The sequence below is a fragment of the Kitasatospora sp. NBC_01246 genome (genome assembly GCF_036226505.1).
In the GTDB taxonomy this organism is placed as follows: Bacteria; Actinomycetota; Actinomycetes; order Streptomycetales; family Streptomycetaceae; genus Kitasatospora.
On the sequence record NZ_CP108484.1, the window covers coordinates 7140733 to 7255577 of the forward strand.

Below are 114845 nucleotides of genomic sequence, written 5' to 3' on the forward strand. Positions count from 1 at the left end.
TCCCGCCACGGCCGGGGCCGGGGCCGGGCGTTCGGGACCGCCCGGCCGGCGCGGGGCGGTCCGGTTCAGGCGGACTGGTACCGGCCGGTACGCGACTCCCAGCTGAGGTAGCCGGCCAGCCAGGTGACCAGGCCGTCGGCGTACCGCCCGGCGATCGCCCGCTCCACCCGGGCCAGGCCCAGCTCCCGGAAGACGTCGGGGAGTTGGGCGTGCAGCTGGCGGCAGCGCTCGACCATCAGCTGGGCCTCGGCCATCACCACGGCGCAGGCCTCCTCGGCCGAGCAGCGGCGCTCCCGCTGCACGATCATCACCAGGTTGTTGACGTCGCCGCGCGGGGCCTCCAGGGGGAAGGACCGGACGTCGTTGCTGAGCGAGGGGATGTCGGCGGCGAGCTGGCGCAGTTGACGCAGGACCGGGTGGTGGAGCACGGCGGCGGGCACCTCGAAGTTGCCGAGCCGCTCCACCATGTCGAAGATCGTCTCCATCGCGGCGGTGCCTCGCCTGAGCACCAGGTACCCGTCGCGGTCCGGCGGGCGCGCGGAGATCCGTCCGGCGGCCTCGGCCGGGTGACTGGCCAGGTACCACTCCCAGTTGTAGGCCGCGCGGGCCTGCCAGCGGGCGGGCATGCCGCTCACGCTGCGGTCCCAGAGGTCCGCGAACGCCGTCTCGACGGGGGAGGAGGCGTCGGGGCGGGCGCCGTGCAGGACGGCGATCAGCCGCTCGCAGATCGGGGCGACCTCGGTGGGGCGCCGGCCCAGCGGGCCGTCGAACTGGTCGTCGAAGAGGAAGTAGAAGCCCATCAGGTCGGCGGCCAGGGCGAGTTCGTCCGGCCCCGAGTCCGGGTAGCCGAGGGCGGCGAGGTCGACCACGTCCCAGTGGGCGTAGGAGGGGTGCGCCGGATCCGGGAGCAGCGGATGCCGGGTCAGCCAGGCGCGGTGCAGCTCGGCGGCGTGCGGGCCGTGCGGGCTGCGGCGGTGCGGGAACGGAATCTGAAGTGAGGTGTCGTCAGACATCGGACTCCCGGTGCGGCGGAGGGTGGGGGCGCTGGCGGTACTCGTGCTGATTGTGGGGGAGTTGGTGCGGCGGGTTTCCATCAGGGTGTCCCACAAGGAAGATCAACTCGGTGGGAATGCCGTAGAGTATCGGATGCAATGATCGGACGTTAGGGATATAGGGCAATTGCCCTTGGCAAGCCGTCCGAACCCTCAATCTCGGCCCCAGCCTGCGCGAATGCTGCGCAACGCGCCCTCAGCGGCGCTAATCTCGGCTCCACGGGCAGGGAACGGTGAGGCGGAGGCACGACGGTGACCGAGCAGCGACACGAACTTCGGGCGGAGGCGGCCGGCGCGGAGAAGCAGGACGCGGACGCCCTGTCACCCCGGGTCAGGCTGCGCGACCGCGACGCCGAACTCCGGTCGGCCGAAGCCGCGGTGGAGAAGCTCTGCCGGGAGTTCGCGGCCGGCGGCACCGAGATCGGCGAGCTGCTCACGTTCTCCGGCCGGCCCGGCATCGGCAAGACCAGCCTGCTCCACGAGGTCCGCCGGATCGCCAAGCTCCGCGAGGGCGCCACGGTGCTCTTCGCCCGCGGCGGCGAGCGCCAGTTCAACGAGCCGTACCACGTCCTGCGCCAGCTGCTCCAGCCCGTCCTCGGCGACCTCGCCCCCGACGAGTTCCGGCAGGTGATGGGCACCTGGGAAGAGGTCGTCGGACCGGCCATGGGCCTCAAGCAGCCGAAGAGCGGGGCCCGCCGACTCGATCCGCAGGGCGTGCGCGACGGCCTCGACTACGTCCTCACCCAGCTCGCCCCGCGGCGCGCCCCGCTGGTGATGATCGTCGACGACCTGCACTGGGCCGACCTCGAATCGCTCGGCTGGCTCACCCAGTTCGCCGTCCGGGCCCGCGAGTTGCCCGTCCTGCTGGTCTTCGCCTACCGGGAGGACGCCGCCGACTGGCAGCCCGAGGCCCAGGACCAGCGGTGCGCCGTCACCGGGCTCGCCACCCGCCGGCACGAGCTCAGCAGGCTCTCGCTGGTCTCCGTCACCGACATGATCCGCGCCGAGTTCGGGGCGAAGGCCGAGGACTCCTTCTGCTACGAGTTCTGGAACGTCGTCAACGGCAATCCCTACGAGGCCGTCGCCCTGCTCGACCAGGTCCGCGACCAGGCGCTCGAACCGGTCGAGGAGAACTCCCAGCAACTGCGCGAACTCGCCGTCGACGCCACCGGGATGACCCTCAAGCGCTGGCTGGACCGGCTCGGCGCGACCACCCTGCGGTTCGCCTGGGCCGCCGCGATGCTCGGCACCGACATCCGGCCCGAGCTCGCGGCCCGGATCTCCACCCAGAGCGCCGAGGGCTCCCGCGAATCCATCAAGCAGCTGCGCCGCCAGCGCGTCCTCACCCAGACGCCCAACGGGAACCTGGAGTTCGTCCACCCGCTGATCGGCAGCTCGATCTACAACACCATGCCGGAGTCCACCCGCACCGGGATGCACGGCGTGGCCGCCGCCGAGATCGAGAACGCCGGACTCGGCCTGCTCGCGGCCTCCCGCCACCTGGTGGAGACCTTCCCCGGCGAGGGCGACGACCGCACCGTCCGCAAGCTGCGCCGGGCCGCGCAGGAGCACCTGATGATCGGCGCGCCCGAGGCCGCCCAGCGCTGCCTGCACCGCGCGCTCGCCGAGCCGCCGGACGACGAGGACCGCGCCGAGGTGCTCTACGAGCTCGGCTGCTCCGCCCTGCTGACCGACCCCGGCGCGACCGTCAACCAGCTGCGGCTCGCGCTCGACCCCGAGGAGGGCCCGCTGCGCCCCGCGCTGCGGGTGGACGCCACCTTCCGGCTCTCGGAGGTCCTCGCGCACAGCGGCCAGCTCGGCGAGGCCGCGCGGGTCTGCCAGGAGGAGGCCGAGCAGACGGTCGGCGACCCGGCCGGTCGGCTCCGGCTGGAGGCCGCCTCGTTCATGTGGCACGCCTACCGCAAGTCCGAGGAGGACGGGCCGGGCCGCTCGGAGCGGCTGGGCGCGCTCTGCCGCAGCCTCACCGGCCGCGAGGCCGCCGACCGGGCGGTCCTCGCGTTGCGCGCCTGGGACCTCACCCTGCGCGGCGAGCCCTCCGCCGAGGTGCTGCGCCACGCGGACCAGGTGCTCGACCAGGGCCGGCTGCCCAAGGGCCTCGGCTGGACCGACAACACCTGGGGCTTCGAGCTGCCCGCCACGCTCGGTCTCTCGTACACCTACAGCGACCGCATCGCGCAGGCCGAGCGGCTCTTCGGGGACGCCATCGTCCAGTTCGAGGTGGCCGGCTGGAGCGGCGCGCACCGCGGCTTCGCGTACTTCCTGATGGGCCTGGCCCGGTTCCGCCGGGGCCTGCTCGCCGAGGCCGAGGACTTCCTGCGCCGCGCGCTGCGGCTCTCCGAGCGGATCGGCCCCAAGCTGCCGCTCGCCTGGGACGCGGTCGGCGTCCTGGTGGACACCCTGATCGCCCGCGGCCGGATCAACGAGGCCTGGGAGCTCGCCAGCGGCTTCGGGTTCAGCCCGCCGTACCACGAGACCGCGATGGTGCTTCCGGACGCGGCCTCGCTCTACGGCAAGCTGCTGCTCGCCAAGGGCCGCAACGCCGGGGCCGCCGCCGCGCTCACCCAGGCCGGTGCCCAACTGGACGCCCGGGGCTGGCACAACACCGTCTGGGCGCCCTGGGCCGGCCACCTCGCCATCGCGCTCGCGCAGGACGAACCCGACAGCGCCCGCGCCTACGCGGAGCGGTCCGTCCGCGACGCCCGCCGCTTCGGCACCGCCTCGGCGATCGGGACCGCGCTGCGGCTGCACGCCCAGATCGAGGACGGTCAGCAGGCGGTGGAGCTGCTGGAGCAGGCCGTTCGCCACCTCGGCCAGTCGCCCGCCGGGTACGAGCACGCCGTCGCCCTGGTGGAGCTCGGTGCCGCGCTGCGCCGGGTCGGCCGGCTGGAGGACGCCCAGGAGTACCTGTACCAGGGCATCGAACTGGCCCAGCACTGCGCCGCCGACGGCCTGGTCGAGCAGGCCCGCCGCGAGCTGGCCAACTACGGCCTGCGGCCCAACCGGCTGGCGGACGTCCGGGAGATCCTCAGCCAGCCCGAGTGGGACGTCGCCCGGCTCGCCGTCCGCGGATTGCCGGCCCAGCGGATCGCCGAGGAGCTCGGCGTCCACCTGAGCCTGGTCAACCGGCGGCTGGCGGCCGTCTACCGCAAGGCGGGCAGCGGGCCGGACGGCCTGGCCTCGGCCCTCGGCATGCCGCCCGAGCAGCCCGGCAGTGCGGACTAGCCCGGCGGCACGGACCCAGCACGGCACCAGGGACCAGTACGGCACCAGGTATCAGCACGACAGGACGAACCAGCCCGGCGGTACGGGCCGACGCGGCGCCTGGGGGAGCGGCGGGTCGGCCCGGTACCCCGGGGCGGTGCGCGCGGCGCGGCGGAGCGGCGCCGCGCGAGGGACCGGCGGACGGCAGTGGGACAACGGCGCGCGGGGGCGACATGAGCGCCCTCGCCACCGGCCCGCTGACTAGGCTGGCCCACGGGGCTGCGGGCCCCGGACGGACCCGGTACCAGGGGCCGCGGCACGCCGCGGCCGTCAGTGAGGAGCAGGACATGTCGACGCCCCCGGCGAACGGCTCGCAGCCGACCAGCGTGCGGCACGAACCCCTCGAACCCGCGGGCGCAGGCGCCGCGATCGAGCGCTGGACCCTACGGGCCGGCCCGTACGAGGCGAGCGTGCTGACCCTCGGCGCCACCCTGCACACCCTGAGCGGCCCCGACCGGGCCGGCCGGACCGGGCAACTGCTGCTCTCCTCCGACCGGTTGGCCGAGATCCTCGGCCCGGCCCGGCACTACGGCACCGTCGTCGGCCGCTACGCCAACCGCATCGACGGCAGCAAGGTCACCATCGACGGGGAGGAGCACCCGCTCGCCCCGACCGGCGGCGGCATGACCCTGCACGGCGGCCCGGACGGCTTCGCCCACCGGATGTGGGAGGCCGAGGAACTGCCCACCGGTGTCCGGCTGCGCCTGCACAGCCCCGACGGCGACCAGGGGTTCCCCGGCGCGCTCGACGTCACCGTCGACTACACACTGACCTCCGCCGGCGAGCTGACGATCGCCTACCGCGCCGTCACCGGCCGGCCGACCGTGATCAACCTGACCAACCACGCGTACTTCAACCTCGCCGGCGAGGGCAACGGGGACATCCTCGGCCACCTGCTCACCCTCGACGCCGACGCCTACACCCCGGCCGACGAGCGCCAGATCCCCTACGGCCGCACCGAGCCGGTGGCCGGGACGCCGTTCGACTTCACCGTCGCCCGGCCGATCGGCAAGTCGGTGCACGACGAGCACCCGCAGCTGACCGGTCCCGGCGGCTACGACCACAACTGGGTGCTGCGCCCGCGTCCGGCCGACGGCACCCCCGCCCGGGCGGCGCTGCTGGAGGAGCCGGTCGGCGGCCGCACGCTGGAGGTACTGACCACCGAGCCGGGGCTGCAGGTCTACACGGCCAACAAGTTCCAGGGCGCGGTGACCGGCGCGAGCGGCGTCCCGTACGGGCCGTTCGCCGGGATCGCGCTGGAGACCCAGCACTTCCCGGACTCCCCGCACCACCCGGACTTCCCCAGCACCGAGCTGCGGCCGGGGGAGGAGTTCCGCTCGACGACCGTGCTGCGCCTCGGCGTGAGCTGAGCCGGCCCGGTGGCGGCGCGGGGCCCGGGGCCGTCCCCCGGACCCCCGGGACGGCCCCTGGCCCCCTAGCCCCGCCTCTCGCCCCCGGTGAGGCTCCTCGCCCCCCGGAGCCCGGCCGGCCGCGCCATGAGCCGGCCGGGCCGGGCCGTCAGCGTGCCGGGAGCTCCCGGCGCATGCAGAGCCGTGGCCAGCGGTCCAGGCCGTGCTCGGCCTCCCGGCGGCGGATCTCCCGCAGGCCGGGGGTGATCTCGCCGTCGGCGAGCGGCCGGAAGCCGCAGCGCGCGTAGTAGGGCGCGTTCCACGGCACGTCGGCGAAGGTGGTGAGGGTCAGCGCGGGCGCGTCGGTGCCCGCCGCGAGGTGCTCGATCAGCGCCCGCCCGATCCCCCGCCGCGCGTGGCCGGGGTGGACCGAGACCTGTTCGATGTGCAGGGCGCCGTCCACCGGCTCGGCCAGCAGGTACGCGACGGGTGTTCCCCCGGCGCCGGGCGCGACCAGCGCGACGCCCTCGTCCAGGTAGCGGGCGAGTTCCTCCGGGGTGGGCGGCTCGTCCTCGGCGATCTCCGGCATCCCGACGGCGGCGAACGGCGCCCCGGCGGCCCGTTCCAGTGCGCACAGCAGCGGCAGGTCTTCTCGCGTGGCGGCTCGGATCAGCATCCGTCCAGTCTGCTGCAAGGGCCTTGCCGCAACCCAGCGTATTTTCCGACGGTCGGGTAACAGGGCGAACCGGACATAAGGATTCAGGATCTTCGCCTGTCAACTACCGTGCGGCAACGTCCAGGACACGTGGGCGTAACGATCGGCGATTCTTGCAGAAACTTGCTGCAAGGGCTTTCGGTGACGATTGCGCCGCTGTTAACTTCCTTCCCGAGCCCGACCGCGGTAACGGTGCGGTCGGGGCGAGGCAGCCATTATGCGCCTGTCTCACACATCTCGGGCACCCCCACCCCTCCCAAGGAGTTCTCATGCGGCGTGGCATCGCGGCCTCTGCCCTCGTTGTGGCCCTCGCGGTCTCGATGGCTGCCTGTGGCAGCAGCGGCTCCAGCTCGGACGGCAAGGCCGACGGGCCGGTCACCCTCACCTACTGGGACACGTCCAACGCGACCAACGAGGCGCCGAACTACCAGGAGCTCGCCAAGAAGTTCGAGGCTACCAACCCGAACGTCAAGGTCGACTTCGTCAACGTGCCGTTCGACCAGGCGCAGAACAAGCTCCAGACCGCCATGGGGGCCAAGGGCGCGCCGGACGTCTTCCGCGCCGAGGTCGGCTGGACCGCCGCCTTCGCGAAGGCCGGCTACCTGGAGCCCCTCGACGGCACCCCGGCCGCCGTCGACTCCGCCGCCTTCCAGCCCAGCCTGGTCCAGCAGGCCAAGTACGGGGGCAAGATCTACGGCATCCCGCTGGTCACCGACACCCTGGGCCTGCTCTACAACAAGGAGCTCTTCACCAAGGCCGGCATCACCGCCGCGCCGAAGACCTGGGACGAGCTGAAGACCGCCGCCGCCACCGTCAAGGAGAAGGCCGGCGTGGACGGCTTCTGGCTGAAGGCCGCCGACGGCTACTACGCGATGCCGTTCCTGTTCGGCGAGGGCACCGACACCGTCGACGCCGTCGGCAAGAAGATCACCGTCACCTCGCCCGAGGCCGTCAAGGGCATCGAGACCTACAAGTCGATGTTCACCTCGCCGGGCACCGCCAAGGCCGACGTCACCACCGACGCCTACGCGCACATGATGGACGCCTTCAACAGCGGCAAGGTCGCGGCGATCATCCAGGGCCCCTGGGAGATCACCAACATCTACAAGGGCTCCGCGTTCGCCGACAAGACCAACCTCGGCATCGCCCCCGTCCCGGCCGGCTCCGGCGGCAAGTCCGGCGCCCCCACCGGCGGCCACAACATCTCGGTCTACGCGGGCGCCGACAAGGCCCACAAGGCCGCGGCGGAGAAGTTCGCCGCCTTCATGACCTCGGCCGAGAGCCAGGCCTTCATCGCGCAGAAGAACTCCACCCTGCCGACCCGCGCCGACGCCTTCACCCCCGAGGTCAAGGCCGACCCCGGCATCGCCGGCTTCCAGGCCGTGCTGGACAGCGCCCGGCCGCGCCCCGAACTGCCGGAGTACAGCTCGCTGTTCGCCTCGCTCGGCACCAACCTCGGCAAGGTGGTCCAGGGCACGTCCACCCAGGACGGCCTGAACACCGTGGCCACCGACTACGCCAAGCTCCTCCCGGGCTTCGCCAAGTAGTCACCCGGCCGTCCGGCCCGCCGCCACCTCCCGGCGGGCCGGACGGCCAGACCCTTAGCAGCAGTCGCCGAAGCGAGGCGGCGGACCTCCTCCGAGAAGGTGTCGAACAATGTCAGTCGCCGTGCAGGGCGCCACCGGCCAGGGCAGCCGGGAGCGCGATCCGCGTCCGGGCCTGATGGAGCGCCTCAAGCGCTCGTACGCCAAGCACTGGTACGCCTACGCGATGATCGCGCCGGTCGTGCTGGTGCTGGGCGTGCTGGTGATCTACCCGCTGGTCCAGGGCGTGTGGCTCACCCTCACCGACGCCAACAGCCTCAACTCGGCCCGCACCATCGGCGCCAACGAGATCCCGGCGACCTACCAGTTCGTCGGCTTCGACAACTACGCCGATATCCTCTGGGGCCCCGGCTCGTACGACCGCTTCTGGTCGCACTTCGTCTGGACCATCGCCTGGACCGCGATCTGCGTCGCCCTGCACTACACCCTCGGCCTCGCCCTCGCGCTGCTGCTCAACCAGAAGCTGCGCGGGCGCACCGCCTACCGGCTGCTGCTGATCCTGCCCTGGGCCGTGCCGACCTTCGTCACCGTCTTCTCCTGGCGGCTGATGCTGGCCGACGGCGGCGCCCTGAACAGCGTCCTCGGCTTCCTGCACCTGCCCGAACCCAGCTGGCTCTCCGACCCGTTCGCGCAGAAGGCCGCCGCGATCCTGGTCAACACCTGGGTCGGCGTGCCGTTCATGATGATCTCGCTGCTCGGCGGCCTGCAGTCGATCCCCGCCGAGCTGTACGAGGCCGCGGAGATGGACGGCGCCTCGGCCTGGCAGCGCTTCCGGTACGTCACCCTGCCCGGGCTGCGCACCGTCTCCTCCACGGTCGTCCTGCTCGGCGTGATCTGGACGTTCAACCAGTTCGCGGTGATCTTCCTGCTGTTCGGCACCGGCGCGCCGGACGCCCAGTTGCTGGTCACCTGGGCGTACTACCTCGGGTTCGGCCAGCAGCCGCGGGACTACGCGCAGTCCGCCGCCTACGGCGTCATCCTGCTCTCCATCCTGATCGTCTTCACCACCTTCTACCGGCGCTGGTTGGCCCGCAACGAGCAGGCCAACGGCTGACGCCCCGTACCCCAGCGACCCACGAAGGCAGGTAGCACGATGAGTACCACCACCGAACGACCCCGCGTCGCCGCCACCGCGGCGAGCGCCCCCGCCACCGCCGGGAAGGTACGGCCCCGCGGCCGGAAGTCCCCGCTCGCCACCGCGCTCTCGCACGGCGCGCTGATCACGGCCAGCCTGATCGCGCTCTTCCCGGTGCTGTGGATCCTGTACGTCTCGCTCGGCCCGGGCAAGACGGACTACCTCCACCCCGGCGACATCCTCGACAAGATGACGCTGTCGAACTACACGACGGTGCTGAACGACACCGACTTCTTCACCTGGTTCGGCAACTCGCTGATCGTCGCCGGCGTCACCACCGTGATCGGCGTGATGTTCGCCGCCACCACCGGCTACGCCGTCTCCCGGATGCGCTTCCCCGGGCACCGGCCGCTGATGTGGTCGCTGCTGGTGACGCAGATGTTCCCGATCGCCGTGCTGATCGTGCCGATGTACACGATCATGTCGACGCTCGGCCTGCTGGACACCCACCTCGGCCTGGTCCTGGTGTACTCCACCACCACCGTCCCGTACTGCGCCTGGCTGCTCAAGGGCTACTTCGACACCATCCCGGTGGAGATCGACGAGGCCGGCCGGGTCGACGGGCTGAGCCCGATCGGCACCTTCTGGCGGCTGATCCTGCCGCTCGCCCGCCCGGGCCTGGCGGTGGCCGCGTTCTACTCGTTCCTCACGTACTGGGCCGAGGTGCCCTTCGCGTCGACCTTCATGCTCAGCTCCGACAACTACACGCTCTCGGTGGGCCTGCAGACCTTCGTGAGCGAGCACGACTCGCAGTGGAACCTGATGGCCGCGACCGCGGTGATGATCGCGATCCCGTCCGCACTCTTCTTCTACCTGGTGCAGCGTCACCTGGTGACCGGCCTGACCGCCGGCGCCTCGAAGTCCTGACCTGCCACCCGCTCACCACTAGTCCCCAAGGGATACCGTCCATGACCCAGAACCTGGCCGACACCTCCCGGCCCGCCGCCGACGCCACCGCCCACGAGGCAAGCACCGGCGCGTCCAGAGGCTGGTGGCGGGATGCGGTCATCTACCAGGTGTACCCGCGCAGTTTCGCCGACTCCAACGGCGACGGCATGGGCGACCTGCCCGGCATCCGCAGCCGTCTGCCCTACCTGCGCGACCTCGGCGTGGACGCCGTCTGGCTCTCGCCGTTCTACGCCTCCCCGCAGGCCGACGCCGGCTACGACGTGGCCGACTACCGCGCGGTGGACCCGATGTTCGGCACCCTGCTGGACGCCGACGCGCTGATCCGCGACGCGCACGGGCTGGGCCTGCGGATCATCGTGGACCTCGTCCCCAACCACTCCTCCGACCGGCACGAGTGGTTCCAGCGCGCCCTGCGCGAGGGCCCGTCCTCCCCGCTGCGCGAGCGCTACCACTTCCGCCCCGGCAAGGGCGAGAACGGCGAGCTGCCGCCCAACGACTGGGAGTCCATCTTCGGCGGCCCGGCCTGGACCCGCACCGAGAACCCCGACGGCACCCCCGGTGACTGGTACCTGCACCTGTTCGCGCCCGAGCAGCCCGACTTCAACTGGGAGAACGGGGCCGTCGCCGACGAGTTCCGCTCGATCCTGCGGTTCTGGCTGGACATGGGCGTCGACGGATTCCGGATCGACGTCGCCCACGGCCTGGTCAAGGCCCCCGGCCTGCCCGACATCGGCGGCGGCGACCAGCTGAGGCTGCTCGGCAACGACGTCATGCCGTTCTTCGACCAGGACGGCGTGCACGAGATCTACCGCAGCTGGCGGAAGATCCTCGACGAGTACCCGGGGCAGCGGATCGGCGTCGCCGAGGCGTGGACCCCGACCGTCGAGCGCACCGCCAACTACGTGCGCCCCGACGAGCTGCACCAGGCCTTCAACTTCCAGTACCTGGGCACCTCCTGGGACGCCGCCGAGCTGCGCTCGGTGATCGACCTGTCGCTCGACTCGATGCGCCCGGTCGACGCCCCCGCCACCTGGGTGCTCTCGAACCACGACGTCACCCGGCACAGCACCCGGTTCGCCAACCCGCCGGGCCTGGGCACCCAGATCCGCACCCCCGGCGACCGCGCGCTCGGCCTGCGCCGGGCCCGCGCCGCCACCCTGCTGATGCTCGCGCTGCCCGGCTCGGCGTACGTCTACCAGGGCGAGGAGCTCGGCCTGCCGGACGTCACCGACCTGCCCGACGAGGTCCGCCAGGACCCGTCCTTCTTCCGCAAGGCCGGCCAGGACGGCTACCGCGACGGCTGCCGGGTGCCGATCCCGTGGTCCGGCACCGAGGCCCCGTACGGCTTCGGCCCGACCCCGGGCGGCCCCAGCTGGCTGCCGCAGCCGGCCGAGTGGGCCGGGCTCAGCGTCGAGGCGCAGACCGGTGACCCGACGTCGACCCTGGAGCTCTACCGCAGCGCGCTGGCCATCCGCCGGGAGCAGTCCGGGCTGGGCGCCGGCACCGGGGTCGAGTGGCTGGCGAGCCCCGAGGGCACCCTGGTCTTCCGCCGCGGCTCCTTCGTCTGCACGGTGAACACCACCGCCGAGCCGGTGCGGATACCCGCGCCGGGCCGGCTGCTGCTGTCCTCCGCGGACGCCGCGCCGGAGGCCGCCGACGCCGGCGGCGAAGCGGTCCTCGGACCGGACAGCACCGACTGGTGGGCGGTCTGACGTGGTTGCAATAGGCTCTGGGACCGTGACTACGGCGCGACTATCAGACATCGCGGCGCAGGCGGGGGTCAGCGAAGCCACCGTCTCCCGCGTACTCAACGGCAAGGCGAACGTTTCCGCCGCCACCCGGCAGACCGTGCTGGCGGCGCTGGACGTGCTCGGCTACGAGCGGCCGACCAGGCTGCGCCAGCGCAGTGCGGGACTGATCGGGCTGATCACCCCGGAACTGAGCAACCCGATCTTCCCCGCGCTGGCCCAGGTGATCGAGCAGGTGCTGAGCCGGCACGGGTACACCCCGGTGCTCTGCACCCAGACGCCCGGCGGCTCCACCGAGGACGAACTGGTGGAGATGCTGGTCGACCGGGGCGTGGCGGGCATCGTGTTCGTCTCCGGCCTGCACGCGGACACCACCGCTGACCACGACCGGTACGCCCGGCTGACCGGCCGGCAGGTGCCGTTCGTCCTGATCAACGGCTTCAGCGAGAAGATCGACGCGCCGTTCATCTCGCCGGACGACCGGGCCGCGATGTGGATGGCCGTCCAGCACCTGGCCGAGCTCGGCCACGAGCGGATCGGCCTCGCGGTCGGGCAGAAGCGGTACGTCCCCGTGCTGCGGAAGATCGAGGGCTTCACGGCGGCCCTGCGGGAAGTCCTCGGCCGGACCGAGGAACAGGCCCGGGAGCTCGTCCACCACACGCTGTTCAGCGTGGAGGGCGGGCACGCGGCAGCCGGCGCACTGCTCGACAAGGGCTGTACGGCGATCGTCTGCGGCAGCGACATGATGGCGCTCGGGGCGATCCGCGCGGTGCGCCAGCGGGGGCTGTCCGTGCCGCAGGACGTCTCGGTGGTCGGGTTCGACGACTCGCCGCTGATAGCTTTCACCGAGCCGCCGCTGACCACCATCCGCCAGCCGGTCGAGGCGATGGCCACCGCCGCCGTCGACGCCCTGCTGGAGGAGGTCGGCGCGAACGCCGCCCAGCGCGGTGAGTTCATGTTCCAGCCGGAGCTGGTGATGCGCGGTTCCACGGGCGCCTGCGCCCGCTGAGACGACGACCGGGGCCCCGGAGGACGATCCAGTCCTCCGGGGCCCCGGCCTGTCCGCCCTCAGCCCTCCTGCGCGGTCGGGCGCTGCTGCCCGGTCCGCTGCCCGTCGGCGGCCTCGCCGGTCCGGCTCTCGGTGCGCCGCCCCCGGGCGAGGTAGTCGCGCAGGATCAGCTCCACGGCGTCCTGCGGGTTCCTGGTGCCGGAGAGCATCATCGCGTCGATCGCGAGATTGGCGTCGAGCGTGACGGTGACCTGGGCCATGTGACTCCTCCTCGGGTGCAGAGCAGCAGCATGCCCGCCGGGCCCGGGTTTGGCCATGCCCGGGCCCGGGCCCGCGCCGTCCCGCGCGCGGGCGCGCCGGAGCCCCCGGGGAGGAGCGACCAGACTCTCCCCGGGGGCTGCGGCGGGTGGCGCGGACCGCGCGCGGGATCAGACCCGGCCGGCGAAGTCCGGGGCCCAGTTGGCGATGGTCTGGGTCCGCACGCCCACGCTCGGGTTGGCGGCCTCGACGTACTTGCCGTCGCCGATGTAGAGCGCGACGTGGTAGACGCCCGAGTCCTGGCCGTTGTTGGACCAGAACAGCAGGTCGCCGGCCTTGAGGGCGTCCAGCGAGACGTGGGTGCTGGCGGCGGCCTGGTCGGCGGCGACCCGCGGGACGGAGACGCCCGCGGCGCGCAGCGCGGCCTGGGTCAGGCCGGAGCAGTCCCAACCGCCGTTGCCGGTACCGCCGTAGACGTAGGCCTGGCCGACCTTCGACTGGGCGAAGGAGACCGCGGCGGCCATGCTGCCGGTGGCGGCCTGGGCCGGCGCCTCGGCCGACGCCTGGGCGGCGGGCTTGGCGGCCGGAGCCTGGGTCTGCGCGGCCGGCTTGGTGGCGGTCGCGGTGGAGCCGTCGGCCTTGCCGGTGGCGCCCGAGGAGCGGTTGAACCAGTCGAAGCCCTGGTCGGACTCGTCCGAGGCCCGGGTCTTCGCGCGGTCGCCCAGGCTCAGGTGCTGGCCCGGGTAGATGACGTGCGGGCCGTCGCCGAGGGTGCCGCGGTTGAGCTCGTAGAGCCGCTCCCAGCCGCCCTGGACGTTGTTCTTGTCGGCGATCGAGGAGAGCCAGTCGCCCGCGACCACGGTGTAGTCGGAGGAGGCCTGCGCGTCCTGACGGTACTGCTGCCAGTTCCGGCCCTGCGACTGCTGGGCGGAGTCGGCGGCGGCCGGGGTCTCGGCGGCCTTCGGGGCGGCCTTGGGCGCGGCCGGCTTGGCGGCGGGGGCGGGGGTCTGCGCCGGGGCCGGGGTGGCCTTCGGGGCGGCCGGCTTGGCGGCGGTCGCGGTGTCGACGGCGGCCGGGGTGCCGCCCTTGGTCAGACCGGCCTGGACGGAGCAGACGGGCCAGGCGCCGGGGCCCTGGACGGCGAGCACCTTCTCGGCGACCGCGATCTGCTGGTCCTTGGTGGCGAGGTCGGCACGCGCGGCGTAGCTGGTGCCGCCGAACGCCGCCCAGGTGGAGTTGGTGAACTGGAGGCCGCCGTAGAAACCGTTGCCGGTGTTGATGCTCCAGTTGCCGGTGCTCTCGCACTGGGCGACCTTGTCCCAGGTGGCGACCGAGGCGGCCGAGGCGGAGCCGGCGGTGAGGCAGGGGATGGTGAGGCCGATGCCGACGACGCCGAGGGTGGCGATCGCTCGACGGGTGCGGCCGGACAGGCGGGTGCCGTTGGTGGGCAGCATGGTGACGCGGTCCTCTCCCACGCCTGCGAGGTGAGCTGTCGGATTCGGGCTGGAGTTGCCCGGCCGCGCTGTGGACGCGGCTTCACCCCTAGCCCCGAACCGGTACGAACCGGTCCCGGGCGACTTACCTGTGGTTCCCCCGCTCCTGCCGTGGTGCGTTCTGCGCTGCCAGCGCACCCGACGGCAGGACTCGGCGTTGCGGGTGGGCTGGGTCCGTGTGGCCACGAACGGGGAGCACGTTAAGCAGACTTAAGTTCAAACCGCAAACATGTGTGACGGTCGTCACAGTTTATGAAGAGCGTGCTAAATGGCTGTCCACCATGATCAGAAATGACCGATTTACCGCAACGCCCGTCGGAGTCACGGCAACTGCCTATGCTTCAGGGCATCAGGACCGACGCGGCCGTCTGGGGGGAGGGCTTCGCAGCGATGGCCATGGACGAGGGTCCGGAGGCCGGTGCGCCGGCCGAGCGGCCGCGTGGAACGCACCGCTGGGCAAAACACCGCAGAGCGGACATCCCGCCCGCCGAGCCCCGAACTCCCCTGCCCCGCCGGACGATGCTGCGCTGGCTCGCCGTCGGCACGGTCTTCGCGGCGGTCGGCGGCGAGGAGGCACTGCGGCGCTCCCTGGACGGCCGCTCCGCGCCCGTCGCCGCCGCGGAGGGCCCCGCCATGGGGCCGGGAGCGGCCGACCCGGCCGCGGAGCACCGGCACGGCGCCGCGTCGCCGTCCGGGACGCCCGGGGGCGCCCCCGACGGCGCCCCCGCCGAGGGGACGGCCGCGCCCGGGCAGCCCACCGCCGGAGCCGCCCCCGCACCCACCCCCGACCAGGGCGGCCGCCCCTGGTCGGACCCGGCCGGCTGGGGCGGCCGGGTACCCGGACCGCAGAGCGCCGTCCGGATCACCGACCGGGTGCTGCTCGACACCGACGCCGCGATCGGCTCGCTGCTGGTCGAGCCGGGCGGTGCGCTCACCTTCGCCGCCGACCGCAGCCTCACCCTCGCCGCCGCGGGCAACGTCGAGATCCGCGGCACCCTCGCGCTCGCCCCCGAGGGCGCCGCCGTGCACACCGTGCGCTTCCCCGCCGTCGACGAGCGGCGCTTCCGGGGGGACGGCATGAAGGTGGTCGACACCGACGTCGGCCTCTGGGTCACCGGCGCCGGGTACCTGCGGCTGGACGGCGCGGCCAAGACCGCCTGGGGGCGCGCCGACCGGGCACTCGCGGTGGGCGACACCACCGTCAGCCTGGCCGCGCCGCCCACCGGTTGGCTGCCCGGCGACGAACTGGCCGTCACCCCGACCGGCCCGCCGGGCGAGGACGGCTTCTCCACCCGCTACGACCTCGCCGTCGTCCGGTCCGTCAGCGGATCCACCGTCACCCTGGAGGCGCCGCTGACGTACGCGCACCCCCGGGTGGCCGCCGGAGGGGGCGTCACGCTCGGGGCCGAGGTGCTCAACCTGACCCGAAGCGTGCGGATCGAGGGCACCGCCGAGGGCCGCGCCCACGTCCACCTCACCACCTCCCGCCGGGCCGACCTGCGGCACGCGGCGCTGCGCTGGGTCGGCCCGCGCACCGACACCGCGGAGTCCTGGAAGGGCCCGGACGGCAGCGCCCCGGTGACCGCCCCGGTGCTCGGCCGGTACGGGCTGCACTTCCACATGCTGGGCGACACCACCCGGGGCACCGTGGTCGAGGGCCTGGTGGTCCGCGACGCGGGGAGCCACGCCTTCGTCCCGCACGCCAGCCACGGCATCACCTTCCGCAGCTGCATCAGCCACGACACCTGGGAGGACGCCTACTGGTGGGACGGCCCGCCGGACACCCGCACCCCGCAGCAGCCCTCCGACGACATCGTCTACGAGTCCTGCGTCGCCTCCCGCACGCGGCTGGAGCCCAACCCGCGGGCCTACCGGCTGACCGGCTTCAACCTCGGCGCCGGCACCGGCGGCAAGGCGCTGGACTGCGTGGCCGTCGGCGTCCAGGGGGCCGACGGCGCCTCCGGCTTCGAGTGGCCGGAGAACAGCGAGGGGGTCTGGACCTTCCAGCGCTGCCTGGCCCACAACAACCTGCGGGACGGCATCTTCGTCTGGCTGAACGCCCAGCAGCACCACGTGGTCACCGAGTTCGCGGCCTACCACAACGGCGGGTGGGGCATCGAGCACGGCGCCTACCTCAACGACTTCGACTACACCGCGAGCGTGCTGTACGGCAACGGCGGCGGGGGAGTGGCGCTGCACTCGCTCGGCCGGGACAAGGGGACCCTCTTCGACGGCCTGCTGATCGACGCCGCCGGGCAGAGCGACTACGGCGTCTCCACCGCGCGCCACGAACTCGCCGGGGAGGCGGTCACCTTCAGCCGCAGCCGGTTCGCCGGCCACCGCCGGGCCGGGATCGCCTTCCGGGCCACCCCGGACGGCAAGCCGGACGACATCCTCGTCCTGGACTGCGAGTTCGACGGCAACGAGCTCTGGATGGACCCGGAGTCCGCGCCGCCGAAGAACGTCCTGCTGCGCCGGGCGGGGCAGACCGAGGTGCTCCAGGTGCGCAAGGCGGACGGTGGCGGCGGGCGGTCGCCGTGGAACGCCACCGGCGTGCCGGTGGCCGCCTTCGCCGCGCAGTCCCGGCCGGTGCAGCTGCCGGCGCTGCGGCTCAAGGACGCGGCGGCGGCCACCGGCCGGGTGGGCGGGCGGACCTGAGGCGGGCCTGAGGCCGGCCGGGGCCCGCCGGGGCCCGCACCGTACGGGCCCGCGCCGCGGACCGGTACGGCGCGGGCCCGTACGGAGAGGGCCGGTGCGGCGGGGACACGTACGGCGGGGGTACGGCGAGGGCCCGGAGCGGGTGCGCGCGCTCCGGGCCCTTCGGCGTTCGTGGTCCGCTACTACTCGGCGGCGGCCTCCCCGGCCTCCTGGGCAGCGGCCTCCTCGGCGGCGGCCTGCGCGGCGAACGCCTCGGGGGCGACGGCCGGCAGCACGGCGAGGTAGGTGGCGGCGATCAGCTGGCCCACCGTGGGGTAGGCGCCGAGCGGCGCGGCGCTCGGGCAGCCGGTTTCCTCGGCGGCCGTGGCGAGCAGCTCGGAGTCGGCCTCCGGGCCGATCACCAGCGGGGCCAGCGCGGGGCGCTGGGAGCCGGTCTCCTTGAGGTGCGCGACGGCGGCGGCCACCGAGCCGGGCACGTCGAGCGCGGCGGGCACGACCGGCACCGCGAGGCGGGCGGCCAGCAGCACACCGGTGATCCCGGCCGCCGCGGCGGCCTCCTCGCCACCGACGGTGGTGAGGACGACGCCGTCCGCGGCCGTCGCGATGGCGAACAGCCGGGCCCGGTCGGCGCGGGCCAGCCCCGCCTCGGAGAGCCGGACGTGGACGGCCTCGGCGAGCAGCGGGTGCGGGCCGAGGACGTCGGTGACGTGGGCGCCGTACTCGGCGGACAGCGCGTGCAGTTCGGTCAGGAAACCGTGCGGGCCGGGGACCAGCGGCACCACGACCGGGGCGGGCAGGCCCGACTCGGCGGCGTGCGCCAGCAGTTCGGCGACGGAGTACTCGTCACGGCCGGGCTCGCTCCCGCCCGCGCCGCTGTCGAGGTAACCGGCCGCGGTCTGCACGCCGTTCTGCTCGCTGCGTACGATCGACAGCAGTTCCTCGACCACGGAACGGGACTCCGGCCCGGCGGTCGCGGGCACCGCGAGCACCAGGGCCGGGGATCCGGCCGGGATCTCGGGGCGCTCGGGGCGTCGGTGGCGCCCCCGCGCACGGGAGCCTGGGGTGCGGACGGGCAGTGGCGCGCCCGGGATGGCTGCGGTGCTCATGGCGGAGATCGTAGGACATCCCCCGGCCAACGCTGCAGTCGGCTGCCGTACCGGGAGGGGCGGGGTGCCCGAAATTCGGACATACCGTGATCAATCCCTATGTGGCTACCACTTCTGCCTGAGACGTGACAGGAGGTGCCGCGCGTTGCGGCGGTGGCGCGTGAGATGTCTCACAGCATACGGACGGTCTGACGGAGGGTCACGGCGGTGCGACTCCGGGCGCCCGAAGATCAACATTCAGCGGGTGGCCGCCTACGGGCGGTTATCGGAGTCTTCCCGATTGCCCCGGATATGTCCGCTTACGTTCCCTCAGGTATCGAGGCGGTGAAGAGTTCCGATTTGTCGACGAAAGGCCCGTGCACCTGCAACGTCCCGTGCTGATGCACGTGCACTGGAGCTATCATCACGTCAAGTGAGGCGTTGTGCCGGGCCGGTACGGGGCCGGCCCAGTCGTTCGGCTGCGAGCCGGGGCGCCGAGCTGGACGACTACTCCGGAGCTCTTCGGGAGATTTCTATGCACGACAGGTACGACACGTACAACGGGATGGCGGCGGCGGACCTCAAGGACGTGGTCTGGCAGAAGAGCCTCCACAGCAACTCCCAGGGCAACTGCGTCGAGTTCGCCGCGCTCCCGGGGGGCGACGTGGCGATGCGCAACTCGCGCTTTCCCGATGGTCCGGCACTGATCTACACCCGGGCCGAGATCGCGGCGCTGCTGCTGGGCGCCAAGGACGGGGAGTTCGACCACCTGGCGGTCTGACCGTTTCGTCTTCTTCGCCATCGGGGGGCCGTCGTGGGTGCTGACACCACGGCGGCCTTTGTCTTCTCCGTCCGGCCGCCCCGTGGTGGGCGTCGTGAGCGGGTGCCGCCGGTGCGCCCGTCGCTCCGGGAGGCTGTCGCCGGGCGATCGCGCGACCGGCTGCCGTCGACCGGTCGCCGTCGGGTCGGGGCTCGCGGGCGGGCCGCTGCGGACGGGGCGCCGCACGTCTGCGGCCAGGAGCGTGCGCGGCCGCGGATCGGGAGCGGTGCCGTCCTCCCGGTGCCGCACCCCGGGAGCGGTGCCGTCCTCCCGCCGGCCGCGGCGCACGGCTAGGCCGAGCGGCGGTGCCGCCCGCCGAGCTCCGCCAGCGCGCCGGCCTCGGGCTCGAACAGTGCCCAGACCACCTTGCCGCCGCCCAGCGGGTGCCAGCCCCAGGACCGGCTGAACGAGTCCACCAGGTGCAGCCCGCGACCCGATTCGGCGACGAAGTCCGCCTCCCGGGCCACCGGCCCGGTGCTGCTGGGGTCGCTGACCGCGCAGACCACCTGCGGTGCGCGGTGCACCAGGCTTATTCGGATCGGTAGCCGCCCCTCGGGAGCGGGCTGGGTGGGAAAGTCGTAGTCGTCGAGCGCGCCGCCCGTCGCACCGGGGCACGCGCCGATGGCGTGCCGCAGGGCGTTGGTCACCAGTTCCGAGGCCACCAGCGCGACGTCGTCGAACAGTTCGCCCAGTCCCCAGCGCTGAAGAGCGGTCCTGGCGAAGTCGCGCGCGGTTCTGACGGCTTCGTAGCGAGGGGCGAGCGTACAGGTGACCACATGGGGATCGACTGCCAAGGCCGTACCGGTGCTCATGAAGAGCTCCTCCCATAAGGGGGCGGACACGGCTGGACCCGCCGGGGTCATGCCGGTCACCTCCGACTCGCTAGGCCGCGCGGCCGACCCCTCGACCAGTCGCGCGCGCACACGAAGGCCCGGTGGCGCGAGGGCGCTGCCGGGCTGGTGCGCGGAGTCGCGCGTGGGGTCGACGCGGAGCCCGCGGGATTGCCAGGGATGTGCAGGTGCACGTGCACCATCGTCCTCTGCGCTCACTGCAGATGCAAGAGTCGATTCACGTGCAGTCGTTCAAATGGCATATGCAAGCGCCGAATGCACGTGCATCCTGGTGTGAGGAGTGCAGAACTGATAGGAACATCCGTCAGTATCGGCACCGTGAGCGCTCAACTGATGGCAGACTGTGCGCTGTTTGCCCTAGGTGGAGGTTTCGACCGCATGACCACAGTTCAGCCGGGCGGCGGCTCGATGGTCCGCCGGATCCTCCTCGGCTCCCAGCTGCGCCGCCTCCGTGAGGCGCGCGGCATCACCCGCGAGGACGCGGGCTATGCGATCCGCGCCTCCGAGTCGAAGATCAGCCGCATGGAGCTCGGCCGCGTCAGCTTCAAGGAGCGCGACGTCGCCGATCTGCTCAGCCTCTACGGCGTGGACGACGGCGGTGAGCGCGAGGCCCTGCTCGGCCTGGTCCGGGAGGCCAACAAGTCCGGCTGGTGGCACAGCTTCAACGACGTGCTGCCGGGCTGGTTCCAGACCTATGTCGGCCTGGAGGAGGCCGCCGCACTGATCCGCACCTACGAGGTCCAGTTCATCCCCGGCCTGCTGCAGTCCGAGGAGTACGCACGGGCGGTTTTCGGTCAGAGTCGTCCGGTGATCAGCGAGGACGAGGTCGAGCGGCGGGTGAGCCTGCGGCTGCGCCGCCAGAAGCTGCTCGCCGAGGGCAGCAGCCCCCGGCTCTGGGCGGTCATCGACGAGGCGGCCCTGCGCCGGCCGGTCGGCGGCCCCAAGGTGATGCGCGGTCAGGTGCAGTACCTGATCGACGTCGCCGAGCAGGCCAACGTGGTGATCCAGGTGATGCCGTTCCGCTTCGGCGCCCACGCCGGGGAGTCCGGGGCGTTCACGATCCTGCGCTTCCCCGAGCAGGACCTCGCCGACGTGGTGTACCTGGAGCAGCTCACCAGCGCGCTCTACCTCGACAAGCGCGACGACGTCGACGCGTACATCCAGGTCATGGAGCGGCTCTGCGTCGACAGCCTGACGCCGGAGCGCACCATCGACCTGCTGGCGTCGATCCTCAAGGAGCGCTGACCCGGCCCGGGCGACCGGGCACCGAACGGCCGCCGGCCGCCGCGTTCACCCGCGGGCCGGCGGCCGTTCGCGTTCCGGCGGCTGCGGCTGCGGGGGGAGGCCGAGCGGCCAGTCCAGGCCGTAGCGGCCGAACAGGTCGGCGCGGATCAGCGCCAGCGGCAGTTCGGCACCCGGCAGCAGCACCCCGATGCAGCCGCCCATCAGCGCGCTGCGCAGCACCGCGTGCTCGGCGAGCGGGTCGGGCGCGCCCCAGTCGCGCAGCAGCCCCTGGAGGATCGCGCCGAGCTGCCGCTGCTCCGGGTCCTGGACGAAGGCGCCGGTGTCCGGGTCCAGGATGAGCGCGAGGTGCGAGCGCATCACCCGGGGGTGGTCCATCGCCAGCCCCAGCACGGTGTCGATCGCGCGGGCCAGCCGGGCCTCCGGCGAGGAGCCGGGTTCCATCGCGTCCAGGGCGGCCGACAGCGCCAGGTGCATCATCCGGTGGGTCGCCGACTGCATCAGCAGCCGTTTGCCGTCGAAGTAGTACGAGAGCAGGCCGCGGGCGAGGCCGGCCCGCTCGGCGATGTCGGTCAGCGTGGTGCCCGCGTAGCCGTGCTCGTCGACGAGTTCGACGGTGGCGCGCATGATGCGCCGGCGGGAGCGTTGACGCATTTCCTCATTGACCGAATCCCCGCGAGGTGCCATCGTGTCTGCTCCGTACGTTCGTTGGCTCCTGGCCAATATACTGGCGGCGCGAGCCGCCGATCCGTGGAACCCCGCACTTGGGCGGGACTGCGGGGATCGGCTCGTACGGACGCGCCGGCTCCACCGACACGGGGGTTTGGTGGAGCCGGCGCGTACCTGAGGTCGAGGACGGGGCCGGGCTGATGGGGTCAGCTCTTGGTCAGGACCTCGTCCCGCCGGTCAGCCAGGTCGACGGACGGATAATCATAGTCCGGGACGGACACGGGAGTTGACCGCTTGCGCCGGTCGAGCACGGCGCCCGCGGTGGCGATCAGGAAGCCCAGCGCGGCGATCCCGGTGATGAGGACCAGGGCGGGCCGGTAGCCGTCCAGCTGGGCCTGGGCACCGTCCCCTCCGCCACTGCCCGCGGTGATCATCGCGGTGGCCCCGGCGAGCACCACGGCCGTACCGACCTGGATCGCGGTGTTGACCAGCCCGGAGGCCAGGCCCTGCTCCTCGTCGCCCACGCCGTCGGTGGCGGCGATGTTCACCGAGGGGAAGGCCAGGGCGAAGCCGACGCCCAGCAGGATCATCGACGGCAGCACCAGGGTGAGGTACGAGCTGTGCTCGTCCAGCCGCAGGAACAGCGCGAAGGCGGCGGTCAGGGCGAGCAGGCCGATCGGCAGCAGCCGGCCGGTGCCGAAGCGGTCCACGATCGGGCCCATGAACGGGGCCGACAGCGCGATGAAGGCACCGGCCGGGAGCAGTCCGAGCGCCATCTGCAGGGCCGACCAGCCGAGCAGGTGCTGGAGGTAGAGGGTGACCACGAACTGGAAGCCGCCGTAGGCGCCGGTCATGGTGAAGGCGATCACGTTGGCCCGGGCGACCGAGCCGTTGCGGAAGATGCCGAGCCGGACCAGCGGGTGGGCGGTGCGGCTCTCGGTGACTAGGAAGGCGGCGGCCAGGGCGGCGACCACGACGAGCGAGCCGAGGGTGCGCAGGCTCAGCCAGCCGGCGCCCTGCGCCTCGGTGACGGTGAAGACCAGGAGCAGCACGGTGAGCGTGCCGGTGATCGCGCCGAGCACGTCGTACCCGCCCTTGGCCCGCTCCTCGACCGGGCGGGGGAGCAGCCGGATTGCGAAGAGCAGGGCCAGCAGGGCGACCGGGACGGGCATCAGGAAGGTCCAGCGCCAGCCGACCGAGGTGAGCAGGCCGCTGAGCACCAGGCCGAGCGAGAAGCCGCTGGCGCCGCAGGTGGTGTAGATGGAGAGTGCCCGGTTGCGGGCCGGGCCCTCTGCGAACGTGGTGGTGATGATCGACAGGCCGGCGGGCGCGGTGAAGGCCGCGCTGACGCCCTTGAGGAAGCGGGCGGCGATCAGCAGGCCGCCGTCGTCGACCAGGCCGCCGAGCAGTGAGGCGCCCGCGAAGACGCCGAGGGCGACCAGGAACACCCGGCGCCGGCCGAGCAGGTCGGCGGCGCGCCCGCCGAGCAGCAGCAGCCCGCCGTAGCCGAGGACGTAGCCGGAGACCACCCATTGCAGCGCGGAGGTGGAGAGGTGGAGTTCGGAGCCGATGGACGGGAGGGCGACGCCGACCATGGAGACGTCGAGGGCGTCCAGGAACATCGCGGCACAGAGCACGATCAGGGTGCCCCAGAGGCGGGGGGTCCAGCGCAGCCCGGAGGCTGACGGGTCGTCGGTTGCGGGGACGGTCGCGGTGGTCATGGGGAGGACACTACATGCACGTGCATTCATTGCAAGTGAATTTAATGCGGTCACATAAGTTTCATGTGCACGTGGTACTGTGGCCGGGTGGCTGAACTCGACTCTCCGGCGGAGGCAGGTCTGGTCGCCGAATGGCGAGACCTGCTGGCCCGCCATGCCGCGACGTCCTGTGCGCTCGATCGCGAGCTGGGTGAGAAGTACGACCTGGGCGTGAGCGAGTTCGAGGTGCTGGAGCGCCTGGTCGAGGAGCGCGACAGCGCGGTCGGCCACCAGCTGCGGGTCCAGGAGCTGGCCGACACCGTCCATCTGAGCCAGAGCGCGCTCTCGCGGCTGATCGGCCGGCTGGAGAAGGCCGGGCTGGTGACGCGTGCGATGTGCCCCAACGACCGGCGCGGCATCCAGGTGGCGCTCACCGAGGCCGGCTGCCGGCGCTACGCCGAGGCCCGGCCGCTGCACCGCGAGGTGCTCGCGCGCACGCTCGGCTCCCCGGTCTCTCCCGGCACCCCTTGCGGGGAGCCGTCGTCGGCCTGACGCTCCGTCACCGGTCCGCCGAGGGCGGGCCGGTAGGCCCGCGCCGGAATCAGAACAGGGTCGAGAGTCCCGGTGCGGCGGCCAGCAGGACGGCGGCGGCCGGCGCGGCGAGCGCGGCCAGGGTGAGCCGCAGCCGGTGGGTGACGGGCAGCCGGGGCCGCCCGGCGAGCAGCCGGTCCACCCGCTTCGGGGACTGCGCCAGCCCCGGCGGGCAGGAGCCGAACACCCCGCGGTCCAGGTTGAGTTCGGCCAGCGCCACGGCGGTGGTGTGCCGCCCGTGCCGGCGGGCCGCCCGGTCGTCCGCGGCCAGCTCCACGAGTTCGCCCACCTGGTCCCGGAAGGCGCTGAACACGCCGACCCCGGGGAAGCCCGAGGCGAGGGCCTGCGAGCACTGCGACAGCCAGTGGTGCCGGGCCCGGACGTGTCCGCGCTCATGGCTCAGCACGGCGGCCAACTCCCGGTCCGTCAGCTGCTGGAGGGCTCCGGTGGTGACCACCAGCCGGGAGTTGTGGCCGGGCAGCGACCAGGCCTCCGGGCGGACGTTCTCCAGCACCACCAGCCGCTCCCGGCGGTGCTTCAGGGTGTCGATGGACCCCGGCAACTCGGGAGCCCGGCTCGCCAGTTGGGCGTGCCGCCGATTGCGCAGGGCCTTCGCCGAGCGGACTTCGCGGGTCAGTGCCAGCACGGTCTGCACGCCGCCCGCCGCCAGGACCGCGGCACAGAGCCGCCCCCAGCCCTCGGCGTCCTGGAGCGCGTACGCGGCCTCCACGCCGTGCGGCGCGCCGGTGAAGAGCAGTACCCGCAGCTCCGGCAGGGCGGCCGAGGCGGCCAGGACCAGGCTCAGGGCGCAGCACAGCAGGACGGCGACCACCAGGCACTGCCAGACCAGCAGGGCCAGCACGGGTTCGCGCTCGGCCCAGCGGGCCCGGGCCAGCAGCCGGGGCGCCACGGTCGAGAGCAGCAGTCCGAGCAGCAGCAGGCCGAGCAGGGCCGTCATGGCATGGGCTCCCCGAGTACGCACGGAACGCGACAGCGCGCTCCTTGCCAACCTAAGCGCTGTCGGCGTCCGGAGGAACGGCTTTCGGCCACCCAGTGACCAACGCCACGCCCCGGGCCGCACGGGCCGCTCTCACATCGTCAGGAGCATGGCGAACATGCCCAGGCCCATCGCCAGTCGGCAGGCCCGGGGCAGCCCGGCGGTGCGCAGGCTCCCGGACACCTGGCCGCCCGGTGCGGCCAGCAGGTGGCTGCCGGCCCAGAGCGAGTAGCCGCCGAAGTAGAGCAGCAGCGCGCCGGTCAGCAGCGGGGCCCCGGCGCTCGCGCCGTGGTGATGGCCGTGGGCCGGCGCGGCCGCCATCGCGAGCGCCATGTACGTCATCGCCAGTCCGCCGACCGCGTGGTGCAGCCGGTGGCCGCGCCCGGTCCGGTCGCGGGCGGCGGCCAGCAGGAAGAGCACCGCGGGGAAGCCGAACAGCCAGACCCAGAGCACGGCGGGGACGGCGGCCCCGGCGAGGGCCATGGCCGCCATCCCGAGCCCCATCAGGGCCTCGGCGGCGTCCGACTCGTGGGCATGGCCGCGGCCCGCCCCGGCGTCCGCCGCGCACGGGGTGCGGCCCAGGCGGCTGAGGCAGTAGGCACCGGACGTGGCGGTGAGGGCGGCCAGCAGCCAACTGACCAGCACTGGACCGTGCAACGGCGGCCTCCCGGAGAACGCGGACAGACGTGCTGTCCACGATCACCGGTCGAAGCCGCGCGCAGCAGGGCGCGAACGGGGGCGCATGGGTGTGACGGGCGGAGTGATTCCTCGGGAGGCACCCCCGAGGCGCCCGGGTGCACTGGTCCGTTCGAGTGGCGCCCGTTCGTTCGGTCGGCGACCTGCCGGCCGAGCGCCGGGGCCTACGGCGCCAGTCGTCCGGAGGCGACCACCCGGCTCAGGAACCGCCTGGTCCGGTCGTGCTGCGGATCGCCGAACACCTGCTCCGGCGGGCCCTGTTCGAGCACCACCCCGGACTCCAGGAAGCAGACCTGGTCCGCCACCTCACGGGCGAAGCCCATCTCGTGGGTGGAGACGACCATCGTCATGCCCCGCTCCTTGAGGTCCCGCACCACCGCGAGCACCTCGCCGACCAGCACCGGGTCGAGCGCGGCGGTGATCTCGTCGAGCAGCAGCAGCCGGGGCCCGGTGGCCAGCGCGCGGACGATGGCGACCCGCTGCTGCTGCCCGCCGGAGAGCCGGTCCGGGTACTCCCGGGCCTTGGCCGCGAGACCCAGCCGGTCCAGCAGCTCCAGCGCCTCGGCCTCGGCCTCGGCCCGGCCACGCCGGTGCACCCGGCGCGGCGCCAGCGTGACGTTCTCCAGCACCGTCATGTGCGGGAACAGGTTGTACGCCTGGAACACCACACCGATCCGGCGCCGGACGGCGTCCTCGTCGGTGCGCGGATCGGTGATCTCCGCGCCGTCCAGGAAGATCGCGCCGTCGTCGATCCGCTCCAGCAGGTTGGCGCACCGCATCAGGGTGGACTTGCCGGAGCCGGACGCGCCGATCAACGCCGTCACGGTGTGCTCGGGCACGGTGAGGTCCACGTCGCGCAGGACCAGCTGGGAGCCGAAGCTCTTGCGCACCGACTCCAGCCGCAGGACCGGGTTGGTCGTCACACGGCACCTCCCTGGTGCTGACGGCGGTTCATCCGGCGGGACAGCCAGTCGGTGAACCGGGTGAGCGGCACGGTCAGCACGATGAAGACCAGCCCGGCCACCACGTACGGGGTGTAGTTGAACGACCGGCTGGCGATGATCTTCGCCGCGTACACCGCGTCGATCGCCCCGCCGATCGACACCAGGCCGGTGTCCTTCTGCAGGCTGACCAGGTTGTTCAGCAGCGGCGGCACCACCCGGCGGACCGCCTGCGGCAGCACCACGTGGCGCATCGCCTGCGCGTTGCTCAGCCCGAGCGAACGGGCGGCCGCCCGCTGGTCGGGGTGCACCGAGTCGATGCCGGCCCGGAAGACCTCGGAGACGTACGCGGAGTACGTCAGCACCAGCGCGGCGCCGCCGAGCAGCATCGGATCCGTGGTCACCCCGGTCAGCCGCAGCGCCGGCACGCCGGTGATCATGACGAGCAGACAGATGATCATCGGCAGGCCGAGGAAGAAGTCCACGTAAGCCGTGGCCAGCAGCCGCACCGGCAGGAAGACCGGTCCACGCAGCGTCCGCAGCACCGCCAGCAGCAGGCCGAGGAGCAGGATCAGCACCCCGCAGCCGAGCATCAGCTCCAGGTTGATCCGCAGGCCCCTGAGCACCTCCGGCAGCGCCCGGCGGGCGTAGTCGGCGTCGAAGAAGGCCTTCCGGGTGGCCGCCCAGCCGGGGGAGTTGACCACCAGCAGGGAGAGCGCCGCGGCGGTCACCAGGGTCGACGCCCCGGCGATCAGCGCGGCCCGGCGGCTGCGGCCGCGCCGGTACGCCTCGTGCGCCAGCCGCCGCGCGGACGGGCGGTAGCCGTCGTCCGGCGCCGGCCCGGGCGGGTCCGTCCGCCGGCGCCGGAGCAGCCCGGTGCCGCTCCCGCCGCCGGCCTTGCGGGGACCGGCCCCGGCCTCGGTGCTCATCGGGGCCCCGCTCACTTCAGGACGGGTGCGGAGACGGCGTCGGAGAGCCACTGCTTCTCCAGCTTCGCCAGCACGCCCTCGGCCCGCAGGGCGTCCACCGCCCGCGTGACGCACCCGGTGAGCCGGGAGCCCTTGTCCAGCACCAGTCCGAACTGCTCGCCCCGCGCCGCCCCTTCGAACTGCCCGACCACCTGGGCGTCCGTCACCTCGGCACCGGTGATGTAGAACGCCGTCGGCAGGTCCACCACCAGGGCCTCGATCTGGCCGTTCCGCAGTGCGGCCTTCGCCAGGTCGTTGGAGTCGAACACGGCCGGCTGCACGGTCGGCCGGATGGTGTCGGTGACGACCTCCAGACTGGTGGTGCCCACCTGCGCGCCCAGCTTGGCGCCCTTCAGGTCGGCGACGCTCTTCGCCCCGGCCGCCTTGGAGTTCTTCAGCGCGATCACCGCCTGCCGCACGTCGTAGTAGCCGGAGGAGAAGTCGACGGCCTGCTTGCGCTCGTCACTGATCGACACCTGGTTGATGTCGAAGTCGAAGTCCTTGGCGCCCGGGGTGGTGGCCTTGCCGAACGGCGCCGCCACCCATGTCACCTTCTCCTTCGGGTAGCCGAGCTTCTCGGCCACGGCGTACGCCACCGCCGACTCGAAGCCCTTGCCGTTCTCCGGCTTGTCGTCCGTGAACCAGGGGTCGTAGGCGGGCTGGTCGGTGCCGATCGTCAGCGTTCCCGCGGCGCGGGTGCCCAGCGCACCCGGCGCGCAGCCGTCGGCCGTCCCCGGGGCACTCGCGGCGGCGCCCGTGCCGGACGCGTCGGACGCGGAGTCCTGCGGCGCGCACGCGGTCAGCGCGGCGGCAGTGACCAGCAGGGCGGCGAACGGCTTGCGGAGGGAGGTCATGGCGGGGCTCCTGGAAAGAGGGACCGGAAAGAGCGGGGAGCGAGCGGCGCGGGGGCGCGGGCCGGGCCGGCACCCCGGCGGGTCACTTCCCCCCGGTGGCGGCGCCGGAACACAGGCGGCATGGTCGGCGTACGGGGCCGCGTCCGCGGCGCCCCCGAGCCGGATCAGCGGCAGCGGCAGAGACCGCGCGCACAACAGCTGGAAGACACCCGGAGCAGGTCGATGTGGCGTCGCGCCACCAGGATCACCGCCGGGAGCATGGCGGGAGGTTCGCATCCCCACGGCGCGGCTGTCCAGAACATCCAGATGACCGTCCACATGCCGGACAAGCGGTTTCGGAGCCCCGAACCGGGAGAATCGACGGCAGGGCCCCCCTTGAACAGGAGAACCTGTCGTACTTATGGTGGTCCTGTTGAAATACCTCCTGTCGAAGTGAGTCCACGATGCAGAATCTTTCGCCAAGGCTCGCTGTGGCGGCCGACGCCCCGGTCTCGACCCACGCCGGCCACCCGGCCTGGCTCCGTCTGAAGGACGCGGTCGAGGCCCTGCGCCCGCTGCAGTCCAAGGACGGCTCGATCGACCTGTCCGCCGTGCAGCGGCACACGGTCGACCCGCTGGTCGCCACGGTCCGCAGTGCGATCGCGGAACTCGCCCCGCTCTTCCCGCACGACGCCGCCTACCTCGCCGCCGTCGACGCGGACCTGGCCAAGTGGGCCGACACCGGCTACCGGGAGCCCGACTTCCTGGACTCGCTGCTCGCCTTCCAGCCCGCCGACCAGCGCGAGGACGGCCTGGAGCACCTGGTCGTCTTCGCGATGTACACCCAGAACGGCAACCCGAACCGCAACCTGGAAGCCGTCCTGCTGCGCGTGGTCTGGCCGGACTGGCTGGCCGAGCTGGAGCGCACCCGCTTCGACAACCCGATGTTCGTGCCGATCACCTTCACCGACTTCACGGCCGGCTACGACACCAACTCCGCCGTCCTGTTCCCCGAGACCGTGGCCGTGCGCAAGGCGCCGGAGCGCTTCACCTGGGGCGGCATCTTCTGCGACCGCGAGGCCGCCCGCTTCCGCGCCGTCACCACCAGCGCCGTCCGGCAGCTCGGCCTGGAGATCCCGGCCGACGCCGAGGGCCTGCTGGAGGACCAGGAGCGCGCCCAGCAGACCTTCGTGCTGTGGGACCTCGTCCACGACCGCACCCACAGCCACGGCGACCTGCCGTTCGACCCCTTCATGATCAAGCAGCGCAGCCCGTTCTGGATGTACGGCCTGGAGGAGCTCCGCTGCGACCTCACCGCCTTCAAGGAGGCCGTGAAGCTGCAGGCCGAGGGCTACGCCCAGGGCCGCGACGTCCAGTACGCCATCCTCTTCGACCGGATGTTCCGCTTCCCGGTCAGCGGTGACCGCGTGCGCAACTACGACGGCATGGGCGGCCAGCTGCTCTTCGCCTACCTGCACAAGCACGACGCGCTGCGCTGGCGCGACAACCGCCTGAGCATCGACTGGGACCGCGTCGCCGACGTGACCAACGCGCTCTGCGGCGAGATCGAGACCCTGTACCGCGACGGCATCGACCGCCCGAAGACGGCCCACTGGATCGCCGCCTACCAGCTGGTCTCCCGCTACCTCACCCCGCACCCCGCCTCCACCTGGGCGAAGGGCCCCGACGCGCTGCCGCTGGACACCGCCGACGGCAAGGCGCTCAACAAGGCCCTGTGCGACGCCGTCCACCCGGACGAGTTCCCGTTGAGCATGTTCTACGAGGCCCTCGCCAAGAAGCTCGGCGGCGTCATCGCCGCCACCACCGGCATCACCGGCGCCGGCATCCAGGAGGTCGCCGCGTGAGCACCCACCTCGAAGGCAAGGTCATCGCCGTCGCCGGAGCCAGCGGCCCGGCCGGCCAGGCCGTGCTGCGCCGGCTCGCCGCCGACGGCGCCACCGTGATCGGCGCCGACATCGACCCGCAGCGGCTGGAGAAGGCCCTCGACACCGTGCGCGGGGCAGTCCCCGGCGCCCGGGTCAGCGGCCAGGTCATCGACCTGCTCGACCCGCAGGAGGTCCACGACTGGGCCGACCACCTGGAGGCCGAGCACGGCCACGTCGACGGCCTGCTGCACCTGGTCGGCGGCTGGCGCGGCAGCAAGAAGTTCTTCGACACCCGGATCGACGACTGGGACTTCCTGCACGACACCGTGGTGCGCACGCTCCAGCACACCTCGCTCGCCTTCCAGCCCGCGCTGCTCCGCAGCGAGTCCGGCCGGTACGCGATGATCTCCGCCGCCGCCGCCCACAAGCCGACCGCCGGCGGCGCCGCCTACGCGGCGGCCAAGGCCGCCACCGAGGCGTGGACGCTCGCCATGGCGGACTCCTTCAAGAAGGAGACCACCGCCGAGGACGGCGAGCCCACCGCCGCGGCTGCGATCCTGGTGATCAAGGCGTTGGTCAGCCCCGAGATGCGGGCGGAGAAGCCGGACGCGAAGTTCGCCGGCTTCACCGACACGGCCGACCTCGCCACCGCCCTGGCGGGCCTCTGGGACCGCCCCGCAGCAGAACTGAACGGACAGCACCTGTGGCTGACAGCCCGATGACCGAACCGACCTCCACCGACGCGGTACGGCGGCACGACCCCGCCGTCCGGGGCTTCGCCAGCGACAACTACGCCGGCGTGCACCCGGAGGTCCTCGCCGCGATAGCGCTCGCCAACGGTGGCCACCAGGTCGCCTACGGCGAGGACGACTACACGGCCCACCTGCAGGACGTCTTCCGCCGCCACTTCGGCGAGCACGCCGAGGCGTACCCCGTCTTCAACGGCACCGGCGCCAACGTCGTCGCCCTGCAGGCGCTGCTCCCGCGCTGGGGCGCGGTCGTCGCGGCCGAGAGCGCCCACATCAACGTGGACGAGGGCGGCGCGCCGGAGAAGATGGGCGGCATCAAGCTGCTCACCGTCCCCACCCCGGACGGCAAGCTCACCCCCGAGCTCATCGACCAGCAGGCCTGGGGCTTCGGCGACGAGCACCGCGCGCAGCCGCTCGCGGTCTCGATCACCCAGAGCACCGAGCTCGGCACCCTCTACACGGTGGAGGAGATCCGGGCCATCGTCGACCACGCCCACCAGCTCGGCATGCTGGTGCACGTGGACGGTTCGCGGCTGGCGAACGCCGCCGCCTCGCTCGGCGTGCCGCTGCGCGCCTTCACCACCGACGTCGGCGTGGACGTGCTGTCGTACGGCGGGACGAAGAACGGGCTGCTCTTCGGCGAGGTCGTGGTGGTCCTGAACCCCGAGCGGGTCCGGAACATCAAGTACCTGCGCAAGACCTCGATGCAGCTGGCGTCGAAGATGCGCTTCGTGTCGGTCCAGTTCGAGGCGCTGCTCGCGGGCGACCTCTATCTCCGCAACGCCGGCCACGCCAACGCCATGGCCAGTCGGCTGGAGGCGGCCGTCCGCGGGATCGAGGGCGTGACCGTCGTCCGCCCGGTCGAGGCCAACGCGGTGTTCGCGATTCTCCCGCGCGAGGTCAGCGAGCGACTGCAGAAGCGTTACCGCTTCTACTTCTGGAACGAGCACACCGGCGAGGTCCGCTGGATGTGTTCGTACGACACCACCGAGGCGGACATCGACGCCTTCGCGGCCGCCATCGCCGAGGAGATGGGCCGCGCCTGACGGTGCCGGTGACCGCGGATCGTCCCGTCCTGCGACAGCAGGGCGGGACGATTTGCATGTGGCGGGCCGGTCCCCGTACAGTTCCGGAGTCGCACCGAGAGGGGCGACGGAATGTGAATCCGATGAATGAAACTCCGGAAAACGGAGCGGAAAACATCTGATAAGCTTCAAACACGAAAGAACGAAGCGCCCGGAGGGCCCGCTGGAAGGCGGTCCGAAGGAAGTGTCCGTTCCTTGAGAACTCAACAGCGTGCCAAAAGTCAACGCCAGATATGTTGACATCCCCGGCCTTGATCCTTGTGATCGGGGTTGGAGATTCCTTTATGAAGTAAACACTAGCGAGGACGCAGTGCGCGGGGCCGCCCTATTCCGGTGGTTGCCGTGCCGCTCGACGCGAGTGCAGCTCGCGCTCTTAATTGAGCACAGCCGAGCAGACATTCACGGAGAGTTTGATCCTGGCTCAGGACGAACGCTGGCGGCGTGCTTAACACATGCAAGTCGAACGGTGAAGCCCTTCGGGGTGGATCAGTGGCGAACGGGTGAGTAACACGTGGGCAATCTGCCCTGCACTCTGGGACAAGCCCTGGAAACGGGGTCTAATACCGGATATGACCTTCCTCCGCATGGGGGTGGGTGTAAAGCTCCGGCGGTGCAGGATGAGCCCGCGGCCTATCAGCTTGTTGGTGGGGTAATGGCCTACCAAGGCGACGACGGGTAGCCGGCCTGAGAGGGCGACCGGCCACACTGGGACTGAGACACGGCCCAGACTCCTACGGGAGGCAGCAGTGGGGAATATTGCACAATGGGCGAAAGCCTGATGCAGCGACGCCGCGTGAGGGATGACGGCCTTCGGGTTGTAAACCTCTTTCAGCAGGGAAGAAGCGCAAGTGACGGTACCTGCAGAAGAAGCACCGGCTAACTACGTGCCAGCAGCCGCGGTAATACGTAGGGTGCGAGCGTTGTCCGGAATTATTGGGCGTAAAGAGCTCGTAGGCGGCCTGTCGCGTCGGATGTGAAAGCCCGGGGCTTAACCCCGGGTCTGCATTCGATACGGGCAGGCTAGAGTGTGGTAGGGGAGATCGGAATTCCTGGTGTAGCGGTGAAATGCGCAGATATCAGGAGGAACACCGGTGGCGAAGGCGGATCTCTGGGCCATTACTGACGCTGAGGAGCGAAAGCGTGGGGAGCGAACAGGATTAGATACCCTGGTAGTCCACGCCGTAAACGTTGGGAACTAGGTGTTGGCGACATTCCACGTCGTCGGTGCCGCAGCTAACGCATTAAGTTCCCCGCCTGGGGAGTACGGCCGCAAGGCTAAAACTCAAAGGAATTGACGGGGGCCCGCACAAGCAGCGGAGCATGTGGCTTAATTCGACGCAACGCGAAGAACCTTACCAAGGCTTGACATATACCGGAAACGGCTAGAGATAGTCGCCCCCTTGTGGTCGGTATACAGGTGGTGCATGGTTGTCGTCAGCTCGTGTCGTGAGATGTTGGGTTAAGTCCCGCAACGAGCGCAACCCTTGTTCTGTGTTGCCAGCATGCCTTTCGGGGTGATGGGGACTCACAGGAGACTGCCGGGGTCAACTCGGAGGAAGGTGGGGACGACGTCAAATCATCATGCCCCTTATGTCTTGGGCTGCACACGTGCTACAATGGTCGGTACAAAGGGCTGCGATGCCGCGAGGCGGAGCGAATCCCAAAAAGCCGGCCTCAGTTCGGATTGGGGTCTGCAACTCGACCCCATGAAGTTGGAGTTGCTAGTAATCGCAGATCAGCATGCTGCGGTGAATACGTTCCCGGGCCTTGTACACACCGCCCGTCACGTCACGAAAGTCGGTAACACCCGAAGCCGGTGGCCTAACCCGTAAGGGGAGGAGCCGTCGAAGGTGGGACCAGCGATTGGGACGAAGTCGTAACAAGGTAGCCGTACCGGAAGGTGCGGCTGGATCACCTCCTTTCTAAGGAGCACATGGCCGCTTGCAGGCGAATGTTCTGCACGGTCGCTCATGGGTGGAACGTTGACTATTCGGCACACTAGGTAGGGTCTGTCAGTACTGCTTCGGCGTGGAAAACAGTTCTCTGGTTGGTGTGTCGGGCACGTTGTTGGGTCCTGAGGGAACGGCCGTATGGTCGTTGCTTCAGAGATGCCGGTCTCACTTGAGGCAGCCTGTATGGGTTGTCGATGGTGGGTGACTGGTCGTTGTTTGAGAACTGCACAGTGGACGCGAGCATCTGTGGCCAAGTTTTTAAGGGCGCACGGTGGATGCCTTGGCACCAGGAACCGATGAAGGACGTGGGAGGCCACGATAGTCCCCGGGGAGCCGTCAACCAGGCTTTGATCCGGGGGTTTCCGAATGGGGAAACCCGGCAGTCGTCATGGGCTGTCACCCATACCTGAACACATAGGGTATGTGGAGGGAACGCGGGGAAGTGAAACATCTCAGTACCCGCAGGAAGAGAAAACAACCGTGATTCCGGGAGTAGTGGCGAGCGAAACCGGATGAGGCTAAACCGCGATGGTGTGAGACCCGGCAGGGGTTGCCATCGCGGGGTCGTGGGATTCTTCTTGATCGGTCTGCCGGCCGGTCGACGAGTCAGAAACCGTATGGGTAGTCGAAGGACATGCGAAAGGTCCGGCGTAGAGGGTAAGACCCCCGTAGACGAAATCTGTACGGCTCGTTTGGAGAACACCCAAGTAGCACGGGGCCCGAGAAATCCCGTGTGAATCTGGCGGGACCACCCGCTAAGCCTAAATATTCCCTGGTGACCGATAGCGGATAGTACCGTGAGGGAATGGTGAAAAGTACCGCGGGAGCGGAGTGAAATAGTACCTGAAACCGTGTGCCTACAAGCCGTGGGAGCGTCGTTCATCAGCTTGCTGATGGGCCGTGACTGCGTGCCTTTTGAAGAATGAGCCTGCGAGTTTGCGGTGTGTAGCGAGGTTAACCCGTGTGGGGTAGCCGTAGCGAAAGCGAGTCCGAATAGGGCGATACAGTTGCATGCCCAAGACCCGAAGCGGAGTGATCTAGCCATGGGCAGGTTGAAGCGGAGGTAAGACTTCGTGGAGGACCGAACCCACCAGGGTTGAAAACCTGGGGGATGACCTGTGGTTAGGGGTGAAAGGCCAATCAAACTCCGTGATAGCTGGTTCTCCCCGAAATGCATTTAGGTGCAGCGTCACGTGTTTCTTGCCGGAGGTAGAGCACTGGATAGGCGATGGGCCTCACCGGGTTACTGACCTTAGCCAAACTCCGAATGCCGGTAAGTGAGAGCGTGGCAGTGAGACTGTGGGGGATAAGCTCCATGGTCGAGAGGGAAACAGCCCAGAACACCGACTAAGGTCCCTAAGCGTGTGCTAAGTGGGAAAGGATGTGGAGTCGCAGAGACAACCAGGAGGTTGGCTTAGAAGCAGCCACCCTTGAAAGAGTGCGTAATAGCTCACTGGTCAAGTGATTCCGCGCCGACAATGTAGCGGGGCTCAAGCACATCACCGAAGTCGTGTCATTGCAGCATATAGGGCCAACGCCTGCTGTGATGGGTAGGGGAGCGTCGTGTGCCGGGTGAAGCGGCGGTGGAAACCAGTCGTGGACGGTACACGAGTGAGAATGCAGGCATGAGTAGCGATACAAGAGTGAGAAACTCTTGCGCCGATTGACCAAGGGTTCCTGGGTCAAGCTGATCTGCCCAGGGTAAGTCGGGACCTAAGGCGAGGCCGACAGGCGTAGTCGATGGACAACGGGTTGATATTCCCGTACCCGCTTTGAAGCGCCAACGTCGAACCAGGTGATGCTAAAGCCGTGAAGCCGGCCCGGAGTCTTCGGACAAAGGGACGTGGTGGAGCCGCTGATCCAAGTCTGTAGTAGGTGAGCGATGGGGTGACGCAGGAAGGTAGTCCAGCCCGGGCGGTGGTTGTCCCGGGGTAAGGGTGTAGGCCGAGTGATAGGCAAATCCGTCACTCATTAAGGCTGAGACCTGATGCCGAGCCGATTGTGGTGAAGTGGATGATCCTATGCTGTCGAGAAAAGCCTCTAGCGAGTTTCATGGCGGCCCGTACCCCAAACCGACTCAGGTGGTCAGGTAGAGAATACCGAGGCGTTCGGGTGAACTATGGTTAAGGAACTCGGCAAAATGCCCCCGTAACTTCGGGAGAAGGGGGGCCATTCCTGGTGATGAGTCTTGCACTCTGAGCTGGGGGTGGCCGCAGAGACCAGCGAGAAGCGACTGTTTACTAAAAACACAGGTCCGTGCGAAGCCGTAAGGCGATGTATACGGACTGACGCCTGCCCGGTGCTGGAACGTTAAGGGGACCGGTTAGCTTGGATTCGTCCGGGCGAAGCTGAGAACTTAAGCGCCAGTAAACGGCGGTGGTAACTATAACCATCCTAAGGTAGCGAAATTCCTTGTCGGGTAAGTTCCGACCTGCACGAATGGCGTAACGACTTCTCGACTGTCTCAACCATAGGCCCGGTGAAATTGCATTACGAGTAAAGATGCTCGTTTCGCGCAGCAGGACGGAAAGACCCCGGGACCTTTACTATAGCTTGATATTGGTGTTCGGTTCGGCTTGTGTAGGATAGGTGGGAGACTTTGAAGCAGCAACGCCAGTTGTTGTGGAGTCGTCGTTGAAATACCACTCTGGTCGTGCTGGATGTCTAACCTGGGTCCGTGATCCGGATCAGGGACAGTGTCTGGTGGGTAGTTTAACTGGGGCGGTTGCCTCCTAAAGAGTAACGGAGGCGCCCAAAGGTTCCCTCAGCCTGGTTGGCAATCAGGTGTTGAGTGTAAGTGCACAAGGGAGCTTGACTGTGAGACTGACGGGTCGAGCAGGGACGAAAGTCGGGACTAGTGATCCGGCGGTGGCTTGTGGAAGCGCCGTCGCTCAACGGATAAAAGGTACCCCGGGGATAACAGGCTGATCTTCCCCAAGAGTCCATATCGACGGGATGGTTTGGCACCTCGATGTCGGCTCGTCGCATCCTGGGGCTGGAGTAGGTCCCAAGGGTTGGGCTGTTCGCCCATTAAAGCGGTACGCGAGCTGGGTTTAGAACGTCGTGAGACAGTTCGGTCCCTATCCGCTGTGCGCGTAGGAGTGTTGAGAAGGGCTGTCCCTAGTACGAGAGGACCGGGACGGACGAACCTCTGGTGTGCCAGTTGTCCTGCCAAGGGCATGGCTGGTTGGCTACGTTCGGGAGGGATAACCGCTGAAAGCATCTAAGCGGGAAGCCTGCTTCGAGATGAGCACTCCCACCTCCTTGAGAGGGTAAGGCTCCCAGTAGACGACTGGGTTGATAGGCCGGATATGGAAGCCTCGTAAGGGGTGGAGTTGACCGGTACTAATAGGCCGAGGGCTTGTCCTCAGTTGCTCGCGTCCACTGTGTTGTTCTGAAACAACGACCCCCATGACATGGCCTGTCGTGGGTGCGGTTGACAGTTTCATAGTGTTTCGGTGGTCATAGCGTGAGGGAAACGCCCGGTTACATTCCGAACCCGGAAGCTAAGCCTCACAGCGCCGATGGTACTGCAGGGGGGACCCTGTGGGAGAGTAGGACGCCGCCGAACAATCATTCCAAAGAACCCCCCGGTCCGTACGGATCGGGGGGTTCTTTGCGTTTCCGGGAAAGGCACGCCCATGCGACGCCGGGGCCGACCGAAAGGCCGGCCCCGGCGTCGCGCGGTTACGAGTGGGGTGCGGCGGTGCCCCAGTTCGGGCGGCTCACCCACTGGTCGGCCGTTTCGGTGATCCGGGTGACGCCGGTGCCGTTGGTCTGCATCCGGTACAGGTCGGCGGTTCCGCCGGCGGGGGCCTGGGAGAAGACGATGGACGTGCCGTCGGGGGAGTAGGCGGCGGCCCCGTAGAACACCTCGGACGGACCGGGCGTCAGGGCGTCGATGGCGCTGCCGTCGGGCTGCACGGTGTAGATGCCGCCACCGGGGGTGTAGTCGGGGCCGGCCGGATAGGTGGTGAACAGGATCCGGGTGCCGTCGGGGGACCAGCTGGCGCGCTCACCGGCGCGCAGCTCCCACGGGGTGAGTCGGCGCAGGCCCGTGCCGTCGGCGTTGACGACGTAGAGGGCCCGGCCGCTGGCGGGCTGCCCGGTCGAGCTGGTCCGGTACTCGAAGACCAGTTGCTTGCCGTCGGGCGACCAGCTCGGATTGCGGACCTCGCCGGAGTACGGCGTGTCGTTGGTGAGGAAGGTCAGCCGCTGGGCGTTGGTGCCGTCGGGGCTCATCAGGTACAGGTCGGAGTACTGGATCTGCTGGGTGGACGAGTCGATCGCGCCCCAGGTGCGGCTGAAGGCGAGCTGCTTCCCGTCGGGGGAGAAGGCGGGGCCGCTCTCCTGCTCGTTGACGCAGTCGGCGGCGCCGGTCTCGCAGAGCTGGCCGATCTGGTGGGCGCCCTCGCCGTCGGCGGACACCGTCCAGAGCCGGGCCGCGCCGGTCTCGGTCTCGGTCCGGTCGAAGGCGAGGGTGCTGCCGTCGGGGGACCAGTCGGGGTGGTCGTCGCGGTCCTGGCCGGAGGGCCGGGTGAGCTGCTGCAGGGTGCCGCCGTCGGCCGTCACGGTGAAGACGGCGCTGGTGAGGCGTCCGGGGTCGAGGAAGACCCGGCCGGCGATCAGGCCGTTGTGGGCCGTGACGGGCAGGGCCGGTGCCGCGGCTCCGATCACGCCCGGGGTCGCGTTGGCGATGGCGGGGTCGGGAGTCGGGGTGGCGGACGGGGACTCCGCCCGGATCTCGCTGAGCGGGATCTCGCCGGGCTGGACACCGCACCCGGCGAGCAGGGCGGTGCCCGCCAGCAGAAGGCCCGCACCTGCGCGGGCGCGGGTGCGGGCCGTGGTGGTGAGTGGCAGCAGCCGTGTGCCGGTCATCGGCGTGTCATCTCCGTCTCTGGTGCAGGACGAGGCCCCCGGGGGAGCTGTCACTGTGTCAGATCAGGAGGGCGGGCAGGCCGCCGACACGCGACGGTCCGTGGCCACTCGGTCGCACGGAGTATGAAGAATGGATTGTTGGGTTGACGGCGCGGAGCGCCCGGCCGGCCGCCGTCGGCCCGGGGGCGTCAGTCGCGGTTGGCCCGGCGCTCGGCCTCTGCCTCGTCCTCGGCCTCGGCGACCTCAAGGGTCGGCGCGGTGCCGCCGAGGTGGGCGGGCTGCCACCAGGTGTCCTCAGGGCCGCTCGGCTTGCCCGGGTACTCGCGCTGGGCCCGGTCGAGCATCTCGCTCATCGCGGCGCGCAGCCGGCGGGTGACCATCACGGGCTTGTCGCCGGGCGCCAGCTCGATCGGCTCGCCGATCATGATGGTCACGGGGACGTGGCGCTTGGTGAGGGTCTTCGGCCGGCCCTTGGTCCAGAGCTGCTGGGTGCCCCACAGGATGACCGGCAGCAGCGGGGCGCCGGAGTCGGCGGCCATCCGGGCGGCGCCGGTCTTGAACTTCTTCAGCATGAACGAGCGGCTGATGGTCGCCTCCGGGAACACCCCGACCATCTCGCCGGCGCGCAGGGCGCGCACGGCGGCCTCGTACGCGGGCTGGCCGTCGGTGCGGTCGACCGGGATGTGCTTCATGCCCCGCATCAGCGGGCCGGAGACGGCGTGCTTGAAGACGTCGTCCTTGGCCATGAAGCGGGTCTTGCGCTTGCCGCCGCGGAAGGCTCCGAGGCCGGCGAAGAGGAAGTCCAGGTAGCTGATGTGATTGCTCACCAGTACCGCTCCGCCCTGGGCGGGGATGTTTTCGGCGCCGACGATCCTGATGCGCACGTCGAGCGCGCGGAAGACGGTCAGTGCGGCGCCGATCACCGGCGGGTACACGAGCTCTGCCACGGTCAGTCCTGACTTCCCACGGGCCCTGGTGGCCCGGTCCGGCGGTACCCGTGTCGTACGTGGGGCCGACCGGAGGCGCGGCACGCCGCGGCGGCCACGGGTGATACACGGAAATGATCCCCCGAACGAGTGCCCGCTGTCACCTGAGGCGGGCGGTCGGGCGGGTGACGGGTGTGTGACGTCCGTGATGGGCCGGCCGGGAACCTTTCCGGTCCGGTCAGGACGCGGCGTCCAGCCGGCCCTGGGAGCGGCGGACGAGCAGGTACATCTCGCAGCCGAGGCAGTAGCCGAACACGGCGTTGAGGAAGGCGGCGGCGAGGGCGAACGCGGTGGCCAGCAGGCCGAGCCAGGTCACCCCGGTGAGGAAGCCGAGCGCGCCGACGGCGGCGAAGACCAGGCCGACGCCCTGGGCGAAGCGCGGCGGCCGCTCGTCCTCGGTCGCGGTGGGCGGTGCGAGCCGGGGCAGGAGCAGGGTCCGGTACAGCCAGTTGTACGGCGACCGGTGCAGGCCGCCGATGGCGCCGAGGCCGAAGACGATGCCCTGGAGGGTGAGCAGCAGGCCGCTGCCGCTGAGGAGGACGGCGCCGAGGACGGCCGCGCTGAGCGCGGCGGCGAACCTCGGGCCGCGGGGGTCTATCTGCAACGGGGGCTCCGGATCTGGATCGCAGAAGGGGGGACGGCAGGGCGCGTCAGTGACAGCGCGAGGCCGTGGCCCGGCACAGGTCGACCACCCGGCGGGTGGTCAGCAGCGGTCGTACCGGGCGGTCGGAGTCCACCCGGCGATCGTACGCGGGCCCCGCCCCGGCGGTCGACCACTCTGTCGGACTCCTGGGGGGCCGGGGCAGACTGGGGGGATGACCGGGTTGGTGGTGTGCGTCGTCGTGCTCGCGGTGGCGAGCGCGTTCGGGCTGCTGCGGGCCCAGCGCGACGGGAGGCTGCGGGTGCGGGCGAAGGACGGGGCGGTACGGCTCTCGGCGGCGGACCTGGGGGAGGCGCTGGGCGAGCGGGCCACGCTGGTGCAGTTCTCGACCGCGTTCTGCCAGCCCTGCCGGGCCACCCGGCGGGTGCTCGGGGAGGTGGCGGGTCTGGTCGAGGGGGTGGCGCACATCGAGTTGGACGCCGAGGAGCGGCTGGCGCTGGTCCGCCGGCTGGAGATCCTGCGGACGCCCACGGTCCTGGTGCTGGACGCGGGTGGCCGGGTGGTGCGTCGGGCGGCCGGGCTGCCGCGCAAGGCGGACGTGATCGCGGCGCTGGGCGAGGCGGTCTGATCCGCTCCGGGGGTTGCGGCGGCCCGGGTGGTGAATCCCACTCCCGATGCGCCGCCCCGTCGGGTGGTGTCGGCGGGACGCTGGGGCAGGATGAGGGCTGACGGCAGTGCGAGCCGTTCCGCGGGCCGTCCGGGCCGGGGGCCCTCAGGCCCTCGCGAGGGGGGCCGAGGGGCGGTCGGACGGGGCTCGGCGGCGTAAGCTACTGGCCAGTAGTGTCATTCGACTACTGGCGAGTATGCTGCCAGGAAGTTCCGGACCGGCACGGGAACACGCTGCCCGGAGCGGGTGCGTGCCGAGTTCGCGCCCGCTTGCACAGCCGCAGCCGCCGGACGAGACCAGTACAGGAGACAGGCCGTGAGCTTGAGGATCGTTGTCTGTGTGAAGTACGTGCCGGACGCGACGGGTGACCGTCGTTTCGCGGACGACCACACCACCGACCGGGAGGGTGTGGACGGCCTTCTGTCGGAGCTGGACGAGTACGGCGTGGAGCAGGCGCTGCGGATCTCCGAGGCGCACGGCGATGCCGAGGTGACGGTGCTGACGGTGGGGCCGGACGACGCCAAGGACGCGCTGCGCAAGGCGCTGTCGATGGGTGCGGACAAGGCCGTGCACGTGAACGACGACGACATCCACGGTACGGATGTGATCGGGACGTCGGCGGTGGTGGCGAAGGCGCTGGAGAAGACCGGGTTCGACCTGGTGATCGGCGGCATGGCGTCGACGGACGGCACGATGGGTGTGCTGCCGGCGCTGCTGGCGGAGCGGCTGGGTGTGCCGCAGCTGACGCTGCTGTCGGAGGTGTCGGTCGAGGGCGGTGTGGTGAAGGGCCGTCGTGACGGTGACGCGGCGACGGAGCTGGTGGAGGCGGCGCTGCCGGCGGTGGTGTCGGTGACGGACCAGTCGGGTGAGGCGCGGTACCCGTCGTTCAAGGGCATCATGGCGGCGAAGAAGAAGCCGGTGCAGTCGTTCGACCTGGACGATCTGGGCATCGAGGCCGGTGAGGTCGGTCTGGCGGGTGCGTGGACGGCGGTGGAGTCGGTGACGGCGCGTCCGGCGCGGACGGCCGGCACGGTCGTCAAGGACGAGGGTGAGGGCGGCAAGCAGCTCGCCGCGTTCCTCGCCGAGCAGAAGTTCATCTAATCCACGCAGTTTGCGTTCCAACGATCGATCAGGAGCAACGAATCATGGCTGAGATCCTGGTTCTCGTGGACCACGCCGACGGTGTGGTCCGCAAGCCGGCCCTCGAACTGCTGACCCTGGCCCGCCGGATCGGCGAGCCGTCGGCGGTCGTGCTGGGCGCCGGTGCGGCCGCGGCCGACCTGGCCGCCAAGGCCGGCGAGTTCGGTGCGGCGAAGGTGTACGTCGCGGACGGCGCGGAGTTCGCCGACCAGCTGGTCGTCCCGAAGGTGGACGCGCTGGCCCAGATCGCCAAGGCGACCGGTGCCGCGGCGGTGCTGGTCACCTCCTCCGGTGAGGGCAAGGAGGTCGCCGCGCGGGTCGCGCTGCGGATCGGCTCCGGCATCATCACCGACGCCGTCGACCTGGAGGCCGGTGCCGACGGCCCGGTCGCCACCCAGGCCGTCTTCGCCGCGTCCTTCCAGGTGAAGTCCAAGGTGTCGCACGGCGCCCCGGTCATCACGGTGAAGCCGAACGCGGTGGCCCCCGAGGCCGCTCCGGCCGCGGGCGCGGTGGAGAACGTCACCGTCGAGTTCACCGGCAACGCCGCCAAGGTCACCTCGCGCACCCCGCGGGTCTCCTCGGGGCGCCCGGAGCTGACCGAGGCCGCGATCGTGGTCTCCGGCGGCCGCGGCGTCGGCGAGGCGGCCGGCTTCGGCGTGGTCGAGGAGCTGGCCGACGCGCTGGGCGCGGCCGTCGGTGCCTCGCGCGCCGCCGTCGACGCCGGCTGGTACCCGCACAGCAACCAGGTCGGCCAGACCGGCAAGCAGGTCTCCCCGCAGCTCTACATCGCGGCGGGCATCTCGGGCGCGATCCAGCACCGGGCCGGCATGCAGACCTCGAAGACCATCGTGGCCGTCAACAAGGACCCGGAGGCCCCGATCTTCGAGCTGGTCGACTACGGCGTGGTCGGCGACCTCTTCGCCGTGCTGCCGCAGCTCACCGGCGAGGTCCAGGCCCGCAAGGGCTGACCGCACGGCGTCGTACCGACACTGCGCGAGGGCGCGCCCGGGAACCGTCCCGGGCGCGCCCTCGCGCTTTCGCGCGGGCGGATCCCCCGCTGCCGCGGTCCGTCCCCGTGGGCTCTGGGGGTGCCCGCCGCCGGGCCCGTAGAGTCGGACGCCGGACCGGCGGCGACAGGGCCGGCGGGGACAGAGCGCCACACCGCGACCAAGGGCGAGGGCAGACGCATGACACTCTTGACGGCACTTCAGGGCGACTTCGGCGACTCCGGCGACGCGCTCCGGATCGACGGGCGGGAGCTCTCCCGCGAGCAGCTGCTGGGAGCGGCGACCGCGGTGGCCGACCGGGTGGCCGGCGCCCCCGCGCTGGCGGTGCTCGCCCGGCCCACCGCCGAGACCGTCGTCGCGGTGGTCGGCGGGCTGCTGGCCGGCGTGCCCGTGGTGCCGCTGCCGCCCGACTCCGGGCCCAAGGAGCGCGCGCACATCCTGCGGGACTCGGGCGCCGTCCTGCTCGCGCACGCCGCCGGGGACACGGTGCCGGAGACCGGGGGAGTGTCGGCGCTGCCCGTCGACCCGGCCGAGCGCTCCGCCACCCGCCACGCCGAGCCCGCGCCGGACGCCACCGCGTTCGTGCTCTACACCTCGGGGACCACCGGCGCCCCGAAGGGGGCGATGATCCGGCGCTCCGCCGTCGCCGCCGACCTGGACGCGCTGGCCGAGGCCTGGCGCTGGACCGCCGACGACACACTGGCCCACGGTCTGCCGCTCTTCCACGTGCACGGCCTGGTCCTCGGCGTGCTCGGCGCCCTGCGCACCGGCAGCCGGCTGGTGCACACCGGGCGGCCCACGCCGGCGGGCTACGCGGCCGCCGGTGCCAGCCTGTACTTCGGCGTGCCCACGGTCTGGTCCCGGCTGGCCGCCGATCCGGAGGCGGCCGGGCAGCTCGCCTCGGCCCGGCTGCTGGTCTCCGGCAGCGCGCCGCTGCCGGTGCCGGTCTTCGAGAAGCTCGCCGCGCTGACCGGGCACGCCCCGATCGAGCGCTACGGCATGACCGAGTCGCTGATCACCCTCTCCACCCGGGCGGACGGCGAGCGCCGCCCCGGCAGCGTCGGGCTGCCCCTGACCGGCGTGCGGACCAGGCTGGTCGGCGAGGAGGGCGAGCCCGTCCCGCACGACGGCGAGAGCGTGGGCGAGCTGCAGGTCGCCGGGCCGACGCTGTTCACCGGGTACCTCAACCGGCCGGACGCCAACGGGGAGGCGTGGACGGCGGACGGCTGGTTCCGCACCGGGGACGTCGCCGTGATCGGCGAGGACGGCTTCCACCGGATCGTCGGCCGTGCCTCGGTGGACCTCATCAAGAGCGGCGGCTACCGGATCGGCGCCGGCGAGGTCGAGGCGGCGCTGCGCGACCACCCGGCGGTCGCGGACGCCGCGGTGGTCGGCGCGCCCGACGAGGACCTCGGCCAGGCGGTGGTCGCCTACGTCATCCCGGACGGCACGGTGACGGGGGACCAGTTGACGGCCTTCGTGGCGGAGCGGCTCTCGGTCCACAAGCGGCCGCGGCGAGTGGTGCTGGTGTCCGAACTGCCCAGGAACGCCATGGGAAAGGTGCTCAAGAAGCAGCTGCTGGCGGAGTCGGCACTCGGGTGACGGGAGGTCACCCGGTGACGGTCGTTCATCTCTTCGACCGTCACCCCGGCGGTCCTCCTCACCTTCCGTGAACCCTTCCTTTGGCGCACTCCACTGCGCGCTGTGAGCGGCCGCGTGCCTAACGTGACACGCAGGCAGAACTGAATCCCAGGGTGACGAGCCGCGGCCTCCGGTCGCAGGACCGGAAGCCGCGGCTCGTCACCGGGAACCCCTCTGCCCTCCCCGTTCAGTGTTCAGCCGGGGTTCAGCAGCGTCAGCGGTGCTGGGCAGTGCTGAGCCGCGTTCAGCAAAGGAAGACAGCAGGATGACGACCGTCAACACCGGCGCACCGGGTGCAGCCGACGACCCGACCGGGCAGACCGCCGCCACCACCGACGGGCCGGCGCGTGCCGCCCGGCCCTCCCGGGCGGCGCGGGTCCGTCGGGGGATAGGCATGGTGGCGGTGATCGCGGCCGGTGCCGGCGTGATCGGCCTCGGTACCGGGGTCAGCAGCGCGGCCGCCGAGCCGGCGCCGGCCCACGCGGGCTGGGACGGGTCGCGGTACTGGTTCAAGAACAGCCAGGGTCAGTGGCGCTGGACCAGCCACTACGACATCTACCAGGCCCGGACCGGGAGCGGTGCCAAGGCCGCGGCCCCGGCGGCCTCCTCCTCGTCCGGGGGGATCACGCAGGGCTGGGACGGTTCGCGGTACTGGTTCAGGAACAGCCAGGGCCAGTGGCGCTGGACCACCCACTACGACGTCTACCTGGACCGGACGGGTGGCGGCTCCGCCGCCGGTTCGTCCTCCTCCTCGGGCTCGGCCGGGTCGTCCGCCGGCTCCGGCTCGGTGGCCGCCGACGGGGACGTCGAGACGGCGGTGCAGTTCGCTCTCGCCCAGCTCGGCAAGCCGTTCCGGACGGCCGGCAACGGGCCGGACGGGTACGACTGCTCGGGCCTGGTGCAGCAGGCGTTCAAGCGCGGCGGCATCGCGCTGCCGCGGGTGGCCAACGACCAGTACGAGGCGACCACGCCGGTCAGCGCCAGCCAGCTGCGCCGCGGTGACCTGCTCTTCTGGTCGGACGACGGCAGCGCCCGGGGCATCCACCACGTGGCGATCTACCTGGGCAACAACCAGTACGTGGAGGCGGCCCGGCCCGGCACCAACATCCGGATCTCGGGGCTCAGCAGCGGCTACTACCCGACGCAGATGGGCCGCCCCTGAGGAGTTTGCCCGCCGGGTGACGCCCGGCCGGTCGAGCGGCTGTCCGTACGCCGCCCGACCGGCCGGGCGTCGGGGTGCCTCGGCGTTTCCGCGCCTCCGCGCTTCAGGGATTCGGCGCTCTGTCGCCGGGTCGGGCCGTCAGGGGTGCCGGGTGGGGCGCCGGGTGGGGCGCGGGGGATGGGGAGCGTGGGGCGGGTGGGGGCGCGAGAGGTGTTCAAGGGGGCGCGCGTAAGGTAGGTGGCCGCCGGTGATCAGGGGCGTGCGGACCGGCGGTCGGGCAGGCGCGCGTACCGTGGTGCGGACCGCCTGGCCTGGGCACATGCCCCTGTCACACGGCGTGGCCGGGTTCGGCCGCCGGGCCCGGTCCGCAGGTATGGGGACCGGCGCGGCGCGGGTACCACCTCGGGTGGCGCTGGTACGGCTGACGGGGGCGCCGCCCGGTGCGAACGGCATCGGGGGAAGTCGAGGGGCAGGGGACGTTGTGATCGTCTGGGTCAATGGCACATTCGGGGCGGGCAAGACGACTGCCTGCCGTGAGTTGGTGGAGCTGCTGCCGGGGAGCACGCTGTTCGATCCCGAGCTCGTCGGGTTCGGGCTGCGCGACCTCCTGCCCGCCGACCGGCTGGCCGCCGTGTCCGACTTCCAGGACCTCCCGGCCTGGCGCCGGCTCGTCCCCGAGACGGCCGCCGCGCTGCTCGGCGAGGTGCCGGGGCCGCTGGTGGTCCCGATGACGCTGCTTCGGGAGGACTACCGCGACGAGATCTTCGGCTCGCTCGCCTCGAACGGCATCACGGTGCACCACCTGGTCCTGGACCCCGAAGAAACGATCCTGCGTGCGCGTATCGCCCAGCGGGACGAGTGCCCCGGCGATCCGGAGCGCAGCGAGCGCGTCCGGCAGTGGTGCCTGGAGCACCTGCCGCGGTACCGGGCCGCCCGCCGCTGGCTCATCGAGGACGCCCGGATGGTCGACAACGGCGAGCTGACCCCGCGCGAGACCGCCGCCCGGCTCGCCCAGCTCGTCCGTGACGGCTCGGCCCGCTGCCCGATCGTCCAGACCCCGGACCCGACCGGGGACACGGTGGCCTCCGCCGTGCTGTTCTTCGACGAGCAGGACCGGGTCCTGCTCGTCGACCCGGTCTACAAGCCGGACTGGGAGTTCCCCGGCGGGGTCGTCGAGCGCGGCGAGGCGCCGACCGACGCCGCCCTCCGGGAGACCGCCGAGGAGCTGGGGCTGCGACTCGACCCGGGCACGCTGCGGCTGCTCGCCGTCGACTGGGAGCCGCGCACCGGCCCGCGCCGCGGCGGCCTGCGACTGGTCTACGACGGCGGGCTGCTGGACGCCGCCGCCCGGCAGAACCTGCTGCTCCAGCAGGAGGAGCTGCGCGGCTGGCGCTTCGTCAGCCTGGACGAGGCCGCCGGTCTGCTGCCCCCGGGCCGGTACCGGCGGCTGGCGGCCGCGCTGGACGCCCGCCGCAGCGGCGAGTTGCGCTACCTGGAGGCCGGCCGCCGGGCCGGTCTCGGCCTGGCCAGGGCGGCGGACGCGGCGTAGCGCCCGTCGTGGTGCCCGCGGCCGCGAGCCGGCGGGGCCGCCCCCGGTGCGGTTCGGGTGTGCCGGGCGGGGCGGGGGCGGGAGGATGGGGCCATGCCGTTCACACTGAGCCATCCGGCCGCCGTCCTGCCCCTGCTGCGCGCGGCGGGGGCGCGCGGCCCGCTGGTGGCCTCGGCGCTGGTCGCCGGGTCGATGGCGCCCGATGTGCCGTTCTTCCTGGAGTCGTTGCTGCCCGGCGTCTACGGGCAGGGCGGGACGACCCACCGCTGGTGGGCGGTGCCCACCGTGGACGTGGCGATCGCGGGCGTCCTGGTGGCCGGGTGGCACGGGCTGCTGCGCGCCCCGCTGCTCGCCCTGCTGCCCGAGCGGTGGGCCGGCGCGGCCGAGGCGCTGACGGTCCGGCGGGGCGGCGGCGCGAGTGCGGCCTGGTTCGCCGGCTCGGCGGCGCTGGGCGCGGCCACCCACGTCGGCTGGGACGCCTTCACCCACGAGGGCCGGCTGGGCGTCCGTCTGCTGCCGGTGCTGGACCGGATGGTCGCCGGGCTGCCGCTGTACACCGTGCTGCAGTACGGCAGTTCGGCGCTGGCACTGGCGGCGCTGGCCGGCCACCTGGCGCGGGCGGCCCGCGCGGTGGAGCCGGTCCGGCCCGCCCCGGCGCTCCCCGCGGGGGCCCGGCGGGCCGCCGTGGCGGTGCTCGGCGCGGCCACGGCGGCCGGGGTGGTGCACCGGCTCGTCCCGCTGCGGCGGAACCCGATCCCGGAGTTCTGCTTCGGGGCCGGCGCCGGCCTCGCGGCCGGAGCGGTCGGGTACGCGCTGGTGCACGCGGTCGCGGGGCGGGTGGCGGGCCGGCGGCGGGCGGCCGGGCGGCTGCCGGTGTGACGGCCGCCCGGCGCACCGGGGCGCCGTCACACCGGCAGGGCGGGGCGGGGACTCAGACGGAGCGCAGCTCGGCGTACCGGTGCAGGAAGAGCGCCTCGGTCAGCGCCATCCGCTCCAGCTCCCGCGGGTCGACGCTCTCGTTGACCGCGTGGATCTGGGTGGTCGGCTCCTCGACGCCGATCAGCACGATCTCGGCCTGCGGGTAGAGCGACTGCAGGGTGTTGCAGAGCGGGATCGAGCCGCCCTCGCCCGAGGCGACCATCGGCGTGCCGAAGGCCTCGGCCATCGCCGCGCCCATCGCCTCGTAGGCCGGGCCGGAGGTGTCGGCGGCGAACGGCTCACCGGCGCCCTGCCGTTCGATCCGCAGCCGGGCACCGGCCGGTGCCTGTGCCTCCAGGTGGGCGATCAGCGCGTCCTGGGCGGCGAGGGCGTCGCCGCCCGGCGGCACCCGCAGGCTGACCAGCGCCTTGGCGGCGGCCTGGACGGAGGAGGTGGCGCCGATCACCGGCGGGGCGTCGATGCCGTGGACGGTGACGGCCGGGCGGGCCCAGAGCCGGTCCGCGACGGTGCCGGTGCCGGTCAGCGCCACGCCGTCCAGCACCTTGGCGTCGGCGCGGAACTGCTCCTCGGGGTACTGCACCCCGGGCCAGGTCTGGTCGCTGGTCAGGCCGGCCACCGCGACGTCGCCGTGCTCGTCGTGCAGCGAGGCCAGCAGCCGGACCAGGCCCTGCAGGGCGTCCGGGGCGGCACCGCCGAAGGCACCCGAGTGCAGGTTTCCGGCCAGGGTGGTGAGCGACACCTCGACCATCGTCATACCGCGCAGGGTGGCCGTGACGGTCGGCAGGCCGGCGGTGAAGTTGCCGGTGTCGCCGATGACGATGGCGTCGGCCGCGAGCAGCTCGGGGTGCGCCTGGGCGTACTGCTCCAGGCCGCCGGTGCCCTGCTCCTCCGAACCCTCGACGATGATCTTCAGCCCGACCGGGTAGCCGCCGTCAACCCGGCGCAGTGCCCGCAGGGCCGTCAGGTGCATCAGGATGTTGCCCTTGCAGTCGGCCGCGCCGCGCCCGTACCAGCGGCCGTCCCGCTCGGTCAGTTCGAAGGCCGGGCTGAGCCAGGCGTCCTCGTCGAGCGGGGGCTGCACGTCGTAGTGGGAGTAGAGCAACACGGTCGGCGCGCCCTCGGGGCCGGGCAGCTCGGCGTAGACGGCCTGGGTGCCGTCGGGGGTGTCCAGCAGCTGCACCTTCGTCAGGCCCTCGGCGGCGAAGGCGTCCGCGACCCAGCGGGCGGCGCCGCGGCACTCCTCGACCGGGAACTGGCGGGGGTCGGCCACCGAGCGGAACGCGACCAGTTCGGCGAGGTCGGTGCGGGCACGGTCCATCAGGGACCGGACGGCGTCGGCCAGGGGCTGCTGCGGCATCGGGGGCTCCGGTGGTGGTGGTCCGGCCCGGAGGGTGTTCCGGGCGGACGGTGCTGACAGGGGGATATGTCGATCATAGGCGGATCGAACGGGCGGTCCGGAGGGCCGTCCGGGCGTTCGGGGCGGCGCGACGGACGGTGGCTCCGGAGGACGCATAGGATTGCTCGACGTGACTGACTCCGGAAGCTCCGATTCCCGTAGCCCGCTCGACGCCGAGGCGCCCGGACAGCCGTCCGAGCCGCAGCCCGCCCCGCCGCGGGACGGGCCCGATCCGCTGGACGGCGTCTGGGACGTCGTCGTGGTCGGCGCCGGACCGGCCGGGGCCTCGGCCGCGCAGGCCGCCGCCGCCCAGGGCCGCCGCGTCCTGCTGCTCGACAAGGCCGAGCACCCCCGGTACAAGACCTGCGGCGGGGGCATCATCGGCCCCTCCCGGGACAGCCTGCCGCCGGGCTTCCGGCTGCCGCTGCAGGACCGGGTGCACGCCGTCACCTTCGCGTACGGCGGCCGGTTCACCCGGACGCGGCGCTCGAAGCGGATGCTGTTCGGGCTGGTCAACCGGGACGAGTTCGACCTGCGCCTGGTCCAGGCGGCCAAGCAGGCGGGGGCGGTGCTGGTCACCGGAGTGACCGTCACCGGAGTCGAGCAGCGCGGCGGCGAGCACCGCACGGCCGTGGTCACCGCCGCCGACGGGCGCACGTTCGAAGCGCGGGCGGTGGTCGGCGCGGACGGCAGCGCCAGCCGGATCGGGCGGCACGTCGGCGTCTCCTTCGACCAGATCGACCTCGGGCTGGAGGCGGAGATCCCCGTCCCGGCGGAGGTCGTGGCGGACTGGGCCGGCCGGATCCACCTCGACTGGGGTCCGCTGCCGGGCAGTTACGGCTGGGTGTTCCCGAAGACCGAGTCGAACAGCCTGACCGTCGGTGTCATCTCGGCGCGCGGCGACGGCGAGCGGACCAAGCAGTACCTGGCCGACTACATCCGCCGGCTCGGGCTGGCCGGGTTCCCGCCGAGCGTGGAGTCCGGGCACCTGACCCGCTGCCGGGCCGAGGACTCGCCGCTCTCGCGCGGCCGGGTGCTGGTCGCCGGGGACGCGGCCGGTCTGCTGGAGCCGTGGACCCGCGAGGGCATCTCGTACGCGCTGCGCTCGGGCCGGCTGGCCGGGGAGTGGGCGGTCAAGGTGGCCGAGGCGGGCACCGCGGCCGAGGTCCGCCGCGAGGCGCTGAACTACGCGTTCGCGATCAAGGCCGGGCTGGGCGTGGAGATGCGGGCCGGCAAGCTGATGCTGGCCGCCTTCGAGCGCCGTCCGTACCTGTTCCACGCGGCGGTCTGCCTGGTCGCCCCGGCCTGGCGGGCGTTCGCCCGGACCACCCAGGGCCACACCACCTTCGCCCAGGTGCTGCGCCAGTACCGGGCGGCCCGCAAGCTGACCTCGCTCGCCTCGCGGTAGCGGGCGGGGCACCCGCGGGCCGGCGTCGGCCGGTCCGCGGGAGCCTCTTCGTGCGGTTCGTTCCGAGGGCGGCGCCGGTCCGGGGACCGGCGCCGCCCGGGCTCACTTCAGCCCGGTGTCGAGCGCCGTCATGAGGGCGCCGTTCGGGGTGTCGCCGGTCATCTCCCAGATCATCGCGCCGAGCAGGTTCTTCGACTTCAGGTAGGTCGTCTTCTGGCCGATCGACCAGGCGTCGTCGAAGGTCCACCACTGCCCGCCCGCACCCGTGTACCCGTACGTGGCGATCGACTGGGTGTCGTGGTGGACGGTGAGGTTGGGGAAGGTGGTGATCAGGTTGTTGTACCCGCGGGTGCCGGCCTCCTCGGCGAACTGGCCGGGCGCCGCGCCGGTCGCGCTCTGCCACTCGCCCGCCGCGCCGCCGTCCGCCACGCCCTGCCAGCCGCGTCCGTAGAACGGGAAGCCGATGGTGAGTTTGCGCGGGTTGACCCCGGCGGAGAGGTAGGCCTGGACGGCCGCGTCCACGCTGAAGTGGAACGGGTACGGGTCCTGGCCGTCGGCGTACAGGTTGGCCTGGTGCCCGGCCCGGTTCGGCTCCCAGGAGTTGTCGCTGCCGGCGCCGTGGAAGTCGTAGCCCTGGACGTTGGCGATGTCCAGGTAGTTGAAGATCTTCGAGAGGTCCCAGCCCTGGCCGATCTTGACCGGGTCGGCCGGGGTGAAGGCGGTCAGCAGCTTGTGGGAGCCGCCGAGCGCGTCGAGCTGCTTGCGGAACTCGGCCAGCAGCAGGGTCAGGTTGGCCTTGTCGGCCGTGCTGTAGTGGTTGCCGGCGTGGCCGTCGGCGGAGCCGGGCCACTCCCAGTCGAGGTCGATGCCGTCGAAGATCCCGGCCGCCACGCCGTCACCGCCGGCGCCGTTGTAGAGCGGCAGGTTGCCCTTGATCCAGGTGTCGACGCAGGACTTCACGAACTTCTGCCGGGAGGCCTCGGTGGCGGCCGCGTCCGAGAAGTACTTGGAGTACGTCCAGCCGCCGAGCGAGACGACCACCTTGAGGTTGGGGTACTTGGCCTTGAGCTTCTTCAACTGGTTGAAGTTGCCGCGCAGTTTGCCCCAGCCGTCGTCGGCCACGCCGTCCACGGACTGCGCCGCGCTCATCGGGCGGGCGTAGTCGGCGTCGGCGTCGCCCGCGCCGGTGCCCTGGTCCGGGTCCTGCGGGTCGGCCGTGGTGCCCTTGGTGACGCCGGCCAGGCAGGTCAGGTTGACCGGATCGATGTTCTCGAAGGCGTAGTTGATGACGTCGAGCTTGGCCGCGCTGCCCGAGGTGTCGAGGTTCTTCACGAAGTACTGGCGGCCGTAGATGCCCCACTGGGTGAAGTAGCCGACCCGGGCGTACTTCCCGGCCCCGACCAGGTCGGAGGTGGTGACGGCGAGCGCCGCGGAGGCGGGGGAGGCGTTGTCGGCGCCGTCGCGGGCCTTCACGGTGAAGGTGTAGGCCGTCGACGGGGAGAGGCCGCTGACGGTGGCGGTCAGGGTGCTGCCGGTCACCGTCCTGACCAGCGCGGGGCCCTGGTAGACGTCGTAGGCGGCCACCCGCTGGTTGTCGGTGGCGGCGCTCCAGGCCAGCGTCACGTCGGTGGAGGTCACCGCGGTGGCACGCAGGCCGGTGGGCGCCGTCGGCGGGACGGGGTCGGTGGCCGGGTCGAAGGTGGCGGCCGTGACGGACGCGCTCGACGGGCCGGTGTTGCCCCGGGTGTCCTTGGCGCGCACCGCCAGGGTGTACGAGGTGGCGGGGGTGAGCCCGGTGACCACGGTGTCGGTGGTCGCGGCGGCGGCCAGTACCGTGCTGCCGCTCAGGACCTCGTAGGAGGCGACCGGGAAGTCACCGCCGGTGGCGGCCGGCCACTTCAGTGCCAGGCTGTGCGCGGTCGACTCGGTGACCACCGGCGTGCCGGGGGCGGACGGCAGGACGTCCGAACTCCCGTCGCACTTGTCGCCGTTGATCCGGCAGCCGGTCGGCGTGCCGATCGGGCCGTTGGCCACGAACCAGAAGCTGTACGGCTCGGTGGTGCCGTGCGCCGGGACGCTCGCGTTGTAGAAGGCGTTGGTGGCGGTGACGTGCCGGCCGGTGGTGGTCGCGGTGCCGTTGTAGCTGTTCTGGACGGTCACGCCGGCCGGGAGGTCGAACTCCAGCGTCCAGCCGGAGACGGCGGCGGCGTTGTCGTTGCGGACGATGTAGGTGCCCTTCCACCAGGAGCCGTTGTCGGCGGTGGTGAAGGTGGCGGTCAGTTTTCCGGCCGCGTGCGCCGGGGCGGCCAGCGCGGTGAGCGCGGCCAGTGGCAGGAGCAGGGCGGAGAGCAGCGCCAGCAGTCTGCTGCGCGCTCGCGGGCGTCGGGCCCGGGGTCGAGCGGACATGGTTCTCCCTGTGACTGTGGGGGGTTGAACAGGGCGACGTAGAACCGTACGGGTGGTGCCGCGGCCGTGGTGCGTGGCCGACCGGTGCCCGCGCCGTGGGGAGACGGGGGCATGGGCACTGTAGGAGGACTGGACCAATGCGTCAACAGGTCTGTACCAATTGGGAGTTGGTGCGGGCGGGCTAGCCCCGGCGCGGGTGCCCGGTCAGCTCGTCGCCGAGCGGGCTGCGGCCGTAGAGCACCGAACGGCCGTGCCGGGCCCGGGTGACCAGGCCGGTCCGGTGCAGGACCGCCAGGTGCTGGCTGACGGCGCCCGGTGTGACGCCCAGGCGGTAGGCCAGCTCGGTGGTGGAGGCCGGCTCGGCGAGCAGTGCCAGCAGCCGGGCCTTGGGCGCGCCGAGCAGCAGCTCCAGCGCGCGCGGGGTGACCGGGGCGGTCGGCGCGGCCATCCCCGCCCGGCCGCGGGCCGGGTAACTGATCTGCGGTGGGCGGTCATTGCTGATCATCGTGATCGCGCCGCGGGCGAAGAAGGTCGGGACCAGCACCAGCCCGCGGCCGTCCACGGTGATCTCGCCGTCCCAGTCCGTCCAGCGGCGGTTGATCGAGAGCAGGCCGTCCGCCCAGTGCAGCCGGTGGTCCAGGTCGGCGAAGAGGGCCGCGGCGCCTTGCTGGGACAGCACCCGCGCCCGGTAGACGAGGTCCGCCTCCAGTACGGCGCGGGCCCGCGGCCACCAGGCGGGGGCCAGGCAGCGCTCCCAGTACTCCTCCAGCGCGTCGGCGATCCGGGCCAGCAGCCGGACCGGATCGGCGAGCCCGGCCGCCAGCGGGGCGGGCAGCGGCCGGCCGTGCGGCAGGAAGGTCTGCTCCAGTTCGGCGCGCAGCTGCTCGGGCGGCAGCGCCCGGACCACGGCCAGCTCGGCCCGGAAGTCCGGCGCGGGGACGGACGGGCGGGGCGTCAGGAAGTCGGGGATCCACCGGTTGGCGGCGACCAGGGAGAGCAGCAGCCCGGAGTCCAGCTGTTCGAAGCTCGGGCGCAGCCGCTCGAAGGCGGCGGACTGCAGCGGGTAGACGCCGGGGTGGGTCCACATCCGCAGGCTGAGCGCGGCCTCCTGGATCGGCGAGCAGGCGAACCAGGTGGTGGCGAGATCGGCCAGATCCAGCCTGAACCGGTGCAACTCCGACCCCGTCCCTCCAGCTGCTTTGAGGCAGAGCCTAAATCATTACTACGGACGCCGGGGACGCGGTGGGATCGGGGCATGAACACCTCACCGGCGTCGTCCGCCGCGCCTACGCCCGTCGCCGGCCCGGCCGGTCCCCCGGATCCGCCCCCGCCCTCGGCCGCATCAGGTCCTTCGGGCGCGGGTGGTACCTCTCAGCCGGGCCCGGTCGGCCGGCCCGCCGGGGGCTCGCGGCTGCTGCACCCCGACCCGATGGTGCGCCGGCTCGCCGGGATCACCCTCGTCAACACCGTCGGCAGCGGGCTCTCGCTCGCCGTAGGCGTGCTCTTCTTCACCCGCGTCCTCGGACTGAGCGCCGCCCAGCTCGGGATCGGGCTCACCGCCGCCGGCCTCTGCGGCGTCGCCGCCAGCGTGCCGGCCGGGCGGGCGGCCGACCGCTGGGGAGCGCGGCCGGTGCTGGTGGTCCTGATCACGGTGAACGCGCTGGGCACCGCCGGCTACGCCCTGGTGCACAGCTACCCGGCGTTCCTGGCACTGGCCTGCGTGGTGAGCGCGGTCGACCGCGGCGCGGCCGCCGTGCGGAACGCGCTCTACGCCGAAGTGCTGCCCGCCGACCGCAGGGTCGCGGGCCGGGCCTATCTGCGGGTGGTCACCAACGTAGGCCTCTGTCTGGGGACGGCGCTCGGCGCCGTCGCACTCCAGGTGGACCGCCGGCCGGCCTATCTGACGGCGATCCTGGCCGACGCCCTCTCGTACCTGGTGGTCGCGGCGCTGTTCCACCGGCTGGCCGTCCCGGCCAGGGTCCGCCCGGCGGCCCGCCCGGTGGCGGGCGACGGACCGGGCGAGCCCGCCGGCCGGCGGTGCAACCCCGCCCTGCGGGACGGGCCGTTCCTGGTGGTGACCGTGCTGAACGCGCTGCTCTGCCTGCAGTTCGCGATGCTGGAGGTGGGTGTGCCGCTCTGGGTGGTCCAGCACACCGAGGCGCCCCGGATCACCGTGGCCGGCACCCTGATCGTCAACACCGTGCTGGTGATAGCCCTGCAGGTGCGGGCCACCCGGGGCACCGAGGACCCGGCGACGGCCGCCCGGGTCTGCGGCCGGGCCGGGCTGATCCTGGCGGCCTCCTGCCTGGTGCTCGCCCTCGCCCACGGGCTGCCCGCGGTGGTCGCCGCCGTGCTGGTGCTCGCCGGGGTGGCGCTCCAGGCGTTCGGCGAGGTGCTGAGCCAGGCCGGCGGATGGGCGCTCAGCTACGACCTGGCCGGGGAGCGCGACCACGGCGCCTACCAGGGCGTCTACAACGCCGGGTCGGCCGCCTCGCTGATGATCGGCCCCGCCGTCGTCAGCACCGCCGTGGTCGGGTGGGGCCTGTTCGGCTGGGTCGCCCTCGGCGTGCTGCTCGCCGGGGCGGGCCTCGCCATGGGGCCCGCCGTCCGGTGGGCCCGGGGCCGCGAAGGGGCCTCCGCGGGGTAGGCCGGGTCGCCGGTCCGTCCGGCCCCCGGGGAGCCGGACGGTCAGCGGGTGGCCGGTCGGTCAGCGCTGCTCCGGGACCAGGGCGAGCGCCTCCACCTCGATCAGCACCTCGGGCAGGAACAGCGCGGCGACCTGCACCGCCGAGCTCGCCGGGAGCGGGGTCGAGCCGAAGTACGCGTCCCGGGCCTCGCGCACGGCGGGCATGAACGCCATGTCGGTGACGAAGTAGGTCAGCTTGACGACGTCGGCGAAGCCGGCCCCGGCGGCGGCCAGGCAGCGGCCCAGGTTCTCGAACACCTGGCGCGCCTGCGCCTTCGGGTCGCCGGCCCCGACCAGGTGCCGCTGTTCGTCGAACGCGACCTGGCCGGAGACGGCCACCAGGCGGCCGGTGCCGGTGACGACCTGGGTGTAGCCGGTGCCGGGGGCGACCCCGGGCGGCTCGGCGATGTGGGTGAGGTGCGGGCGCTGGGAAGTCATGACCCCATCGTGGCCGACGGGTGATCAGATGCACCAGGGCCTTCGCCCGCCGCCGCTCAGCGGACCACCTCGGGCAGGGCCCGGCCGTACCGCCGGTCCGCCTCCGGGAGGTCGGCGGCCGGTCCGCCGGCCCGCAGCACCACCTCCAGCACCGCCGCCGGGTCGCAGGCGTAACCGCCGCTCGCCCACGCCGGGTTGGCCTCCACCACCGCCCAGCGGCCGGAGTCCAGCGGGCCGACGTCGATCACCACGGCGCTCGGCAGCGCCCCGGCCGAGGCGGCCAGCACGTCCGCGGCGAAGGCCGTCACCTCGGCCCGGTACCGGTCCTCGGGCAGCGGGGCGGTGTCCAGGTCGCCGTCCACCGCGTAGCGCGAGGCGGTGAGCACCTCGCCGTCCAGGACGAACAGCCGGTACTCGCGGCGGAACCGGACCACCTCGCTGGCCAGCACGGGGGTGTCGTCGTCCAGCGCGTCCGGGCCGGGCAGGCCGGAGCCGTCCGGGTAGATCCGGGCGGGGAACAGCTTGTCGCCCGGCGGCTTCAGGAACATCGGGCGGCGCAACAGGCGGGCCGCGGCCAGCGTGGTGAGGGTGACCGACCGGCCGGTCAGCTCCGCCGGCAGGCGGGCCGGCCAGTCGTCCGGCGGCTCCAGCAGCGCCAGGTCGAAGGCGGCGCCGACCGCGTCACCGAACAGCGGACCGCCGTAGAGGTGCACCGGCGAGCCGATCAGCTCCTCGGGCGCGCGCCAGGCCGTCGCGGTGTGCGCGCGCAGGCCGCGGCGGCCGGCGGCGGTGCGCAACTGCAGGCCGGTCTCGTTGATCCGGGGTGCGAGCAGGAGGACGGCGTCGGTGGTCATGGCCCGATGCTGCCGTGGCGCACGACCGCCCGACCACCGGATTTCGGTGCGAAGGGGTGACGGGGCTCGCGGCGGGTGGCTCTGGCCGAGCGGCGGTTGGGCGTGTCAGAGTCGACCGGGCGCCGTCCGAGCAGGGCGGCCGCCACGCAATCCGACCCACCCTCAGCCGGAAAGCAGGCCCGCACCGATGACCCGCGAAGTGCCCTTCGTCCGTGTCGCCACCACCGATGCCGTCACCACGCTGACCCTCGACTCGCCGCACAACCGCAACGCGCTCTCCACCCGGCTGATGGCCGAGCTGACCGCCGCCCTGGCCGCCGCCGCGGCCGACCCGGACGTCCGCGCGGTGGTGCTCGGCCACACCGGCAAGGTGTTCTGCGCGGGCGCGGACCTCTCCGAGGCGACCGGTACGGACCCGACGGTGGGCCCGCGCGGCCTGGTGGACCTCCAGCGGGCCATCGTGGACTGCGCGAAGCCGGTGATCGCGGTGATCGACGGACACGTCCGGGCGGGCGGCCTCGGGCTGGTCGGCGCGGCCGACCTCGCCCTGGCCGGCCCGGCCGCCACCTTCGCGTTCACCGAGGTCCGGCTCGGCCTGGCACCCGCCGTCATCTCGCTGCCGCTGCGCCCCAAGCTGGACCCGCGCGCCGCCTCCCGCTACTACCTGACCGGCGAGGTCTTCGACGCCGCCGAGGCCGCCCGGATCGGGCTGATCACCGAGGCGACGGACTCCGCGGAGTCCACCGGAACCGCGCTGAAGGGCCTGCTGGACGCCCTGCGGCTCGGGTCGCCGCAGGGCCTCGCACAGTCCAAGCGGCTGGCCAACGCCGAGGTGGTGCGCTCCTTCGAACGGGACGCGGACGAGCTGGTCCAGCTCTCGGCGCGGCTGTTCGGCTCGGACGAGGCGCAGCAGGGCATGCGGGCGTTCCTGGAGAAGCGGCCCGCGCCCTGGGCGCGCTGAACCCCGGCCGGGGTCAGCTCCAGCGGACGACGGCCGTCTCCCGCCAGAGGTCCAGCAGCGCCCGGTCCCCGGTCAGCTCGACCCGCTCCGCGGGCAGCCGGTTCCAGAGCAGCAGGTAGAGGTCGCGGGCCGGGCCGCTGATCGTGAGGTCGGCCGGGCCCGCGGCCCCGGCCGCCCGGCGGGTGACGGTGAGCGGCTCCCGGCTGATGGTGAGCAGCCAGGAGCCGGGCCCGTCGGTCGGTATGCCGCCGGGTGCGGGGTCGGTGGGCCCGGCGCTCGGCGTGACGTCGCCGGGTGCGGGGTCGGTGGGCCGGATCAGCACGGTGCGCGGCTGTTCGCTGCGCACCCGGGCGCGGCCGCGGGACATGAAGCCCGCCAGCAACTCGTCGATCCCGTCCAGGGCCAGGCCGGTGGCGACCCGGGGGCCGTCCGCCCCGGCGGCCGCGTCCGCGTCGAAGCGGTGCACCGCGGTCTCGTGCGCCTGACGGCGGGCCCAGAACGCCAGCGGGGTCGGCGCGGGCAGGAAGCTCCAGCACTCCAGGTCGGCCGGGGCCGCCGCGAGCGCCGCCACCAGGGCGGCGTGGCCGGTCCGGAACCAGTCGACCAGCGCCGCGTCCGACGGCTCCGGTCCCCAGGCGGCGCGCTCGCCCTCGGCGTCCAGCGGCTCCCGGTGGCCGTCCCGCACGAGGGCGGTGGCCCAGCGGTGGACCTGGCCGGTGTGCAGGACGAGGTCGCGCAACTGCCAGTCGGGGCAGGTGGGGACGGGGGCGGCGAGGTCGGTGCGGGCGGCCGCGTCGGCCAGCAGGACGCCCTCGCGGCGCAGCGCGTCGATGTGCTCGATGATCTCCATGGTCGACGAGTGTCGCACCGCTCGCGGATTTCGGACACGGTACGGGCGCCCCTCCGGGACGGGTGTGATGTTGGCCGCCTCCTCGGTGACGGCGCCGGGGCGACCGGTAGCGTGGCGGCATGTCGATCACCAGTTCCCTGTTCTCCGCCGCCCGGGCGGGCAGCCGACGCGTCGCGGGCCGCCTCGTCCACCGGGGCTGGACGTGGGTTCAGCGGGCCGGTGCGGTGTCCAGCGAGAGCCCCGGTCCGTACCGGTTCGGCGAACTGGGCGCGGGGACGAAGCTGACCTTCCCGCTCGGGGCGATCTTCAACGAGCGGTGGATCACGATCGGCCCGTTCTCGATCATCGGCGAGCGCGTCACCATCAGCGCGGGCTTCCTGCCCGGCCTCGACCTCGGGCCGGACCCGATCGTGCGGATCGGCGGCGGCTGCGTGATAGGCCGTGACAGCCACATCGTCGGCCACCAGTCGATCGTGCTCGGCGACGACGTCTGGACCGGCCCGGGCGTCTACATATCCGACCAGGCCCACGAGTACCGCGCGACCGACCTGCCGATCGGCAAGCAGTGGCCGCGCAACGAACCGGTCGAGATCGGCGGCGGCAGCTGGATCGGCACCGGCGCCGTGATCCTCCCCGGCGCCCGGCTCGGCCGCAACGTGGTGGTCGCGGCCGGCTCGGTGGTGCGCGGTGAGATCCCCGACCACAGCGTGGTGGCCGGAGCCCCCGCGAAGATCGTCCGGCGCTGGACCGCCGAGGAGGGCTGGCAGCCGCCGTTCCGTACCGACCCGCCCAACCCCTTGCCGGACGGCATCACCGCCGACCAGCTGCGCGCGCTCGCCGGGTGGGACCTGCGGCTCCCCGGCGAGACGGGGGTGTGAGGCGGGGCGGTCGGCGGGGCCGAAGTCGGGCGGCGTCGGCGGGAACGGCGGGCTGGGGGTCGAGGGCTGAGGGCTGCGGCGTCGGCGTCCGGCGGGTCCGGCCGCCAGGCGGGCCCGGCCGGTCAGGCCGGCTCCTGGGCGCGCTCGGCGTCCCGGGCGGCGATGGCGGCGGTGATCCGGAGCAGGTCGGCGGGCCGGGTCGGGTCGAGGCCGGTGAGGACGGCCACCCGGCGCAGCCGGTAGTCGACCGTGTTCGGGTGCAGGTGCAGGGTGCGGGCCGTGTGGCGGCGGTTGAGGCCGCCGGCCAGGTGGGTGCGGAGCGTGGCGAGCAGTTCGCCGCCGTCCTCCAGAGGCGCGAGCAGTGAGGCGAGCCGGGATCTCGCCTGGCTCGGCCGGCTGAGCTGGTACTCCAGCAGGACGTCGTCCAGGCGGTGCAGCCCGGGCGGGCGGGCGAAGGCCCGCGCCACCTCCAGCACTTCGGTGGCGAGCACGGCCGCCGCCGCCACCCCGGCGGGTGCGGCGACGGCCGCCCCGGCCCGGACCGGGACCCCGGCGGCCCGGGCGGTGCCGGCCACGGTGTCCGCGAGGCGCTGCCACATGTCGGCCGGGACGGCGTCCGGCCGGCACTCCAGCGGGATCAGCACCGGGCCGCCCGAGGAGGAGAGCGCGGTGAGCGCCGACTGCCGGGTGCGGTGGTCGAGTTCGGTGCGCAGCCGGCGCAGCTTGCGGTGGCCGGCCACGGTCCGGTCGACGCCGGGCGCCCGCTCGTCGGGGTGGTCGGCGACGGCGAGGCAGAGCACGGCGTAGGAGGGCGGCAGCCGGATCCCGGCCCTGGTGGCGGTCTCCTCGGCGGGGGCGCCGTCGAGCAGCGCGGTGAGCAGGGCGAGGCGGGCGGCCCGCTGCTCGTCGGCGAGGGTGCGGCGTTCCTCGACGTACCCGGCGCCGGCGGCGGAGGTGGCCTGGCGGAGCTGGTCGAGCAGCAGCCGGTTGAGCACCAGCAGGTCGGCGGCGTCGTCGTCGTGGGCGTCCCTGGTCACCAGCTCCCAGCAGACCTCCATCCCGAGGTGGTGGGCGAGCAGGACGGCGTCCAGCGGCAGGCCCTCCTCCGCCCGCCGGGCGGCGGCCTCGCGGACGGAGGTGAACTCCTCGTCGTCGGCGGGGTTCCCGGTGCGGACGGCCTGGGCGAGGGCGCGGATCCGGCGTTCGGTGACCTGGCTGAGTTCGCCCGCCACCTGCTCGTGCGGCAGGCGGCGGTAGGTCGGCACCCGGGCGAGCAGGGTGGCGATGACGGCCTCGACCAACTCGGGTACGGCGCCGAGCAGCCGCTGGTCGGCGGGCACTCCGCCGATCAGCGGGATCCGCCAACCGGGGGCGCGAGCGGGTGAATTGTGACCGGTCACAGAAAACACCGTCCAGGTCTGGGGGACACCCAAGGGCCGGGCCGGAGGGGCGACCGCATGATGGAGGCACTCGGGTTACCTGTTGGTAACAAACTTCCGTTGTGGAGGCAACAGTTGAGAACCCCACTTCTCCGCTCCGCCGCCGGACCGGTACGCCGCAGACTCCTCGGAGCACTCGGCTCGGCCCTGCTGGCCGGTGCGCTGCTCGCCGGCGCCCCCGCCACCGCCGCACACGCCGCACCGGACGCGACCCCCACCGTGTCCGGCGTGGCGGCCCAACTGCCCCCCGACGGCGACTCGGTGGCCTCGCCGCCGGGTGCCAACGACTGGGCCTGCAAGCCGACGGCGGCCCACCCCGATCCGGTGGTCCTGGTGCACGGCACCTTCGCCAACCGCTACGAGAACTGGCTGGTGCTCTCGCCCCTGCTGAAGAGCCAGGGTTACTGCGTCTTCGCCCTGGACTACGGCATGGTCCCCGGCGTCACCTCCTCCGGCAGCGGCCTGGTGCTGCCGATCGGCGGGCTCGGTCCGGCCGCCGAGTCGGCCGCGCAACTCGGCCGCTTCGTCGACCTGGTGCGCGGCGCGACCGGCGCGGCGAAGGTCGACCTCGTCGGCCACTCGCAGGGCGGCATGCTCCCGAACTACTACGTGAAGTTCCTCGGGGGTGCGTCGAAGGTCGACAAGGTGATCGGCCTGGCGCCGTCCAACCACGGGACGACGCTCGACGGCATCGCCAACCTCGCCCCGTACCTCCCCCGGGTGGCCGAACTGATCTACACGGCCTGCCCGGCCTGCAAGGACCAGGTGGTGGACTCCGCCTTCAACCGGAAGATGGCGACGGTGGCGGACACCGTGCCCGGCGTCCGCTACACGGTGATCTCGACCGTGTACGACGAGGTCGTCACGCCGTACCGGACGCAGTTCCTCAGCGGCCCGAACGTGAACAACGTCGTCCTGCAGGACCGTTGCCCGCTCTCGCTCGCCGAGCACGTGGCCATCGCCTTCTCGCCGACCGCGTTGCACCTGGTCACCAACGCGCTCGACCCGGCCCACGCGTCCCCGGTGTACTGCGGCTGACGCGCCGTCCGGCCGCCGGGTGCGGCGGGTCGCCCGCACAGGAAGTCGGACCCGCCGGCTTCCTGTGCGGTGGTGTGTCCCGGGCGGGTGTGCCGTGCGGTGTCAGGCGGGCGGCGTGCGGAAGGTGACGGCGGCGGTCACGCCGTCGGGCCGGAGCTCGTACGGGCCGGGCCCGGCCGGCAGGGCGGCGTCGTAGCGGTCGAGCACGGTGTCGCCGACGGTGGCGCGGCCGGCCAGGCAGACCAGCAGGACGGTGCCACCGGCCGGGACGTCCACGGTGCGCGGCCCGGTGGTCAGCGCGAGGTCGGCGCTGGTGCGCCCGCGACGGGTCATCACGTTGAAGTCCACCACCGGGCCGCCGAGCAGTCGGCAGCCGGTGTCGGCCTCGCCGGAGAACGCGAACGGGCGGAACGGGGTGTCGACGAGGTGCTCGGCACCGTCGACGGTCAGGGCCATACCGGGGCCCTCGACCAGGGTGATCACCCGGTCGACGCCGGGGAACGCGGAGAACGGCCCGGCGGAGGCGACGTCGGCGAGGCTGACCCGCCAGTCGAAGGCGTCCAGCCCGGCCCCGGCGGGGAACCCGGCGACCTCCCTGGTCACCCCGCCCCCGTTCAGCCACGCCGTCGCCGGGCGCTCGTCCGCCCGCAGTACCTGGATCCGCCCGGTCGTCGTCATGGCCGCATCCTGTCACGGGGCGGGACGCGGGAGTGCGCCCGGAGGTCCGGGGCTGCCGGGGGCGCTCGCCGGGGGGAGTACGGGAGACCGCCGGTCCGCGGACCGGCGTGCGGGGGACCGCCGCCGAGGTGATCGGCCGGCCGTGGGTCGCCCCGGTGGGACCGTGGGTGGGTGGGTGGGTGGCGTGGTCGGTGGCCCCGACCGGGGGTGCGCTCGCGGGGGTGTGCCGCCGGTCCCGGCGGGGAGCCGGTGGGCACCCGGCCCGCCGGTCGGGAGCCCCGACCGGCGGGATGTGCCGCGGGCCGTCGTGTGGTGGCCGGTGGCGGGTGCGACGCGTGGTGGGGCGTCCTCACCGCCCGCCGTACCCGGCGACGGGCTCCGTCAGTGGGTGCGGCGGGCGGTGAGGGGGAGCAGGGCGGCGAGGACGGCGGCGAGCGCGACCGAGGTGAGGGCGAGCGGGAGTCCGACGGCGTCGGCGAGGAAGCCGATCACCGGCGGGCCGATCAGCATGCCGCCGTAGCCCAGGGTGGAGGCGAGCGCGACGCCCTGCGGGCCGCCGGTGGCGCCGGCCTGGGCGATGGCGAGCGGGAAGATGTTGGCCAGGCCGAGGCCGACCAGCACGAACCCGGACAGCGCGAGGGGTACCGAGGGCGCGAGTGCGGCCAGCAGCATGCCGGCCGCGGCGGTCAGGCCGCCGAGGACGATCACCCGGTTCTGGCCCAGCCTGATGGAGAGCCAGGTGCCGCCGACCCGGCCGCTGGTCATCGCGAAGGCGTACGCGGCGTACCCGGCGGCGGCCGTGCCGGCACTGGCGTGGACGTCGTCGGTGAGGTGCAGGGTGGTCCAGTCCGCGATGGCGCCCTCGCCGTAGGCGCAGCAGAGCGCGGTGAGGCCGAGCAGCAGGACGAGCAACCGGGCGTGCGGCACCCGGGCCGGCTCCTTGGGGGCGGCCGCAGCGGTGGGGGAGGTGGGCGAGGCGGAGGAGTCGGCCGCCCGGCCGGGGGCGACGAGCGGCGCGGCCGGGCCGCGGAGCAGGACGACGCCGGCGCCCGCCGTGACGGCCAGGCCCAGCAGGCCGCTCAGGGCGAGCGCCCACGTGGTGGTGAGGGTGCCGGCGAGCAGGCCGCCGACGCCCGCGCCGAGCAGGCCGCCGAGGCTGTACCCGGCGTGGAAGCTCGGCATCACCGGGCGGCGCAGCTGGGCCACCAGGTCGACGGCGGCGCTGTTCATCGCGACGTTGGCGCCGCCGTACCCCGCCCCGAAGAGCAGCAGGACGCCGCCGAGCGCCGCGACCGAGTGGGCGTGGGCGGGCAGCGGGACGGCGAGGCTGAGCAGCGCCAGCGAACCGACGGTGACCGGTCGCGAGCCGTACCGGAGGCAGAGCCGGCCGACCAGGGGCATGGTGGCGACGGCGCCGGCCGAGACGCAGAGCAGGGCGAGCCCGAGCGCGCTGTGGGAGGCGCTGACCTGGCTGCGGATGTCCGGGATGCGGACCACCCAGGCGGCGAAGAGGAAGCCGTCGACGGCGAAGAAAGCGGTGAGTGCGAGCCGTGCCGCGCCCCAGGGGGTGCCGGAAGCGGCCGGAGTGCTGCGAGACTGGAGGGACGGCCGGTCGACCCGGTCATGGACGTGGATTTTGTTTCGGAGCGGCACAAAGTAACAATAGGGCCGTGCAGCTCACTCCATCAAGTCCGAAGCCCGGCTCCGGGGCCGACCACGACGCCCAGCGTGACGCCCACCGCCGCTCGGCCCCCGACCGCGGTCGCACGCTGCTCGGCCCGGCGCTCTCGCTCATCCACACCGGCCAGACCCCCACCCGCTCGGCGCTCACCCGTGCGCTGGACGTCACCCGGGCCACCGCCGGAGCGGTCACCGCGGAGCTGGAGGCGCTCGGCCTGATCACCGTCGACTCCCGGCCGGCCGGCGGCGGCCGCGGCCGCCCGTCGCACCGGCTGGCCATCGACCCGGCCGGTCCGGTGGTGATCGCCGGCCAGATCCACGCCGACGGGCTGAGCGTCACCCTCGCCGGACTCGGCGGACTGCTCGATCCGCCCGTGCACCGGCCGCTGCCCGCCGCCACCGACCCGGTCCGGATGCTCCGCGCCGTGGCCGAGGCCGGCGCCGAACTGGCCCGCCACAGCAGCCGCCGCTGCCTCGGTGCCGCGCTCGCGCTGCCCAACCCGGTCACCGAGCCGGACGGCACCGCGCTCGCCGCCCTGCACTTCGCCTGGCCCAGCGGCACGCCCGTCGCCGACCTGTACGACGTCGAGGTCGGCCGCGCCGACAACGGCCCGCTCGCGCTGGACCCGCTGCCCACCGCGATCGCCAACGACGCCAACCTCGGCGCCCTCGCCGAGTACCGGCACGGCGCCGGCCGGGGCGCCCGCCATCTGCTGCTGGTCACCTCCGGCCACCGGGGCGTCGGTGGCGCGCTGGTGATCGACGGCCGCCTGCACACCGGGAGCGCCGGGCTGGCGCTGGAGGTCGGCCACCTCACCGTCGACCCGCAGGGCCGCCCCTGCCAGTGCGGCAACCGCGGCTGCCTCAACGCCGAGACCGACCCGGACGCGCTGTTCGCCGCCGCCGGGCTCACCCCCGACCCGGACCGCCCGCTGCTCGACCAGGCCGGCGAGCTCTGCCGGGCCGCCGCGACGGACGAGCGGGCCCGGGCGGCCGTCGAGCACGTCATCGACCGGCTCGGCCTCGGACTGGCCGGCGTCGCCAACATCCTCAACCCGGACCGGGTGGTGCTCAGCGGTCTGCACCTCGATCTGCTGGAGGCCGCGCCGGAGCGGCTGCGGGCGGTGGTCGCCGAGCGCAGCCTCTGGGGGCGCAGCGGCCGGGTGCCGATCGTGGGCGCCGAGCTGGCGCACGGCGCACTGGCGGGCGCGGCCGAGCTGGCGTGGCGGCCCTACCTCGCCGACCCGCAGTCGGTGCAGGCGGGGGCGTAGCAGGGCGGGCGGCGGCGGAGCGCGGCGAGGCCCGGTGGCCGTGGATAAGCGGAAGCTGGGGCTACGAAAACCGTCACTTATCGTGACTCTCGTACACTCGTAGTGAGCAACCGGGGGGTTCGAGCGAGGAGAGTGACCATGGGTGCGCAGCTGAGTGCCGAACGGACCGAGGATGTGGACCGCTCCGACGCGGCCTACCGCGGCTGGCTCAAGGAGGCGGTGCGCAAGGTCCACGCCGATGCCAACCGCTCGGCCGACACCCACCTGCTCCGGTTCCCGCTCCCCCTCGACTGGGGCATCGACCTCTACCTCAAGGACGAATCCACCCACCCCACCGGCTCGTTGAAGCACCGGCTGGCCCGCTCGCTGTTCCTGTACGGGCTCTGCAACGGCTGGATCCGGCCCGGCAAGCCGGTGATCGAGGCGTCCAGCGGCTCCACGGCCGTCTCCGAGGCCTACTTCGCCCAGCTCATCGGCGTGCCGTTCGTCGCGGTGATGGCCAAGTCCACCAGCCAGTCCAAGATCGACCTGATCGAGTTCCACGGCGGCGAGTGCCACCTGGTCGAGCGCTCCGACGAGGTGTACGCGGCCTCCGCCCGGCTCGCCGAGGAGACCGGCGGCCACTACATGGACCAGTTCACCTACGCGGAGCGGGCCACCGACTGGCGGGGCAACAACAACATCGCCGAGTCGATGTTCGCCCAGCTGCGCCTGGAGCCGCACCCGGAGCCGGCCTGGATCGTCGCGACCGCCGGGACGGGCGGGACCTCGGCGACCATCGCCCGGTACGTGCACTACATGCAGTACGACACCCGGATCTGCGTCGCCGATCCGGAGAACTCCTGTTTCTTCGAGGGCTGGGTCGGCCACGATCCGGACGCGGTCTGCGAGAGCGGCTCGCGGATCGAGGGGATCGGCCGGCCGCGGATGGAGCCGAGCTTCGTGCCCGGCGCGATCGACCGGATGATGAGGGTCCCGGACGCCGCCTCGATCGCGGCCGTGCGGGTGCTGGAGCAGGTGCTCGGCAAGAAGGCCGGCGCCTCCACCGGAACGGGGCTGTGGAGCGCGCTGAAGATCGTCGCCGAGATGCGGGCGGCCGGGGAGCGGGGGAGTGTGGTCACCCTGATCTGCGACCCGGGCGACCGCTACCTCGACAAGTACTACTCGGACGACTGGCTGGCCGGGGAGCGGATCGACATCGCGCCCCATCGGGCCCGGCTGGAGTCCTTCCTGGCCGGCGGGGCCTGGACCGGCTGACCCGCGGCGGGCGTCACCCCTGCCCCTGGCATCGCCGCGGGCGGGGGTGGCGCTGCTCCTTTCATGGCTCTATTGCCTAGCGCTGCTAGAGTCGATGTCATGTCAATCCAGGAGCGCCGCGGGCGCGAACGCGCCGAGCGGCACCAGCTGATCATTCGAACCGCCCGTGAGCTGGCGGAGTCCGAGGGCTGGGAGGCGGTGACGACCCGCCGGCTGGCCGAACGGATCGAGTACAGCCAGCCCGTGCTCTACAGCCACTTCGCCGGCAAGGACGCGATCGTGGCCGCCGTCGCGCTGGAGGGCTTCGCGGAACTCGCCGCCGAGCTGCGGGCGGTCACCCGCGGGGCGGACGGGCCGGCCGGGGCCTTCCGCGCCGTCGCGGGCCGCTACCTGGCATTCGCGGCGGCCAACCCGGCACTCTACGACGCGATGTTCGTGCTCGCGACGGACCTGCCCTTCGGCCGTCCGGACTCACCCGCCCCGCTGAAGGAGGCGTTCGCCGCCCTCGCCGGACCGGTCGCCGAGGTGGCCGGGGCCGAGGACCCGGAGCCCTTCACCGAGGTGGTCTGGGCGGCCCTGCACGGCCTGGCCACCCTCGCCCGGAGCGGCCGGCTCCGGCCGGACCACGCGGAGCCCCGCCTGGCGCTGCTGGTCGACCGGATGCTGGGCGACGAGGCGGCCGCGGAACGCGGCTGAGCGCGGCGACCGCGCGGGTGTCCACCTGCCCGGCGGACGCTGGTCAGGGCAGGCGGGCCGCCGGCAGGTCGGCGGGGACGAGCAGTTGCAGCTCCTCGGTCGACGGATCCGCGAGGTGGGCGACCCGCATGGCGTGCCGCTCCACCATCGTCTCGAAGACCTGCCGCGCGGTGCGCCCGTTGCCGAAGTTGGGGCCGCGCTCCAGCGTCCCGAAGTGCAGGAGCAGTGCGCCCTCGGTCGCCTCGGCCAGCGCGTACTCGTGCTCGGCGCACTGCGCGCGGGCGATCTCCAGCAACTCCTCCGCGGAGTAGTCGGGGAAGGTGATGGTGCGGGAGAACCTGGACGAGACACCGGGGTTGGCGGAGAGGAAGCGTTCCATCTCGGCGGTGTAACCGGCCACGATGACGACCACTTCGTCCCGGTGGTCCTCCATCAGTTTGACCAGGGTGTCGATCGCCTCCCGGCCGAAGTCCCGGGCCCCGTCCTCGGGTGCCAGCGCGTACGCCTCGTCGATGAAGAGCACGCCGCCGCGCGCCCGGTCGAAGGCGGCCGCGGTGCGGATCGCGGTGGAGCCGATGTGCTCGCCGACCAGGTCCACCCGGGCCACCTCGACCAGGTGCCCGCGCTGGAGCACCCCGAGCGAGGCCAGGATCTCGCCGTAGAGCCGGGCCACGGTGGTCTTGCCGGTGCCGGGGGCCCCCGTGAAGACGAGGTGGCGGCGGAGCGAGGGGGCCTTCAGCCCGGCCTGGCGGCGCCGGCGCCCGACCGCGATCAGGTCGATCAGGGTCCGGACCTCCTGCTTGACGGTGGCCAGGCCGACCAGCGCGTCGAGTTCGGCCAGCGCCTCGTCGGCCGGGCGGCAGTCCGGGATCGGCCCGATCGCCGAAGGCGCCGGCAACGCCGGTGCGGTGGCCGTCAGTTGGGCGGCCTGTGCGGTCCGTGCGGCGCGGGGGGCCGGCAGCTCGGCGGCCGGAGCGGCCGGGGCGACGTCGTCCGACGTGCAGGCCTCCACCACCGGGCCGGGTTCGGAGAACTCGAAGCCGGCCCGTTCGTTCTGCTCGGCCCGGCAGCGGGTCAGCACCGTGCGGCAGCCGTCGATGATGTGGAAGCCGAAGCCCTTGCCGTGCGAGACCCGGCAGTCCTCGAAGGTTCCCCGGCCCTGGGCGGAGACGTAGACGCCGGCGTCCGAGCTGGCCCGGACGGTGCAGTCGCGCAGGACCGGGTCGGCGCCCTTGGTGACGATCACGCCGGTCGCGACGTCGGAGATCTCGCAGTCGGTGAGCAGCCCGCCGCTGCCGTGGTCGCGGAACCAGAGCCCGGTGCCGGCCTCCTGGACCCGGCAGCCGCTCAGCGTCACCCCGGCGCCGCCGCTGACCGAGACGGCCGAGCTGCGGATCCGGCTGAACGAGCAGCCCTCGGCGGTGGCGGCGGAGTCGCGGTCGAGCACGAAGAGCGCGTCCGGCAGGTCGTGCAGCGAGCAGTCGGTGAGGGTCAGCCGGGCGCCGTCGCTGACCCAGAGGGCCGGGTACTCGCCGGTCGAGCTGTGGATCTCGCAGGATTCGGCGATGGCCTCGGTGCCCTGGTCCCAGACCGAGAGCGCACCGCGCCCGAAGTCCCGCACGGTGGTGCCGGCCAGCGTGAGCCGGGCCCGGCCGCGCAGGTCGGCGCCGTTCTCCGGCAGGTCGTGCACCCGGCAGCCGGTCAGGACGAGTTCGGCCTCGCTGTCCAGGGTGATCCCGTTGCCGGTGACCCGGTGGATGTCGCAGTCGACCAGCCGGCCGCCGGCGTGGGCCTCCGCCTGGACGCCGCTGCCGCGGATCTCGTAGATCTCGCAACCGGTCAGCTCGGCGGCGCTGCCCGGGTCGGTCAGGAGCACCCCGGCGCCGGTCGCGTGGTGGACCCGGCAGCGTTCCAACGCGGCCGTGGCCCCGCCGAGCACGGCCAGTCCGGCCTGTCCGGCGGCGGCGACCTCGCAGTCCTCGAAGGCCGCCGCGGTGCCCTCGCCGCGCAGCCGCAGGCCCAGCCCGGCGGGGTTGGCGACCACGCAGCCGCGCAGGGTGGGCCGGGCTCCGCCGGTGACCTCGACGCCGGTGGCCGAGCGGGTCTCCACCCGGCAGCCGCCGAGCGCGGGCGTCGCCTCCGGGCCGGTGATCAGCACGGCCGGGAGGGAGCTGTCGCTGCCCTCGATCACCAGGTCGCGGACGGTCGCGGCGGCCGTCACGGTCAGCGGGACACCGCTCGGGGGGTCGATCCGGACCGTGCCGGGGCCCTGCGCCGGGACGATCGTGACCGGCTTGTCCAGGACGAGGTTCTCCCGGTAGGTGCCGGGTCGGACGGTCACGGTGTCGCCCGGCTCGGCGGCCGCGAGGGCCTCCGTGAGGGTGTCGTACTCGCCGGCGCGGCGACGCCAGCGGGAGGCGCTGTCCTGGGTGACTCGGACCCTGTGCTCAGCCATGACGGTCTGTCGTCCCCACCTTCATCGAGCCGGCGATCCCATCGGGCCGCACGCGCGGGGTGCGCGGGTGGCCCGCCCACCGTAGCGCGCCCGCGACGGTGCTCCGGCCGCCGGCGGCCGGCCCCGGCCGGGGACCGTTCCGGGTTCCACACATGTTTCAACGAGCGCACACAGTCGGGGTTCCGAACGCGGCGCCGGCGCGGCCGTGTCCGGCGACGGCGCATCCGGGGCGCGGAGCGGCGCCCGGGGCGGCGACAGGGCGGTGTACGGAGGGCCGTTCGTGGCCAAGGCCGGGGCGGCCGGGCCCCCGGAGGGGCCGGCCCACCGGGCGACGGCCGCGCGGACCGCGGGTCCGCCGGCGGCGCGGGCGGGAGGGGCGCCCGCCGCTCGCGGGCGCCCCCGGCTCACACCCGTTCGTCCGCCGGCCAGTGCGCGCCGCCCTCCAGCAGCTCGACCTCGTCGCCGAGCCGGAGCGTGCCGAGCACGTCGCCCCCGACGCCGGCCGGGCGCTCGGGGATCAGGTTCTGCCCGAACGAGGCCTTCTTCAGCAGCCGGTGGTGCCGGGCCAGGGTGCGCAGCGGCTCGGGACCGCGCCGCTCGCCGCTCTCCTGGTCGGTGGTGGTGACCACGCAGCGCCCGCACGGCTTGACCACCTTGAAGGTCAACTCGCCGATCCGGATCCGGCGCCAGGCGTCCTCGGCCCACGGCTCGCTGCCGGAGACGACCACGTTGGGGCGGAACCGGGCCATCGGGAGCACATCGTGGCCCTCCGGGTGCTCCTGTGCGATCAGCGCGTTGAGCCGGTCCAGCGAAGCGGTGGTGGTGAGCAGCAGCGGGAAGCCGTCGGCCATCGAGACGGTGTCGCCGGGCCCGCCGAACTTCGGGTCGACCGGGCGGGCCCGGGGGTCGTCCAGGTGCACCAGCCGGTAGTCGCCGTTCAGCTGCTCGGCGATCCAGAGCTGGGCTTCCTTGGCGGCCTCGGCGGCGTGGAACCGGGTGCCCCAGACCTCGACCTCGGCGAGCGGGTCGCCGGCGGCGGCGCCGGGCGCCGGAACCTCGATCCGGGAGCCGCCGGGAGCGGTCAGCACCAGCGTGCCGTCGGCGGCCGGTTCGGCGCGGATCAGACCGACGGCGGTGTCGTCGCGCTGGCTGACGAAGCGCCCGGTGGCGTCCACCAGCATCCAGCGCCGGTCGCCGGCCAGCCCCCACGGCTCGACCTGGGCATGTTCGGGGCTCAGGCGGTACATCGACTTGACGGGGTGGATGTGGAGTCCGGTGAGCAGCATCCCCCCATCCTGCCAGCTCCCCCCGGGAGCCCGGCGTCCTGCCCTCCGCGGCCGCCCGGGGCCGGAACGCGCACGGACCGCCTGGACGCCGTGGGGTGGCGGTCCGGGCGGTCCGTGGATGACCCGTTTCTCCGTACGCCCGGCGCGGGATGACGTCGGGATCGTGCTCAGGTGCTGCGGGCGGGGGCCGGGTGGGGCCGGCCGGGGGTGTCGGTCAGTAGCCCTGCCCCTGGGGCTGGTAGCCCTGCTGGAACTGGGCGGGCTCGCCGTACGGGCCCGGACGCTGCGGCTGCATCGGGCGGACCGGAGCGACCGGGGTGACGGCCGGGCGCAGCTGCGCGCCGCCGAACCCCTGCTCGCCGCCCTGGCCCTGGAAGCCGCCACCGTTCTGGCCCGGGGCGCCGAAGGACTGCTGGCCGCCGAAGCTCTGCTGCCCGCCGAAGCTCTGCGGGCCGCCGTGCGGCTGACCGCCGCCGTGCGGCTGGCCGCCGAAGGAGCCGGGCGCGCCCATCGGCTGCGCGCCGAAGGTCTGCTGGCCGCCCTGGCCGGCCCCGACGAAGGTGTTCTGGCCGCCGAAGCTCTGGCCGCCGGAGGGCTGGAAGGCGCCGCCGCCGGTGGCCTGCGAGAAGCCGGGGGCGGGGGCCTGCGGCCGCTGCGCGGACAGGTACGGCTGGGGGGCGCCGTAGCCGGGGGCGGGCGGCTGGGGCGCGGAGGCGTACGCCGGTGCGGGCTGCGCCGGGATGTACGCCGTGGTGGGGCCGGCGGAGGGAGCGCTGCTCGGGCCGGGGCCCAGGGCGAGGCGCGCGGGCGGCAGCGCGGGGAGGTTGCTGCCGGGGGTGTCGTACCCGGTCGCGTACCGGTTCTCGTAGGACTGGCCGAGGCTTGATCCGTAACCGGACGACAGTGCCGGCGGCAGGGCGGCCGGCACGTTGATGGGCGCGATCTGCGGGACACCGCGCTCTGCGACGAGGCTGTCGTAGATGGGCGTGCCGGAGGAGAAGGACGGAGGGGGGTAGCCGACTCCGTCGTAGGAGCGGGGCGAGGTCATGGGCCATACGGTAAGCCCACAATGCGCCTGCTGAGGAGAGTGGGAGGGCGAGCAGTTCGAGTGTTTACACAGTCTTCGCTCGCACAAAAGTTTCGAAAGTGCGAAGAACGGACATTCCGGCGACGACTTCCGGCCAGCTTCGGACCGGGGTGCGCGGTCGAACAGAGCCCGGACTGGGCTGGTGAAGCCCCGTGCGGTGACGGGCCGGTGGACGGTTCCGGGCCGGGCGAAGAAACTTTTGCGGTCAGGGCGTGCGCCGGCGCATTCAAGCCCCCGCCGACTGCGCGGCGAGGGCTCGTGAATGTTTCGGGGATAAAGTCACGGTGAGAGCCGCCGGGCGTGGCAGAACCCGAGGTCAGCGCACCTGGAGCGGCTCCGCCACGGACTGCGCCGGGAAGCCCGGCCGACCGGCCACCTCGGAGGTGCAGAACGAGCAGCGCACCGCCGCCGCCGGGATCGGGCTCAGGCACTCCGGGCAGTCCGCCTTGGCCACCGGGGCGGGCTTGGCGCCGTCCAGCCGGGCCTGCAGCCGGCCGACCGGGACCACCACGATGAAGTAGATCACCGCGGCCACCAGCACGAAGCTGATCAGCGCGTTCACGAAGACGCCGTACGGGAAGTTCGTCCCGGCCACCGCGAAGGTCTTCTGCGTGAAGTCGCCGACGGCGCCGCTCGCGACCCCGATGAGCGGGGTGAGGAACGCCGTGACGAACCCGGTGACGACAGCGGTGAACGCCGCACCGATGACGATGCCGACCGCGAGGTCCACGACGTTTCCGCGCAGCAGGAAGCTGCGGAATCCCTTGAGCACCGGGTGACTCCAAATCCGTACGGGGGAGGGTGAGATGGGGCCGCGGGCCCCGGCCGGACATCCTGCCGACCGGGCGGGGCCGCGGTCCAACCGCGTTCACCCGATCCGCCTAACGGGACGCGGCCCGGTCAGGCGGCGCGCAGACGCTCCGCGTACGGCTGGATCCGGACTACCGCTCCGGCGATCCGGCGTACCGTGGGCGCGTCCATCTGGGTCCAGAGCGGCACCGTCAGCACCGAGTCCGCCAGCCGGTCGGTCAGCGGGAGCGACTCGGCCTGGCCGAGGTGGGCGTAGGCCCGCTGGCGCTGCACCGGCGGGTGGAAGTAGCGGCGCGAGTCGATGCCCTCCGCCCTGAGCGCGTCGGCGAGTTGGCGCGTGCTGAGCCCGAACGCCGCGGCGTCCAGGACGAGCGTGAGGTCCTTGAAGGTGGACACGTCGCCGTCCTCCGGCAGGGCCAGCCGCAGCCCCGGCAGTCCGGCGGTCACGGCGGCGAACTCGGCGACGAGTGTGCCCCGGTGGACCACCCGTTCGGGCAGCCCGGCCAGCCAGTTGAGACCGACGGCGGCGTGCAGCTCGCTCATTCGGGCATTCAGGCCGGGGAACAGCGTGTCGTAGTCGCCCGGGTTGCCGTAGTCGCGGGCGGTGCGCAGCCGTCCGGCGAGCGCGGCGTCCCGGGTGGCGACCAGGCCGCCCTCACCGGCCACCGCGACCTTGGTGGGGCTCATCGAGAACACCTCGGCGTAGCCGAAGTTGCCGATCGGCACACCGCGGCGGCTGCTGCCGAAGCCGTGCGCGGAGTCGTACACCAGCGGCACGCCGGCCGCGTCGGCGACCTCCTGGAGGCGCTCCACCTGGCAGGGCGTGCCGTACACGTGGGTGGCCATCAGCGCGGCCGGGCGGTCGGCGGCGGCGAGCCGGGCGGCGGCGTCCTCGGGGTCCAGGGTGATGTCGCGCTCACGGGCCTCGGCGAACACCGGGGTGCCGCCGGCCCAGTGCGCGGCGTGGGCGGTGGCGGAGAAGGTGAAGCCGGGCATCACCACCGGGCGGCCGTCGGCCACACCGGCCGCCTGGAGCACCAGCATCAGGCCGGCGGTGCAGTTGGAGACGGCCACCACGTGCGGCACGTCCAGCAGTTCGGCGGCGGCCTCCTCCAGCTCGGCGACGGTACGGCCGTTGGTCAGTTGCCCGCTGTCCAGGACGGCGCCGAGCCGCTCCAGCAGGGTGGCGCGGTCCGGGACCTGGACGCGGGTGAGCGGGAGCCCCTCCGGGAAGGCGGGCGTGCCGCCGAGGGCGGCGGGCAGGGCAAGGGTGTCGGTGGTCATCAGATACCTCCGTGGGTAGTCCGGTGCTCGCCAGTGGCGGGGGAGTGCGAACGGGCGGTGGTGTCCGCGAGGTCGGCGGAGCCCTGGAACCGGGCGCCGGGACGGGCCGGAGCCGGGGCGGGGGGAGGGGTCAGGACGCGGTGGGTCCCCCTCGGGACGGCGCCGCCGCCCCGGGCTCCCGTCCGCCGAGCCGGACGGGGTGGGGCCCGGGCGGCCGCCGCTGGCCGCCCCACTGCCCCGGCGCCACCCGCCAGACCGGCGGCGGCCGGCGCTCGGCGGCCCCCCGGGCGGCGGTGGAGGCGGCCGGGACGACCAGCAGGACCAGCACCAGGGGCAGTACCTGGACGCGTTCGCGGGACAGGATGCCCATGTTGTTGATGGTCGAGAAGGCCCAGCAGAACAGCAGCGTGTAGACGGTGGTGAAGGCGACGTAGGACCGCTGCACGAAGAGCCGCGGCACTCTGCTGAGCTGCGGCCAGCTCCGGATGAACATCACCAGCAGGGCGAAGCACTCCACCGACTGGATCAGGTTCTGGATGTTCGAGGCCTCGAAGGGGAAGGGCCGGAAGAGCACGCTGACCACGGCGACCGGCAGCCCGGCCGGATTCAGGCTGAACCGCGGTGCGGCGTCCTCCGGGGCGGTCGCGCTGATCATCGAGTTGCCCTGGCTGGTGCGCCGCGAGGTCTCCGAGAGCACCTGGTTGACGGCGTCGCCGCCGGTGCCGTCGGTACCGAAGAAGGTCGAGACCTGTTGCAGCATCAGCACCGCCATCGCGCCGAGCACCACGGCGGTCAGGATGGTCCGCAGCGGTCCGAGCGCGCTGGCCTGCCGCGGCCGCTTGCGCAGCACGTAGGCGACCAGCAGGCCGGCCCCGGCGAGCGCGGTGACGTGCGGGCGGACCATCGCGGTGCCGACCGAGCCGAGCGCGATGCAGGCGAAGGCGCCGAACCGGCGGTCCAGCAGCCGGGCGGTCCCGTAGGTGGTCAGGCCCAGGCAGAACATCATCCAGGCGTCCTTGCCGATGCTGGACGGCCAGAACAGCAGCGAGGGCAGGAAGAAGACCAGCTTGGCGTACTTGCGGCTGTCCGCCTCGGGGAAGGCGATCTGCAGGGCCCGCCAGAACAGCAGCAGTCCCCAGAAGCCCAGCCAGGAGAAGACCAGGAAGCCACCGATCAGCGACGGCCCGGTGATCGCGTAGACCACCCCGGTGACGATGATGACGAACCCGGTGCCGGCGACCTTCATCCCGAGGTCGTAGTGCACGCCGGCCAGCAGGTCGGCCTGCCCCAGGTAGGTGGCGAGCTCGGTGCCCTTCTGGTGGTACATCTTGGCGTCGGCCGCGCCGCCGTACAGCACGAAGGCCATCAGGTAGCGGGGGAAGGCGCAGAGCAGCTTGGCGGTCATGGCCAGCATCAGCAGCCGGAACACGTCCCGCTCGGGGTTGGCGGCGGCGATCCGGGCCAGGACCGGGGTGCCGACGGCCATCAGCACCGGCAGGACCAGCAGCGCGCCCCAGGTGTCGTACGAGGTGTGCACCATGGCGACGACGAAGAGCGTGACGTAGGCCGTCACCAGGGTGGCGGCGACGGCGGACGGCCAGGGCACCCGGGCCCGGACGGCCGCGACGGCGGACGGCCGGGACGTGCGGCCCGGCACGGCCCGGGCCGGAGCCGGCCGGGGCATCAGAAGACCTCCAGGTCACCGAGGGTGAACCGCCAGTCGGGCAGGGTCAGTGCGGTCCGGCCGGTCGGGGTGCGCGCGGCGAGCGTCATCCCGGTGCGGGGGGCCCGTAGGAAGCCGGAGCGCAGCGCCGCGGCGGCGGCCTCGGTGCCGGGGGAGAGGTGCGTGGCGACGTGGTCGCAGCCGGACTCGCGGGCGGCGGCGCGCAGCAGCCGGGCGGCGCTGTCCCGGTCGCCGGGGCGGACCAGGACGTCGGCGAGGGTGAACTCGGCGAGCGGGCCGCGGCGTCGGGGCCGGCCGACGGCCAGGCCGGTCAGCTCGCCGCCCCGGTGGCAGGTGAGGACGCGGTAGTCCAGTCCGGGGGCCTCGCCGTAGCGCCAGCGCAGGAACTCCGGGGTGCGGAGCACGGCGAGGCGGGGGTCGACGCGGTCGGCGGCGGCCCGCTCGCGCAGCAGCTCGGCCAGCGGGGCGTCGGCGCCGGCCATCGGGTCGCCGGCGGGGCCTCCGGAGGAGCCGGTGGCCGCGTCGGGAGCGGCCCGGCCGGCGGTCCGGTTCTGGCGGTCGGCGGTGGTCGGGCCGTCGGGAGCGGCCCGGTCGGCGGTCCGGGGCGGGTCGGGGAGCGTCACGCGGTCGGCGAACCACGACCGGGCGGTGGGCAGCCCGCAGGCCGGTGGCGCGGCCGCACCGGCCGGGGTGCGGGCCAGCGCCGCCCGCGCTCCGCGGGCGAACGCGGCCGGGCGGACCGGGCGCAGGGCCACCGGTACCCGGCCGAGTTCCTGCCAGCCCATCTTCCGGTACCCGGGCAGGCTGTTCCCGTTGGGCGTGTTGAAGACCAACTCGGCCTCACCGGCGACCTGTCCGAGCAGGTCCAGGGTGAGCCGGCGGAAGATCCCGCGGCCCTGGAAGTCCGGGTGGGTCGCGGTGTCCACCGGCCGGACGGCGGTGACGGTACGGCCGGTGGAGCCCTCGTGCCACTGCCAGCGCAGGAACAGCCGCACCCCCGCGAGCCGCCCCTGCGGGGTCTCGGCGACCAGGCCGGGGCTGGCGCCGAAGGGCCCCGACCGGTGCTTCCAGCCGAAGAAGTCGGCGGTGCGGGTGCCGGTGGGGCCGCCGGCCAGGGAGGCGGTCAGCAGGTCGAGCACCGCGGGGAGGTCGTCCTCCGCGAGCGGGCGGAACGTCAGCTCGGCAGGGGCGGGCAGGGCACTCACGTCCGGACTCGCTCTCCGTTCGGTGGTAGCAGCCTTTGGGGGGGACCAGGGGGCTCAGCGCCGCAGCACCTTCTCGTACACCGCCTCCACGGCCCGCTGGGCGCCCGCGACGTCGAAGCGGGCGGAGCGCTCCCGCGCCGCCGCCCCGAGGCGTTCCCGCAGCTCCGGGTCGTCGGCCAGCCGGCCGAGCGCGGCGGCCAGGGCGACCGGGTCACCGGGCTCCACCAGGAAGCCCTGCTCGCCGTCGTCGAGCACCTCCGGCATGCCGCCGACCCGGGTGACCACGGCCGGCAGGCCGCTCGTCATCGCCTCCATCAGGGCGACCGGCAGGCCTTCCTGACGGGAACTCAGGGCGAAGACGTCCAGTCCCGGCAGCAGCGCGGGGACGTCCGGGCGGGAGCCGGTGAACAGCACGCTGTCGGTCACCCCCAGCTCGGCGGCCCGGGCCCGCAGCCGCTCGTCCAGCGGCCCGGCGCCGATCACCACCAGCCGGGCCGGCGGTCGGCCGCGGCACAGCTCGGCATGGGCGGCGAGCAGCGTGGACTGGTCCTTCTTCGGTGTCAGGTTGCCGACCGTGCCGACCACGAACGCGTCCTGCGGCAGGCCGAGTCCGGCCCGCGCGGCGGCCCGGGCGGCCGGTCCCTGCGGGGCGCCGGCCAGGTCCGGGCCGTGGTGCACCACGTGCACCCAGGCACCGGGCCGGCGGCGCGCGGCCGGGATGGTCCGCTCGACGGCGTGCGAGACGGCGATCACCGCGTCGTTGCGACGGTAGGTCAGCGCGTTGGCCCAGCGGGTGGCCGGGCGGTAGCGGTCCCAGACGTTGTGCTCGGTGTGGACCAGGCGCGGCGCGCCCCCGCCGCCGAGCCCGTACGACAGCAGCCGGGCGGCGGTGGCCGGGACGGGCATGTGGGTGTGCACCAGGCCGTAGCGGCGGTCGGCGAGCAGGCGGCGCAGCCGCAGCGGCCAGCGCGGGTCGGCCCGGCCGGGCGCGCCCGGCACGCCGCCCAGGCAGTGCACCCGCACCCCGGCCTCGGTGAGCGCGGGGGCGAGCGCGTCCTTCCAGGGCAGTACGTAGGCGACCTCGACCTCGTAGCGCGAAGCGTCCACCTGGCGGGCGCAGTTGAGCAGCAGCTGCTCGGCGCCCCCGCGGCCGAGGCCCTTGGCCAGCCAGAGCACCCGGGTGCGTCCGGTCACCGCTCCTCCGCCTCGCGCAGCAGGGCTGGCTCGCCCGGGTCGCCGCCGACCTCACCGGCCTTGGGGCCGTGGCCGTTGACGCCCGGATCGGAGTCGGGGCGCGTCCGGCCCGGTCCGGCGGCGTCACGCCGGGCCCAGCTCGGCGCCGCCCGGTCGGCACCCCGCTGGGTGCCCCACCCGGCACCCCACTCGGCACCCCGCTCGGTGCCCCGGTCCGCGCCCCGGTCCGCGCCCTGGTCCGCACTCCGGTTCGCGCCCCACTCGGGCCCCCGGTCCCGACCCCGCTCCAGGGCCCGGTCGGGGGCCCGGTCCACTGCCGGCGCGGCCGGGCGCGGCAGGGTGGACGGGGCGGCCCGGCCGCCCGGTGCCGCCGGTCCGCCGACCGTCCCGGTGCGCCGGCGCCGTCCGCCCGGGCCGAAGCTGGCGAGCAGCGCCACCCCGGCCACCGGCACCCCGGTCCGGGAGAGCAACTCGGCGACCCGATCCGCCTGTTCGGGGGTCACATTGCCGCTGCGCACGGTGACCAGCACCGCGTCGGCGTGCTGGACCAGGTCGTAAGCGTCGTTGGCGTGCAGCAGCGGCGAGGTGTCCACCAGGATCACGTCGGCGTGGCGGCGGGCCCGGCGCAGGACTTCGGCGGCGCGCAGCACCAGTGCGGCCGGGTAGGCGGTGGTGTTGCCGCCGGTGATCAGCGAGACGCCCGCCACGTTGGTCGGCCGGATCAGGTCGTCCAGCTCGCCGAGCCGCTCGCCGCTGAGCAGCTCGGCCATCCCCGGACCGCCGCCCACGCCGAGGTGGGCGTGCAGCTGCGGGTGGCGGAAGTCGCAGTCCAGGACGAGCACTTCGCGACCGGTCTCGGCGAGCGCGGCGGCCAGGTTGGCGACGGTGGTGGTCCGTCCGTCCCCGCTGCCGCCGGAGGCCACCAGCACCACGGGTGCCGGGTCGGCGTGCCGGCGCGGGGCGGGCTCGGCGCGCTCCCACTCGGCGGGCCCGGCGGCCGAACGGCCGAGCGCGTCCGGCCCGGTGAGCAGCAGGGTGGAGCGCAGCGAGCGGTACGCCTCGGCGGCCGGGTCCGAGGGGCGGGCCCGGACCAGCGGTTCGCGCAACCGCCGCAGCCGGCGGGAGAGTTGCGGCACCTCGCCGATCACCGGCAGGTTGAAGCCCTCCTCGACGGCGTTGCGGGTGCGCAGCCGGGTGTCCATCCGGCTGAGCATCAGCGCGGCGACCACGCCGAGGCCGAGGCCGAGCGCGACCGCCAGGCCCAGCCGGACGTTCCGGCTGGGTGAGGAGAGCAGGTTGCCGGCGTTCTGCCGGGCGTCGATGCTGCCCCACTGCTGGATGGCGTCGGTCTGGGCGCCGTTCTGCAGCTTGCTGATGGCGGTCAGCGTGGCGGTCAGCGAGGTGGACGCGGCGGTCAGCTTGGGCTGGAGCTTCGGCTGGTCGCCGGCCGAGGAGCGGTTGAACTGCTGCTGGATGTCGTCGAGTTGCTTCTGCTGGGCGTCCGCCTGCGCCTGCAGCTTCCGGACCGTCTCGGCGGCGCTCTTGGCGGACTCGTCGCTGAAGCCCTTGATGATCGCGGCCGAGTAGGCGGCCGCGAGGTCGGAACAGGACTGCTGGGTCGGCCCGGTGGTGGCGATCGAGAGCATCTGGGCGCTGTCGGCCGTCACGGTCCGGCGGGCGATCACGGCGGCGGCGTCGCCGATGCCGAGCTGGTGGGCCGCCGCCGTCGCGACGTCCGAACCCTGCGCGTACGAGAGCACCTGGTCGGCCCGCACGGTGTCGCCGGCCCCCGCGACCGGCGTGATGGCGACCTTGCACTTCCATTTGGCGTTGTCCACCGTGTCACCGGTGGGGGTCAGCAGCCAGCCGACGACGAGTGCGGCGAGCGTGCAGCCGACGAGCAGCCGCCAGTACCGCCGCAGGACGGTGAAGTGGTTTGCCGGTTCCACCGGTGGGATCCCCTCGCGTTCGTGGTGCGGTGGTGCTGGTGAGCTCCCCTCGGGAGCGCGGCGGTCCGGGTGCTGCTGCCTCTGTCTGTCCTGCGCCACGCTCTCGGCCCGGTGGAATCCCTCGCCCGATGTCGCAACTCGCCCCCTGACGAACCGCTGCCCGACCCGCCCCCCTGACGGCTCGCTCCCCGCCGACCCGCGCCCGGCGGCGCAGCGGTGCCGGGCCCCGGCCGGCCCGGTCGGGGCCGCGCCCCCGCCCACGCCGGGCCACGCCCACGCCGGCCACGCACGCCGCGCACCGGCCGCCGGTCATCCTGCGATGCTTGCCGAGCCCCGACGTGCGGCGCAACCGCTTTGGCGATACTGGGACCGCCCGATGACCGGGACGGCGCCCGGGACCGACGGGATCCCGTCAGATCGTGCGCAGGCGCAGGGAGCGCTCGTAGAACCCGACCATCTGCGCCGACACCTGGTGCAGGGTGAACGAGGTGAGGAACCGCGCCCGCGCCGACTTCGCCCGCACCCGGGCCGAGGCCCGGTCCTGCACCGTGTCGACCAGCGCGGCCGCCAGCGCGGCCGGCTGCTCCGCCGGCACCAGCCGGGCGTAGTCCTCCGAGCCCACCGTCTCGCGCAGCGCCGGCACGTCCGCGCAGACCAGCGGCACGCCGACGCCCATCGCCTCCATCGCCGCGCTGCCCAGCCCCTCCCAGCGGGACGGCACGGCGAACGCGTCGGACGCGGCCATCAGGTCGAAGACGTCGCCGCGCGGCCCGAGGAAGCGCACACCGCCCGCAGCCTCGGCGAGGGCCGTGAGCCGGGCCGTCTCGGTGCCCGCGCTGCCGGCCAGCAGCAGCACCGCGCCCGGCTCCGCCCGCAGGACCGCCGGCCAGGCCTCCAACAGCACGTCCAGGCCCTTCTGGTACTGCTGGCGGGCTGCCGCGAGCACCACCGGCGCGTCCTGCGGCAGGCCCAGCGCGGCCCGGACGGCGGCCCGCCGCTCCGGGGTGACGGTGCCCAGCAGCTCCGGGTCCCGCCCGCGCGGCACCACGTCGATCCGCTCCCGCGGCACCCGCAGGCGCTGCGCCATCGCGCCCGCGACGTGCCTGGTGAGGGCGTGGAACCGGCGGGTGCCCTGGGCGGTCACGGCGTCCACCGTCTGGGCGGCCCGCACCTTCCAGGGGCTGAGGCCGCGCGCGTTGAGGTGCTCCGGCCCGTACGCCGAGTTCACCAGGCTGGAGACCACCGGCGTACGCGCCGACAGCGCGGCGGCCCGGCCGAGGACGTCCGACTCGTACAGCGTGGTGTGGACGAGGTCCGGGCGGCGTTCGCGGACCAGCCCGCGCAGCGCGGCGAGCGTCCGCCCCCGGGTGGCCCGGCCGACGCCGAAGACATCGGCCCCCGCTCCGGTCAGCTCCGGCTGGAAGCCCCCGGGCGAGTCCTTGAGGTACGCGACGTCCAGCTTCACCCCGGACCGCACCAGTTGGGGGGCCATCGCCACCAGGCCCTGCTCGGCCCCGCCGACCCGGCTCACGCTGTCGATCACATAGAGCACATGCACAGGCCAACCCCCGCCCTCCGGGGCGCGGCCGGTCTCCCGTGCCGGTCGGCACCCTGACTGCCGATCAGCATCGCAGGTGGCGCCGCCCGCCCGCCAGGTATTCGGCCAGGAGCCTCCCGCCGCCCCGGGCGGTCGGGGGCGGCCAGGGGCGCGCACCGGGGCGCGCGCCCGACGCCGGCGGCGTACGACGGCACCCGACCGGCGCCCGACAGGGGTAACCGCGCTGGCGCACGGGCCACCGCCGGGTTGTGCGAAGGGGCTGCCCCGGACGCCCCCCTGTGCCAAGGTCGTTCCCATGCCCGACGCGACACCGGCGAAGACGGCCGGAACCCGCCCCCGCATCCTGCACGTGATCACCGACCCGCGCCGCCGCGGCGCCCAGAACCTCGCCCGGGACCTGCACCGGGAACTGCGCCGCCGCGGCCAGGCCTCCGCCCTGCGGGCCCTCGCCCCGCACCCCGACGCGGCCCCCGACGCACCCGACACCCTCGCCACCACCGTGCTCGGCCGCGCCCGGCTGCACCCCGCCACCCTGCTCGCGCTCCGCGCCGCCGCGCGCACCGCCGACGTGGTCGTCGCGCACGGCTCCGCCACCCTCCCCGCCTGCGCCGTCGCCCTGGCCGGCACCCGCACGCCGTTCGTCTACGTCTCCATCGGCGACCCCCGGCACTGGACGGCGAGCCCGCTGCGCCGGCTGCGCGCCGGCGCCCTGCTGCACCGCGCGGCCGCCGTCACCGCGCTCGCCGACGAGGCCCGCACCCTGCTGCAGGAGCGCTTCAGGCTGCCCGCCGGCAAGGTCCGCACCATCCCCAACGCCCGCGCCGCCGACGGCTACCCGCCCGCGGGGAGCGAGCGCGAGCGGCGCGCGGCGCGGCAGGCGCTCGGCCTGCCCGCCGAGGGGCTGCTGGTCGCCTGGATCGGCGCGATCGCCCCGGAGAAGCGGCTCGACCTCGCCCTCGACGCGCTCGACCGGCTCCCCGACGTCCGCCTCGCGGTGGCCGGCGACGGCCCGCAGCGCGCCGCCCTGGAACGGCACCCGGCCGCCGCCCGGGCCCAGTTCCTCGGGACCCTCGCCGACCCGGCCCCGCTCTACCGGGCCGCCGACGCCCTGCTGCTCACCAGCGACAGCGAGGGCGTCCCCGGCGTCCTGATCGAGTCGGCGCTGGCCGGGCTGCCCGCCGTCGCCACCGACGTCGGCTGGGTCCGCTCGGTGGTCCGCGACGGCGCCACCGGCGCGCTGGTCGCCCCCGGGGACCCGGTCGCGCTCGCCGAGGCGCTGGCCAAGGTGCTGGCCGGCGACCGGACGGCGCTCGGCGCGGCCGCCCGGGAGCACGTGCTGGCGCACTGCGAACTCGGCGTGGTGGCCGACGCCTGGCAGCGGCTCTTCACCGACCTCTGCGGCCGCTGACCCGCGCGGACGGCAGGCGCCGGCCCCGGGCCGGTCCGCCGGTGCGGACGCCGTCCGCACCGCCGTCCGCACCGGCCTCCGGGCCCGGGCTGCGCCGATCGGGCGAATCGCGGCCCGGCCCCCTCGGGGCGAGTGGCCGTCGACGATCCGTCACCGCCACACTGCCCGGTGTGAAATCGCTGCTGAGGTCCACCGTCCTGCTCGCCGTCGCGACCGGGATCGCCGCGTCCCCCGTCCAGGCCGGCGCGGCCACCACCCACCAACCGTCCCGCGAGGGCTCCCAGTCCGTCCGCGTCGACCAGCTGAAGCCGGTGCGCGAGAGCGCCCGCACCGAGGCCGTCGAGTTCTTCTGGTACGACTGCGGCCACTCCCAGCAGCTGGAGCAGCCGCTCCAGGCCTGGGCCGAGAAGCACCGCTCCGACGTCAACCTGCGCCGGGTGCCGGCGATCTGGCCGGGCAGCCCCGAGGAGCGCACGCAGCGCGGCCACGCGCGGCTCTACTACACCCTGGAGCGCCTCGGCCTGGTCGAGCGCCTCCAGACCAGTGCCTTCCGCGCCGTCCACACCGACGACAAGGACCTCACCGCCGAGGACGCCACCACCGACTGGGCGGTGCGCCAGGGCGTCGACGAGCGGACCTTCCGGGACGCCTACCGCTCCGCCGACGTGCGGCGGGCCGTCGACGACGCCGCCGCGATGTTCGTCCAGAACAAGATCAACGAGCTGCCCACGGTGATCGTCCAGGGCGAGGAGCGCACCACGCCGACCCGGGCCGGCGGTGTCTCGGCGATGCCCGACGCCCTCGACCGGCTGGTCGAGCAGGACCAGCAGCGCCACCCCCGCGGCTGACGCCTCTCCCGACCGACCGATCCCCTTCACCGAACCGACCCCCGGCGACCACACTCTGTGCCAGAGTGGACGCCGGGCCGCGCCGCCGGGATCGAGAACTGCCGTGGTGGCGGGCCCACTTCTCGATACCGGCGGTACCGGAGAGGGCAGGGGTCCGTGGGGGGACAACGCGCGCAGCTCGTCGACGAGCGCGACAGCCAGACATCGGCCGCGTCGTGGCGGCCCGCGGTCGCCGACGGACCGCCACCCGACCTGGTCTTCAAACGACGGTTGCGCCCCGCGCAGGTGGCCCGGGAGCTGTGGGGCGCGCGGGAGCTGGTGCGGGCCCTGGCCGAGCGCGACCTGCGCGCCCGCTACAAGCAGGCGGTGCTCGGCTTCGCCTGGGCGGTGCTGACCCCGCTGGCGCTCTGCGCCATCTTCACCCTGGTGTTCCACCGCGCCGTGAAGATCGACACCGGCGCGGTGTCCTACCCGCTCTTCGCCTACGTCGGCCTGATCGTCTGGCAGTTCTTCAGCAACACGATGAACCAGGGCGCGCTGAGCCTGGCCAACAACCTCAGCCTGCTGAACAAGGTCTACTGCCCGCGCGAGGTCTTCCCGCTGGCCACCATGCTGGTCGCCAGCGTGGACATGGTGATCGGCGTCGGTGTGCTCGGCCTGCTCTTCCTGATCTTCTGGACCGCCCCGGCCGTCACCTTCCTCTGGGTGCTGCCGCTGCTGCTCATCCAGTTCGCCTTCACCTACGGCGTCGCGCTGATCCTCTCGGTCGCCGTGGTCTACCTGCGCGACGTCCGCCACCTGCTGCCGATCATCACGCAGATGGGCGTCTTCGCCACCCCCGTCGCGTACCCGCTGGCGCAGATCCCGCAGCGCCTCCAGGAGATCTACGTCGGCTTCAACCCGCTGGGCGCCGTCATCGAGGGCTACCGCGGCGCCCTGCTGTACGGCGACGCGCCGGACGTCACGCTCACCTCGATCGCCGCGGTCTCCTCGCTGGTGTTCCTGGTCGGCGGCTACCTGCTGTTCAAGAAGCTGGAGACGGGGATCGCCGATGTCGCCTAGCCCGACGCACCCCCTGGGGACCATCCGCACCGACCGGGTGTGGAAGCGCTTCAAGGCCGACCAGCAGCGGATGCTGCTGCGCGACAAGGTCGACTCGATGGCCCGTCGGCTCCGCGGTGAGAAGGGCGAGGAGTGGCGCTGGGCGCTGCGCGACATCAGCCTGCACATCGAGCCGGGCGAGTCGGTCGGTCTGATCGGCTCCAACGGCTCCGGCAAGTCCACGCTGCTGAAGATGCTGACCCGGGTGATGTACCCGTACGGCGGCGTGATCGACGTGCGCGGCCGGATCGGCGCCCTCATCGAGATCAGGGCCGGCATCCACCCCGACCTGACGGGCCGGGAGAACATCTACCTGTTCGGAGCGTTGCTCGGTCTGCGCCGCCGCGAGGTGGCCGGCCGCTTCGACGACATCGTGGAGTTCGCCCGGCTCGGCGGTGCGATCGACCGGCAGGTGAAGTTCTACTCCTCCGGCATGCAGATGCGCCTCGGTTTCGCCGTCGCCGCCTACCTGGAGCCCCATGTGCTGCTGGTGGACGAGGTGTTGGCGGTCGGCGACGCCGTGTTCCAGCAGCGCTGCCTGGACCGGATGCGCGAGGTGGCCGAGCAGGGCACCACCATCGTCTTCGTCTCCCACGACCTGCCCGCCGTCGAGTCCATCTGCCGGCGCGGGATCTGGCTGGAGCAGGGTTCGGTGCGGGTGGACGCGGGCATCAAGGAGGCCATGGCGGGCTACCGGGACTCCATCGAGGCGCAGTCGGAGTCCGGCGGTCGCACCGGCGAACCGCTGCGACTGCTCAAGCACGCCGTCCGGGGCGAGGACCGCGACAGCCTGACCACCGACGAGCCGATGACGGTCGAACTGACCCTCGGCGGCGACTACCGGGGGGACGCCACCCTGCACCTGGGCGTCAGCGAGGGCACCTCCAGTCCGATCTTCCAGATCAGCCACGAAGTCCGGCTCACCGGGGAGGACCACCAGGTCGCCTGCGTGATCCCCCGGCTGCCGCTGCCGCGCGGCCGTTACACGCTCTGGGCCGGCGTCTACAGCATCGGCCGGACCGACGGCGGTACCCTGATGAGCTGGCACTCGGTCGGCCAGTTCGACGTGTTCGGACCGATGCTGGACTCGCCGCCGCGCGCGGTGGTGCTGGCCGCGCCGGTGTTCGTCCCGCACCACTGGGAGGAGTGACCCGTGAGCCCGGTCCGGGTGCTGGTCCACCTCAACAACCTCGCCCTGGGCGGCGCCCAGCTCAACGCGGTCGACATCGCCCGCACCCTGCGCGACCGCGGCCACGATCCGGTGCTGTTCGCCCAGGGGGTCGCGGGCCCGGCCCCGCTGCTCGACGTCGCGGCCGGCCACGGCCTGGACGTGGTGGTCGCGGGCGGGCCCGACACCCCGCGCGCGGACGTCCGCCGCCGGCTCGGCCGGCTGGCCGCCGAGCACGGCAGCCAGCTGCTGCACGCCTGGGAGGTCCGGGCGGCGCGCAACTCCTACTTCGGGCCCGGGCGTTACGGCCGTCTGCCGCTGGTCACCACGTTCTACGGGATCCGGATGCTGCGTGGCCTGCCCCGGCACCAGCCGCTGGTGCTCGGCCTCGGCGCCCTGCTGGGGGACGGCCGGGCCTTCGGGCACCAGGACGTCAGCCTGATCGAGCCGCCGGTCAACACCGCCACCGACGCGCCGGGCCGGGGGGACGGCGCCGCGTTCCGTCGTGAACACGGCATCCGGGACGACGAGTTGCTGCTCGCGATCGTCACCCGGCTGGTCCCCGCGCTGGAGAAGGACGCCGGCGCCGAGCTCACCGTCGAAGCCGTCCGGCAGCTCGACGACCCGCGGGTGCGGCTGGTCGTCGTCGGCGCCGGCCCCAGCCTGGAGCGGCTGCGCACCCGCGCCGCCTCGGCCAATGCCGCGCTCGGCCGCCAAGCCGTCCTGGTGCCGGGGCAGTTGGCCGACCCGCGGCCGGCCTACGACGCCGCCGACATCGTGCTCGGCATGGGCGGTTCGGCGCTGCGCGGCCTGGCCTTCGCCAAACCGGTCGTCGTCCACGGCGCGGCCGGCTACACCGCCGTCCACGAGCCGGGCCCGCTGGTCGAACCGCACGCCTCGCGCTGCATGTACGGCTTCGGCGACGGCTCGCGCGTGCCCGATCCGCTGGTGGACCAGCTCCGCGGGCTGCTCGACGACCCGGACCGCCGGGCGCGGCTGGGCGCCTGGGGCCGGGAGTGGGTGGACGGGCGGTTCTCGCTGGACGGCGTCACCACCGCCTTCGAGGACCTGTACGCCCGGGTGCTGGCCCGCCCGGCGCGGGTGACCGGCTGGCTGAAGGACCTGGAGCAGATGACCAGGTACGAGTTCACCAAGCCGGCCGCCCTGCGGTTGCTGGGGCGGTGACCCAGGCGGGCCCGCCCGCCCGCCGGTCTGTCCGGCGCCGCGTGGTCCGGCTCGGGCCCGCCCGCCGCCCTGCGGTTGCCGGGCGGTGATACCGGCAGACCCGCCCGCCGGTCTGTCCGGCGCCGGGCGGACCGCCGGCCGGACGGCTAGCGACGCAGCAGCAGGGTGACGAAGCCCAGCGTCCCCCGGTAGCCGTGCAGCCACTCGGCGCGGTGCCGGTCCACGGCTTCGCGGGCGGCCGCCGCGTCCTGGTGGTCCGGGTTGTCCAGCGCCCACTGGGCGAGCGAGCCCGTCCAGGAGAACTCGTAGTCGTCCCACTCCTGGAGGCTGCTGACGTAGCCGTACACCGGGGTCCAGCCCTCCGCGATCACCCGGTCCGTGGTGGTCGCCAGGTCCGCGAACTCGTCCCGGGTCGCGCCCAGGCCGTCCAGCGCGGCCTGGGTGGGCTCGCGCTCCCAGAAGCCGTCGCCGACCATGACCAGGCCGCCCGGCGCCAGGTGCTCGCGGGCCGCCGCGAGCGTCGGCAGCAGCCCGCCGAAGGCGTGTGTCGCCCCGATGTTCAGCACCAGGTCGAACGGCTCCCGCGAGCTGAACTCCTCCGCGCTCTGGTGGTGCAGGCCGAGCCGGCGCTCCACGCCGAGCGCCTCCGCGGTCTGCCGGGCCCGGGTGAGGGCCGCGGCGTCGAGGTCCACCCCGACCGCCTGCCAGTGCGGGCGCGCGGTCAACGCCCGGACCAGCCAGCCGCCTTCCCCGCAGCCGAGGTCCAGGGCCCGGCCGGCGTCGGTGTGTTCGGTGGCCCGGGCCAGCAGCCGGGCCACCGACTCGTCGGTGATCGGCGCGGCGATGGGGTGGTGGACATGGGCGAGGCGGGAGATTGTCTGACGGTCCATTTGATCATTGTGGACCACGTCGCGCTCAGTACGTGCGGCCTTTCCAGGCCGCCCCGCGGCCGCGCCAGTGCTGCACCGCCGAGTCGACCGTCATCAGCAGGTACAGCGACGCCGTGAACGGCAGGAGCAACGCGGCCGGCGCCGGCTGCCCGTAGTAGCGCAGCATCGGGAGGAAGGTCCCCGTCATCAGGGCCCAGGCCGCGCCGCCCGCCGCGGCCACCGCGCCGTGCCCGGCGGCCAGCCCGGCGACGGTGGCCACCGGCGGCACCAGGTAGACCAGCGTCAGCCCCAGCACCGTCCCGGCCAGCAGGAGCGGGGAGTGCCGCAGCTGGGCGTAGGCGCTGCGCGAGACCATCCGCCACAGCTGGGCGAGCCGGGGATAGGGGCGGACGCTGTCCACCCGCTCGGCCAGTCCGAGCCAGATCCGGCCGCCGGCCGCCTTCACCGCACGGGCCAGCGACACGTCGTCGATCACCGCGCCCCGGATCGCCGCCACCCCGCCCGCGCGCTCCAGCGCCTCCCGCCGCACCAGCGAGCAGCCGCCCGCCGCGGCGGCCGTCCGGGCCCCGGGCCGGTTGCTGCGGCGGAACGGGTACAGCTGGGCGAAGAAGTAGACGAAGGCCGGCACGATCAGGCGCTCCCAGCCGGTCTCCACCCGCAGCCGGGCCATCTGGGAGACGAGGTCCCGCCGGTCGCTCTCGGCGGCGGCCACCAACTCGGCGAGCGAGTCCGGGCCGTGCGCGATGTCCGCGTCGGTGAGCAGCAGGTACTCGACGTCCGGGCCGGCCAGCTCCACCCCGTGCCGCAGCGCCCACAGCTTGCCGGTCCAGCCGGGCGGCAGCGGGGGAGGGGTGGTGACGGTCAGTTCCAGGCCCCCGGGCCCGGCGAGCGCGGCCGCCAGCGCTCCGGTGCCGTCCGAGCTGTGGTCGTCCACCAGGATCACCCGGGCCCGCCCCGGGTACTTCTGCGCGAGCAGGCCCGGCAGGCTGAGCGGCAGCACCTCCGCCTCGTCCCGGGCCGGCACCACCACCGCGACCTGCGGCCAGCGGACCGGTGGCCGGCGGGGCGGCAGCCGCACGTCGGTGCGCCAGAACAGCCCGTGGCAGCAGGCCAGCCAGAGCCAGACCAGCAGGGAGAGGACGGCGATCCACAGCAGGACGGTCACCCGGGCAGTCTGCCGCACCCGGGGCCCGCCACGGGGCATCGACTAGAGTCTTGCCCTGTGAAGATCGCACTGATGGACTCGGGAATCGGCCTGCTGGCCGCCGCCGCCGTGCTTCGGAACCTGCGCCCGGACGTCGATCTGGTGCTCTCCTCCGACCCGGCCTCCATGCCCTGGGGCCCGCGGACACCCGAGCAGATCACGGCCCTCGCGCTGGGCTGCGCGCGGGCGGCGGCGGCCCTCGAACCGGACGCGCTGGTGATCGCCTGCAACACCGCCTCCGTCCACGCGCTCGCCGCGCTCCGCGCCGAGCTGGAGCCCGCGCTGCCGGTCATCGCCACCGTCCCGGCCATCAAGCCGGCCGCGGCCCTCGGCGGACCGGTCGCGATCTGGGCCACCCCGGCCACCACCGGCAGCGCCTACCAGCGCGCTCTGATCCGGGACTTCGCCGGACCGGCGGCCGTCACCGAGGTCGCCTGTCCGGGCCTGGCGGACGCCATCGAGCACGGTGACGACGCCGCGATCGACGCGGCCGTCGCCGACGCGGCGGCCCGCACGCCGGCCGGCACGGCGGCCCTCGTCCTCGGCTGCACCCACTACGAGCTGGTCGCCGACCGCATCCGCGCGGCCGTCGCGCCCACCGCCGCCGCCCACCTCACCCTGCACGGCTCCGCCGACGCCGTGGTGGCCCAGGCCCTGCGCCGGGTCGCCGACCCCACCCGCCGGGGCACCGGCACCCTCACCGTCCTCCACGCGGGCCGCAGCGCCGCCCTCCCGCCCGCCGTGCTCCTCTACCCGCAGGGCCTCGACCTCACCGCCCCGGCCGCCTGACCCGAACGGCCGCCGCGGCGGCCCGGCTGTCGACCCCTCACGCGCGGACCGCGCAGGGAGCCGCTGCGTGATGGCTCCGCCGGCCCGGCCGTCGACCCTTGGCTTGGTGCTGCGTGTACAGAAGGTCGGCGCGGGAGAAGGCCCGCCGGCCGGTCCACCGTCGGCGCTCGGCTCGCCCCCCTCGCCCCCTCGCTGCGGAGCCGGCGATGCGCGGGACGTCGGACCGGCCGACGCACCGCGCACCGCCGCCGCCGTTACGCCACGGCCTGGCCGCGCCAGCGCCGGTAGGCCGGTTCGAGTCCGGAGAGGATGGTGTCGAAGCGGCGCGTGTTGGTGGTGGAGTCGACCTGGAGCCGGCTGATCTGCAGCGGGTGGTCGGGAAGGCGCGGGCCCAGGCGGTGGTCGGAGAGGAACCCGAGCCGGTATCCCAGCTCCTGGAGGACGGTTTCGGCGCGCGGGTCGTGCCCTCCGTCCGGGTAGGCGAAGGCGATCGGCGGCTCGCCCAGCCAGCGGGTGAGCGCCTCGTGCGCCCCGGTGATCTCGGCCCGGACGGTGACGTCGTCGCAGCGTCCGAGACAGGGGTGCCCCTGGGTGTGGTTGCCGATGGCGACGCCGCCCGCGCGCAGGGCGATCAGGTCGGCGGGGGTGAGCTGTTCCTGCCGGGGCGGTCGCCGGTCCGCGCTCACCCGCAGCTCCTGGAGGCTGCGCCGCCGGTCGGGGTCGGGCATGGCCTTGAGCCGGCGCAGCACCTGGGAGGGGTGCCCGCAGTCCAGTGAGCGGGCGCGCCCGCCGTGCCGGGCCAGGAAGTCGGCCTCGTGCCACCAGAACGGTTTCTCCGTGCCGATCAGCTCGGAGATGACGAAGGCGGCGGCCGGGATGCCCCGGTCGTTGAGCGCCGGCAGGGCGTGCGTGAGCACGCTGCGGTCGGCGTCGTCGAAGGTGACCAGCACACTGCGGGCGGGCAGCGGCCGCCGCTCGGCGACGGCCTGCTGGACGGCCGCCAGCGAGACGGGGGTGGCGAGTCTTCGGAGCCGGTCGAGCTGGGCGCCGAAGGACCGCGGATCGGTCACGCCGTGGTAGGCGAGCACGGCGAGCCGCTGCGCGGCCCGGGCCCGGAACAGCGGTTGGACGGGGGCGAAGCGCAACCAGTCGCCCCGACCCTCGGGCCGGTCGGCCGCGGTCGGCGCGGCGTGCCGGCGGGCGGCCTGCCGTCCGCGCGGCAGCGGTTGGGGGACCGCCGCGACCGCGGGGGCCGCCGCCGGCCGGCCCGGTGCGGGCGGCGCGGTCACGGACTGCGTGGTCACCGGTGGTGCGGCCGCCGAGTGCCCGGTGGCCCGTCGCCGAGCGGCCGGCTGCCCGGCGGCCGCCTGCGGCAACGAGCGCACGTGGGCGCTCGGCAGGGTGCTGATGACGGACCCGATCCGGGCCATGGAGGTCGACGTCGTGGACTTGGACTGCGGCACGGTTCCCCCTCGGTCGCCGGTGCGGCGTGGCGGTACCGCCGGAGGTTGGAGCCCGGCCTCCGACTCCAGGGCACGGCGGCTCCGCCCCCTGGTGTTTTCCGGTCCTCGGCGGGGACTCCCAACCCGCACCGCGGACGGCTCCTGGATCGCTCAATGTAGTGGAGACAGATGTGCCCGGTGGATGGTTGTACCGGACAGCCGAGGAATTTTCGCGGGCCGAAAACAGGCGCCTCCGGGCGTACGCCGGAGCAGCGGCGGCGCCCGTGACCGGGCGAGACCCCGTTGCGGAGAGTAGTCGAGGTATCGCTTCCTGCGGGCTGCCTCCCGGGCCGCTCCGGGGTACCTTGGCCTCATGGCAGATGCGGAACGTGATCATTTGCACCCTCATGGGGCGACCAGGATGGCCCGCGTGTGGAGCGGTGGCGCGCTGGTCACCCACCAGCTCCCGCTGGCCGTGGTCGGTCTGGCCTGTCTGGCGCTCGGCATCGTGGTCGCCGTGGCGGTTCCGGACAGTGACGGCCCCGCGTGGGCGATGGCCGTGGCCGGCTGCCTCGCGGCCGGGGTGCTGCTGCTCGGCCGGATCGCGTTCGCCCTGCTCCGGTACCGGCGCGGCGCCACCCTCTGAGAGGTACCGGCCCACGGACCCGCGTCGTCCTCGGCGCAGGCCCGGGCCCCGGGAGGCGGCGGGCGGCGCCTCCCGGGTCGCCCGGCCCGTGGCCCGGGTCCGTGGCCCGGTCCGTAGCCCCGCCGCGCGGCCGTGACGTCCTGACCGGCCCGTGAGCCGCCCCGGCCGCCACCGGCCGTCACCTGAACGGGCGATCGAGCCCGACCGGCCGGATCGGCCGGTTTCGGCCCATCTGCCTACGCCTTCTCGCTTCTTTCACAATTCCGGGCCATCAGCCCCACAGTTCCCCCTACTGTGATTTCCGTCCGGCAGCCAACTGCGCCGGATGCGAAGCCACTTGACGGCGCCGGGGAGGGCGTCGCAGAGGGGGGAGCAATGAGCGGCACCGCCGCGCCCGGAGCACCCGAGGCGGCCGGACCGGCCGGAGGCATCCGCACCAGGGTCAAACGCCAGCTGGCCCGCAGGGTCGGGGTCCGGCCCGGCGAGGGCGCCACCGTCCTGATCTACCACCGCGTCGGCGGCGACAGCCCCGACGAGCTCGACGTCAGCACCGCCGACTTCACCGCCCAGGCCGACCTGCTCGCCGAGCTGCCGCCGGGCCGGGTGGTCTCCCTCGACGAGGCCGTGGACCGGATCGAGGCCGGCCGCCGCACCCCCGCCACCGTACTCACCTTCGACGACGGCTTCGCCGACGTGTACGACAACGCCTGGCCGCTGCTGCGCGACCGCGCCCTTCCGTTCACCGTCTACCTCGCCAGCGGCCACGTCGGCGGTGAGATGCGCTGGGAGGGGTCGACCGCCAGGACCACGGGCGCCCCCGCGCTCAGCTGGGAGCAGCTGCGCGAGATGACCGCCTCCGGCCTGTGCACCGTCGCCAACCACACCCGCAGCCACGCCCGCCCCGAGCTGCTCACCACCGCCGAGCTGGACGCCTGCAACGACGACGTCGAGCAGCACCTCGGCGTCCGCCCCCGGCACTACGCCTACACCTGGGGCGTCCCGGTGCCCCACATGGAGCCGGCCCTGCGCGCCAGGTTCCGTACCGCCGCCACCGGCGAGGTCGGCCGCAACGCGCCCGGCGTCGACCCGGTCCGGCTGCGCCGGGTGCCCGTCCGCCGTACCGACCCGATCGACTTCTTCCGCGCCAAGCTCTACGGCCGGCTGATCCCCGAGCGCGCCTACGCCCGGATCGTCGGCACCGCGAAGGCGGTGGGCGCCCGTGCCTGACCCCACCCCGATACCCGCCGCGGCCGCCGGACCCGCCCCGCGGCTGCGCGGCCCCGGCGGCCGACCGCTGCGCGTCGCCCACCTCACCACCGTCGACATGAGCCTGCACCTCCTGCTCGCCACCGAACTCAAGGTGGACCTGGAGGCCGGCTTCGACACGTACGGCATCAGCGCGCCCGGCCCGTACGTGTCCGAGATCGAGGCGATCGGCGTCCGGCACGAGCCGCTGCACGCCCTGACCCGGTCCTGGCGGCCGCGCGCCGACGCCGCCGCCGCCCGCGAGCTGCTCGCCGTGCTCGACCGGCTGCGACCCGACGTCCTGCACACCCACAATCCCAAGACCGGCGTCCTCGGCCGTGTGCTCGGGCGGCTGGCCCGGGTCCCGGTCGTCGTCAACACCTGCCACGGTCTCTGGGCGCAGGCCCACGACCCGCTCGCCAAGCGGGCGTTCGTCCTCGGCGCGGAGGCCTTCGCCGCCCGCTTCTCGCACGCCGAGCTGTACCAGAACGGCGAGGACCGCCGCACCCTGGCCCGGGCCGTCCCGGGCCGCCGCTCACGGGTCGTGGGCAACGGCGTGGACCTCACCCGTTTCGCGACCGCCCCCGGCGACCGGGCCCGCGCCAGGGCCGGGCTGCGCGCCGAACTCGGCGTCGGCCCGGACGAACTGCTGGTCGGCGGCGTCGGCCGCAGGGTCGCCGAGAAGGGCATCCGCGAGTACGCGGAAGCGGCCCGCGCGCTGGCCGGCAAGGCCCGGTTCGTCTGGATCGGTCCCGACGACCCGGACAAGCCCGACGCCCACGGCGCCGAGTCCGGCGTCGAGTTCCCCGGCCCGCGCGGCGACATGCCCGCGGTGTACGCGGCCCTCGACGTCTTCGTCCTCCCCTCCTACCGGGAGGGGTTCTCCCGCTCCGCCATGGAGGCCGCCGCCGGCGGCCTGCCGATGGTGCTCAGCGACATCCGCGGCTGCCGCGAGATCGGCACCCACGACGAGCACCTGCTCCTCGCCCCGCCCGGGGACGCCCGGGCCCTCACCAGCGCGCTGGACCGGCTCATCTCCGAACCCGGCCTGCGCGAACGGCTCGGTGCCGCGGCACGGCGCCGCGCCACGGCCCACTTCGACCAGCGCGCCGTCGCCGGGGTCTCGCTGGAGACCTACGCGGCCGTCGCCCGCGCCAAGGCACTGCCCTGGACGGTCGACTGAACCCACGCACTCCCACCAGACCGCATCAGGGGGAAGGACCGTCATGAAGCGAGGGGGGGACCTCGCGGTCACCGTCCTGGCCGGGATCGTCGCGATTCCGCTGGGCCTGCTGATCGCCCTGCTGATCCGCTGCACGACAGGCGGACCGGCGCTCTTCCGCCAGACCAGGACCGGATGGCACGGCAAGGAGTTCGAGATCCTCAAGTTCCGCACCATGCGGGACAAACGCTTTCCCGAGGAGCCGGACGCTCCCCGGATCACCTGGCTCGGTGACCTGCTCCGCAAGACCAGCCTGGACGAGCTGCCGCAGCTGTGGAACGTGGCCCGCGGCGAGATGGGCGTGATCGGGCCCCGGCCCACCCTGCCCGAACAGGTCGTCCACTACTCCCGCCGCCAGCGCGGCCGGCTCGACGTCCGGCCCGGCCTCACCGGCTGGGCCCAGGTCCGGGGCCGCAACTCCCTCACCTGGCCCGAGCGGATCGAACTCGACCTCTGGTACGTCGAGCACCGCTCCCTCCGGGTGGACCTGCGCATCCTCGCGCTCACCGTCGGCGTGCTGCTGCGCCCCAGCGGGATCACCGCCGCCGGCGGCGTCAACCCCGGCTTCCCGGCGCCCGCCGAGCCGCTGACCGCCGGCCCGGCGGCCGCCGGCCACGAGAGCGCCGGCCACCAGCCCGTCTCCCACCAGCCGGTCGGCTCCGCCGCCAGGCCCGCCGACCCCGCCGTCCGGCCGCTCACCACGATCAGCCTGCCCCGGCAGGCCACCGCGCCCCGGCTGGCGCAGCCCGTCCGGACCACCGTCGAGGAGGTGTCCTGATCCCCGAAGCGGGCAGGATGGCCGCCATGGCCACCGACCACCGAGCACTCTGGATCGCCGGCGCCGGGGGCGTCGGCCGCGAGGCACTGGACACCGCCCTCGCGGCCGGCGTCCCGGTCGCCGGCTTCCTGGACGACCGCGGGCACGGCGGCACCGTCCGCGGCCTGCCCGTCCGCCGGCCCGACGACGTCCCGGCCGGCGCCCGCTACCTGGTCGGGATCGCCGCCCCGGCCGTCCGGCAGCGGCTCGGCGCGCTGCTGGAGGCCCGCGGCGCGCTACCCGCCACCCTCGTCCACCCCCGGGCCCTGATCGCGCCCGACACCGAACTCGGCCCCGGCTGCCTGGTGATGGGGGGTGCGTACGTGTCGAGCAGCGTGCGCCTCGGCGCACACAGCCAGGTCCACTACAACGCGACGGTCGGCCACGACAGCGTGTTCGGCGAGCGGGTGACGGTCTATCCGGGCGGCAACGTCTCGGGCGCGGTGCTGCTCGCCGACGGCGCCACCGTCGGCAGCAACGCCGTGGTGCTGCAGGGGCGCCGGATCGGCGCCGACGCCTTCGTCGGCGCGGGCGCCGTGGTGACCAGGGACGTCCCGGCCGGTGAGGTGGTGGTCGGCTCCCCGGCCCGGCCGCTGCGCGGATAGCGGCCGGGGACGCCGGCCGTCCGGGTTCCCCGCCGACCCACCCGGGTGGTGCCCGCCAAGCCGGCGGACGGCGGCCCGCACGGGCGACCGTCCGCCGGCGGCAGGCTCCCCTGCGCGCGGGCAACGCCGGGGTAGGGGCCCGGCGGTGGACGCCCCGGGTGCCTGCCGCGGTGCCGGATAGGGTGCGGGGCATGGCTATCCCCGCGTTCCTCGCCGAACTCCGCGCCGTGGTCGGCACCCGCCCGCTCTGGCTCAGTGCCGCCGTCTCGGTCGTCTTCGACGACGACGACCGGGTGCTGCTGATCCAGCGGGCCGACGACGGCCGCTGGGCCCTGCCCGGCGGCATCCTCGACCCCGGCGAGCAGCCCGCCGACGGCGCGGCGCGCGAGTGCCTGGAGGAGACCGGGGTGGTGGTCGTCCCCGAGGTGCTCGCCGGGGTCGATGTCTCGCCCGAAGTCCGCTACCCCAACGGCGACGTGACCCAGTACCTGGTCCTGGTCTTCCGCTGTCGCCCGGTGGGCGGTGAGGCCCGGGTCAACGACGACGAGTCGCTCGCGGTCGGCTGGTTCGCGCTCGACGCGCTGCCGCCGATGATCGAGGCGGAGCACCGGGCACTGCGCCAGGCCCGGGAGGGCCGGGGAGCGGCGTCCTTCCTGTGGGAGGGCGGGGAGCGTCCGTGACCGGCCCGATGGCCGATGTCCCCCTGCTGGACGGGCCGGTGGAGGTCCGGGGGGCCCTGCACCTGGAGCGCACCGGGTACGGCCTGCGGCCCTGGCTGCTGCCGGCCTGGACGGCCTCGCAGTTCCCGGACGAGGCGCTGCGCCGGGTGGCCCAGATGCCCTCCGGGGTCCGGCTGGCCTTCCGGACCGCGGCGACGGTGCTCGAACTCGCCCTCCGGACGCCGGCCGATCCCGTGCGCCCCGGCGCGGTCGAGCTGGCGCTGGACGGCGTGCGGACCGACCGGGCCGCCCTGGTCGGCTCCGGCGGCCCGCCGCCGTCCGGGATCTTCCGGACGGCGGCGGGCGCCGCTGCCTTCGCCGAGGGCTGAGCACCGGGGGCCGAGCACCGGGCTGTGAGCGCCGGGCCGCGAGCGCCGGGCCGCGAGCACCGCACCGCCCCGGCCCCGCCCCGCGCGTCAGAGCGTGCGGAACCACTCCGCCGTACGCTCCAGCCCCTCGCGCAGCGCCACCGGCCGGACGTCCGGGAAGAGCTCGCGCAGCCGCGCGTTGTCGGCCTGCGAGTCCCGGACGTCGCCGGGCCGCGGGTCGGTGTGGGTCACCGCGACCGGCCGCCCCAGCACCGACTCCATCGTGCCGACCAGCTCCAGCAGCGACGTTCGGGTGCCGAAGGCCAGGTTGACCGGATCGGCGTGCACCACCCGGCGCAGCACCGCCTCGGTGATCACCTCGGTGACGGTGCCGACGTAGGTGAAGTCCCGGCTCTGGCCGCCGTCCCCGTGCACCGTCACCGGCCGCCCGGCCAGGGCCGCGTCCAGGAAGGCCGGTACCACGGCCGCGTAGGCGTGCCCGGCGGGCTGGAGCGGGCCGAAGACGTTGAAGAACCGCAGCGGCAGCACGCCCAGCCCGTAGCAGTGGTGGTAGGCGGCCAGGTAGGACTCCGAGGCCAGCTTGCTGACCGCGTAGGGGCTCATCGGCGCGGTGCGCATGGTCTCGCGCTTGGGCAGCTCCCGGTTGGCGCCGTAGACCGAGGACGAGGAGGCGGCGGCCACGTACAGCCCGCCGGCCCGGCGGGCCGCCTCCAGCACCTCCAGGGTGCCGGTCGCGTTGGCGTGGTGGCTGGCCAGCGGGTCCGCGACGGAGCGCGGGACGGACGGCAGGGCGGCCAGGTGCACCACCGCGTCGGCGCCCGCGAAGGCCTCGTCCAGCAGGGCGGGGTCGAGGATGCTGCCCTCGTACAGGGCGGCGTCGACGCCGGCCAGGTTCGCCTTGTGGCCGGTGGACAGGTTGTCCACCACCCGGACCTGCTCCACCTCGGGGCGGGCCAGCAGGGCCCGGACCAGGTTGGCCCCGATGAATCCGGCTCCGCCGGTGACGACCACGCGCATGGCTGGGGCTCCCCCTCCGCACCCGCCCGGCCCGCCCGGCCCGGCCCTGTGCCGATGGTAGCCGGGCGGTCACCCGCGGTGGGGCGGAACGGCGAGAAGGGTCCGGCGGTCCCGGCCCGCTCAGTCCTTGCGCTGGCGGTACGCCTCCTCGGCCGCGTCCAGGACCGCCGCGAGGTCGCCGCCTGCGGTGGCCGTCGCGACCGCGGCCACCGCGCCCTCCACGAACGGTGCGTCGGCGAACCGGACCGGGAACGGCAGCCCGTGCTCGTCCGCGTCGGAGAGCAGGGCCCGGACGGTGGTCACCGCGCTGCCGAGGTCGGCGAGCATCACCACGCCGTGCCCCTGGTCGACCCGGCGGGTGGCGGCGGACACCAGGACGGCGCTGATGCCCGGACCGGAGTCCGGGTCGCCGCCGGTCGCGGCGACCGGGGAGGGGGAGTCGGTACCGGCCAGCGCGAGCGCCAGGGCGCGTACCGCGGCGGCCAGCTCCTGGCTGTGCGAGACCAGGACGACCCCGACCCGTCCGTGCAGGGGCGGCCGGCCGGGGGCCGACCGGGGCAGCGGGGTGCGCGCGGGCGGGGTGCGAGGCGCCGGGGGGTGGGCCGAGGGGGCCTCGGAGATGGGGATGACATCGGCGCTGGTGCCGTCCCGGCGGCTCATCGGCTGCTCCTGGGGGCGTCGGGGTGCGGGCCCTCCTCACTCTGGCAGCTCGGGCGCCGCCCGGCGGGGCGGGACACGCTCCGGACGGGGCGCCCGGCCCGATCGACGGACGCTTTCCGGCCGTGGGCCGTAGGGGTGTGTGCGCCGCGGCCTGATCCGACGCGGCTTCGCCCCCATCCCCTAGCACAGCGCGGCGGCCCGCGGGGCCCGCCGGCGGAGCGTCGCCCCCGGTCGGGGGAGTCCTCGGCAACCCGCTGACCGGGGCGGCGGCGGTGACTAGGCTGGCCTCGAAAGCCGTCGGGAGGAGACCAGTAATGGCAGCCAATAGCGGGACTGACGTGGAGTCGGCCGTGGGCACGGGCGTCGAGGTGCCCGCACCGTCGCCGGAGCTCGCGCCGAGCGGGAAGCCGAAGGTGGACTTCACCGGGGCGACCTGGCTGTGCAGCAGTCAGGGGGTCGGGGATGTCCAGATCGCGTTCGTGGACGGCTACATCGGCATGCGGGACGGCCGCCAGGAGGACGGGCCGGTCCTGGTGTTCACACCGGGCGAGTGGCGGGCCTTCGTGCTCGGCGCCCGGGACGGCGAGTTCGACCTCACCTGAGGCCCGCCCGGCCTGCCCGCCCGGCCTGCCCGCCCGGCCTGCCCGCCCGCCTGATCGCCTGTCCTGGCCGCCGCGGACCGGCCGGGGAACAGGGAGGGGAGTGCCGGAACGGGTCCCGTGAGGGGCCCGTTCCCATCTTGTGATCAGCCTTGAGCGTACCCGGTCATAAATTCTGTTGACTGTTAGACAAGCGCAGCTCAGAGTATGAGCACAGGCAGACGCCGTGCCCACCGCCCCCACGCGGCCAGACACGGCGCCTGCTGTGCAGCCCGGCAGTCACGCCGGACCTGCCTCCCAGTCATCCCCTGCGCACCGGGGGTGCGTTGGCCGGTCCCGGCCCACGAGGGGCCGGCAGTCGCCGGGAGGCTGACACCGCTGCCGAGAGCGACTCGACGTCGGTGCCGGGTGCTCGGGACCCGCACGCCCCCACGCGGCGGCGTCCCGAGCAGATCCGCGGGAGCGACGGGCCGGGGCCCCGCGGACCTTGCTTGTGTGGCTTCGAACTGCTGGCTTGTGTGCTGTGCTGTGTGCGACGACGAAGCTGGGTGCTCGGCGGATCGGCACGACGATGTGCACAGTGAGGGATACGCGTGTAGGGCCGCGTTGCGACATGCCGTCCCCCCGAAGGGTGAAACCCAGAACGGCTGTCGTGCTGAACCGAACGTAGCCCGGACGGTTGCTCAGAGTCAACATTGGTCTCTGAGCGTGGATCTCCGTCCAGCGCCCCACCCACCCCGCGAGAGTGGTGTGCCGGGCACGTACGATGTTCCCATGTCTTTTCTCCGCCGTCGCTCCGGACAGCCCACCGGCCCGGACTTCGACGTGCTCGCCATGGACCCGGGCGACTGGCCCGGTGACTTCGGCGCGGCCATGATGACCGGCCCGGACGGCTCCTGTCAGGGGATTTTCCTCCGCTACGACCTGTTCGGAGGCAGAGGCCCGGCGATGTTCATCGGCAACCTCCCCGAGGGCTCGCCGGCCCGCGAGACCGGGGACGAGGTGCCCTTCGAGGTCCGGCAGCTGCTCGCGGCGCTGGAGAACGAAGAACCGGTCGAGTTCGTCTCGGCGGAGGACTTCCCGGTGATGCTCGGGGACGACCTGCTGATCGTGAAGAAGGTCAAGGTCAGCGAGGGCCGGGTGTTCTGCTCGCAGTTCGGCCGCAGCGACGGCGTCCAGGTCACCATCGCCTCCTGGGACCGACCGATTTCGGACGACCTCTACCAGCTGCTCAAGCCGCTCCCGGCGGACATGTTCCAGCAGGGCTGACCGGCACTCCCGCGGCGGCGCGGCCGGGGCCGGTTCCGGGCTCCGGGCACTGCTTGACGGTTTCGATCATCGCTTCGTACAGTCGCGAACATGTCGTGCCGTCTCCCGCTGCTGACCCGTCGCAGCTACCTGGACCTGCGGCGCACCGCAAGCGCGGCGTGTCCGGGCCACTGAGGGGGATTCGTCCCCGAGGCGGCGGGTGCCCGGCCGAGTGGCCGGCGCCGATCCGGGGGCGGGTGTTGCGCTGACTTCCGGGGCCGTCCACCGGTACCGCGCGCCCGTCCGGCGTGCCGCCCGCACTTGCCGAGCCCACGCTGCCGTCCGGAGGCACCAGCACCATGACCACCACCGCTGCCGATCAGTCGCCCGTCGCCGCCGCCCTCGCCGGGCTGCCCCGGGTCGTGGACCTGCTGGCGGCGCGCGCCGAGGAACACGACCGCGACGCGACCTTCCCCTACCAGGGCATCGAGGCGGTGCACGAGGCCGGTCTGCTCACCCTCACCGTCGGACAGCGGTACGGCGGCCCCGGCGGCACGCTCGCCGACACCGTCCGGGTGCTCGCCCAACTCGGCCGGGGGGACGCCTCGGTGGCCGTGGTCACCGCCTTCACGCTGCTGCAGCACGCCGAGCAGGCCCGGGTGGCCGCCTGGCCGGCGGCCGGCTACCGGCGGCTGCTCACCGAGTCCCGCCGGGGGCCCGCCCTGGTCAACACCCTGCGCGCGGAGCCGGGCGGCCAGGGCGGCGCCCAGCCGGCCACGGTGGCCCGGCGGGACGGTGACGGCTGGCTGCTCAGTGGCCGAAAGACGTACTGCGCCGGTGCCGAGGCGCTGGCCTGGATGGCCGTCACCGCACGGACCGAGGAGCCGGTGCCGCGGATCGGCACCTTCCTGGTGCGCGGGGACAGCGAGGGCATCGAGGTCGACCCGACCTGGGACCAGCTCGGCCTGCGGGCCAGCGCCAGCCACGACGTCGTCCTGGACGCCGTCCGGGTGCCGGGCGAACTCGCGCTCGGACTCACCGCCCCGAGGAGCAACGGCCCGAGGACCACCGGCCGGGCCGGCGGGCCCGCCCGCGCCGGAACCGCGCCGTCCGGTGCCGAGGCCAGGGGCGTCGAGGCCGGCGGTATCGAGGACGCGGGTGCCGCGGCCGCGGTGCCCGCCGCCGAACTCACCCGCGCCTGGCACGATCTGGCCCTGTCCGCGGTCGCCCTCGGGGTCGCCCGCGCCGCCGAGCAGTGGCTGGTCCGCTTCCTCCACCAGCGCACTCCGGCCAACCTCACCGAGCCGCTCGGCAGCCTGCCCCGGTACCGCTGCGCGCTGGGTGAGATCGAGGCCCAGCTGATCGGCGCCGAGGAGCTGGTCAACGGACTGGCACCGCGGGTGGACCGGGCCGAACCGGACGCCGTCGCCCGGACCGGTCCGGCGCAACTGCTCGCCACCCGGGCGGCGATAGCGGCCGTCCAGCAGGCGGTCTCGCTCACCGGCAACCCCGGCCTGAGCCGGCGTCACCCGCTGGAGCGCTATCTGCGGGACGTGCTCAGCAGCCGTGTCCACTTCGCCCCGGACGAGGCCGTCCTGGACGCCGCCGGCCGGGCCGCCCTGGAGCGCGGGCGACGCCTCTGACCGGCCGGGCCCCGCCGCGGCCCGAACGGCCCGGGCCCCGACCGCTCGTGCGCGAGCGGCCGGGGCCCGGGCCGTTCGCCCGGCTCAGCGGGTGCCGACGGCGGCGCGGACGGCCCGGCGGGCCAGCGCCGCGTCGTCGTACAGCCGGCGGATCATGATCCGCTGCTCCTCGCCGGCGCCGGGCACGTCGTACAGCCGGATCTCCCGCATCAGCACGAGCACCAGGTTCACCAGGAACGCGTCCCGGGCCAGTGTGCCGCCGCTCTGCGCGAGTTGGCTGATCTGCCGGCGGGCGGCGGTGTCCCCGGAGAGGACGCTCCAGAGCACGGCCAGGTCGTAACCCGGCAGGTACCAGCCGGCCTGCTCCCAGTCGACCAGGACCGGCCCGGAGGGCGCCAGCAGCATGTTGCTGAGCAGGGCGTCGCCGTGACAGAGCTGGAGCGGGGCGTGGCTCAGGCCGTGCAGCAGGCCGCGCAGATCGCCAGCGTCCCGGTCGGTGAGCTGTCCCACCGAGTGGTAGCGGGCGATCTCCACCTGGTAGTCCAGCCGTGGCTGGAAGACGTCGGTCGGCGGCCGCCACAGGTTGAGCGTGCGGACCGCGCCGAGCAGCGCCCGCACCTCGCCCGGGGTCGGCGCGTTGGCGGGGTGGCGCTCCCGGGCGGCGGGCCGGCCGGGCACGCGCTCCATGACGAGCACGCAGCGGTCGTGGTCGGCCGCGACCAGCCGGGGCAGCCGCACCGGCGGGCGGTGCCGGACGAAGGCGCGGTAGACCGCGACCTCGTGGTGGAAGTCGGCCACCAGCTGCTCGAAGTACTCGCTCCGCACCGCCTGCGGGGCCAGGCACTTGGCGACCACCGGCGCGCGCCCGATGGTGCCCGCCACCAGGATGTGGCGGCTCCCCTCGCGCAGCACCTGGCGCGGGGTGAAGGCGGGGCATATCCGGGCGACACCCGCCAGCGCGGCCCGTACGGCCGGGGTCTGCAGCGCCGCCGGGTCGATCCGCTCGGGGGCACCGGGCTGACCGGGCCGCATCGGCGGGCGGAGCATCCGGCCGTCGCCGGGCCGGACGGCCGGCATCCGGGCGCCCGGCGGCAGGACGGACTCGGGGGCGCGCAGCCCCAGCGCCGTCCGGGCGGCCTGGCCCCGCGCGTCCGTGGTCCGGCCGTCGGCGCCGCGCGGCACCGCGGGGCGGCTCGGCGGCAGCTGCTTCGGACCGGGACGGCCGGCGGCCGCGCCCGGGGGGCGCAGCGCGGTGCGGGTCGCGGTCGGCGTGGGGGAGGTCGCGGAGGAGTACATGGGGTGAGGGTGGTCCCTTTCTGTCCGTCGGCGGGTGCGCCCCGCGGTGCGGGGAGGGCCGGTGCCGCGTGCTTGCTGGCGTGACGGCGGCCCTGTCTCGGTGCGGTGGGTGGAGCGCGGGCGCCGGGCACGGACGCGGGGGCCGGAGCCCCTTGCTTCGGCGGTGACCCGGTCGTTCCGCACCCTGGGGAATGCGGACGACCGGACTGCCGTGGCCGTGCCCGGCGCCCCCGCGCCACCCGGCCGCGCCACCCCCTCGGGTGAGGACCGGGGACGCCCCGTGACACGGTCGGGGGAGCACCCCCCACCTGCCCGGGGCGCCGCCCGACCCGAGGGGCGAGGTGGCGCACCTCTACATCACACCCGGACGGCACTGGTTAGTAATGTGGCGGACCCTGGCGAAGCCTGGCGAATGCTCGCCTGGCACATGACGGAGCATCTAGCCTGAACCAGCCGAGGAACCTGGGGGCTTCACGTGAGCAGGGGACCCAACACCCGACTCGCCGATCTGTTCGTCCTGGCCGGATGGTCGAAGGGCGAGCTCGCACGGCTGGTCAACCGGCGTGGTGCGGCCATGGGAGAGCAGCAGCTGTCCACCGACACCTCGCGGGTCCGGCGCTGGATCGAGCACGGGGAGATCCCGCGCGATCCGGTGCCGAGGGTACTGGCGTCCGTGTTCACGGAGCGGCTCGGCCGTGTCGTCACCATTGAGGACCTCGGTCTGGAACGACACCGGCCCACCAGGACCGGAGCGGCGCAGTCCGCAGCACATCCATGGGAGCCGGATCGTACGGCCGCGGTCCTCACCGAGTTCACGGGAATGGACCTCATGCTCAACCGACGTGGATTGGTGGGTGCGGGCGCCGCGCTCACGGCCGGGGCGGTCATCGCCGACACTCTCAAGGGCTGGCTGGGCGGGGACGCCGTCGCGTACGCGGCCGCCGCGCCGGGCCCCCGACAGGTGGTCACCCAGGGCGGGGCCCGCCCGGTGGTGGACGTGTACGACGCGGGCCCGGTCGGGCTCGACGAGGTGGAGGCACTGGAGCGCTCGGTCCAGGTGTTCCGCGCCTGGGACGCGGCACGCGGCGGCGGCCTCCAGCGCAAGGCGGTGGTGGGACAGCTCAACGAGGTGGGCGGGCTGCTGACGCACCGCCACGGCCAGGCCGTGGAGCAGCGGCTCTGGCTGGTCGCGGCCAACCTCGCGGTGCTGGCCGGCTGGATGTCGCACGACGTCGGCCTGGAGTCGACCGCGCAGAAGTACTTCATGATCGCCGCCGAGTCGGCCAAGGAGGCCGGCGACCGCCCCCGGGCCGGTGAGGCGATCTCCCGGGCCGCCCGCCAGATGGTGCACCTGGGCCGCGCCGACGACGCGATCGACCTGATGGCCGCGGCCCGGGCGAGCGGCGGCCGGGTGCTGCCCAGAACCCGGGCGATGCTGAACACCGTGGAGGCCTGGGCGCACGCCTCGGTCGGGCACTCGCAGGACACCCGGCGGCTGCTCGGCGAGGCCGAGGACCTCTTCGCCGAGGACGTGTCCGAGCCGCCGCCCTCCTGGATGCAGCTCTTCGACGAGGCCGAGCTGCGCGGGATGCAGGCGCTGGTGCTGCGCACCCTGGCCGAGCACGACCTGACGGCCGCTCCGGAGGCGCGCCGCCAGGCCGAGCGGGTGATCAAGCTGCGCGAGGGCACCGGTCAGCTGCGTTCGGCGCTGTTCGACCGGATCACGCTCGCCTCGGTGCACTGGCTCAGCGGGGAGCCCGACGCGGCGGAGCTCCAGGCCAAGATGGTGATGAACCTGATCGGCCAGAACTCCTCGCACCGCACCTGGGACCGGTTGCGCGAGATGTACCGGTTGACCGCCCGCTACCGGGGGCTGCCGGTGGTGGACGAGCTGCGGGTGGAGCTCGGGCGGGAGTTGCGGCAGGCGGACGCCAAGAACCGGCCCAGGTTCGCCTGAGCCGGCCGCGGTCCGTCCGAGCCGCGCGGTGCTCCGGGCGTTCGGGGCTGTGAGCCGCCCGGAACTGTGAGCCGTCCGGGGCTGTGAGCCGTCCGGGGCTGTGAGCCGTCCGGGGCCCGGCGTCGGCCGGGGGCGGCCTGCGTCAGTCGGGGTCGGCGGGGCGCAGCAGCATCCGCAGCGCCGTCACGGTGCCGTCGTTCCCGAGGACCGGCTCGCCCGCGCACTCCACCGTGGTGCGCTCACCGTCGGGGTGGCTGACCTGGAGGGTGCCGAAGGCGTGGCGGCCGTGCACCAGGGCGTCGGTCATCATCCGGCGCAGCTGCGGCCGGTCCGCCTCGGCGAGCCGGTCGGGCAGCCGGTCGAGGCTGAGCGGTCCGTGCCCCGGGTCGCAGCCGAGCAGCCGGTACACCTCGGCGGACCACCGGACGTCGTCGGTGAGGAGGTCCCACTCGGCGGAGCCGACCACGGGACCGGAGTGCGCCTGCGTCGTGCCGTCCACTCTGCCGCCCACCGACCCGTCGTCCGCCCCGGTGTCCGTCCGGCGGGCATCGCTGCGGCGGGCGGCCCGGCGGGCGGCAGTGGCAGGCATGCTCATGGCGATTCCATCGGGTCGAGGCCGGCGCCGGGCCGGCGGAGAGGGAGGTGGGGAGGGTGGCCGCGGGGTGGCCGTGAGGTGGGAAGCTGTCAAGCAGTGAGAAGACTGTCGCACAGCGGAGTCACCCTCGTGGGGGATTTGAGCAGATCTCTGGCAAAATTCCCCCGGCATATGCCACTGCGGCAGGGGGGTCGATCGCCCTGTGTGCGGCGAGGTGTCCGAGGCGGTAACCTTCGGTGATTCCGGCGCCCGGGCGCCCACCGCAGTACCGACCACCGACCCCGGCGACGGAAATCCCGTTGCCACTACGACCGCCGCAACGGATGCTGACCTCATGTTCGAGCCAGTGATAGCACCCAGTGCCAGCCTCCTCGGCCTCCTTCAGCGAGGCCGCGGTGACGGGCAGCTCCACGCGCTGGCCGCCGACCGTACCGACGCCATCGCCGCGCTCCAGGAGTGCGTCACCAGGGACCCGAGAGCCGACTGGCAGGTCGAGAACCGCTCCCTCTACTACGCGCGCCTCTACATGGAACTGGAGGCGCCGCTCGACGGCATCGAGGACCACCTCCACGACCCGGAGGACCTCCTCGACGACGACGAGTACCGCACCGGTCTCGCCCTGTCCGTCCTGGGCCACCTCGCCGCGTACGGCCGGCGCGACGCGCTGCTGATGCTGCGCGAGTACGCCGCCACCGGCACCAACTGGGCCTGGGCGCTGGACGAGCTCGCGCTGCGCGACGACGACCGCGGCCTGCTGCTGCTCGGTACCGCGGTGCTGGACCGGTTCCCGCCGGGCCCCGAGGGCGACGCCGAGCTGCGTGAGTTCATCCGCGGCGCGTACGAGCCACGGCCGTGGCGGCTCTGGGCGGCCTACCACCCGCGGGTCGCGGCGGCGAGCGAGCAGTCCCCGTTCGACCTCTGGCAGCGCCAGGTGAACCGCACCGGCGTGACCCCGGGCTGGTCCACCGCCGACGTGCTCGTCTGGGCCGACCAGGGCGAGCTCGGCGGCCTCGGCGCCGCCGCCTTCGCCGGCCGGCCCGAGCGCCCGGAGCCCGCCCGCGACGGCGGTGATCCCGCCGGCCCCGATGCCGTGGACCGCAGGGCCGCCGCCGCCGCCCGCTGCCTGGCCGCCGTGGTCCGCCCCGAGGACCGCCCCGCCGTGCTGGAGGCCGCGCGGAACGGACTGCCCGGTGCCCGCCGGGCCGCCCTGCGCTACCTGGTCGACCAGCGGGACCCGGCCGCCGCCGGCCTGATCGAGGCCGCCGCCGCCGATGTCGATGACCGGACGGTGCGCGCCGCCCTGGAACTGATCGGCCGGATGCGCGGCCCCGAGGCGCTGGCCCACGCCCGCCGCTGGGCCGACCCGGCCACCGGCGGCGCGGACAGCGCCCTCGGCGAGGCCGCCGTCCAACTGCTCGCCGACGCCGGGGAGCCCGGCGACGCGGCGCTCGTGGTGGCCGGGCTGCGCCGCTGGATCTCGGTCCGCGGGGTCGGCGGCCCCGGGCTCGGGTCGCTGGTCGACGGTGCGGGGCGGCTTGCCGCCGCCGAGGCCGTCCCCGTCCTGCGCCACATCTACGGCGAGGCCGCCTCCTCCGAGCTGCGCGGCCGGGCCGCCCGCGCGCTCGCCGCGACCGACGTGGCCTTTCCCGAGGGCCCGGCCGTCGAGTGCCTCTGGGACTGCGAGGAATCCACCCGTGAGCTCGCCGCGAGGCACGTCGCCACCACCGGCGACGCCCGCGTGCTGGAGCGCCTGCGCCGCCTCGCGGCCGACCCGGCCGAGGAGGCCGAGGTCCACGCCGCCGTGCGCGGCCGGCTGACCGCCGCCCGCGAGCGAAGTCGGTAGGACCCCCCGACACCACACCCGGGGCGACACCCCGATCCCGGGTACGACGAAGCGGGCCGGGCACCAGATCAGGTGCCCGGCCCGCTTCGTCGTACCCGGGAGGTCCTCGGTGGAACCGCGTTCTACTTCACCACGCCGGCGTCGGCCGCCAGGGTGCCGGTGCTGACCAGGACGATGATCAGAATGCCCAGTGCCACCCGGTACACCACGAACGGCATGAAGCTGTTGTTCGAGATGTACTTCAGGAACCACGCGATCGCCGCGTAGCCGACCGCGAAGGCGATCAGGGTGGCCAGGATGGTCGGCCCCCAGGCCGGTGAGGGGCCCTCGCCGATCTTGGTCAGCTCCAGCAGGCCGGAGGCCAGCACGGCCGGGATGGCGAGCAGGAACGAGTACCGGGCGGCCGCCTCGCGACTGTAGCCGAGCAGCAGCCCAGCGCTGATGGTGCCGCCGGAGCGGGAGACGCCGGGGATCAGCGCGAGTGCCTGCGCCATGCCGTAGGCGGCGGCGTGCGGCAGGGTCAGGTCGGTGATCGGCTTGGCGTGCCGGACGGCCCGGGTCCGGTCGGCCACCGCCAGGATCAGACCGAAGACGATCAGCGTGGTGCCGATGATCCGCAGGTCGCGGAGGTTGGTCTCGATGGTGTCCTGGAACAGCTTGCCGAGGATGCCGATCGGCAGTGTGCCGATGATCACGAACCAGCCCATCCGGGCGTCCTGGTGCGAGCGCAGCGCCGGGCGGAACAGCGAGAGCGTCCAGGTCTTCACGATCGAGGCGATGTCCCGGCGGAAGTAGATCAGCACGGCGGACTCGGTGCCGAGCTGGGTCACGGCGGTGAACGCCGCACCCGGGTCGTCCCAGCCCAGCAGGGCCGAGAAGACCCGCAGGTGGGCACTGGAGGAGATCGGCAGGAACTCGGTGAGCCCCTGGATCAGGCCGAGGACGGCTCCGTGGAACCAGTCGATCACCGGACACCCGCCCGGGGTATCCGTCGCTCGATGAGCATCAGCGGTCCTTGTAGGTCGGTGCGGGAGCATGCCGTCGGCATGCACGGGGCACATGCCGATGGCATGCGAACCGCCGGGTCCGCCCGGCGCTCGGGCTGCGCGGGCCCGGCGCGCGCCTGATGCTACGCGGTGAAGGTGACAGCCTCGCTTCCGCCCCCGTTCCGGCCTGCCCGGTGAGAAGGCGGCCCGGCTCCGCTCAGCGCGGGACGGGGCGGGCCCGGACCCAGGTCCGGTCCTCGGTCAGGTGGGCGTCCACGGCCAGCCCCGCCTCGGCCAGGGCCCGCTCGAACGCGGCGGTGTCGAGCGGGCGGGACAGGAAGGTCTGGGTCCAGCGCGCGTCCGGGAACTCGTACTCGACGTGCACCGAGTTCACGCCGTCCCCGACCGGGGTGACCGACGCCACCCGCACCAGCCCGTCCCGGCCCAGCGGACGCTCGCGCGGCACGTCGCGCATCCAGTCCTCGCCCTCGCGCTGCAGCAGCACCAGGCCGTCGTCCGCGACGTGCCGCCGGCAGGTGTCCAGCAGCCCGCGCCGGACGGCCGGGTCGCCGGCGTGCACCAGGAAGGAGGCGAGCAGGACGACGTCGAACCGCTCGTCGAGGTCCAGCCGCTCGATCGGGCTGCGCACCGTCCGGGCGCCCCGGACCCGGGCCAGCATCTCGGCGGACTCGTCCACGGCCGTCACCGTGAAGCCGAGGTCGAGCAGGGGGTGGGTCATCCGGCCCACCCCGCAGCCCAGCTCCAGGATGCGGGCTCCGGCGGGGACCGCCTTCCTGATCACCTCGGGCTCGCCGTTCAGCGGCAGCCGCTCGTACATCTCCACCGCGCACCCGTCCGGGGTGATCGGGCCCGGTCCGGTTCCCTCGTACCCGTTGCGTCGTTCATCGGCCATGCGTCCCATCGGAGCACGGGCGGGCCGGAGGGGGAAGAGGGCGACGCGGTGCCCGGACTGCTTGCTCGATACCCCTGGGGGGTATATGTTCGAGGACGACGAGCCGAGAGGCACGGCACGGAGCAAGCGGAGGACGACATGGCGCATCCCGCACAGCACGAGCACGGACACCTGCACCAGCACGCCGAGCACGGCCACGAGGCGCACGCCGGCCACGCCGGTCACGGCCGCCACGGTGGTCACGGTGGTCACGGCGACGGTGGGGCGAGCTGGCGGACCGCCGCCCAGGCGACCCTGCACTGCCTCACCGGCTGCGCCATCGGCGAGATCCTGGGCATGGTCCTCGGCACCGCCTTCGGCCTGCACAACGGTGCGACCGTGGTGCTCTCGGTGCTGCTGGCCTTCGTCTTCGGCTACGCCCTGACCATGCGCGGTGTGCTGAAGGCCGGGCTGGACGTCCGCGCCGCCGTCAAGGTCGCGCTGGCCGCCGACACCGTGTCGATCCTGGTCATGGAGCTGATCGACAACACCGTGATGGTCACCGTGCCGGGGGCGATGGACGCGGGCCTCGGCGACGCGCTGTTCTGGGTCGCGCTGGCGGGCTCGCTCGCCCTCGCGTTCACCCTGACCGTGCCGGTCAACAAGTGGATGATCGGCCGGGGCCGCGGCCACGCGGTCGTCCACGCCCACCACCAGCACTGACCACGAGCGGGTTCGCCCCCGTCTCCCGGGTTCGGCCGGGAGACGGGGGCCGCGGTGTCCCGGGTCAGGCCCGGTCGAGGGCGGTCAGGGTCTCGCGCAGCCAGGCCAGCTCGGCCTCCGTGGTGGCGCGGGCGATCAGCAGCATCCCGCGTCGGAACGGGTCGCCGAACTCCTCGGCGCCCACCGGGCGGGCGCCGTCGTAGAAGAAGCTGGCCGGCTCGCTGAGGAAGGCGAGCCGGCGGCGCAGCACGGCGGCCTGTGCCCGCGGGTCGTCGTCGAGGTGGCGCAGGAAGGCCAGCACGGTGAACCAGCGGTTCTCGTCGCTGATGTCCAGGTCCTCCGGGGTGCGGAGCCGGTCGAGCAGCGCGGTCCGGCCGGCCTCGGTGAGGTGGAGGGTGTGCCGGGGCGCCGCCGCCGTACCCGGCTCGGTCGTACGGACCAGCAGGTCGTCGGCCTCCAGGCGTTTGATCGCCGGGTAGAGCGTGCCGTCGCTGATCGGCCGGACGTGTCCGGTGAGTGCGGCGAGATGGCGGCGCAGCTCATAGCCGTGCAGTGGCCGGTCGCGGAGGAACCCGAGGATCGCGAGCTTCAGCATGGGGCCACTCTCTCAGATCGGGCTGCGTTGACTCGCTGTCGCTATACCTCGCTGCCGAGGTATGGTCCTTCCGTCGCGGTGATCCGCGGCGCCCCGCCGGCCGGGCGTCCGGCCCCGCGTCAGCCCTGCTTCAGCCCTGCTCTGCCCTGCCCCGAGAAGGAGTACGACCATGCGCCAGGCCATCGTCACCCCGAGCGAGGACCGGATCCGCTGGGTGGAGGTGCCCGGTGCCGAGCCGGCCCGGGTCTATCTGCACGGCCTCGGAGCCAGCTCGCCCGTCTACTTCGCCGGTGCGGCGGCCCACCCGCTGCTGGCCGGGCGCCGCTCGCTCCTGCTGGACCTACTGGGCTTCGGCATCAGCGACCGGCCCACCGACTTCCCGTACACGCTGGAGGCCCACGCCGACGCGGTGGCGGCGGCGCTCGACGAGGCCGGGCTGGTGGAGGTCGAGCTGGTCGGGCACAGCATGGGCGGCGCGGTGGCGATCGTCCTCGCCCACCGGCACCCCCGGCTGGTCGCGAACCTCCTCCTGGTCGACGCCAACCTCGATCCGATCACGCCGGTCCGCCGCCCGGGCAGCAGCGGGATCGCGACCTTCAGCGAGGAGGAGTTCCTGGCCGGCGGCCGGGAGGAGGTGCGGAGGTGGGTCGGGCCGCTCTGGTGGTCCACGATGCGGCTGGCCGGTCCCGAGGCCCTCCACCGCAGCGCCGTCCACACCGCCCGGGGCACCGTGCCGACCATGCGCGAGATCCTGCTGGACCTGGAGATCCCCAGGACGTTCCTCCACCCGCAGGCCGACGGCGAGCTGCCGGGGGCGGAGCGGCTGCGGGCGTCGGGGGTCGAGGTGGTGGCGGTCCCGGACTGCGGCCACAACATCATGTTCGACAACCTGGACGGGTTCGCCGCGATCGCCGCCACCGCGCTGGCCCGTCGAGCCTGAGGCCGCCCTGCCCTGTCCTGCCCCTTCGCCGGGTGGCCGCGCGCCCTGGCCGGCGATCGATCCGAAACCGCTCGCCGGAGACCCGGGCTTCGAGCTGCTGCCGGCCCTCCGCGACCGCCGGGCAAGCCTCGCCGCCACCGCCGACCTCTCGCGCGTCCTGCACCGCCGACTCGACGCGATGACCGATGCCCGTGCAACGCCCGGACCCTCGCCCGTGTCCTCCGGAACGCGCTCCGGGAGGTCGAGGAGGCAGCTGCTGACCCCCACTCAAAGCGCTTTCTCCGACGCCTCGTTGACCAGGTGGTCCCGAGGTGAAGGGCGCTGCCCGGGGTCAGTAGGATCCACCCGTCCCAGGGGAGGAGACGGGTGTGGGTGCCGACTGGTGCGAGCGGTGCGAGATGTCGTGGTGCGATTGCCCGGCCGACGGGTCGGTGCCGCGACTCGACCGTGCGATGGCGGTGCTGGGTGCCACCTGGGCGGGCTGGCCGACCGGGGCGACGGCCATCGTCTCGCCCACCGGCTACGCCCATCTGCCGGGGTGCTTCCATCTCACGGAGAGCGTCCTCGCCGCGCCCCGGTACGGCTGGGTGACCGAGCCGGTGTCCGGCCACCACGTCACCCGTGCGCAGCCCCTGCGGGCCACTGCGGGCAACCGCGACCGGATCGCCACCAAGTCCTGCCCGACCTGCTTCGAGTGAGCCGCCCGGGGGTGGGCGCCGGGCCCTGTCGACGGCCCCGCGCTCACCCCCGCAGCAGGACGAACCGCAGCGGCGTCCCCGGGCGGGCCTGGGCGGCCGCGGCGAGGTCCGCGGGCGGCACGACGCCCACGACGGGGTAGCCGCCGGTGGTGGGGTGGTCGGCCAGGAAGACCACCGGCCGTCCGTCCGGCGGGATCTGGACGGCGCCCAGCACCATGCCCTCGCTGGGCAGTTCACCGC

96 protein-coding genes, 3 rRNA genes, 1 pseudogene and 1 riboswitch (1 of these 101 running past the window's edge) are annotated in these 114845 nt (G+C 73.6%); of the genes and pseudogenes, 53 read left to right on the plus strand and 47 right to left on the minus strand.

All coding sequences use genetic code 11. The features are described from left to right. Positions 1 to 65: 65 nt before the first annotated feature. Positions 66 to 1013 (minus strand): terpene synthase family protein, encoded by a 948-nt coding sequence (locus tag OG618_RS30310; RefSeq protein ID WP_329490751.1) that lies wholly within the window; start codon positions 1011 to 1013, stop codon positions 66 to 68. A gap of 291 nt (positions 1014 to 1304) precedes the next feature. Between OG618_RS30310 and OG618_RS30315 the strand changes: the two genes are divergently transcribed. Together OG618_RS30315 and OG618_RS30320 are read left to right on the plus strand one after the other, a co-directional pair. Further along, positions 1305 to 4295 carry an ATP-binding protein gene (locus OG618_RS30315; protein ID WP_329490752.1) on the plus strand — a complete coding sequence of 997 codons (2991 nt, stop codon included), beginning with the start codon at positions 1305 to 1307 and terminating at the stop codon, positions 4293 to 4295. A gap of 326 nt (positions 4296 to 4621) precedes the next feature. Next, on the plus strand, positions 4622 to 5704 hold the full coding sequence (locus OG618_RS30320; RefSeq protein ID WP_329490753.1) for an aldose epimerase family protein: 1083 nt from the start codon (positions 4622 to 4624) through the stop codon (positions 5702 to 5704). Positions 5705 to 5852: 148 nt separating this feature from the next. Here the strand turns inward: OG618_RS30320 and OG618_RS30325 are convergent, their stop codons facing one another. Next, positions 5853 to 6359 (minus strand): GNAT family N-acetyltransferase, encoded by a 507-nt coding sequence (locus OG618_RS30325; protein ID WP_329490754.1) that lies wholly within the window; start codon positions 6357 to 6359, stop codon positions 5853 to 5855. A 308-nt stretch (positions 6360 to 6667) separates the two neighbouring features. Here OG618_RS30325 and OG618_RS30330 point away from each other — a divergent pair, with 308 nt between their 5' ends. From OG618_RS30330 to OG618_RS30350, 5 genes are all read left to right on the plus strand, one after another. Next, positions 6668 to 7945: an extracellular solute-binding protein gene (locus tag OG618_RS30330; protein WP_329490755.1), complete on the plus strand. Its 1278-nt coding sequence runs from the start codon at positions 6668 to 6670 to the stop codon at positions 7943 to 7945. Positions 7946 to 8054: 109 nt separating this feature from the next. Then, the gene (locus tag OG618_RS30335; protein ID WP_329490756.1) at positions 8055 to 9056 is read left to right on the plus strand and encodes a carbohydrate ABC transporter permease; all 1002 of its coding nucleotides are present in this window, start codon (positions 8055 to 8057) and stop codon (positions 9054 to 9056) included. Positions 9057 to 9095: 39 nt separating this feature from the next. Next, entirely contained in the window at positions 9096 to 10004 is a 909-nt protein-coding gene (locus tag OG618_RS30340) for a sugar ABC transporter permease (protein ID WP_329490757.1), read from the plus strand. Between the two features lie 41 nt (positions 10005 to 10045). Then, positions 10046 to 11758 (plus strand): glycoside hydrolase family 13 protein, encoded by a 1713-nt coding sequence (locus OG618_RS30345; RefSeq protein WP_329490758.1) that lies wholly within the window; start codon positions 10046 to 10048, stop codon positions 11756 to 11758. A gap of 25 nt (positions 11759 to 11783) precedes the next feature. After that, on the plus strand, positions 11784 to 12803 hold the full coding sequence (locus OG618_RS30350; RefSeq protein WP_329490759.1) for a LacI family DNA-binding transcriptional regulator: 1020 nt from the start codon (positions 11784 to 11786) through the stop codon (positions 12801 to 12803). A 59-nt stretch (positions 12804 to 12862) separates the two neighbouring features. On the opposite strand, the gene OG618_RS30355 is transcribed toward OG618_RS30350, so the two are convergent. Then, a complete protein-coding gene (locus OG618_RS30355; protein ID WP_329490760.1) occupies positions 12863 to 13063 on the minus strand; it encodes a hypothetical protein in 201 nt (66 codons plus the stop codon). A 168-nt stretch (positions 13064 to 13231) separates the two neighbouring features. Further along, a complete protein-coding gene (locus tag OG618_RS30360) occupies positions 13232 to 14536 on the minus strand; it encodes a transglycosylase family protein (RefSeq protein WP_329490761.1) in 1305 nt (434 codons plus the stop codon). After that, positions 14523 to 14647: riboswitch (cyclic di-AMP (ydaO/yuaA leader) on the minus strand. Its footprint overlaps the gene before it by 14 nt. A 426-nt stretch (positions 14648 to 15073) precedes the next feature. On the opposite strand from OG618_RS30360, the gene OG618_RS30365 reads away from it, so the two are divergent. After that, entirely contained in the window at positions 15074 to 17212 is a 2139-nt protein-coding gene (locus tag OG618_RS30365) for a hypothetical protein (RefSeq protein WP_329490762.1), read from the plus strand. Positions 17213 to 17394: 182 nt separating this feature from the next. On the opposite strand, the gene OG618_RS30370 is transcribed toward OG618_RS30365, so the two are convergent. Then, a complete protein-coding gene (locus tag OG618_RS30370; protein ID WP_329490763.1) occupies positions 17395 to 18318 on the minus strand; it encodes a hypothetical protein in 924 nt (307 codons plus the stop codon). 514 nt (positions 18319 to 18832) lie between these two features. On the opposite strand from OG618_RS30370, the gene OG618_RS30375 reads away from it, so the two are divergent. Then, complete coding sequence (locus tag OG618_RS30375; RefSeq protein WP_329490764.1) at positions 18833 to 19078, plus strand: DUF397 domain-containing protein; 246 nt, start codon at positions 18833 to 18835, stop codon at positions 19076 to 19078. 329 nt (positions 19079 to 19407) lie between these two features. On the opposite strand, the gene OG618_RS30380 is transcribed toward OG618_RS30375, so the two are convergent. Then, a complete protein-coding gene (locus OG618_RS30380) occupies positions 19408 to 19929 on the minus strand; it encodes an ATP-binding protein (protein ID WP_329490765.1) in 522 nt (173 codons plus the stop codon). Positions 19930 to 20346: 417 nt separating this feature from the next. Here OG618_RS30380 and OG618_RS30385 point away from each other — a divergent pair, with 417 nt between their 5' ends. Beyond that, a complete protein-coding gene (locus tag OG618_RS30385; protein WP_329490766.1) occupies positions 20347 to 21213 on the plus strand; it encodes a helix-turn-helix domain-containing protein in 867 nt (288 codons plus the stop codon). A 45-nt stretch (positions 21214 to 21258) separates the two neighbouring features. Here the strand turns inward: OG618_RS30385 and OG618_RS30390 are convergent, their stop codons facing one another. Both OG618_RS30390 and OG618_RS30395 read right to left on the minus strand, forming a co-directional pair. Continuing rightward, positions 21259 to 21864, minus strand: coding sequence for a TetR/AcrR family transcriptional regulator (locus OG618_RS30390; RefSeq protein ID WP_329490767.1), 606 nt, complete (start codon positions 21862 to 21864; stop codon positions 21259 to 21261). 221 nt (positions 21865 to 22085) lie between these two features. Beyond that, complete coding sequence (locus OG618_RS30395) at positions 22086 to 23600, minus strand: MFS transporter (protein WP_329490768.1); 1515 nt, start codon at positions 23598 to 23600, stop codon at positions 22086 to 22088. Positions 23601 to 23687: 87 nt separating this feature from the next. Between OG618_RS30395 and OG618_RS30400 the strand changes: the two genes are divergently transcribed. Further along, positions 23688 to 24131, plus strand: a complete 444-nt coding sequence (locus tag OG618_RS30400) for a MarR family winged helix-turn-helix transcriptional regulator (protein WP_329490769.1) — start codon at positions 23688 to 23690, stop codon at positions 24129 to 24131. 49 nt (positions 24132 to 24180) lie between these two features. Here OG618_RS30400 and OG618_RS30405 read toward each other — a convergent pair whose 3' ends face one another. The 6 genes from OG618_RS30405 to OG618_RS38075 form a co-directional block, all read right to left on the minus strand. Then, on the minus strand, positions 24181 to 25128 hold the full coding sequence (locus OG618_RS30405; protein ID WP_329490770.1) for a M56 family metallopeptidase: 948 nt from the start codon (positions 25126 to 25128) through the stop codon (positions 24181 to 24183). Between the two features lie 132 nt (positions 25129 to 25260). Further along, the gene (locus OG618_RS30410) at positions 25261 to 25824 is read right to left on the minus strand and encodes a DUF5134 domain-containing protein (RefSeq protein WP_329490771.1); all 564 of its coding nucleotides are present in this window, start codon (positions 25822 to 25824) and stop codon (positions 25261 to 25263) included. A gap of 203 nt (positions 25825 to 26027) precedes the next feature. Further along, positions 26028 to 26786, minus strand: a complete 759-nt coding sequence (locus tag OG618_RS30415; RefSeq protein WP_329490772.1) for an amino acid ABC transporter ATP-binding protein — start codon at positions 26784 to 26786, stop codon at positions 26028 to 26030. Then, positions 26783 to 27733: an amino acid ABC transporter permease gene (locus tag OG618_RS30420; protein ID WP_329490773.1), complete on the minus strand. Its 951-nt coding sequence runs from the start codon at positions 27731 to 27733 to the stop codon at positions 26783 to 26785. Before OG618_RS30420 ends, OG618_RS30415 begins: the two co-directional genes overlap by 4 nt. Before the next feature lie 11 nt (positions 27734 to 27744). Beyond that, entirely contained in the window at positions 27745 to 28626 is an 882-nt protein-coding gene (locus tag OG618_RS30425) for an ABC transporter substrate-binding protein (RefSeq protein WP_329490775.1), read from the minus strand. Positions 28627 to 28790: 164 nt separating this feature from the next. Beyond that, positions 28791 to 28946 carry a putative leader peptide gene (locus tag OG618_RS38075; protein WP_380390010.1) on the minus strand — a complete coding sequence of 52 codons (156 nt, stop codon included), beginning with the start codon at positions 28944 to 28946 and terminating at the stop codon, positions 28791 to 28793. A gap of 123 nt (positions 28947 to 29069) precedes the next feature. Between OG618_RS38075 and OG618_RS30430 the strand changes: the two genes are divergently transcribed. The 6 genes from OG618_RS30430 (at position 29070) to rrf (ending at position 37848) form a co-directional block, all read left to right on the plus strand. Next, positions 29070 to 30470 (plus strand): DUF6421 family protein, encoded by a 1401-nt coding sequence (locus OG618_RS30430; protein ID WP_329490777.1) that lies wholly within the window; start codon positions 29070 to 29072, stop codon positions 30468 to 30470. After that, on the plus strand, positions 30467 to 31213 hold the full coding sequence (locus tag OG618_RS30435) for an SDR family NAD(P)-dependent oxidoreductase (RefSeq protein WP_329490779.1): 747 nt from the start codon (positions 30467 to 30469) through the stop codon (positions 31211 to 31213). The genes OG618_RS30430 and OG618_RS30435 overlap by 4 nt, the downstream gene beginning before the upstream one ends. Next, positions 31210 to 32286, plus strand: a complete 1077-nt coding sequence (locus OG618_RS30440; protein WP_329490780.1) for a threonine aldolase family protein — start codon at positions 31210 to 31212, stop codon at positions 32284 to 32286. Before OG618_RS30435 ends, OG618_RS30440 begins: the two co-directional genes overlap by 4 nt. A gap of 437 nt (positions 32287 to 32723) precedes the next feature. Then, positions 32724 to 34247 (plus strand): 16S ribosomal RNA (locus OG618_RS30445). A gap of 278 nt (positions 34248 to 34525) precedes the next feature. Continuing rightward, positions 34526 to 37646 (plus strand): 23S ribosomal RNA (locus OG618_RS30450). Between the two features lie 85 nt (positions 37647 to 37731). Beyond that, positions 37732 to 37848, plus strand: a 5S ribosomal RNA gene (gene rrf, locus OG618_RS30455). Together the 16S, 23S and 5S rRNA genes form the textbook arrangement of a ribosomal RNA operon. Before the next feature lie 116 nt (positions 37849 to 37964). Here rrf and OG618_RS30460 read toward each other — a convergent pair. The 3 genes from OG618_RS30460 to OG618_RS30470 form a co-directional block, all read right to left on the minus strand. Then, positions 37965 to 39155, minus strand: a complete 1191-nt coding sequence (locus OG618_RS30460) for a TolB family protein (protein ID WP_329490781.1) — start codon at positions 39153 to 39155, stop codon at positions 37965 to 37967. A 188-nt stretch (positions 39156 to 39343) separates the two neighbouring features. After that, positions 39344 to 40102, minus strand: a complete 759-nt coding sequence (locus OG618_RS30465) for a lysophospholipid acyltransferase family protein (RefSeq protein ID WP_329490782.1) — start codon at positions 40100 to 40102, stop codon at positions 39344 to 39346. Between the two features lie 217 nt (positions 40103 to 40319). Further along, positions 40320 to 40745, minus strand: coding sequence for a DUF4395 domain-containing protein (locus OG618_RS30470; protein ID WP_329490783.1), 426 nt, complete (start codon positions 40743 to 40745; stop codon positions 40320 to 40322). Between the two features lie 211 nt (positions 40746 to 40956). Between OG618_RS30470 and OG618_RS30475 the strand changes: the two genes are divergently transcribed. The 7 genes from OG618_RS30475 (at position 40957) to OG618_RS30505 (ending at position 48787) form a co-directional block, all read left to right on the plus strand. Next, a complete protein-coding gene (locus OG618_RS30475; RefSeq protein ID WP_329490784.1) occupies positions 40957 to 41370 on the plus strand; it encodes a thioredoxin family protein in 414 nt (137 codons plus the stop codon). Between the two features lie 354 nt (positions 41371 to 41724). Continuing rightward, on the plus strand, positions 41725 to 42510 hold the full coding sequence (locus OG618_RS30480; RefSeq protein WP_329490785.1) for an electron transfer flavoprotein subunit beta/FixA family protein: 786 nt from the start codon (positions 41725 to 41727) through the stop codon (positions 42508 to 42510). A gap of 44 nt (positions 42511 to 42554) precedes the next feature. After that, positions 42555 to 43517, plus strand: coding sequence for an electron transfer flavoprotein subunit alpha/FixB family protein (locus tag OG618_RS30485; protein WP_329490786.1), 963 nt, complete (start codon positions 42555 to 42557; stop codon positions 43515 to 43517). A gap of 219 nt (positions 43518 to 43736) precedes the next feature. Continuing rightward, entirely contained in the window at positions 43737 to 45158 is a 1422-nt protein-coding gene (locus OG618_RS30490) for an acyl-CoA synthetase (RefSeq protein WP_329490788.1), read from the plus strand. A gap of 304 nt (positions 45159 to 45462) precedes the next feature. Further along, positions 45463 to 46359 (plus strand): C40 family peptidase, encoded by an 897-nt coding sequence (locus tag OG618_RS30495; RefSeq protein ID WP_329490789.1) that lies wholly within the window; start codon positions 45463 to 45465, stop codon positions 46357 to 46359. 481 nt (positions 46360 to 46840) lie between these two features. Beyond that, positions 46841 to 47908, plus strand: a complete 1068-nt coding sequence (locus OG618_RS30500; protein WP_329490790.1) for an NUDIX hydrolase — start codon at positions 46841 to 46843, stop codon at positions 47906 to 47908. Between the two features lie 93 nt (positions 47909 to 48001). Then, a complete protein-coding gene (locus OG618_RS30505; RefSeq protein ID WP_329490791.1) occupies positions 48002 to 48787 on the plus strand; it encodes a DUF4184 family protein in 786 nt (261 codons plus the stop codon). Between the two features lie 52 nt (positions 48788 to 48839). On the opposite strand, the gene OG618_RS30510 is transcribed toward OG618_RS30505, so the two are convergent. Further along, a complete protein-coding gene (locus OG618_RS30510; protein WP_329490792.1) occupies positions 48840 to 50204 on the minus strand; it encodes a dipeptidase in 1365 nt (454 codons plus the stop codon). 169 nt (positions 50205 to 50373) lie between these two features. Here OG618_RS30510 and OG618_RS30515 point away from each other — a divergent pair, with 169 nt between their 5' ends. Further along, positions 50374 to 51651: a geranylgeranyl reductase family protein gene (locus tag OG618_RS30515; RefSeq protein ID WP_396491314.1), complete on the plus strand. Its 1278-nt coding sequence runs from the start codon at positions 50374 to 50376 to the stop codon at positions 51649 to 51651. Positions 51652 to 51753: 102 nt separating this feature from the next. On the opposite strand, the gene OG618_RS30520 is transcribed toward OG618_RS30515, so the two are convergent. Next, positions 51754 to 54057, minus strand: a complete 2304-nt coding sequence (locus tag OG618_RS30520) for a glycosyl hydrolase family 18 protein (protein ID WP_329490793.1) — start codon at positions 54055 to 54057, stop codon at positions 51754 to 51756. 181 nt (positions 54058 to 54238) lie between these two features. Beyond that, on the minus strand, positions 54239 to 55231 hold the full coding sequence (locus OG618_RS30525; RefSeq protein ID WP_329490794.1) for an ArsR/SmtB family transcription factor: 993 nt from the start codon (positions 55229 to 55231) through the stop codon (positions 54239 to 54241). A gap of 255 nt (positions 55232 to 55486) precedes the next feature. Here OG618_RS30525 and OG618_RS30530 point away from each other — a divergent pair, with 255 nt between their 5' ends. Continuing rightward, positions 55487 to 56704 carry an MFS transporter gene (locus tag OG618_RS30530; protein ID WP_329490795.1) on the plus strand — a complete coding sequence of 406 codons (1218 nt, stop codon included), beginning with the start codon at positions 55487 to 55489 and terminating at the stop codon, positions 56702 to 56704. A gap of 60 nt (positions 56705 to 56764) precedes the next feature. On the opposite strand, the gene OG618_RS30535 is transcribed toward OG618_RS30530, so the two are convergent. Together OG618_RS30535 and OG618_RS30540 are read right to left on the minus strand one after the other, a co-directional pair. Further along, positions 56765 to 57181: a RidA family protein gene (locus OG618_RS30535; protein WP_329490796.1), complete on the minus strand. Its 417-nt coding sequence runs from the start codon at positions 57179 to 57181 to the stop codon at positions 56765 to 56767. Positions 57182 to 57237: 56 nt separating this feature from the next. Further along, positions 57238 to 58035, minus strand: a complete 798-nt coding sequence (locus OG618_RS30540) for an ATP-grasp domain-containing protein (protein WP_329490797.1) — start codon at positions 58033 to 58035, stop codon at positions 57238 to 57240. A gap of 187 nt (positions 58036 to 58222) precedes the next feature. Here OG618_RS30540 and OG618_RS30545 point away from each other — a divergent pair, with 187 nt between their 5' ends. Next, a complete protein-coding gene (locus tag OG618_RS30545) occupies positions 58223 to 58996 on the plus strand; it encodes an enoyl-CoA hydratase family protein (RefSeq protein WP_329490798.1) in 774 nt (257 codons plus the stop codon). Positions 58997 to 59009: 13 nt separating this feature from the next. On the opposite strand, the gene OG618_RS30550 is transcribed toward OG618_RS30545, so the two are convergent. After that, a complete protein-coding gene (locus OG618_RS30550; RefSeq protein WP_329490799.1) occupies positions 59010 to 59846 on the minus strand; it encodes a maleylpyruvate isomerase N-terminal domain-containing protein in 837 nt (278 codons plus the stop codon). A gap of 119 nt (positions 59847 to 59965) precedes the next feature. On the opposite strand from OG618_RS30550, the gene OG618_RS30555 reads away from it, so the two are divergent. Beyond that, positions 59966 to 60724, plus strand: coding sequence for an acyltransferase (locus tag OG618_RS30555; protein WP_329490800.1), 759 nt, complete (start codon positions 59966 to 59968; stop codon positions 60722 to 60724). Between the two features lie 122 nt (positions 60725 to 60846). Here the strand turns inward: OG618_RS30555 and OG618_RS30560 are convergent, their stop codons facing one another. Beyond that, positions 60847 to 62124, minus strand: a complete 1278-nt coding sequence (locus tag OG618_RS30560; protein WP_329490801.1) for a helix-turn-helix domain-containing protein — start codon at positions 62122 to 62124, stop codon at positions 60847 to 60849. A 114-nt stretch (positions 62125 to 62238) separates the two neighbouring features. Here OG618_RS30560 and OG618_RS30565 point away from each other — a divergent pair, with 114 nt between their 5' ends. Beyond that, the gene (locus tag OG618_RS30565) at positions 62239 to 63201 is read left to right on the plus strand and encodes an esterase/lipase family protein (protein ID WP_329490802.1); all 963 of its coding nucleotides are present in this window, start codon (positions 62239 to 62241) and stop codon (positions 63199 to 63201) included. A gap of 102 nt (positions 63202 to 63303) precedes the next feature. Here the strand turns inward: OG618_RS30565 and OG618_RS30570 are convergent, their stop codons facing one another. Beyond that, a complete protein-coding gene (locus tag OG618_RS30570; protein ID WP_329490803.1) occupies positions 63304 to 63879 on the minus strand; it encodes a HutD/Ves family protein in 576 nt (191 codons plus the stop codon). Between the two features lie 381 nt (positions 63880 to 64260). Beyond that, a complete protein-coding gene (locus tag OG618_RS30575) occupies positions 64261 to 65532 on the minus strand; it encodes an MFS transporter (protein ID WP_329490804.1) in 1272 nt (423 codons plus the stop codon). A 116-nt stretch (positions 65533 to 65648) separates the two neighbouring features. On the opposite strand from OG618_RS30575, the gene OG618_RS30580 reads away from it, so the two are divergent. From OG618_RS30580 to OG618_RS30590, 3 genes are all read left to right on the plus strand, one after another. Continuing rightward, on the plus strand, positions 65649 to 66830 hold the full coding sequence (locus tag OG618_RS30580) for an ROK family protein (protein WP_329492355.1): 1182 nt from the start codon (positions 65649 to 65651) through the stop codon (positions 66828 to 66830). Positions 66831 to 66968: 138 nt separating this feature from the next. After that, positions 66969 to 68087, plus strand: coding sequence for a PLP-dependent cysteine synthase family protein (locus OG618_RS30585; RefSeq protein ID WP_329490805.1), 1119 nt, complete (start codon positions 66969 to 66971; stop codon positions 68085 to 68087). A 99-nt stretch (positions 68088 to 68186) separates the two neighbouring features. After that, positions 68187 to 68783 (plus strand): TetR/AcrR family transcriptional regulator, encoded by a 597-nt coding sequence (locus tag OG618_RS30590; protein ID WP_329490806.1) that lies wholly within the window; start codon positions 68187 to 68189, stop codon positions 68781 to 68783. Positions 68784 to 68826: 43 nt separating this feature from the next. Here the strand turns inward: OG618_RS30590 and OG618_RS30595 are convergent, their stop codons facing one another. From OG618_RS30595 to OG618_RS30640, 10 genes and pseudogenes are all read right to left on the minus strand, one after another. Further along, the gene (locus OG618_RS30595) at positions 68827 to 71238 is read right to left on the minus strand and encodes a right-handed parallel beta-helix repeat-containing protein (RefSeq protein ID WP_329490807.1); all 2412 of its coding nucleotides are present in this window, start codon (positions 71236 to 71238) and stop codon (positions 68827 to 68829) included. A 404-nt stretch (positions 71239 to 71642) separates the two neighbouring features. Beyond that, positions 71643 to 72524, minus strand: coding sequence for an MOSC domain-containing protein (locus OG618_RS30600; protein ID WP_329490808.1), 882 nt, complete (start codon positions 72522 to 72524; stop codon positions 71643 to 71645). Between the two features lie 667 nt (positions 72525 to 73191). Further along, a pseudogene (locus tag OG618_RS30605) lies at positions 73192 to 73572 on the minus strand (DUF6643 family protein); the annotation flags it as partial. A gap of 355 nt (positions 73573 to 73927) precedes the next feature. Beyond that, positions 73928 to 74383: a large conductance mechanosensitive channel protein MscL gene (gene mscL, locus OG618_RS30610; protein ID WP_329490809.1), complete on the minus strand. Its 456-nt coding sequence runs from the start codon at positions 74381 to 74383 to the stop codon at positions 73928 to 73930. Between the two features lie 128 nt (positions 74384 to 74511). After that, positions 74512 to 75705: a DegT/DnrJ/EryC1/StrS family aminotransferase gene (locus OG618_RS30615; protein WP_329490810.1), complete on the minus strand. Its 1194-nt coding sequence runs from the start codon at positions 75703 to 75705 to the stop codon at positions 74512 to 74514. Between the two features lie 130 nt (positions 75706 to 75835). After that, complete coding sequence (locus OG618_RS30620) at positions 75836 to 77389, minus strand: hypothetical protein (RefSeq protein ID WP_329490811.1); 1554 nt, start codon at positions 77387 to 77389, stop codon at positions 75836 to 75838. Next, positions 77389 to 78594 carry a GNAT family N-acetyltransferase gene (locus tag OG618_RS30625; RefSeq protein ID WP_329490812.1) on the minus strand — a complete coding sequence of 402 codons (1206 nt, stop codon included), beginning with the start codon at positions 78592 to 78594 and terminating at the stop codon, positions 77389 to 77391. Before OG618_RS30625 ends, OG618_RS30620 begins: the two co-directional genes overlap by 1 nt. Before the next feature lie 54 nt (positions 78595 to 78648). After that, positions 78649 to 79788, minus strand: coding sequence for a glycosyltransferase (locus OG618_RS30630; protein WP_329490813.1), 1140 nt, complete (start codon positions 79786 to 79788; stop codon positions 78649 to 78651). Then, positions 79785 to 81737 carry a tyrosine-protein kinase family protein gene (locus tag OG618_RS30635; protein ID WP_329490814.1) on the minus strand — a complete coding sequence of 651 codons (1953 nt, stop codon included), beginning with the start codon at positions 81735 to 81737 and terminating at the stop codon, positions 79785 to 79787. The genes OG618_RS30630 and OG618_RS30635 overlap by 4 nt, the downstream gene beginning before the upstream one ends. A gap of 412 nt (positions 81738 to 82149) precedes the next feature. Next, positions 82150 to 83280: a glycosyltransferase family 4 protein gene (locus OG618_RS30640; protein WP_329490815.1), complete on the minus strand. Its 1131-nt coding sequence runs from the start codon at positions 83278 to 83280 to the stop codon at positions 82150 to 82152. A 310-nt stretch (positions 83281 to 83590) separates the two neighbouring features. On the opposite strand from OG618_RS30640, the gene OG618_RS30645 reads away from it, so the two are divergent. The 5 genes from OG618_RS30645 (at position 83591) to OG618_RS30665 (ending at position 89005) form a co-directional block, all read left to right on the plus strand. Further along, complete coding sequence (locus tag OG618_RS30645) at positions 83591 to 84703, plus strand: glycosyltransferase family 4 protein (RefSeq protein WP_329490816.1); 1113 nt, start codon at positions 83591 to 83593, stop codon at positions 84701 to 84703. Between the two features lie 170 nt (positions 84704 to 84873). After that, positions 84874 to 85551, plus strand: coding sequence for a thiol:disulfide interchange protein DsbA/DsbL (locus OG618_RS30650; RefSeq protein ID WP_329490817.1), 678 nt, complete (start codon positions 84874 to 84876; stop codon positions 85549 to 85551). 156 nt (positions 85552 to 85707) lie between these two features. Next, positions 85708 to 86613 (plus strand): ABC transporter permease, encoded by a 906-nt coding sequence (locus OG618_RS30655; protein ID WP_329490818.1) that lies wholly within the window; start codon positions 85708 to 85710, stop codon positions 86611 to 86613. Continuing rightward, positions 86603 to 87802: an ABC transporter ATP-binding protein gene (locus OG618_RS30660; protein WP_329490819.1), complete on the plus strand. Its 1200-nt coding sequence runs from the start codon at positions 86603 to 86605 to the stop codon at positions 87800 to 87802. Before OG618_RS30655 ends, OG618_RS30660 begins: the two co-directional genes overlap by 11 nt. Positions 87803 to 87805: 3 nt before the next feature. After that, positions 87806 to 89005 carry a glycosyltransferase family 4 protein gene (locus OG618_RS30665; protein WP_329490820.1) on the plus strand — a complete coding sequence of 400 codons (1200 nt, stop codon included), beginning with the start codon at positions 87806 to 87808 and terminating at the stop codon, positions 89003 to 89005. 146 nt (positions 89006 to 89151) lie between these two features. Here OG618_RS30665 and OG618_RS30670 read toward each other — a convergent pair whose 3' ends face one another. Both OG618_RS30670 and OG618_RS30675 read right to left on the minus strand, forming a co-directional pair. Next, positions 89152 to 89895 carry an SAM-dependent methyltransferase gene (locus tag OG618_RS30670; protein WP_329490821.1) on the minus strand — a complete coding sequence of 248 codons (744 nt, stop codon included), beginning with the start codon at positions 89893 to 89895 and terminating at the stop codon, positions 89152 to 89154. Positions 89896 to 89920: 25 nt separating this feature from the next. Continuing rightward, positions 89921 to 91060, minus strand: a complete 1140-nt coding sequence (locus OG618_RS30675) for a glycosyltransferase (protein ID WP_329490822.1) — start codon at positions 91058 to 91060, stop codon at positions 89921 to 89923. 57 nt (positions 91061 to 91117) lie between these two features. On the opposite strand from OG618_RS30675, the gene OG618_RS30680 reads away from it, so the two are divergent. Then, positions 91118 to 91888, plus strand: a complete 771-nt coding sequence (locus OG618_RS30680; protein WP_329490823.1) for a glutamate racemase — start codon at positions 91118 to 91120, stop codon at positions 91886 to 91888. A 254-nt stretch (positions 91889 to 92142) separates the two neighbouring features. Here OG618_RS30680 and OG618_RS30685 read toward each other — a convergent pair whose 3' ends face one another. Then, positions 92143 to 93351: a polysaccharide deacetylase family protein gene (locus OG618_RS30685; RefSeq protein WP_329490824.1), complete on the minus strand. Its 1209-nt coding sequence runs from the start codon at positions 93349 to 93351 to the stop codon at positions 92143 to 92145. A gap of 400 nt (positions 93352 to 93751) precedes the next feature. Between OG618_RS30685 and OG618_RS30690 the strand changes: the two genes are divergently transcribed. The 7 genes from OG618_RS30690 to OG618_RS30720 all read left to right on the plus strand — a co-directional run bounded on the left by OG618_RS30690 (position 93752) and on the right by OG618_RS30720 (position 98913). Beyond that, positions 93752 to 93976: a hypothetical protein gene (locus OG618_RS30690; protein ID WP_329490825.1), complete on the plus strand. Its 225-nt coding sequence runs from the start codon at positions 93752 to 93754 to the stop codon at positions 93974 to 93976. A gap of 375 nt (positions 93977 to 94351) precedes the next feature. Then, positions 94352 to 95203 (plus strand): polysaccharide deacetylase family protein, encoded by an 852-nt coding sequence (locus tag OG618_RS30695; RefSeq protein ID WP_329490826.1) that lies wholly within the window; start codon positions 94352 to 94354, stop codon positions 95201 to 95203. Further along, positions 95196 to 96404 carry a glycosyltransferase gene (locus tag OG618_RS30700; protein WP_329490827.1) on the plus strand — a complete coding sequence of 403 codons (1209 nt, stop codon included), beginning with the start codon at positions 95196 to 95198 and terminating at the stop codon, positions 96402 to 96404. The genes OG618_RS30695 and OG618_RS30700 overlap by 8 nt, the downstream gene beginning before the upstream one ends. A gap of 43 nt (positions 96405 to 96447) precedes the next feature. Next, positions 96448 to 97221 carry a sugar transferase gene (locus OG618_RS30705; protein ID WP_329490828.1) on the plus strand — a complete coding sequence of 258 codons (774 nt, stop codon included), beginning with the start codon at positions 96448 to 96450 and terminating at the stop codon, positions 97219 to 97221. 26 nt (positions 97222 to 97247) lie between these two features. Next, on the plus strand, positions 97248 to 97865 hold the full coding sequence (locus OG618_RS30710) for an acetyltransferase (RefSeq protein WP_329490829.1): 618 nt from the start codon (positions 97248 to 97250) through the stop codon (positions 97863 to 97865). A gap of 191 nt (positions 97866 to 98056) precedes the next feature. Further along, positions 98057 to 98545 carry an NUDIX hydrolase gene (locus OG618_RS30715; protein WP_329490830.1) on the plus strand — a complete coding sequence of 163 codons (489 nt, stop codon included), beginning with the start codon at positions 98057 to 98059 and terminating at the stop codon, positions 98543 to 98545. Further along, on the plus strand, positions 98542 to 98913 hold the full coding sequence (locus OG618_RS30720; RefSeq protein ID WP_329490831.1) for a hypothetical protein: 372 nt from the start codon (positions 98542 to 98544) through the stop codon (positions 98911 to 98913). The genes OG618_RS30715 and OG618_RS30720 overlap by 4 nt, the downstream gene beginning before the upstream one ends. 87 nt (positions 98914 to 99000) lie before the next feature. Here OG618_RS30720 and OG618_RS30725 read toward each other — a convergent pair whose 3' ends face one another. Both OG618_RS30725 and OG618_RS30730 read right to left on the minus strand, forming a co-directional pair. Then, complete coding sequence (locus OG618_RS30725; RefSeq protein ID WP_329490832.1) at positions 99001 to 99930, minus strand: NAD-dependent epimerase/dehydratase family protein; 930 nt, start codon at positions 99928 to 99930, stop codon at positions 99001 to 99003. Between the two features lie 120 nt (positions 99931 to 100050). Continuing rightward, entirely contained in the window at positions 100051 to 100590 is a 540-nt protein-coding gene (locus OG618_RS30730) for a PTS-dependent dihydroxyacetone kinase phosphotransferase subunit DhaM (RefSeq protein WP_329490833.1), read from the minus strand. Between the two features lie 314 nt (positions 100591 to 100904). Here OG618_RS30730 and OG618_RS30735 point away from each other — a divergent pair, with 314 nt between their 5' ends. The 3 genes from OG618_RS30735 to OG618_RS30745 all read left to right on the plus strand — a co-directional run bounded on the left by OG618_RS30735 (position 100905) and on the right by OG618_RS30745 (position 104080). Beyond that, positions 100905 to 101192, plus strand: coding sequence for a DUF397 domain-containing protein (locus OG618_RS30735; RefSeq protein WP_329490834.1), 288 nt, complete (start codon positions 100905 to 100907; stop codon positions 101190 to 101192). Positions 101193 to 101963: 771 nt separating this feature from the next. Next, positions 101964 to 102458 (plus strand): hypothetical protein, encoded by a 495-nt coding sequence (locus OG618_RS30740; protein WP_329490835.1) that lies wholly within the window; start codon positions 101964 to 101966, stop codon positions 102456 to 102458. Positions 102459 to 102796: 338 nt separating this feature from the next. After that, positions 102797 to 104080, plus strand: coding sequence for an acyl-CoA dehydrogenase family protein (locus OG618_RS30745; protein ID WP_329490836.1), 1284 nt, complete (start codon positions 102797 to 102799; stop codon positions 104078 to 104080). Positions 104081 to 104164: 84 nt separating this feature from the next. On the opposite strand, the gene OG618_RS30750 is transcribed toward OG618_RS30745, so the two are convergent. Next, positions 104165 to 105157: an aminoglycoside phosphotransferase family protein gene (locus OG618_RS30750; RefSeq protein WP_380391653.1), complete on the minus strand. Its 993-nt coding sequence runs from the start codon at positions 105155 to 105157 to the stop codon at positions 104165 to 104167. 694 nt (positions 105158 to 105851) lie between these two features. On the opposite strand from OG618_RS30750, the gene OG618_RS30755 reads away from it, so the two are divergent. Next, positions 105852 to 107333 (plus strand): DNA-binding protein NsdB, encoded by a 1482-nt coding sequence (locus OG618_RS30755; protein ID WP_329490838.1) that lies wholly within the window; start codon positions 105852 to 105854, stop codon positions 107331 to 107333. Between the two features lie 142 nt (positions 107334 to 107475). On the opposite strand, the gene OG618_RS30760 is transcribed toward OG618_RS30755, so the two are convergent. After that, complete coding sequence (locus tag OG618_RS30760; protein ID WP_329490839.1) at positions 107476 to 107928, minus strand: PAS domain-containing protein; 453 nt, start codon at positions 107926 to 107928, stop codon at positions 107476 to 107478. A 334-nt stretch (positions 107929 to 108262) separates the two neighbouring features. Here OG618_RS30760 and OG618_RS30765 point away from each other — a divergent pair, with 334 nt between their 5' ends. Further along, complete coding sequence (locus OG618_RS30765; RefSeq protein ID WP_329490840.1) at positions 108263 to 109771, plus strand: HEAT repeat domain-containing protein; 1509 nt, start codon at positions 108263 to 108265, stop codon at positions 109769 to 109771. Positions 109772 to 109893: 122 nt separating this feature from the next. Here OG618_RS30765 and OG618_RS30770 read toward each other — a convergent pair whose 3' ends face one another. Further along, a complete protein-coding gene (locus tag OG618_RS30770; protein ID WP_329492356.1) occupies positions 109894 to 110736 on the minus strand; it encodes an undecaprenyl-diphosphate phosphatase in 843 nt (280 codons plus the stop codon). 238 nt (positions 110737 to 110974) lie between these two features. Further along, entirely contained in the window at positions 110975 to 111670 is a 696-nt protein-coding gene (locus OG618_RS30775; protein ID WP_329490841.1) for a class I SAM-dependent methyltransferase, read from the minus strand. A gap of 138 nt (positions 111671 to 111808) precedes the next feature. Between OG618_RS30775 and OG618_RS30780 the strand changes: the two genes are divergently transcribed. Continuing rightward, positions 111809 to 112372 (plus strand): DUF4396 domain-containing protein, encoded by a 564-nt coding sequence (locus tag OG618_RS30780; RefSeq protein WP_329490843.1) that lies wholly within the window; start codon positions 111809 to 111811, stop codon positions 112370 to 112372. Between the two features lie 64 nt (positions 112373 to 112436). Here OG618_RS30780 and OG618_RS30785 read toward each other — a convergent pair whose 3' ends face one another. Then, positions 112437 to 112967 carry a PadR family transcriptional regulator gene (locus tag OG618_RS30785; RefSeq protein WP_329490844.1) on the minus strand — a complete coding sequence of 177 codons (531 nt, stop codon included), beginning with the start codon at positions 112965 to 112967 and terminating at the stop codon, positions 112437 to 112439. A gap of 169 nt (positions 112968 to 113136) precedes the next feature. Here OG618_RS30785 and OG618_RS30790 point away from each other — a divergent pair, with 169 nt between their 5' ends. Together OG618_RS30790 and OG618_RS30795 are read left to right on the plus strand one after the other, a co-directional pair. Then, the gene (locus tag OG618_RS30790; protein WP_329490845.1) at positions 113137 to 113907 is read left to right on the plus strand and encodes an alpha/beta fold hydrolase; all 771 of its coding nucleotides are present in this window, start codon (positions 113137 to 113139) and stop codon (positions 113905 to 113907) included. 368 nt (positions 113908 to 114275) lie between these two features. Continuing rightward, positions 114276 to 114605 carry a hypothetical protein gene (locus OG618_RS30795; RefSeq protein ID WP_329490846.1) on the plus strand — a complete coding sequence of 110 codons (330 nt, stop codon included), beginning with the start codon at positions 114276 to 114278 and terminating at the stop codon, positions 114603 to 114605. Between the two features lie 43 nt (positions 114606 to 114648). Here the strand turns inward: OG618_RS30795 and OG618_RS30800 are convergent, their stop codons facing one another. Beyond that, positions 114649 to 114845, minus strand: partial view of a biotin-dependent carboxyltransferase family protein gene (locus OG618_RS30800; RefSeq protein ID WP_329490847.1) — the 3' portion only. Its footprint extends 691 nt past the window's final position; 197 of the gene's 888 nt are visible here — the last part of the coding sequence; its start codon lies beyond the right edge, outside the window — the gene reads right to left on this strand; the stop codon is at positions 114649 to 114651.

Coding starts and splice junctions, on each gene's coding strand:
- OG618_RS30345 (WP_329490758.1), top strand. CDS start 10,046: ATGACCCAGAACCTGGCCGACACCTCCCGGCCCGCCGCCGACGCCACC.
- OG618_RS30385 (WP_329490766.1), top strand. CDS start 20,347: ATGACCACAGTTCAGCCGGGCGGCGGCTCGATGGTCCGCCGGATCCTC.
- OG618_RS30420 (WP_329490773.1), bottom strand. CDS start 27,733: ATGAGCACCGAGGCCGGGGCCGGTCCCCGCAAGGCCGGCGGCGGGAGC.
- OG618_RS30750 (WP_380391653.1), bottom strand. CDS start 105,157: ATGCCGGCCGTCCGGCCCGGCGACGGCCGGATGCTCCGCCCGCCGATG.
- OG618_RS30380 (WP_329490765.1), bottom strand. CDS start 19,929: ATGAGCACCGGTACGGCCTTGGCAGTCGATCCCCATGTGGTCACCTGT.
- OG618_RS30555 (WP_329490800.1), top strand. CDS start 59,966: ATGTCGATCACCAGTTCCCTGTTCTCCGCCGCCCGGGCGGGCAGCCGA.
- OG618_RS30530 (WP_329490795.1), top strand. CDS start 55,487: ATGGTGCGCCGGCTCGCCGGGATCACCCTCGTCAACACCGTCGGCAGC.
- OG618_RS30540 (WP_329490797.1), bottom strand. CDS start 58,035: ATGACCACCGACGCCGTCCTCCTGCTCGCACCCCGGATCAACGAGACC.
- OG618_RS30585 (WP_329490805.1), top strand. CDS start 66,969: ATGGGTGCGCAGCTGAGTGCCGAACGGACCGAGGATGTGGACCGCTCC.
- OG618_RS30545 (WP_329490798.1), top strand. CDS start 58,223: ATGACCCGCGAAGTGCCCTTCGTCCGTGTCGCCACCACCGATGCCGTC.
- OG618_RS30780 (WP_329490843.1), top strand. CDS start 111,809: ATGGCGCATCCCGCACAGCACGAGCACGGACACCTGCACCAGCACGCC.
- OG618_RS30695 (WP_329490826.1), top strand. CDS start 94,352: ATGAGCGGCACCGCCGCGCCCGGAGCACCCGAGGCGGCCGGACCGGCC.
- OG618_RS30615 (WP_329490810.1), bottom strand. CDS start 75,705: ATGACCACCGACACCCTTGCCCTGCCCGCCGCCCTCGGCGGCACGCCC.
- OG618_RS30340 (WP_329490757.1), top strand. CDS start 9,096: ATGAGTACCACCACCGAACGACCCCGCGTCGCCGCCACCGCGGCGAGC.
- OG618_RS30735 (WP_329490834.1), top strand. CDS start 100,905: ATGGCAGCCAATAGCGGGACTGACGTGGAGTCGGCCGTGGGCACGGGC.
- OG618_RS30460 (WP_329490781.1), bottom strand. CDS start 39,155: ATGACCGGCACACGGCTGCTGCCACTCACCACCACGGCCCGCACCCGC.
- OG618_RS30785 (WP_329490844.1), bottom strand. CDS start 112,967: ATGCTGAAGCTCGCGATCCTCGGGTTCCTCCGCGACCGGCCACTGCAC.
- OG618_RS30440 (WP_329490780.1), top strand. CDS start 31,210: ATGACCGAACCGACCTCCACCGACGCGGTACGGCGGCACGACCCCGCC.
- OG618_RS30365 (WP_329490762.1), top strand. CDS start 15,074: ATGCTGCGCTGGCTCGCCGTCGGCACGGTCTTCGCGGCGGTCGGCGGC.
- OG618_RS30570 (WP_329490803.1), bottom strand. CDS start 63,879: ATGACGACGACCGGGCGGATCCAGGTACTGCGGGCGGACGAGCGCCCG.
- OG618_RS30710 (WP_329490829.1), top strand. CDS start 97,248: ATGGCCACCGACCACCGAGCACTCTGGATCGCCGGCGCCGGGGGCGTC.
- OG618_RS30520 (WP_329490793.1), bottom strand. CDS start 54,057: ATGTCCGCTCGACCCCGGGCCCGACGCCCGCGAGCGCGCAGCAGACTG.
- OG618_RS30535 (WP_329490796.1), bottom strand. CDS start 57,181: ATGACTTCCCAGCGCCCGCACCTCACCCACATCGCCGAGCCGCCCGGG.
- OG618_RS30310 (WP_329490751.1), bottom strand. CDS start 1,013: ATGTCTGACGACACCTCACTTCAGATTCCGTTCCCGCACCGCCGCAGC.
- OG618_RS30370 (WP_329490763.1), bottom strand. CDS start 18,318: ATGAGCACCGCAGCCATCCCGGGCGCGCCACTGCCCGTCCGCACCCCA.
- OG618_RS30730 (WP_329490833.1), bottom strand. CDS start 100,590: ATGAGCCGCCGGGACGGCACCAGCGCCGATGTCATCCCCATCTCCGAG.
- OG618_RS30620 (WP_329490811.1), bottom strand. CDS start 77,389: ATGCCCCGGCCGGCTCCGGCCCGGGCCGTGCCGGGCCGCACGTCCCGG.
- OG618_RS38075 (WP_380390010.1), bottom strand. CDS start 28,946: ATGTGGACGGTCATCTGGATGTTCTGGACAGCCGCGCCGTGGGGATGC.
- OG618_RS30725 (WP_329490832.1), bottom strand. CDS start 99,930: ATGCGCGTGGTCGTCACCGGCGGAGCCGGATTCATCGGGGCCAACCTG.
- OG618_RS30475 (WP_329490784.1), top strand. CDS start 40,957: ATGACCGGGTTGGTGGTGTGCGTCGTCGTGCTCGCGGTGGCGAGCGCG.
- OG618_RS30390 (WP_329490767.1), bottom strand. CDS start 21,864: ATGCGTCAACGCTCCCGCCGGCGCATCATGCGCGCCACCGTCGAACTC.
- OG618_RS30330 (WP_329490755.1), top strand. CDS start 6,668: ATGCGGCGTGGCATCGCGGCCTCTGCCCTCGTTGTGGCCCTCGCGGTC.
- OG618_RS30495 (WP_329490789.1), top strand. CDS start 45,463: ATGACGACCGTCAACACCGGCGCACCGGGTGCAGCCGACGACCCGACC.
- OG618_RS30670 (WP_329490821.1), bottom strand. CDS start 89,895: ATGGACCGTCAGACAATCTCCCGCCTCGCCCATGTCCACCACCCCATC.
- OG618_RS30425 (WP_329490775.1), bottom strand. CDS start 28,626: ATGACCTCCCTCCGCAAGCCGTTCGCCGCCCTGCTGGTCACTGCCGCC.
- OG618_RS30320 (WP_329490753.1), top strand. CDS start 4,622: ATGTCGACGCCCCCGGCGAACGGCTCGCAGCCGACCAGCGTGCGGCAC.
- OG618_RS30355 (WP_329490760.1), bottom strand. CDS start 13,063: ATGGCCCAGGTCACCGTCACGCTCGACGCCAATCTCGCGATCGACGCG.
- OG618_RS30490 (WP_329490788.1), top strand. CDS start 43,737: ATGACACTCTTGACGGCACTTCAGGGCGACTTCGGCGACTCCGGCGAC.
- OG618_RS30790 (WP_329490845.1), top strand. CDS start 113,137: ATGCGCCAGGCCATCGTCACCCCGAGCGAGGACCGGATCCGCTGGGTG.
- OG618_RS30745 (WP_329490836.1), top strand. CDS start 102,797: ATGACCACCACCGCTGCCGATCAGTCGCCCGTCGCCGCCGCCCTCGCC.
- OG618_RS30765 (WP_329490840.1), top strand. CDS start 108,263: ATGTTCGAGCCAGTGATAGCACCCAGTGCCAGCCTCCTCGGCCTCCTT.
- OG618_RS30760 (WP_329490839.1), bottom strand. CDS start 107,928: ATGAGCATGCCTGCCACTGCCGCCCGCCGGGCCGCCCGCCGCAGCGAT.
- OG618_RS30395 (WP_329490768.1), bottom strand. CDS start 23,600: ATGACCACCGCGACCGTCCCCGCAACCGACGACCCGTCAGCCTCCGGG.
- OG618_RS30645 (WP_329490816.1), top strand. CDS start 83,591: ATGCCCGACGCGACACCGGCGAAGACGGCCGGAACCCGCCCCCGCATC.
- OG618_RS30510 (WP_329490792.1), bottom strand. CDS start 50,204: ATGCCGCAGCAGCCCCTGGCCGACGCCGTCCGGTCCCTGATGGACCGT.
- OG618_RS30485 (WP_329490786.1), top strand. CDS start 42,555: ATGGCTGAGATCCTGGTTCTCGTGGACCACGCCGACGGTGTGGTCCGC.
- OG618_RS30550 (WP_329490799.1), bottom strand. CDS start 59,846: ATGGAGATCATCGAGCACATCGACGCGCTGCGCCGCGAGGGCGTCCTG.
- OG618_RS30690 (WP_329490825.1), top strand. CDS start 93,752: ATGGCCCGCGTGTGGAGCGGTGGCGCGCTGGTCACCCACCAGCTCCCG.
- OG618_RS30375 (WP_329490764.1), top strand. CDS start 18,833: ATGCACGACAGGTACGACACGTACAACGGGATGGCGGCGGCGGACCTC.
- OG618_RS30740 (WP_329490835.1), top strand. CDS start 101,964: ATGTCTTTTCTCCGCCGTCGCTCCGGACAGCCCACCGGCCCGGACTTC.
- OG618_RS30715 (WP_329490830.1), top strand. CDS start 98,057: ATGGCTATCCCCGCGTTCCTCGCCGAACTCCGCGCCGTGGTCGGCACC.
- OG618_RS30505 (WP_329490791.1), top strand. CDS start 48,002: ATGCCGTTCACACTGAGCCATCCGGCCGCCGTCCTGCCCCTGCTGCGC.
- OG618_RS30335 (WP_329490756.1), top strand. CDS start 8,055: ATGTCAGTCGCCGTGCAGGGCGCCACCGGCCAGGGCAGCCGGGAGCGC.
- OG618_RS30325 (WP_329490754.1), bottom strand. CDS start 6,359: ATGCTGATCCGAGCCGCCACGCGAGAAGACCTGCCGCTGCTGTGCGCA.
- OG618_RS30430 (WP_329490777.1), top strand. CDS start 29,070: ATGCAGAATCTTTCGCCAAGGCTCGCTGTGGCGGCCGACGCCCCGGTC.
- OG618_RS30595 (WP_329490807.1), bottom strand. CDS start 71,238: ATGGCTGAGCACAGGGTCCGAGTCACCCAGGACAGCGCCTCCCGCTGG.
- OG618_RS30600 (WP_329490808.1), bottom strand. CDS start 72,524: ATGCTGCTCACCGGACTCCACATCCACCCCGTCAAGTCGATGTACCGC.
- OG618_RS30660 (WP_329490819.1), top strand. CDS start 86,603: ATGTCGCCTAGCCCGACGCACCCCCTGGGGACCATCCGCACCGACCGG.
- OG618_RS30775 (WP_329490841.1), bottom strand. CDS start 111,670: ATGGCCGATGAACGACGCAACGGGTACGAGGGAACCGGACCGGGCCCG.
- OG618_RS30590 (WP_329490806.1), top strand. CDS start 68,187: ATGTCAATCCAGGAGCGCCGCGGGCGCGAACGCGCCGAGCGGCACCAG.
- OG618_RS30705 (WP_329490828.1), top strand. CDS start 96,448: ATGAAGCGAGGGGGGGACCTCGCGGTCACCGTCCTGGCCGGGATCGTC.
- OG618_RS30405 (WP_329490770.1), bottom strand. CDS start 25,128: ATGACGGCCCTGCTCGGCCTGCTGCTGCTCGGACTGCTGCTCTCGACC.